The sequence below is a fragment of the Bradyrhizobium manausense genome (assembly GCF_001440035.1).
In the GTDB taxonomy this organism is placed as follows: domain Bacteria; phylum Pseudomonadota; class Alphaproteobacteria; order Rhizobiales; family Xanthobacteraceae; genus Bradyrhizobium; species Bradyrhizobium manausense.
The window spans coordinates 1-115,343 of record NZ_LJYG01000085.1; the positions used below are offsets into that span (position 1 = coordinate 1).

The 115,343-nt window shown below is 62.7% G+C and carries 100 protein-coding genes and 7 pseudogenes (1 of these 107 running past the window's edge); 46 read left to right on the forward strand and 61 right to left on the reverse strand.

The genetic code is table 11. The features are described from left to right. Positions 1-1,184: mannose-1-phosphate guanylyltransferase/mannose-6-phosphate isomerase (locus AOQ71_RS18990; protein ID WP_057749177.1), on the reverse strand; the 1,184-nt coding region annotated here is incomplete at its 3' end. Positions 1,185-1,191: 7 nt separating this feature from the next. Next, a complete protein-coding gene (locus AOQ71_RS18995; protein ID WP_057749181.1) occupies positions 1,192-2,181 on the reverse strand; it encodes an SDR family NAD(P)-dependent oxidoreductase in 990 nt (329 codons plus the stop codon). Positions 2,182-2,470: 289 nt separating this feature from the next. Between AOQ71_RS18995 and AOQ71_RS19000 the strand changes: the two genes are divergently transcribed. Then, positions 2,471-3,430, forward strand: coding sequence for a lysylphosphatidylglycerol synthase transmembrane domain-containing protein (locus AOQ71_RS19000; RefSeq protein ID WP_057749774.1), 960 nt, complete (start codon positions 2,471-2,473; stop codon positions 3,428-3,430). 11 nt (positions 3,431-3,441) lie between these two features. Beyond that, positions 3,442-4,431 carry an MraY family glycosyltransferase gene (locus AOQ71_RS19005; protein WP_057749776.1) on the forward strand — a complete coding sequence of 330 codons (990 nt, stop codon included), beginning with the start codon at positions 3,442-3,444 and terminating at the stop codon, positions 4,429-4,431. On the opposite strand, the gene AOQ71_RS19010 is transcribed toward AOQ71_RS19005, so the two are convergent. The 6 genes from AOQ71_RS19010 to rfaD form a co-directional block, all read right to left on the reverse strand. After that, positions 4,419-5,366, reverse strand: coding sequence for an NAD-dependent epimerase/dehydratase family protein (locus AOQ71_RS19010; RefSeq protein WP_057749184.1), 948 nt, complete (start codon positions 5,364-5,366; stop codon positions 4,419-4,421). The genes AOQ71_RS19005 and AOQ71_RS19010 overlap by 13 nt on opposite strands. Continuing rightward, entirely contained in the window at positions 5,363-6,583 is a 1,221-nt protein-coding gene (locus AOQ71_RS19015) for a glycosyltransferase family 4 protein (protein WP_057749187.1), read from the reverse strand. Before AOQ71_RS19015 ends, AOQ71_RS19010 begins: the two co-directional genes overlap by 4 nt. 2 nt (positions 6,584-6,585) lie before the next feature. Next, the gene (locus tag AOQ71_RS19020) at positions 6,586-8,499 is read right to left on the reverse strand and encodes an SDR family NAD(P)-dependent oxidoreductase (protein ID WP_057749190.1); all 1,914 of its coding nucleotides are present in this window, start codon (positions 8,497-8,499) and stop codon (positions 6,586-6,588) included. Between the two features lie 84 nt (positions 8,500-8,583). After that, positions 8,584-9,882: an O-antigen ligase family protein gene (locus AOQ71_RS19025; RefSeq protein ID WP_430648635.1), complete on the reverse strand. Its 1,299-nt coding sequence runs from the start codon at positions 9,880-9,882 to the stop codon at positions 8,584-8,586. Beyond that, positions 9,879-11,363: a D-glycero-beta-D-manno-heptose-7-phosphate kinase gene (gene rfaE1, locus AOQ71_RS19030; protein ID WP_057749194.1), complete on the reverse strand. Its 1,485-nt coding sequence runs from the start codon at positions 11,361-11,363 to the stop codon at positions 9,879-9,881. The genes AOQ71_RS19025 and rfaE1 overlap by 4 nt, the downstream gene beginning before the upstream one ends. A 13-nt stretch (positions 11,364-11,376) precedes the next feature. After that, positions 11,377-12,357 (reverse strand): ADP-glyceromanno-heptose 6-epimerase, encoded by a 981-nt coding sequence (rfaD, locus tag AOQ71_RS19035; RefSeq protein WP_057749196.1) that lies wholly within the window; start codon positions 12,355-12,357, stop codon positions 11,377-11,379. 173 nt (positions 12,358-12,530) lie between these two features. On the opposite strand from rfaD, the gene waaF reads away from it, so the two are divergent. From waaF to AOQ71_RS19050, 3 genes and pseudogenes are all read left to right on the forward strand, one after another. After that, positions 12,531-13,619 carry a lipopolysaccharide heptosyltransferase II gene (gene waaF / locus AOQ71_RS19040; RefSeq protein WP_057749199.1) on the forward strand — a complete coding sequence of 363 codons (1,089 nt, stop codon included), beginning with the start codon at positions 12,531-12,533 and terminating at the stop codon, positions 13,617-13,619. 93 nt (positions 13,620-13,712) lie between these two features. Beyond that, complete coding sequence (locus AOQ71_RS19045) at positions 13,713-13,895, forward strand: hypothetical protein (RefSeq protein WP_057749202.1); 183 nt, start codon at positions 13,713-13,715, stop codon at positions 13,893-13,895. A gap of 3 nt (positions 13,896-13,898) precedes the next feature. Next, positions 13,899-14,208 (forward strand): annotated as a pseudogene (locus tag AOQ71_RS19050) (hypothetical protein). 222 nt (positions 14,209-14,430) lie between these two features. On the opposite strand, the gene AOQ71_RS19055 reads toward AOQ71_RS19050, so the two are convergent. Continuing rightward, positions 14,431-15,468, reverse strand: a complete 1,038-nt coding sequence (locus AOQ71_RS19055) for a glycosyltransferase family 4 protein (RefSeq protein WP_057749206.1) — start codon at positions 15,466-15,468, stop codon at positions 14,431-14,433. 125 nt (positions 15,469-15,593) lie between these two features. On the opposite strand from AOQ71_RS19055, the gene galE reads away from it, so the two are divergent. The 3 genes from galE to AOQ71_RS19070 all read left to right on the forward strand — a co-directional run bounded on the left by galE (position 15,594) and on the right by AOQ71_RS19070 (position 19,264). After that, positions 15,594-16,607 (forward strand): UDP-glucose 4-epimerase GalE, encoded by a 1,014-nt coding sequence (gene galE, locus AOQ71_RS19060; protein ID WP_057749209.1) that lies wholly within the window; start codon positions 15,594-15,596, stop codon positions 16,605-16,607. A gap of 117 nt (positions 16,608-16,724) precedes the next feature. Then, positions 16,725-18,527, forward strand: coding sequence for an ABC transporter ATP-binding protein (locus AOQ71_RS19065; RefSeq protein WP_057749212.1), 1,803 nt, complete (start codon positions 16,725-16,727; stop codon positions 18,525-18,527). Between the two features lie 35 nt (positions 18,528-18,562). Then, positions 18,563-19,264, forward strand: a complete 702-nt coding sequence (locus AOQ71_RS19070) for a fumarylacetoacetate hydrolase family protein (RefSeq protein ID WP_057749215.1) — start codon at positions 18,563-18,565, stop codon at positions 19,262-19,264. Between the two features lie 62 nt (positions 19,265-19,326). Here the strand turns inward: AOQ71_RS19070 and AOQ71_RS19075 are convergent, their stop codons facing one another. From AOQ71_RS19075 to AOQ71_RS19085, 4 genes are all read right to left on the reverse strand, one after another. Then, positions 19,327-19,785: a YybH family protein gene (locus tag AOQ71_RS19075; RefSeq protein ID WP_057749782.1), complete on the reverse strand. Its 459-nt coding sequence runs from the start codon at positions 19,783-19,785 to the stop codon at positions 19,327-19,329. A 6-nt stretch (positions 19,786-19,791) separates the two neighbouring features. Beyond that, the gene (locus tag AOQ71_RS19080) at positions 19,792-20,721 is read right to left on the reverse strand and encodes an aspartyl/asparaginyl beta-hydroxylase domain-containing protein (RefSeq protein WP_057749218.1); all 930 of its coding nucleotides are present in this window, start codon (positions 20,719-20,721) and stop codon (positions 19,792-19,794) included. 140 nt (positions 20,722-20,861) lie between these two features. Next, positions 20,862-21,017 (reverse strand): hypothetical protein, encoded by a 156-nt coding sequence (locus tag AOQ71_RS46340; protein WP_014493894.1) that lies wholly within the window; start codon positions 21,015-21,017, stop codon positions 20,862-20,864. 153 nt (positions 21,018-21,170) lie between these two features. Next, a complete protein-coding gene (locus tag AOQ71_RS19085; protein ID WP_057749221.1) occupies positions 21,171-22,094 on the reverse strand; it encodes a LysR family transcriptional regulator in 924 nt (307 codons plus the stop codon). A 204-nt stretch (positions 22,095-22,298) separates the two neighbouring features. Between AOQ71_RS19085 and AOQ71_RS19090 the strand changes: the two genes are divergently transcribed. Both AOQ71_RS19090 and AOQ71_RS19095 read left to right on the forward strand, forming a co-directional pair. Further along, on the forward strand, positions 22,299-23,009 hold the full coding sequence (locus AOQ71_RS19090) for an SDR family NAD(P)-dependent oxidoreductase (RefSeq protein ID WP_057749785.1): 711 nt from the start codon (positions 22,299-22,301) through the stop codon (positions 23,007-23,009). A gap of 8 nt (positions 23,010-23,017) precedes the next feature. Next, entirely contained in the window at positions 23,018-24,262 is a 1,245-nt protein-coding gene (locus AOQ71_RS19095) for a YbfB/YjiJ family MFS transporter (protein ID WP_083514325.1), read from the forward strand. A 25-nt stretch (positions 24,263-24,287) separates the two neighbouring features. Here the strand turns inward: AOQ71_RS19095 and AOQ71_RS19100 are convergent, their stop codons facing one another. The 6 genes from AOQ71_RS19100 to AOQ71_RS19125 all read right to left on the reverse strand — a co-directional run bounded on the left by AOQ71_RS19100 (position 24,288) and on the right by AOQ71_RS19125 (position 31,414). Beyond that, positions 24,288-24,914, reverse strand: coding sequence for a phasin family protein (locus AOQ71_RS19100; protein WP_057749227.1), 627 nt, complete (start codon positions 24,912-24,914; stop codon positions 24,288-24,290). Further along, on the reverse strand, positions 24,883-25,542 hold the full coding sequence (locus tag AOQ71_RS19105) for a ParA family protein (protein ID WP_057749230.1): 660 nt from the start codon (positions 25,540-25,542) through the stop codon (positions 24,883-24,885). The genes AOQ71_RS19100 and AOQ71_RS19105 overlap by 32 nt, the downstream gene beginning before the upstream one ends. A 140-nt stretch (positions 25,543-25,682) precedes the next feature. After that, on the reverse strand, positions 25,683-27,143 hold the full coding sequence (locus AOQ71_RS19110) for a flavin-containing monooxygenase (protein ID WP_057749233.1): 1,461 nt from the start codon (positions 27,141-27,143) through the stop codon (positions 25,683-25,685). A gap of 161 nt (positions 27,144-27,304) precedes the next feature. Further along, positions 27,305-28,726 carry an adenosylhomocysteinase gene (ahcY, locus tag AOQ71_RS19115; protein ID WP_057749235.1) on the reverse strand — a complete coding sequence of 474 codons (1,422 nt, stop codon included), beginning with the start codon at positions 28,724-28,726 and terminating at the stop codon, positions 27,305-27,307. Positions 28,727-28,800: 74 nt separating this feature from the next. After that, positions 28,801-29,997 carry a methionine adenosyltransferase gene (gene metK / locus AOQ71_RS19120; protein ID WP_057749239.1) on the reverse strand — a complete coding sequence of 399 codons (1,197 nt, stop codon included), beginning with the start codon at positions 29,995-29,997 and terminating at the stop codon, positions 28,801-28,803. A gap of 61 nt (positions 29,998-30,058) precedes the next feature. After that, entirely contained in the window at positions 30,059-31,414 is a 1,356-nt protein-coding gene (locus AOQ71_RS19125) for a hypothetical protein (RefSeq protein ID WP_057749242.1), read from the reverse strand. 171 nt (positions 31,415-31,585) lie between these two features. Between AOQ71_RS19125 and AOQ71_RS19130 the strand changes: the two genes are divergently transcribed. After that, on the forward strand, positions 31,586-33,316 hold the full coding sequence (locus AOQ71_RS19130; RefSeq protein ID WP_057749245.1) for a caspase family protein: 1,731 nt from the start codon (positions 31,586-31,588) through the stop codon (positions 33,314-33,316). A gap of 125 nt (positions 33,317-33,441) precedes the next feature. Here AOQ71_RS19130 and AOQ71_RS19135 read toward each other — a convergent pair whose 3' ends face one another. The 6 genes from AOQ71_RS19135 to AOQ71_RS19160 all read right to left on the reverse strand — a co-directional run bounded on the left by AOQ71_RS19135 (position 33,442) and on the right by AOQ71_RS19160 (position 39,265). Beyond that, on the reverse strand, positions 33,442-34,560 hold the full coding sequence (locus AOQ71_RS19135) for a cobalamin-independent methionine synthase II family protein (RefSeq protein WP_057749248.1): 1,119 nt from the start codon (positions 34,558-34,560) through the stop codon (positions 33,442-33,444). A 21-nt stretch (positions 34,561-34,581) separates the two neighbouring features. After that, positions 34,582-35,298 (reverse strand): ABC transporter ATP-binding protein, encoded by a 717-nt coding sequence (locus AOQ71_RS19140; protein ID WP_057749251.1) that lies wholly within the window; start codon positions 35,296-35,298, stop codon positions 34,582-34,584. Continuing rightward, on the reverse strand, positions 35,291-36,046 hold the full coding sequence (locus AOQ71_RS19145) for an ABC transporter ATP-binding protein (RefSeq protein ID WP_057749254.1): 756 nt from the start codon (positions 36,044-36,046) through the stop codon (positions 35,291-35,293). Before AOQ71_RS19145 ends, AOQ71_RS19140 begins: the two co-directional genes overlap by 8 nt. Beyond that, complete coding sequence (locus tag AOQ71_RS19150; protein ID WP_057749257.1) at positions 36,043-37,071, reverse strand: branched-chain amino acid ABC transporter permease; 1,029 nt, start codon at positions 37,069-37,071, stop codon at positions 36,043-36,045. The genes AOQ71_RS19145 and AOQ71_RS19150 overlap by 4 nt, the downstream gene beginning before the upstream one ends. Positions 37,072-37,079: 8 nt before the next feature. Further along, complete coding sequence (locus AOQ71_RS19155; protein WP_057749788.1) at positions 37,080-37,949, reverse strand: branched-chain amino acid ABC transporter permease; 870 nt, start codon at positions 37,947-37,949, stop codon at positions 37,080-37,082. A 131-nt stretch (positions 37,950-38,080) separates the two neighbouring features. Next, positions 38,081-39,265 (reverse strand): ABC transporter substrate-binding protein, encoded by a 1,185-nt coding sequence (locus tag AOQ71_RS19160; protein ID WP_057749260.1) that lies wholly within the window; start codon positions 39,263-39,265, stop codon positions 38,081-38,083. Positions 39,266-39,795: 530 nt separating this feature from the next. On the opposite strand from AOQ71_RS19160, the gene AOQ71_RS19165 reads away from it, so the two are divergent. Next, positions 39,796-40,080: a hypothetical protein gene (locus AOQ71_RS19165; RefSeq protein ID WP_057749263.1), complete on the forward strand. Its 285-nt coding sequence runs from the start codon at positions 39,796-39,798 to the stop codon at positions 40,078-40,080. A 116-nt stretch (positions 40,081-40,196) separates the two neighbouring features. Here AOQ71_RS19165 and purU read toward each other — a convergent pair whose 3' ends face one another. After that, positions 40,197-41,060 (reverse strand): formyltetrahydrofolate deformylase, encoded by an 864-nt coding sequence (gene purU, locus AOQ71_RS19170; protein WP_057749266.1) that lies wholly within the window; start codon positions 41,058-41,060, stop codon positions 40,197-40,199. Between the two features lie 160 nt (positions 41,061-41,220). Here purU and AOQ71_RS19175 point away from each other — a divergent pair, with 160 nt between their 5' ends. Continuing rightward, entirely contained in the window at positions 41,221-42,060 is an 840-nt protein-coding gene (locus tag AOQ71_RS19175) for a uroporphyrinogen-III synthase (protein ID WP_057749268.1), read from the forward strand. Between the two features lie 10 nt (positions 42,061-42,070). On the opposite strand, the gene AOQ71_RS19180 is transcribed toward AOQ71_RS19175, so the two are convergent. Both AOQ71_RS19180 and AOQ71_RS19185 read right to left on the reverse strand, forming a co-directional pair. Beyond that, positions 42,071-42,754, reverse strand: a complete 684-nt coding sequence (locus tag AOQ71_RS19180) for a redoxin domain-containing protein (RefSeq protein ID WP_057749271.1) — start codon at positions 42,752-42,754, stop codon at positions 42,071-42,073. A gap of 21 nt (positions 42,755-42,775) precedes the next feature. Next, positions 42,776-46,099 carry an adenylate/guanylate cyclase domain-containing protein gene (locus tag AOQ71_RS19185; protein ID WP_057749274.1) on the reverse strand — a complete coding sequence of 1,108 codons (3,324 nt, stop codon included), beginning with the start codon at positions 46,097-46,099 and terminating at the stop codon, positions 42,776-42,778. 293 nt (positions 46,100-46,392) lie between these two features. Between AOQ71_RS19185 and AOQ71_RS19190 the strand changes: the two genes are divergently transcribed. Then, a complete protein-coding gene (locus AOQ71_RS19190) occupies positions 46,393-47,649 on the forward strand; it encodes an MFS transporter (RefSeq protein WP_057749277.1) in 1,257 nt (418 codons plus the stop codon). Here AOQ71_RS19190 and AOQ71_RS19195 read toward each other — a convergent pair. After that, positions 47,646-48,320 carry a Crp/Fnr family transcriptional regulator gene (locus AOQ71_RS19195; RefSeq protein ID WP_057749280.1) on the reverse strand — a complete coding sequence of 225 codons (675 nt, stop codon included), beginning with the start codon at positions 48,318-48,320 and terminating at the stop codon, positions 47,646-47,648. The two genes, AOQ71_RS19190 and AOQ71_RS19195, sit on opposite strands and share 4 nt — an antisense overlap. A 334-nt stretch (positions 48,321-48,654) precedes the next feature. Here AOQ71_RS19195 and AOQ71_RS19200 point away from each other — a divergent pair, with 334 nt between their 5' ends. The 6 genes from AOQ71_RS19200 (at position 48,655) to AOQ71_RS19225 (ending at position 55,870) form a co-directional block, all read left to right on the forward strand. Continuing rightward, positions 48,655-49,476 carry an ABC transporter ATP-binding protein gene (locus AOQ71_RS19200; protein ID WP_057749283.1) on the forward strand — a complete coding sequence of 274 codons (822 nt, stop codon included), beginning with the start codon at positions 48,655-48,657 and terminating at the stop codon, positions 49,474-49,476. Beyond that, positions 49,473-51,404: a long-chain fatty acid--CoA ligase gene (locus AOQ71_RS19205; protein WP_057749286.1), complete on the forward strand. Its 1,932-nt coding sequence runs from the start codon at positions 49,473-49,475 to the stop codon at positions 51,402-51,404. The genes AOQ71_RS19200 and AOQ71_RS19205 overlap by 4 nt, the downstream gene beginning before the upstream one ends. Before the next feature lie 178 nt (positions 51,405-51,582). Then, positions 51,583-52,476, forward strand: a complete 894-nt coding sequence (locus tag AOQ71_RS19210) for a branched-chain amino acid ABC transporter permease (RefSeq protein ID WP_057749289.1) — start codon at positions 51,583-51,585, stop codon at positions 52,474-52,476. A gap of 3 nt (positions 52,477-52,479) precedes the next feature. Further along, positions 52,480-53,553, forward strand: coding sequence for a branched-chain amino acid ABC transporter permease (locus tag AOQ71_RS19215; RefSeq protein WP_057749292.1), 1,074 nt, complete (start codon positions 52,480-52,482; stop codon positions 53,551-53,553). A 45-nt stretch (positions 53,554-53,598) separates the two neighbouring features. Continuing rightward, positions 53,599-54,885 carry an ABC transporter substrate-binding protein gene (locus AOQ71_RS19220; RefSeq protein WP_057749295.1) on the forward strand — a complete coding sequence of 429 codons (1,287 nt, stop codon included), beginning with the start codon at positions 53,599-53,601 and terminating at the stop codon, positions 54,883-54,885. Positions 54,886-55,030: 145 nt separating this feature from the next. Next, positions 55,031-55,870, forward strand: a complete 840-nt coding sequence (locus AOQ71_RS19225) for an ABC transporter ATP-binding protein (protein WP_057749298.1) — start codon at positions 55,031-55,033, stop codon at positions 55,868-55,870. Positions 55,871-55,873: 3 nt separating this feature from the next. Here the strand turns inward: AOQ71_RS19225 and AOQ71_RS19230 are convergent, their stop codons facing one another. Then, positions 55,874-57,022 (reverse strand): AGE family epimerase/isomerase, encoded by a 1,149-nt coding sequence (locus AOQ71_RS19230; protein ID WP_057749302.1) that lies wholly within the window; start codon positions 57,020-57,022, stop codon positions 55,874-55,876. 86 nt (positions 57,023-57,108) lie between these two features. Here AOQ71_RS19230 and AOQ71_RS19235 point away from each other — a divergent pair, with 86 nt between their 5' ends. Beyond that, a complete protein-coding gene (locus tag AOQ71_RS19235) occupies positions 57,109-58,332 on the forward strand; it encodes a phenylacetate--CoA ligase family protein (RefSeq protein WP_057749305.1) in 1,224 nt (407 codons plus the stop codon). A gap of 160 nt (positions 58,333-58,492) precedes the next feature. Here AOQ71_RS19235 and AOQ71_RS19240 read toward each other — a convergent pair. Both AOQ71_RS19240 and gmd read right to left on the reverse strand, forming a co-directional pair. After that, positions 58,493-59,265, reverse strand: a pseudogene (locus AOQ71_RS19240) (GDP-L-fucose synthase family protein); the annotation flags it as partial. Beyond that, positions 59,246-60,316, reverse strand: a complete 1,071-nt coding sequence (gene gmd, locus AOQ71_RS19245; protein ID WP_083514327.1) for a GDP-mannose 4,6-dehydratase — start codon at positions 60,314-60,316, stop codon at positions 59,246-59,248. The gene gmd and the pseudogene AOQ71_RS19240, both read right to left, overlap by 20 nt. Before the next feature lie 228 nt (positions 60,317-60,544). Between gmd and AOQ71_RS19250 the strand changes: the two genes are divergently transcribed. Both AOQ71_RS19250 and AOQ71_RS19255 read left to right on the forward strand, forming a co-directional pair. After that, entirely contained in the window at positions 60,545-61,087 is a 543-nt protein-coding gene (locus AOQ71_RS19250) for a D-glycero-alpha-D-manno-heptose-1,7-bisphosphate 7-phosphatase (protein WP_057749311.1), read from the forward strand. A gap of 4 nt (positions 61,088-61,091) precedes the next feature. Then, a complete protein-coding gene (locus AOQ71_RS19255) occupies positions 61,092-62,294 on the forward strand; it encodes a glycosyltransferase family 4 protein (RefSeq protein ID WP_057749314.1) in 1,203 nt (400 codons plus the stop codon). On the opposite strand, the gene AOQ71_RS19260 is transcribed toward AOQ71_RS19255, so the two are convergent. From AOQ71_RS19260 to AOQ71_RS19270, 3 genes are read right to left on the reverse strand one after another with little or no spacing between them, the layout of a single operon-like run. Next, positions 62,291-63,388 (reverse strand): DegT/DnrJ/EryC1/StrS family aminotransferase, encoded by a 1,098-nt coding sequence (locus tag AOQ71_RS19260; RefSeq protein WP_057749317.1) that lies wholly within the window; start codon positions 63,386-63,388, stop codon positions 62,291-62,293. The two genes, AOQ71_RS19255 and AOQ71_RS19260, sit on opposite strands and share 4 nt — an antisense overlap. Positions 63,389-63,399: 11 nt before the next feature. Beyond that, on the reverse strand, positions 63,400-63,870 hold the full coding sequence (locus AOQ71_RS19265) for an acyltransferase (protein ID WP_057749320.1): 471 nt from the start codon (positions 63,868-63,870) through the stop codon (positions 63,400-63,402). Beyond that, positions 63,867-64,928, reverse strand: coding sequence for a Gfo/Idh/MocA family protein (locus AOQ71_RS19270; RefSeq protein ID WP_057749324.1), 1,062 nt, complete (start codon positions 64,926-64,928; stop codon positions 63,867-63,869). Before AOQ71_RS19270 ends, AOQ71_RS19265 begins: the two co-directional genes overlap by 4 nt. Between AOQ71_RS19270 and AOQ71_RS19275 the strand changes: the two genes are divergently transcribed. The 5 genes and pseudogenes from AOQ71_RS19275 to AOQ71_RS43475 form a co-directional block, all read left to right on the forward strand. Beyond that, a complete protein-coding gene (locus tag AOQ71_RS19275; protein WP_157083572.1) occupies positions 64,881-66,470 on the forward strand; it encodes a hypothetical protein in 1,590 nt (529 codons plus the stop codon). The two genes, AOQ71_RS19270 and AOQ71_RS19275, sit on opposite strands and share 48 nt — an antisense overlap. A 203-nt stretch (positions 66,471-66,673) precedes the next feature. After that, a complete protein-coding gene (locus AOQ71_RS19280) occupies positions 66,674-67,615 on the forward strand; it encodes a GumC domain-containing protein (protein WP_057749330.1) in 942 nt (313 codons plus the stop codon). A 51-nt stretch (positions 67,616-67,666) separates the two neighbouring features. Further along, complete coding sequence (locus tag AOQ71_RS19285; RefSeq protein WP_057749333.1) at positions 67,667-69,004, forward strand: hypothetical protein; 1,338 nt, start codon at positions 67,667-67,669, stop codon at positions 69,002-69,004. A 411-nt stretch (positions 69,005-69,415) separates the two neighbouring features. Beyond that, positions 69,416-69,700 (forward strand): hypothetical protein, encoded by a 285-nt coding sequence (locus tag AOQ71_RS19290; RefSeq protein WP_057749336.1) that lies wholly within the window; start codon positions 69,416-69,418, stop codon positions 69,698-69,700. Then, positions 69,658-69,862: pseudogene (locus AOQ71_RS43475) on the forward strand (NAD-dependent epimerase/dehydratase family protein); the annotation flags it as partial. The gene AOQ71_RS19290 and the pseudogene AOQ71_RS43475, both read left to right, overlap by 43 nt. A gap of 785 nt (positions 69,863-70,647) precedes the next feature. On the opposite strand, the gene AOQ71_RS19300 reads toward AOQ71_RS43475, so the two are convergent. The 4 genes from AOQ71_RS19300 to AOQ71_RS19315 all read right to left on the reverse strand — a co-directional run bounded on the left by AOQ71_RS19300 (position 70,648) and on the right by AOQ71_RS19315 (position 72,295). Continuing rightward, the gene (locus tag AOQ71_RS19300) at positions 70,648-71,067 is read right to left on the reverse strand and encodes a glycosyltransferase (protein ID WP_057749342.1); all 420 of its coding nucleotides are present in this window, start codon (positions 71,065-71,067) and stop codon (positions 70,648-70,650) included. 121 nt (positions 71,068-71,188) lie between these two features. Next, positions 71,189-71,734, reverse strand: coding sequence for a hypothetical protein (locus AOQ71_RS19305; protein ID WP_057749345.1), 546 nt, complete (start codon positions 71,732-71,734; stop codon positions 71,189-71,191). 76 nt (positions 71,735-71,810) lie between these two features. Beyond that, positions 71,811-72,026, reverse strand: coding sequence for a glycosyltransferase family protein (locus tag AOQ71_RS19310; protein ID WP_162268380.1), 216 nt, complete (start codon positions 72,024-72,026; stop codon positions 71,811-71,813). Next, complete coding sequence (locus AOQ71_RS19315; RefSeq protein ID WP_057749351.1) at positions 72,023-72,295, reverse strand: glycosyltransferase family 2 protein; 273 nt, start codon at positions 72,293-72,295, stop codon at positions 72,023-72,025. Before AOQ71_RS19315 ends, AOQ71_RS19310 begins: the two co-directional genes overlap by 4 nt. Positions 72,296-72,801: 506 nt before the next feature. Here AOQ71_RS19315 and AOQ71_RS19320 point away from each other — a divergent pair. The 3 genes from AOQ71_RS19320 (at position 72,802) to AOQ71_RS19330 (ending at position 75,446) form a co-directional block, all read left to right on the forward strand. After that, positions 72,802-73,398 (forward strand): TVP38/TMEM64 family protein, encoded by a 597-nt coding sequence (locus AOQ71_RS19320; protein ID WP_057749356.1) that lies wholly within the window; start codon positions 72,802-72,804, stop codon positions 73,396-73,398. Between the two features lie 179 nt (positions 73,399-73,577). Beyond that, positions 73,578-74,537 carry a lysylphosphatidylglycerol synthase transmembrane domain-containing protein gene (locus tag AOQ71_RS19325; RefSeq protein ID WP_162268381.1) on the forward strand — a complete coding sequence of 320 codons (960 nt, stop codon included), beginning with the start codon at positions 73,578-73,580 and terminating at the stop codon, positions 74,535-74,537. A 183-nt stretch (positions 74,538-74,720) separates the two neighbouring features. Continuing rightward, entirely contained in the window at positions 74,721-75,446 is a 726-nt protein-coding gene (locus AOQ71_RS19330; RefSeq protein ID WP_057749362.1) for a class I SAM-dependent methyltransferase, read from the forward strand. Positions 75,447-75,456: 10 nt separating this feature from the next. Here the strand turns inward: AOQ71_RS19330 and AOQ71_RS19335 are convergent. The 5 genes from AOQ71_RS19335 to AOQ71_RS19355 form a co-directional block, all read right to left on the reverse strand. Beyond that, positions 75,457-76,405 (reverse strand): IS630 family transposase gene (locus AOQ71_RS19335; protein ID WP_157083574.1). Its coding sequence is split into 2 segments (ribosomal slippage): positions 75,457-76,068 and positions 76,070-76,405, totalling 948 coding nucleotides; the frame shifts between segments, so codons are not numbered across the junction. Positions 76,406-76,503: 98 nt separating this feature from the next. Continuing rightward, the gene (locus AOQ71_RS19340) at positions 76,504-77,277 is read right to left on the reverse strand and encodes a class I SAM-dependent DNA methyltransferase (protein ID WP_057749368.1); all 774 of its coding nucleotides are present in this window, start codon (positions 77,275-77,277) and stop codon (positions 76,504-76,506) included. Continuing rightward, positions 77,274-78,395 carry a DegT/DnrJ/EryC1/StrS family aminotransferase gene (locus AOQ71_RS19345; RefSeq protein ID WP_057749371.1) on the reverse strand — a complete coding sequence of 374 codons (1,122 nt, stop codon included), beginning with the start codon at positions 78,393-78,395 and terminating at the stop codon, positions 77,274-77,276. The genes AOQ71_RS19340 and AOQ71_RS19345 overlap by 4 nt, the downstream gene beginning before the upstream one ends. After that, positions 78,395-78,781, reverse strand: coding sequence for a cupin domain-containing protein (locus AOQ71_RS19350; RefSeq protein WP_057749374.1), 387 nt, complete (start codon positions 78,779-78,781; stop codon positions 78,395-78,397). Before AOQ71_RS19350 ends, AOQ71_RS19345 begins: the two co-directional genes overlap by 1 nt. A gap of 62 nt (positions 78,782-78,843) precedes the next feature. Then, positions 78,844-80,169: a class I SAM-dependent methyltransferase gene (locus tag AOQ71_RS19355; protein WP_245316986.1), complete on the reverse strand. Its 1,326-nt coding sequence runs from the start codon at positions 80,167-80,169 to the stop codon at positions 78,844-78,846. Positions 80,170-80,854: 685 nt separating this feature from the next. On the opposite strand from AOQ71_RS19355, the gene AOQ71_RS45985 reads away from it, so the two are divergent. The 3 genes from AOQ71_RS45985 to AOQ71_RS19370 all read left to right on the forward strand — a co-directional run bounded on the left by AOQ71_RS45985 (position 80,855) and on the right by AOQ71_RS19370 (position 83,523). Beyond that, on the forward strand, positions 80,855-81,889 hold the full coding sequence (locus AOQ71_RS45985) for a methyltransferase domain-containing protein (RefSeq protein ID WP_057749379.1): 1,035 nt from the start codon (positions 80,855-80,857) through the stop codon (positions 81,887-81,889). Between the two features lie 91 nt (positions 81,890-81,980). Continuing rightward, a complete protein-coding gene (locus tag AOQ71_RS19365) occupies positions 81,981-82,328 on the forward strand; it encodes a hypothetical protein (protein ID WP_157083575.1) in 348 nt (115 codons plus the stop codon). Between the two features lie 19 nt (positions 82,329-82,347). Continuing rightward, entirely contained in the window at positions 82,348-83,523 is a 1,176-nt protein-coding gene (locus tag AOQ71_RS19370) for a CgeB family protein (RefSeq protein ID WP_057749387.1), read from the forward strand. Between the two features lie 212 nt (positions 83,524-83,735). On the opposite strand, the gene AOQ71_RS48125 is transcribed toward AOQ71_RS19370, so the two are convergent. Then, entirely contained in the window at positions 83,736-83,930 is a 195-nt protein-coding gene (locus tag AOQ71_RS48125; RefSeq protein ID WP_245316998.1) for a hypothetical protein, read from the reverse strand. Here AOQ71_RS48125 and AOQ71_RS48130 point away from each other — a divergent pair. Continuing rightward, on the forward strand, positions 83,880-84,020 hold the full coding sequence (locus AOQ71_RS48130; protein WP_245317005.1) for a hypothetical protein: 141 nt from the start codon (positions 83,880-83,882) through the stop codon (positions 84,018-84,020). The two genes, AOQ71_RS48125 and AOQ71_RS48130, sit on opposite strands and share 51 nt — an antisense overlap. A gap of 1 nt (position 84,021) precedes the next feature. Further along, positions 84,022-85,230: a glycosyltransferase gene (locus tag AOQ71_RS19375; RefSeq protein WP_057749390.1), complete on the forward strand. Its 1,209-nt coding sequence runs from the start codon at positions 84,022-84,024 to the stop codon at positions 85,228-85,230. A gap of 19 nt (positions 85,231-85,249) precedes the next feature. On the opposite strand, the gene AOQ71_RS19380 is transcribed toward AOQ71_RS19375, so the two are convergent. Continuing rightward, positions 85,250-86,749 carry a lipopolysaccharide biosynthesis protein gene (locus AOQ71_RS19380; protein ID WP_157083576.1) on the reverse strand — a complete coding sequence of 500 codons (1,500 nt, stop codon included), beginning with the start codon at positions 86,747-86,749 and terminating at the stop codon, positions 85,250-85,252. Positions 86,750-87,324: 575 nt separating this feature from the next. Here AOQ71_RS19380 and AOQ71_RS19385 point away from each other — a divergent pair. From AOQ71_RS19385 to AOQ71_RS19400, 4 genes are all read left to right on the forward strand, one after another. Beyond that, a complete protein-coding gene (locus AOQ71_RS19385) occupies positions 87,325-89,142 on the forward strand; it encodes a hypothetical protein (protein ID WP_057749396.1) in 1,818 nt (605 codons plus the stop codon). A gap of 492 nt (positions 89,143-89,634) precedes the next feature. Then, a complete protein-coding gene (locus AOQ71_RS19390) occupies positions 89,635-91,167 on the forward strand; it encodes a hypothetical protein (protein ID WP_157083577.1) in 1,533 nt (510 codons plus the stop codon). 226 nt (positions 91,168-91,393) lie between these two features. Then, complete coding sequence (locus tag AOQ71_RS19395) at positions 91,394-92,407, forward strand: glycosyltransferase family 2 protein (protein ID WP_162268382.1); 1,014 nt, start codon at positions 91,394-91,396, stop codon at positions 92,405-92,407. Positions 92,408-92,427: 20 nt separating this feature from the next. After that, the gene (locus tag AOQ71_RS19400; protein ID WP_162268383.1) at positions 92,428-93,537 is read left to right on the forward strand and encodes a glycosyltransferase family 4 protein; all 1,110 of its coding nucleotides are present in this window, start codon (positions 92,428-92,430) and stop codon (positions 93,535-93,537) included. 305 nt (positions 93,538-93,842) lie between these two features. Here AOQ71_RS19400 and AOQ71_RS19405 read toward each other — a convergent pair whose 3' ends face one another. Next, positions 93,843-95,921, reverse strand: a complete 2,079-nt coding sequence (locus tag AOQ71_RS19405) for an NF038122 family metalloprotease (protein WP_057749409.1) — start codon at positions 95,919-95,921, stop codon at positions 93,843-93,845. Positions 95,922-96,257: 336 nt separating this feature from the next. Here AOQ71_RS19405 and AOQ71_RS19410 point away from each other — a divergent pair, with 336 nt between their 5' ends. After that, complete coding sequence (locus AOQ71_RS19410; protein ID WP_057749412.1) at positions 96,258-97,451, forward strand: CaiB/BaiF CoA transferase family protein; 1,194 nt, start codon at positions 96,258-96,260, stop codon at positions 97,449-97,451. A gap of 90 nt (positions 97,452-97,541) precedes the next feature. Here AOQ71_RS19410 and AOQ71_RS19415 read toward each other — a convergent pair whose 3' ends face one another. The 7 genes and pseudogenes from AOQ71_RS19415 to AOQ71_RS19440 form a co-directional block, all read right to left on the reverse strand. Continuing rightward, positions 97,542-98,417, reverse strand: a complete 876-nt coding sequence (locus AOQ71_RS19415; protein ID WP_057749415.1) for an outer membrane protein — start codon at positions 98,415-98,417, stop codon at positions 97,542-97,544. 159 nt (positions 98,418-98,576) lie between these two features. Then, positions 98,577-99,653, reverse strand: a pseudogene (locus AOQ71_RS49740) (tripartite tricarboxylate transporter permease); the annotation flags it as partial. A gap of 1 nt (position 99,654) precedes the next feature. Then, positions 99,655-99,951, reverse strand: a pseudogene (locus tag AOQ71_RS48145) (tripartite tricarboxylate transporter permease); the annotation flags it as partial. A gap of 13 nt (positions 99,952-99,964) precedes the next feature. Beyond that, positions 99,965-100,507, reverse strand: a pseudogene (locus AOQ71_RS19425) (tripartite tricarboxylate transporter TctB family protein). 135 nt (positions 100,508-100,642) lie between these two features. After that, entirely contained in the window at positions 100,643-101,629 is a 987-nt protein-coding gene (locus tag AOQ71_RS19430) for a Bug family tripartite tricarboxylate transporter substrate binding protein (RefSeq protein WP_430648636.1), read from the reverse strand. A 131-nt stretch (positions 101,630-101,760) separates the two neighbouring features. Next, positions 101,761-102,558, reverse strand: coding sequence for an enoyl-CoA hydratase/isomerase family protein (locus AOQ71_RS19435; protein ID WP_057749421.1), 798 nt, complete (start codon positions 102,556-102,558; stop codon positions 101,761-101,763). Positions 102,559-102,582: 24 nt separating this feature from the next. Next, a complete protein-coding gene (locus AOQ71_RS19440; protein ID WP_057749423.1) occupies positions 102,583-103,782 on the reverse strand; it encodes a pyridoxal-phosphate-dependent aminotransferase family protein in 1,200 nt (399 codons plus the stop codon). A gap of 205 nt (positions 103,783-103,987) precedes the next feature. On the opposite strand from AOQ71_RS19440, the gene AOQ71_RS19445 reads away from it, so the two are divergent. From AOQ71_RS19445 to AOQ71_RS45205, 3 genes are all read left to right on the forward strand, one after another. Continuing rightward, positions 103,988-106,996, forward strand: coding sequence for an FAD-binding and (Fe-S)-binding domain-containing protein (locus tag AOQ71_RS19445; protein ID WP_057749791.1), 3,009 nt, complete (start codon positions 103,988-103,990; stop codon positions 106,994-106,996). After that, entirely contained in the window at positions 106,989-107,417 is a 429-nt protein-coding gene (locus tag AOQ71_RS19450; protein WP_057749426.1) for a GlcG/HbpS family heme-binding protein, read from the forward strand. The genes AOQ71_RS19445 and AOQ71_RS19450 overlap by 8 nt, the downstream gene beginning before the upstream one ends. A 1,147-nt stretch (positions 107,418-108,564) precedes the next feature. After that, positions 108,565-108,711 (forward strand): hypothetical protein, encoded by a 147-nt coding sequence (locus AOQ71_RS45205; protein ID WP_157083579.1) that lies wholly within the window; start codon positions 108,565-108,567, stop codon positions 108,709-108,711. Positions 108,712-109,057: 346 nt separating this feature from the next. Here AOQ71_RS45205 and AOQ71_RS42085 read toward each other — a convergent pair whose 3' ends face one another. The 4 genes and pseudogenes from AOQ71_RS42085 to AOQ71_RS50325 form a co-directional block, all read right to left on the reverse strand. Continuing rightward, entirely contained in the window at positions 109,058-109,342 is a 285-nt protein-coding gene (locus AOQ71_RS42085) for a helix-turn-helix domain-containing protein (RefSeq protein ID WP_245317002.1), read from the reverse strand. Between the two features lie 190 nt (positions 109,343-109,532). After that, complete coding sequence (locus tag AOQ71_RS45210) at positions 109,533-109,688, reverse strand: hypothetical protein (protein ID WP_157083580.1); 156 nt, start codon at positions 109,686-109,688, stop codon at positions 109,533-109,535. A 72-nt stretch (positions 109,689-109,760) separates the two neighbouring features. Beyond that, positions 109,761-110,126 carry a phospholipase effector Tle1 domain-containing protein gene (locus tag AOQ71_RS50320; RefSeq protein ID WP_430648637.1) on the reverse strand — a complete coding sequence of 122 codons (366 nt, stop codon included), beginning with the start codon at positions 110,124-110,126 and terminating at the stop codon, positions 109,761-109,763. Next, positions 110,080-110,355: pseudogene (locus AOQ71_RS50325) on the reverse strand (phospholipase effector Tle1 domain-containing protein); the annotation flags it as partial. The pseudogene AOQ71_RS50325 and the gene AOQ71_RS50320, both read right to left, overlap by 47 nt. Here AOQ71_RS50325 and AOQ71_RS19465 point away from each other — a divergent pair. Beyond that, positions 110,306-110,578, forward strand: a complete 273-nt coding sequence (locus AOQ71_RS19465; protein ID WP_162268379.1) for a hypothetical protein — start codon at positions 110,306-110,308, stop codon at positions 110,576-110,578. The pseudogene AOQ71_RS50325 and the gene AOQ71_RS19465 overlap by 50 nt on opposite strands. A 360-nt stretch (positions 110,579-110,938) precedes the next feature. On the opposite strand, the gene AOQ71_RS19470 is transcribed toward AOQ71_RS19465, so the two are convergent. After that, positions 110,939-112,807, reverse strand: a complete 1,869-nt coding sequence (locus AOQ71_RS19470) for a hypothetical protein (protein ID WP_157083581.1) — start codon at positions 112,805-112,807, stop codon at positions 110,939-110,941. 1,604 nt (positions 112,808-114,411) lie between these two features. Then, positions 114,412-114,621: a hypothetical protein gene (locus AOQ71_RS19480; RefSeq protein WP_157083582.1), complete on the reverse strand. Its 210-nt coding sequence runs from the start codon at positions 114,619-114,621 to the stop codon at positions 114,412-114,414. Between the two features lie 385 nt (positions 114,622-115,006). Between AOQ71_RS19480 and AOQ71_RS19485 the strand changes: the two genes are divergently transcribed. Further along, on the forward strand, positions 115,007-115,195 hold the full coding sequence (locus AOQ71_RS19485) for a hypothetical protein (RefSeq protein ID WP_057749446.1): 189 nt from the start codon (positions 115,007-115,009) through the stop codon (positions 115,193-115,195). On the opposite strand, the gene AOQ71_RS19490 is transcribed toward AOQ71_RS19485, so the two are convergent. Further along, on the reverse strand, positions 115,185-115,343 hold the end of the coding sequence (locus AOQ71_RS19490) for a metallophosphoesterase (protein WP_057749449.1). It continues 741 nt past the right edge of the window; the window shows 159 of its 900 coding nt (coding positions 742-900); its start codon lies off the right edge, out of view — the gene reads right to left on this strand; the stop codon is at positions 115,185-115,187. The two genes, AOQ71_RS19485 and AOQ71_RS19490, sit on opposite strands and share 11 nt — an antisense overlap.

Here is a 115,343-nt window from a genome sequence, read left to right on the forward strand (position 1 = left end):
TGCTTCTGCAGCGACAGCCGTCCGCCCGGCTTCACCACGATGCGCTTGACCTGGTGGCGCTCGCCATTGTCGACCGACTGGTAGCTGCCCCAGGGCCGATGCACCTTGAGATGCTCCTCGGTGACCTTCGGCGCGACCGCCTTCAGCTTGGTGATCAGGCGCTTCAGCCCGTTGGCATCCTGCTGGCGCGAGACCAGCACCGCATCCGCGGTCGCGACCACGACGAGATCGTCGACGCCTTCGAGCGCGACCAGCGCATGATCGGTCGTGACGTTGCAGTTGCGCGAATCCTCGAACACGGCGGTGCCGTGCGCCGCATTGCCTTGCGCATCCTTGTCGGACAATTCCCACACCGCGCGCCAGGAGCCGACGTCGGACCAGCCGCACGACACCGGCACCACGGCCGCGCGCGAGGTCTTTTCCATCACGGCATAGTCGATCGAGATCGCCTTGGCCGCGCCAAAGGCCTGCGGCTCCAGCGTCACGAAGCCGAGATCGCGGCCGGCATTGTTCACCGCCGAGGACACCGCATCCACGCTCGCCGCATCGACCCTGCGATATTCGCCGAGCAGGAGGCTTGCGGGAAACATGAAGTTGCCGCTGTTCCAGAGATAGCCGGAATTGACGTAATCCGAAGCCTTCACCGCATCCGGCTTCTCGACGAAGCGCGCGACTGCGTGGACCTCGCCTGAGATCACCTCACCCGGGCTGATATAGCCGTACTCGGTCGCCGGCCGCTCCGGCTTGACGCCGAAGGTGACGATGCGTCCCGTGCTCGCGGCGCTGAGGCCCTCGCGGCACGCCGCGACGAAGGCGGCATTGTCCCGCACCACATGGTCGGCGGCGAGCGCCAGCACGATCGCTTCACTGGTGCGGTTTTGCGCGAATGCCGCGCCGGCGGCGATCGCAGGACCGGAGTCGCGGCGCATCGGTTCGAGGATCACGTCGGCCTCGATGCCGATCTCGGCGAGCTGCTCCAGCACCATGAAGCGGTACGCCGCATTGGTGATGACAACAGGCCGGTCGAACAGCGACGCATCGGAGACACGCAGCAGCGTGTCCTGGAAGGTCGAGCGCGGGCCGAACAGCGGCAGGAACTGTTTTGGCCGCACCTCGCGCGAAGCCGGCCACAGCCGCGTGCCGGCACCACCGCACATGATCAGGGGGATAATGCGTTTGTCCATCGTCGTTTCAAACCTTGTAGTGGTCGCGATACCAGGTGACAAAATTGTGGACCCCGTGCTCGATCGGCGTTGACGGTGCAAAGCCGGTGTCGCGCATCAAATCCTCGACATCCGCGAACGTTTCCACCACATCTCCCGGCTGCATCGGCAGCAATTCTTTGATCGCCGTCCGGCCCAGCTCCCGCTCCAGAAGTCCGACGACATGCATCAGCTCTTCGGGGCGGTGATTTCCGACATTGTAGGTTCGAGACGGCGCATTTGCGGCAGCCGGATTGTCCGCAGGCACAAGATCGATCAGTTTGGACACGACCCGGGTCACGTCGTCGATATAGGTGAAGTCGCGGCGCATCCTGCCATGGTTGAAGAGCCGGATCGGCTTGCCGGCCAGGATGGCGTTTACGAACAGAAACATGGCCATATCAGGCCGTCCCCACGGGCCGTAGATGGTAAAAAAACGCAACGCCGTGACCGGCAGCCGGTACAGATGGCTGTAGGACTGCGCCATCACCTCGTTCGCCTTCTTGGTCGCGGCGTAAAAGCTCACGGGATGATCGGTCCGGTCCTGCACGGAAAACGGCAGTTTCGTGTTCGCGCCGTAAACGGAGGATGACGAGGCGTAGACAAGATGACGACAGCCATTGTTCCGACAGCCCTCCAGCACGTTGAGAAAGCCCTGGAGATTGGAATCGACGTAACTGTGAGGCTGGTCGATCGAGTAGCGGACGCCGGCCTGGGCCGCCAGATGCACGACTTTGGCAAATCGATGTCGCGCAAACAGCGCCGCCATCGCCTCGCGATCGGCAAGATCGATCTGCACGAAGGAGAAACCGGCCTCGCTGCGCAACAGCGCCAGCCGCGCCTGCTTCAGCGCCGGATCGTAATAGGTGTTGAGATTATCCAATCCGACGACAGGCCTGCCCTCGGCCAGGAGCTGCCGGGCGACGTGAAAGCCGATGAAGCCCGCGGCTCCCGTGACCGAAATCGCCTGATCCATCATCCTGTTCCCAAGGTAAATTCGCCAAGGCAAATCCGAGGACGTGCTTCGCCACACTGGCCATGTCAGTCTCTTTAGACGGCGTCCCGAGGGGGCCGCAATAGCCAGCCATTTTAACAGTAAAGAGCCCCCACAAGGGCTTAAGAACCATTGCAAGAGAGCTCAAGAGGGATTCAAGAGAGCTTCAAGAGGGCTATTGCAAGATCGGCGCCAAAACCATACCAAAGCGGCCGAATTCGACGCCTGGCGTCGGGTAACCTCAACCTTCGCCAACCCAGTTCATGCGGACGAGATGCGCCGAATCCTGCTGTCGACGGCCAAAATCCTGATCTCCGCGGCCCTGCTCTATCTGGCATTGCGCAAGGTCGATCTGACCGAGCTGGTCTCGCGCTTCACCGTATCCAGCCTGCTCTGGTTCGGCCTGGCGATTGCGGTGACATTCCTGCAGATCTTCATCGGCGTGTTGCGCTGGCGCGATGTCAGCGCCGCATGCGGCGCGCCGCTCGAGCTCACCCGCGCCATGCGCTACAACGTGATCGGCTCCTTCTTCAACCAGACCCTGCCCTCCGCGATCGGCGGCGACGCGGTCCGGCTGTGGCTGGTCGCGCGCGCCGGCGCCGGATGGCGTGCGGCGACCTATTCGATCTTCGTCGATCGCGCGATTGGCCTGATTGCGCTCGCGATTCTCATCGGCGCGAGCCTGCCCTGGAGCTTCCAGCTCATCACCGATCCGAACGGGCGTTCGGCGCTGCTGCTGATCGATCTTGCGGCCCTCGCCGGCGGCCTCGGCTTCCTGGTCTTCGGCGCGCTGAAATGGCGCTGGCTGAAGACCTGGTGGGCGACCCATCACCTCCACGCCTGTGCCGTGATCGCCAATCGCGTGATCTTCAGCCGCAGGCACGGACTTCCCATCGCCATCCTGTCCTTCGTCATCCACGCGCTCGCCGCCGTCATCGCCTGGTGCGTGGTGCAGTCGATCGCCGCGCCAGTCAGCTTCGGCCAGGTCTTCCTGCTGGTGCCGCCGGTCATGCTAATCACCTTGATGCCGATCTCGATCGCCGGCTGGGGTGTGCGCGAGGCGACCATGGGGCTCGCCTTCGGCTTTGCCGGGCTCGCCGCCAATGAGGGCGTCAACGTCTCGCTGCTGTTCGGCGCGGTCTCGTTCACCGTCGGCGCGGTCGGTGGCCTCGTCTGGATCCTCAGCGCGGAGAAGGCCGCGCAGGGCTCGGCGCCGATCGGAGTGCCGGAGTGAGCCTGGCCGCGATGTCCGCGCTGCTTGCCGTCGCGATCGCCGCGCTGATGTCGGCGCTGATCACCTGGATCAGCCGTCCGCTGCTCCAGCGCTATGCGTTGGCGCGGCCGAACGCGCGCTCCTCGCATCGAATTCCGACCCCGCAAGGCGCGGGCATCGCGGTCATCGCCGCGACGCTGCTGGTCGCATTGCCGTGGGCCGCCTGGGCCAACGTTGCGATCCCGCTGGCGCTCGTCATTGCAACGGTCGTGATCGCAATCGTCGGGTTCGCCGACGACATCGTGTCGCTGCCGGTGCTGGTGCGGCTCGCGCTGCAAGCCGCCTGCGTTGGTGCCGTGGTGTTCACCGCGCCCGAGACTGCGCGCGTCGTGTCGGCGCTGCCGCTCTCGTTGGAGCGCGGGCTCATCCTGCTCGCCGGTGTCTGGTTCGTGAATCTCGTCAATTTCATGGACGGGCTCGACCTGATGACGGTTGCCGAGGTGGTGCCAGTCACCGCCGCGCTACTGTTGCTCGGATTGCTTGGCGATTTGTCCTGGCCGGCGGTGCTGATCGCAACGGCGCTCTGCGGCGCCATGCTCGGCTTTGCACCGTTCAACAAGCCGGTTGCAAGAGTGTTTCTGGGCGATGTCGGCAGCCTGCCGATCGGCCTTCTGCTCGGCTGGTGCCTGCTTGAGCTCGCCTGGAGCGGACAAATCGCGGCGGCGCTGCTGCTGCCGGCCTATTACCTTGCGGATTCCACCATCACGCTGTTCCGGCGCATCGCAAGACGCGAGCAGTTCTGGTCGGCGCACCGCTCGCATTTCTACCAGCGTGCCACCGACAACGGCTTCACCGTCCTCCGGATCATCGGTGAGGTGTTCCTGGTCAATCTCGTGCTCGCGGCGCTCGCCGTCCTCACCGTTCGCTCAGGCTCGGCAATGGTCACGCTGCTGGCGCTGTTGGCGGGCGCGCTCACGGTCACCTTCGAGCTGCGGCGGTTCTCCCGCCCTCAGTCATCCTGAGCTGTCAGCGCCAGCCGCAGGCCCTCGTCGAGCGACACATCCGGCTGCCAGCCGGTCGCAATTGCCTTGGAAATATCGAGTTCGAGCGAGCCGATCAAGCTGTCATGTGTGTCCTGACGGCCGAGCACGACGAGCAGCGAGCTCAACAATTTCGGCGACATTCCGAACAGACGCGGTCTCTTGCCAGACGCCTTGGCCAGACGCTCGATGAATTCCGGCGTCGAGACCTGCTCCTTGTCGGCCACCAGGAAGACATCGAAATTGCTTGCCGAGTCGGGTTTGCCGAGCCGGCGCGAGATGAAGGACGAGAGGTTTTGCACAGCCAAGAAGGCGCGGTGGTTGCGGATCGCCGCAAAGGGCAGCGGCAATCCAAGGTTCACCGCGCGCGTCAGCAGCGCAAAATTGCCCTTGGCACCCGCGCCATAGACCAGGGGCGGCCTGATCACCGAGATCTTCATGTCGCTCTCGCGGGCCAGCGTCCTCAGGCCTGCCTCAGCCGCGGCCTTGGACATGCCGTAAAGGCCGCGCGGCGTTAGGATTTCGTCCTCGCTGAACGGAGCCCGGCCCTCGTTGCTGCGGCCATGGACGAGAACTGTGCTGACGAAGATGAACTGGCGCACGCCCGCCTTGGCCGCGGAACGCGCCAGGTGCAGCGTGCCCGTAATGTTGACGTCGCGGTAGAGCTGGACGGCATGCTCCTCGTGCTTGTGATGCACGCGCGCTGCGAGATGGACGACGGCGTCGACGCCGTCCAGCACCTGTGCCCAATCGGTATCGGGACCGATCGATTTGATCACGACCTCGTCGTCCATGCCCATCGGCCCGCGGACCGCACGGCGAACCGACCATCCCTCGCGCATGAGCGCGGGCGCGACGTGACGGCCGACGAAGCCGCTCGCCCCCGTGACCAGCACGATCCGTTTTTGCGCGCTCATTGTTGCTCCGAAAGAACAGGGTTGCGCAACAACTCGTCGATCACACCGGCATAGGCATTCATCGCAATGCCGCGATCGAATCGCGCTGCGGCCTTCACAGCCCGCGCCGCCATGGCGCCGTCATTCGAGCGCGACGCTGCCCGGATCGCGTCTGTGAGCTGATCGGCACGGCCCGGTGTCACGACCCAGCCGAGCCCATTCTCCACCACCGTCAGGGCCGCCTCGGCTTCGGGCTCGGACACCAGCACGACCGGGCGGCCGACCGCCAGCAGATTATAGAAACGGCTCGGCACCGACACCCCGGCCACATCCTTCCGGTACGGGATGATCCAGAGGTCGGCCGCGGCCAGGAATGCCTCGAGCTCGCCATCCGCCACGCGTGCCACGAAGGTGACATTCGATAGGTTGGCATCCCTCTGCAACTGCTTCAGCCGCTCGAAGCCAATGCCCCAGCCCGAGAGCAGGAAACCAATCTCCGGCTCGTCCTTCATCAGGCGCGCCGCCTCGAACACGATCTCCGGATCGTGGGTGAAGCCGAGATTGCCTGATAGGCCGACGATGAAGCGGGCCGCAAGCGCTTTGCGGAACGGATTGTCCGATGTCGCCGGCCGCACCGCCGGCACCAACGTCGCCCAGTTCGGGATGAAGCGGATCTTGTTCCGCGTCATGCCGGAATAGCTGAGCAACGGCCGCTCCGCATCGCGTCCGATGGTCACGACGGCATTGATCGCGCGAAACATCAGGCTGTTGGCGGCGCGCATCACGCCCGCCATGATCGAGCGCGGCTTCAAAAGACCGGCCATGACCAGCACGTCGGGAAACAGGTCGTGCATAATCAGCGCCGAGCGCGCGCCCTTGAGCCACGCCACCGCCACCACCGCGTAAGGCAGCATGAACGGCGCGGTGACCGTGAGCGCGACGTCACCTCGCCGCAATTGCCGCAACAGCGCGACGAAGATGCGCAACACGAACAGGAGCTCGAACAAGCCACGGCGCACCAGCGCCCCCTTTCCCGCGATCCGGTTCTTGACGGCAATGACGCGCGGCTTGCCGGAGCCGGTCTGCGAGGCCGGCAGCGCGCCGGGCGAGCCCGACAGCACGACGACCTCGTGCTTCGAGGCGAGGTGGCAGGCTATCTCGGACATGATCGCCGCGGTCGTGCTCGGATCTGGCGGATAATGCTGGCTTGCGACGACGATCTTGCCTTGAGGCTGCATGATCAGGCCGCAGTCGACCCGAACTCGGGGACTGCGTCCTTCAGGATGGTCCTGATGGACGCCCGATCGTCGTGTGCGATGGCCTGGTCGAGCGCCGTGATCCATTTGCGCAGTGTCTGCATCGGCGGCTCGTTGGGTTGCGCGGCCATGATGCCGGAGACGCCAATCTCGCGGGTCGGTTCTTCGGACGCAAACAGGATCTCGTGCAGGCGCTCGCCCGGCCGCATGCCGGTGAATACAATCTCGATGTCGTAGCCGGGCTGCAGGCCGGAGAGACGGATCATGCGTTCGGCGAGATCGACGATCTTCACCGGCTGCCCCATGTTGAGGACGTAGACTGAGACGTCCGGACGGTGCGTACCGAGCGCGTGCGTCGCTGCCGTGATGACGAGATCGCAGGCCTCGCGGATCGTCATAAAATAGCGGACCATGTCGGGATGTGTCACCGTCACCGGGCCGCCGGCGTCTATCTGGGCCTTGAACTTAGGCACCACGGAGCCGTTCGAGGCCAGCACGTTGCCGAACCGGACCGAGATCAGCCGCATCGGCGGTTTGGCGCCACCGCTGGCCGCGGCGAGATCATGGTCGAGCGCCTGGCAGTACATCTCGGCAAAACGTTTGGTGAGGCCCAGCATCGACACCGGCTCGATCGCCTTGTCGGTCGAGATCATCACCATGGCTTCGGCGCCGGCGGCGAGAGCCGCATCGGCGACGTTGATCGAGCCGAAGATGTTGGTCTTGACGCCCTCGCTCCAGTCGCGCTCGAGGATCGGCACGTGCTTGAGGGCTGCCGCGTGGAACACGATATTAGGCTTGAACTCGACCATCAGGCGCATCACGCGCTCGCGGTCGCGGATGTCGGCGATCCGCCCTTCGATCGCGGCGCCTGTGCCATGCGCGGCAAGCGCCTCGGTGACCGCATAGAGCGCGGGCTCGGAATTCTCAAGGATCAGGAGCCGCGCGGCGCCGAAGGCGACGACACGCTCGCAGATCTCCGAGCCGATCGAACCGCCGCCGCCAGTGACGATCACCGCCTTGCCCTGGATCAGCGCTTCCAGCCGCGCGTAGTCGATCTGCTCGCTCGGCCGCAACAGCAAGTCCTCGACCGCGACGGCGGTCAGCCGCGGCGTGTCGCCGCTCTCGAGCGAGGGCATGCGGTTAACGATCACGCCCAGCTTGCGCGCCCGCATCAGGATCGATTCCGGACGTGCCTCCGGCTCGAACGCCGACGGCGTCATCACCACGCGCGCAATCGCCTTGCCGCGCTTGGCGAAATCGGAGACCACATCCTCGATGTCGTCGATGCCGCCCAGCACCGGAACGTTGCGGATGAACTGTCCGCGATCCGAGCCCGACGGCGACAGCACACCGACCGGCCAGATCCGCTTGATCGCCCCGCTCTCGATGCCGCGCAACAGGACTTCGGCATCCGCAGCGCGGCCGATCAGCAGCGTCGGCGCGGCATCCCCCGCGCGGGCGTGACGCCGCACCCGCGTGTAGCGGAAGTAGCGGTAAGCCATGCGCAGCGCACTGAGGGAGGTGATCTCGAGAAACCAATAGAGGACGATCGTCACCTTGCCGAGGAAGAAGGCGCCGCGAACGTTGGGGGCAACGAAGATGTAATCGAGCACCAGCAACGCAACCGTCAGCACGCTCGCGACGCGGATGATGTTCAGCGCGTCAGGCAGCGAGATAAAGCGCCATTTGGACGTAGTTAGGTTGAAGATGAAGAACACGACCACGCTGAAGGCGAGGAAATAGGGCAGGATCTGGTACAACAGCGGCAAACGGTCGAAGAAGCCGTCGCCGCCCTCAAAACGCAGATAGAAAGCCGCGAACAGCGCCGCCGTCGTCGCCAGCAGGTCATGGACCGCAATCATGAAATTGCGCAATGTGAGATGCGAAAGACGCGTCATCCGCCGACCGATGAATATCCCATTAGGTGCAACCTGACCGCGCTGATAACCTATCTCGACAGGACTTGCCAGTCGCACGGCCGTTCAGGAACCAGCTCCCCCAACCTTCGCCTTGGTCTGTTGTGCCCGGATCACCATGCCGCCGGCAACCCCGACGCCGATGACGTACATCCAGCCCTCGTGGAAGTCGAACAGATGAGAGTTGAACAGGGACGTGAAGATGTTCTGCACCACGACCAGAAGTCCTATCCAATTGGCAATCCCGTCGCCGCGAAACAGCAGGAGATGCGAGATCCAGATTGCGTAGAGGATGACGACGCCGATGATGCCCCATTGGATGGCGACATGCAGCGTCTGGTTATGCGGATTTGGAAACACCCTGACGCCCGGTGTCCATAAGGGATCTTCGGCGGCCCGTTCGAACAGTCCCTGCGAGGAGCCGGTACCATGCCCGGCAAGCGGCGCCTGCGTGAAGAATTGAATGGCGTGGCGCCAGTACTCGAGGCGTTCGCCCATCGATGTCGGAATGTTCCTCTGGCTGTAGAGTTGATAGTCGCTGACGAACGTATCGGCTGTCTTGCGCAATTGCGGCGAGGCCTTCCAGGCGATCGCAGCGCCGGCGATCAGGGCGATGGAGATGATTGCGATGCTGCGCCATCTCAAATGCAGCAGCGCAAACACGCCGAACATGATCGGAACCGTGACAAGCGCGGTGCGCGACACCACCACGAAAGTCATGTTGACGAAGAAGCTCAGCGCCAGCGCCGCCAGCAATCCCGCGAGCCAATACCGCTTCTCGCGCAGCAGCAGAGCGGTCGGATAGGCCAGCGCGACCGCGCAGAGCGTAAACTCCTGGCTCTGGTCGATGTAGTTCTTGACGAAGATGCCGCGCTCGAGCGGATCATAGGGCCTCAGTGCCAGGTCGGGATAAAAAGCAACCAGCCACGACATCACCGACAACAGCGCGCAGGACACCAGGAAGGCGACGAATATCCAGGAGCCGCGTGGCGATCGCTGGAAATGGTAGAGCAGCACGGGAAGCACGAGCAGTTTGATGGTCGGACCGACGGCATAGAACCGCGCTCCCCAGGCTGCGTCCGACCACAGCGTTCCCACCAGCGCAAGCACGAACATCGCGATCGGCGCCGCAGAGATCGGACGGGTCAGCGATTGCAGGAATGCCTTGATGTCGAGGAACGGCACCATGCAGAGCAGAAACGCGGTGTTGAAGATCGCCGTCAGTGAGGTCGACCACGGCAGCGAGGCGACCGTCAGGATCGCGAACAGATCCACCGTCTCGCCCCACGCCACCGGGCTGCGGAAACGCCGCCACAACATCTGGGCGGTTGTCTCCCGGGCAAGCGCGGTCGCCTGGTGCGTCACTTGCCGCCTCCGCGCGCACGATGGACCAGCGCTGTCGTGCTGAAGCCCTGGAGGATGTCGACCAGCACAACCACCCCGCCCGCGGCCTCGACCACCTCGTGACCGACCACCTGCTCGCGGGTGTAGTCACCGCCCTTCACCAGCACGCTCGGCGTAATCCGCCTGATCAGGTCGATCGGCGTGTCCTCCTCAAATACGACAACGAGATCGACGGCCTCGAGCGCGGCCAGCACCTCAGCGCGCGCCCGCTCGTCCTGGACCGGGCGATCCGCGCCCTTCAGCCGCCGCACCGAGGCGTCGCTGTTCAGCCCGACGATGAGACGGTCGCAGGCGGCGCGCGCCGCGGTCAGCACCTTGACGTGACCGGGATGCAGGATGTCGAAGCAGCCATTGGTGAAGCCGATCCGCAGCCCCTCCCGCTTCCATTCGGCGAGCTGGGCCTCGAGGCTACCGGTCGCGCTGACGACCTTCTCCTCGGCCGCGAGCGTCGCGTGCGGCAGGATCTTCCGGCGCAGCTCAGCGGCGCTGACGCTGGCGGTGCCCTGCTTGCCGACGGCGACCGCGGCCGCGGCACTCGCGATCCGCAGCGCCGTGTCCCAGTCCGCGCCCGCCGCGATCGAGACCGCGAGCGCGGCGGCGACGGTGTCGCCGGCGCCGGAGACGTCGCGCACCTTCACCGGGAAAGCTGGAACATGGATCGCCTCGCCATGTCGCGGCACCAGCGTCATGCCGTGCTCGCCCTGCGTCACCAGAATGGCCTCGCAATCGGCCAGCCGCATCACGTCCTCGCTGGCATCGACGATGCTCTGCGGCGTGTCGGCGCGGCTGCGGGTGGCTTCCGCAAATTCCTTGCGATTGGGCGTGAGCAGCGTCGCGCCGCGATAGATCGCCCAGTTCAGGCTCTTGGGGTCGACGATCACCGGCTTGCCGGCCGTGCGCGCGGCATCAATCGTATGGCGGATGACGCGCGCGGTCAGCACGCCCTTGGCATAGTCGGACAGCAGCACGATATCGGCGCGCGCGATCTGCGGCAGGATCGCCTCGATCAGCTTGGTCTCGACCTCGTCGGAGGCCGCTTGCGCCTGCTCCCAATCCGCGCGCAGCATATGCGTGGAAAAATGCTCGGAGACGAAGCGGACTTTCCGGGTGGTCGGCCGTGACGGGTCGCACACCAGCGCACTTTCAATGCCGGCATGGTCCGCCAGCGCAGCCGTGAGTCGCTTGCCGGCATCGTCCTCGCCGACGAGACCGACGAAGACACAGCGCGCACCGAGCGAGGCGATATTGCGCGCGACGTTGCCGGCGCCCCCGATATGGATCTCGCTGCGCTGGGCCGCGATCACAGGCGCCGGCGCTTCCGGCGAGATCCGCGACACCTCGCCATAGACGAACTCGTCCAGCATGATGTCGCCGATGCACAGCACCGTGCGGCCTGAGATGGCTTGCGCGAGGGCGTCGAAATCAAGAATGGGCGTCGCCATGATCAACAAAGCCTCAGCGGAAACGGTCGGGCCGGTCGAGATAATCCCCGACATAGGCTTTCACCGCGTCCTCGAGCGTCGTGAAGCCGCCGTTGTAACCGGCACGGTGGAGACGATCGACCTTGCTCTCGGTGAAGTACTGATAGCTGCCGCGAATCTGCTCGGGCATGTCGATGTATTCGATGTTGGGCCTGGCGCCGAGCGCGGCATAGGCGGCTAACATCAGCTCCCGGAAGCTGCGCGCCTTGCCGGTGCCGACATTGAAGAGGCCCGACACTGAGGGCGTCGCCAGCAGCCACAGGATGACGCGCACGACGTCGTCGACATAGATGAAATCGCGGCGCTGGTCGCCGTCGGCGATGCCGTCGCGATGCGACTTGAACAGCTGCACCACGCGGCCCGCCTTGACGTCGTCGAAGCGGCGCGCCAGCACGCTCATCATCGCGCCCTTGTGGTATTCGTTGGGGCCGAACACGTTGAAGAATTTCAGGCCGGCCCATTGCGGCGGCAATCCCTCGCCGCGCGCGATGCGCTCGGCGAGCGCGAGATCGAACAGATGCTTGCTCCAGCCGTAGAGATTCATCGGCCGCAACTTTTTCAGCGCAGCCGGCGAGCCATCGTCGTCAAAACCTTCCGCACCATCGCCATAGGTCGCGGCCGATGACGCGTAGATCAGCGGCACAGCACCCGCCGTGCACCAGTCCAAGAGACGCATCGAGAAGCGGAAATTGGTCTCGATCACGAGATCGCCGTCGGTCGCGGTGGTCTCGGAAATCGCCCCGAGATGGATCACGGCATCCAGCTTGCGGCCCTTCAGCCAGTCAGCGAGTTCGGCCGGCGGCACGATGTCCACAAGCTGCCGCTTGGCGAGGTTGCGCCACTTGCCGTCGCTGCCGAGGAGATCGCAGACCACGACGTCGCTGCGGCCGGAATCGTTCAGCGCAGCCACGACATTCGATCCGATAAAACCGGCCCCGCCGGTCACCAGCAACATTCCAACCACCCTGCCCGATCTTGTGCGGCCCGATACCTGCCGTAGCGCATCATCCGCCAAAGTGTAAGCATTTTGGGCCGACCCTTTTGGAGTAGCGCTTTTGCCGGCTTTACCTGTCGGCCCGGAGCGGCTAACCGAACCGCCGTCTGGAGCATTTGCGGTCCAATTGACTGATGAATATTGATTCACATCTTGGCGGGAATGAGGAACGGGACGACACGCGCCCGATTCTGATTGTCCCCTACATGTGGATCGGCGATTTCGTCCGGAATCATACCGTGGTCCGGGTCCTGAAGGAGCGATGGCCGAACCGGCCGGTCGATCTCCTCACCACCACCCTTTGCGCCCCCCTGGTCGACTACATGCCCGGCGTGCGCGCCGGGATCGTCTGGGACCTGCCCCGCAGCCGCCTGGCGCTACACCGCCAGTTTGGCCTCGCCAAGCTTCTGCGCGAGCGGAACTACGGCACGGCCCTGGTGCTGCCCCGCACCTGGAAGGCCGCCATTGCACCGAGCTTGGCCGGCATCCCCGAGCGGGTCGGCTGGGTCGGCGAGTTCAGGTTCGGATTGATCAACCGCTGGCGCTGGGGCGAGGGAAAGCTGCCGCGCTTCATCGATGAGAATGCCGCCTTGGCCCAGCCCGACGGTGCGCCGCTGCCGCCGGAATGGCCGGTGCCGCAATTGCGGGTTCCGCCTGAGGAGATCGCCCGCTGGCGCCAGGCCAACGGCCTCAGCGCCGGCGCGGCGGTGGCGCTCGCCCCCGGCTCGGTCGGGGTCTCCAAGCGTTGGACCGGATATCCCGAGGCCGCCCGGCTGCTGGTCGAGCGTGGCCTCGAAGTCTGGGTGGTCGGCGGCCCCGCGGAAAAGGGTCTCGCCCAGGAGATCGTCGCCGCTGGCGGCCCGGGGAGCGCTGGCGGCCCGGGGGTGCGCGACCTCACCGGTAACGACTTACGCAACGGCGTCCTCGCCATGGCGGCGGCCGGCGTCGCCATCTCCAACGATTCCGGCCTGATGCATATCGCGGCCGCGCTGGGCACGCCCACCATCGGCATTTTTGGCCCGACCAGCCCATATCTCTGGGCGCCATTGAACGGCCTTGCCGCGACCGTGGTCCAAAACAAGAGCGTCCTGTCGTGCCAGCCCTGCCAGAGCACGGTCTGCAAGATGAACGACCACCGCTGCATGCGGGATATTGCGGTCGAAGAGGTGGTGGCGATTGCGCAGCAGGTGCTGGGAGAGGCTGCAGCACGCGCGACGACCTGAGTGGCGCCACCATGCATGGCGCTTGACCTAACATATGTTGCTTACACCTTCGGGAAGGCTTGGCATCCTCTCGCTTTCCGGGGGATTCAGCCGATGGACGAAGACTTCATCAAAGGACGCGCTCAAGACATCCGCGAGCTCGCGACGAAAGCGGACCCGTTCACCAGAAAACGCCTGCACGATCTTGCTGACACCTACGAGCGCAGGCTTCACTCGGTGCCCCATGCCGCGCCAAGACTCGCAGGTGGACATTCGCAGCCACAGGTGAAGCGCTAGCCAATGCCCAAGGAGAAGGAGCGCGAGAGCCAGCGTGTTTCGTTCGAGCGGCCGCTGCCGGCGCAGATGATGGCGATCGACGGCACCTGGCGTCGCCCCTGCCTGGTCAAGGACGTCTCCGAGGGCGACGCCACGCTTCGCGTCGAGACGTCGATTTGAGGGTCTGGCGCTGACCGAGTTTTTTCTTCTGCTCTCCTCGACCGGACTTGCCTATCGGCGCTGCCAGCTCGACCGCGTCAACGGCGACGAGTTCGAGGTCAGCTTCCTGCGTCAGAAGGCCCGCAAGAAGTCGAGCCGCGAGACGACGGCTTGATCAAGGTGCGACCATTGGGTTCGCCGAAATTCAGTGACCGCCGGCACCCCCGCGAATGTCGTTGGGGAGTTTGGGATGATGCCAATCTACACCTGTTTTGTCCGTCCGCCTCAAGCAAAATTCGTAAAATCCGTATTCTGACCAAACGCGTCCGGCAAGCCGTTGATTTGGCTGGCACCGGCTACTGTGCATGGGGTTGTTTTCGCGTTTTGGAAAAGCGGCTCAAAGCAACGGCCGATAGACCTCGCCGATCCGGGCCGCCTCGGCTTCGAGGCTGAACTTCTCGAGCACCCGTGCCCGCCCGCGCCCGCCCATCGCGGTTGCCAGCGCCACATCCCGCATCAGCGGCTCGAGCGCAGCCGCCAGCGCCTCCGCATCACCTGTCGGGATCAGCACGCCGCTCACGCCATCTTCGACCACCAGCGTCGCGGCTCCTGCGCGCGCGGCAACCAGCGCACTGCCCGCAGCCATCGCCTCGATCAGCGTCAGGCCAAAGCCTTCATTGCGCGAGGTGAAGGCGTAGATCGTCAGCCGCTGGTACCAGCGCTGCACCTCGTCGATCGGCAGCTCGCCGGTCATGACGATGCGCGATTGCAGATTTGCCGCCTCGATGCGCTTCTTCAGGTCATTGGCAAACGATGTCTGCTCGGCCGTGACCTGACCGACGATCACGGCGGTGAAGTCAGGATAGCGCGGCAGCAGCCGGCACATCGCGTCAACGAAAACATCGGTGCCCTTCTGCGCCCGGACGCGGCCGAAGCAGCCGATGGCGTAACGGCCGGGCAAGCCGCTTTCCGCGAACGCCGCGGCGCGATCGACCGGAGGCGTGTAGACGTCGGTGTCGACGCCGTGCGGGATCACCGTCGACGGCACCTTCAGAAACGAGGCGGAGATGTCCGAGGTCGCGATGATCGCGTCCATCCGGCGGATCAGCCAGCGCGTGATCCAGGTGTGGTGGCGCTGCCCCGCCGAGGTGAAGACCAGCTTGAGCGGCCAGCCCAGTGCGCGCAGCGCCACGCCCGCGATCATCTCGTTGTTGCGCCGCGCGTGCCAGATCACGGGCCGCTTGCGGCGCCACAGTTTCAGGACATCACTGGCGGCGAGCCGCGCAATCCCCTCCGGCGCGTCCGAGCCGAACCAGCCTGCGCGATAGAGCTTTGCCAGACGCGGCGCCACCATCCGGTTGGTCGCGGTGACCCCGGAATAGCGCTTGTGCAGATTTGGCACGATCACGTCGAGATCGTCAGGGGAATTCGCCACGTCACGCTCCGTTTGGTGCGTCCCTATACGCAACATTAAGCATAGTGACCAGTTCAGGGCTGCCGAAACTACCTCTTCACCGCGCAAACGTTAACTTGGCGCGCTGATCGAGGACGGGTGAGATCATGACTGTGCTAGTCACGGGCGGAGCCGGCTATATCGGAAGTCACACGGTCCTGGCGCTGGCGGAAGCCGGCGAGGACGTCGTCGTGATCGACGATCTCTCCACCGGTTTCTCCGCCTATCTGCCCGAGGGCGTGCCGCTGTTCATCGGCGATGCGGGCGATGAGAATCTGCTCGAGGGCGTGATCGCCCAGCATGACATCGAGAGCATCATCCATTTCGCCGGCTCTGTGGTCGTGCCGGATTCGATGCGCGATCCGCTCGGCTACTACCGCAACAACTTCACCACCGCCCGCAATCTGCTCAACGTCGCAGTGAAGCGCGGCATCAGCCGTTTCATCTTCTCCTCGACCGCCGCCGTCTACGGCAATCCGGATCAGGTGCCCGTGCCTGAGCACGCGCCGACGCGGCCGCTGTCGCCCTACGGCTCGTCGAAGCTGATGACCGAGATCATGCTGCACGACGTCGCGTGCGCCTACGGCATGCAGTACGTGACCTTGCGCTATTTCAACGTCGCCGGCGCCGATCCGCAGGCGCGCATTGGCCTTGCCACCGTCGGCGCCACGCATCTGCTCAAGATCGCGGTCGAGGCCGCGACCGGCCAGCGCGCCAAGATCGACGTGTTCGGCACCGACTATCCGACCCCGGACGGCAGCTGCATTCGCGACTTCATCCACGTCACCGACCTGTCGCAGGCGCATCACTCTGCACTGGCCTATTTGCGCAACGGCGGCGCCTCGACGACGCTGAATTGCGGTTATGGCCGCGGCTATTCGGTGCTGGAAACCGTCGACGCCGTGCGCCGGGTGTCGGGCCGCAGCTTCGCCGTCCAATACGCCCCGCGACGGCCCGGCGACATCATGACTATGGTCGCCGACACCGGCCGTATCCGCGGCCTGCTCGACTGGAGGCCGCAATACGAAGACCTCGAGACCATTGCGGCCCACGCGCTGGCCTGGGAGGACAAGCTGTTCCGGGAGCGCCACGGCGAGCTCCGCCACGCCGTCTCGGCCTAAAATCACATCCTGTGCAAGCCCTTAATTGGGCTTGAAAAGCGGAGCTTTAGCGGGCACAGAGGCCATTCGATCCCTGACGCGCGGGCAGGCTTTCCCAGCGCCGTCAATGGACACCGGATGGCCCAGTTTCCAAAGAAAATCACCGACGATCCCTATGCGGCGATGGTCCTCATTCGCCGCCTGGTCATGGAACAGGGGGTCGTCTACTGGCGGCGCTACCTCGTTGCCTTCACGCTGATGGCGGCTGCCGCGGGTGCGACCGCAGGCGCGACCTATGTGCTCGGACAGGTCATCAACCAGGCCTATGTCGACAAGAACATCCCGGGAATCGCGATGTTCTCCGCCATCACGGTGATCCTGCTGTTCATCAAGGGCGTCGCGACCTACGGCCACATGGTGATCCTGACCAAGATCAGCAATGCCATCCTCGCCACCAACCAGCGCCAGCTGTTCGCAAAGCTGATGCGCGAGAGCATCGGCTTCTTCTCCGAACGGCATTCGTCCGAATTCCTGGCGCGGCTCACGGCCGGCGCCAAATCGATTACCGACGTGCTCAACATGCTGGTCAACGCCATCGGGCGCGACCTCTTGATGCTGCTCGCCATGATCGGCGTGATGGTATGGCAGGACCCGCTGATGTCGTTGATCGGCCTCGTCGCGGTGCCGCCGGCGATGCTGGTGCTGCGCAAGCTGGTCAAGCGCATCAAGGGCCTCGCCTTCAACCAGTTCACCGGCACCGCCGACATCATGGAGACGATGCAGGAGTCGCTGCAAGGCATCCGCACCGTCAAGGCGTTCACGCTCGAAGACGCGATGCAGAAGCGCATCGACGAGAACATCGCGATCGTTGAGCGCAACGCCAACAAGATGGCCCGCGTCGCCAACCGCTCCAATCCGCTGATGGAGATGCTCGGCGGCTTCGCCGTCGCCGGCTGCCTGCTTTACGGCGGCTACAGCGTGGTCGCGCTCAACGCCACGCCCGGCGCGTTCTTCTCGTTCATGACCGCGTTCCTGATGGCGACCGAGCCGGCCAAGCGGCTGGCGCGGCTGAACATCGACCTCAACAGCCAGCTCGTCGGCGCGCGCATGTTGCTCGAGGTCGTCGACAGCCCCGCGAGCGAGCATTCCGACGACGACAAGCCGGCGCTGAAGCTCACCGACGCGCGGATCGAGCTGCGCGACGTCAGCTTCTCCTATCGCTCGGGCGAGACCGTGCTCAACCGCATGAGTTTCACGGCCGAGCCCGGCAAGGTCACCGCGCTGGTCGGGCCGTCCGGCGGCGGCAAGTCGACCGTGCTGGCGCTGCTCCTGCGCTTCTACGAGGTGACGCAAGGCGACATCTTGATCGACGGCCAGTCGATCGGCGCGGTCTCGCGCAAATCGCTGCGGGCCCAGACCGCCTATGTCGGCCAGGATGTCTATCTGTTCCGCGACACCATCCGCAACAACATCGCCTTCGGCAAGCCGGGCGCAAGCGAGGACGAGATCATCGAGGCCGCGAAAGCCGCTTGCGCGCATGATTTCATCACGAGCTTCCCGCTCGGCTATGATACGCCGGTCGGCGAGCACGGCACCCAGCTCTCCGGCGGCCAACGCCAGCGCATTGCGGTGGCGCGCGCGCTGATCAAGAATGCGCCGATCATTCTGCTCGATGAAGCAACCGCCGCGCTGGATTCCGAGTCCGAGCGCCAGGTGCAGGAGGCGATCGAGCATCTTTGTCAGAACCGCACCACCATCGTAATCGCGCATCGCCTGCACACCATCATGCACGCAGACAGCATCCTGGTGGTCGAGGGCGGCGAGATCGTCGAGCAAGGCCGGCATGACGAGTTGCTGCGCCGCTCCGGGCGCTACGCCTCGTTCTTCCGCCTGCAACATCACGACGCCGGCGCTCTGGCGCCGATCATCGCCACCGCCTAGAGTTCCCTCCACCTCAAGAGCAGCGAGACCGCCTCATGAACGCCGCCTCCTACGTGATCCCGCTTCCGCCCCAGGCCTCGCTTCCCGTAGTCGGCGAGAGCGGCCGCTATCCGGTGCGTCGCATCTGGTGCGTCGGCCGCAATTATCTCGAGCACATCCGTGAGATGGGCAATGACGAGCGCGCGCCGCCGTTCTTCTTCGCCAAACACGCCGACATGCTGGTGCCCGATGGCGCCACCATCCCCTATCCGCCGCTGACCAAGGATCTGCATCACGAGGTCGAGCTCGTGGTCGCGATGAAGAGCGGCGGGCTGAACATCCCCGCCGACAAGGCGCTCGATCATGTCTACGGCTACGCCGTCGGCATCGACCTGACGCGCCGCGATCTCCAGATCGCCTCGCGCAAGAAGGAGCGGCCGTGGGAGATCGGAAAGTCGTTCGATGGTTCGGCGCCCTGCTCCGCGGTGCAGCCGGCGTCGAAGATCGGCCATCCCTCCAAGGGCAAGATTTGGCTCACCGTCAATGGCAAGGAAGCGCAGAAGGGCGACCTCTCCGAGCTGATCTGGAACGTGCCGGAGATCATCTGGCAGCTCTCGCAGCAGGTGAAGCTCGCCGCCGGCGACATCATCATGACGGGCACGCCGGCCGGCGTGTCGCAGCTCCAGCCCGGCGACAAGCTCGAATGCGGCGTCGACGGCGTCGGCACGCTGAAGGTCTCGATCGGCCAGCCGGAGTAAGCCTCCAATATCCCGACATCAAAAGGCCCCGGACCTGTCCGGGGCCTTTTCTGTTTCGACGTCTACCAGGCCTTCACCGGCCGATTGGCGTGGCTTGCCTGCGGCACACCGCGATTGAGCGACATGTGTGAATGTACGCACAGCCACCCATCGCCATTCCTTGAAAACACCATGGTGGCTCGGCCCGGCCGCACAAACGCGCTGCCATCGGGATGATAGCCCGTGCTCGTCCATGGCGCGATCACGGTCACCATCTCGCCATCGCGTGACGCCAGTATAGCGGTCTGATCGAGAACGAAACGGAAGCCGGTCGTCCTGGGCCAGACGTTATTCCATTGCGTCGTGAGCCATTGGTCGAGGCCCCGGATGACATCGTTGTGCGTGCCGAAGGCAAGCACGTCAGGGTGAAAGAGCGGCCGCGCCGAGGCGTAGTCGACCTCGCGGACATAGCCCGCGAATGTTTCCAGCCAGCCCTGGAAGAAATCCACGACATCAGCGCTCGCCGTCGGCAAGGGCTCCACGGCCATTCAACGCAGCGCCGAAAACACGATGAGTCCGAGCACCAACGCTGTCAGCGAATATTTCAGCGTGTAGTAGACGTTCCGGTTCCACTCCTTGACCTTGCGGCTGCCGAGATGGATCTCGTAGAGCTTGCCGAACACCTTGTTGAGCGCGCCGACATGCTCGCCATCGACGTTCTGGGTCGCCGACGCCTTGACGATGTGATGGCTGACCCAGCGGTTGATCGCGGTCATGAAGCCGTACTTCATCGGGCGCTCGACGTCGCAGAACAGGATGATGCGATTGACGTCGGTCGCATTCTCCGCGCTATGGATGAAGGTTTCGTCGAACATGAAGGCTTCGCCGTCACGCCAGACACATTCGACGCCGTCGACGAGGATGCGGCACTTGTTCGAGTTCGGCGTGACGAGGCCGAGGTGGTAGCGGAGCGAGCCCGCGAAGGGATCGCGGTGGGCACCGAGCTTGCCGCCCGGCGGCAGCATCGCGAACATCGCACCGTGCACGCTCGGGATCGACTTGAGCAGCTCCACCGTCTTCGGACACAGCGCGTTCGCCGAAGGCAGGAAGTCGTCGTACCATTTCAGATAAAACCGCTTCCAACCGCTCTTGAAGAACGAATAGAAGCCCCAGTCATTGTTCTTGGCAGCGGCGCGGATGAAGCCCTCGTCGAACAGGCGCACCGCCTCGTCGCGGATGGTCTCCCAGTTCTCGCTGAGCGGCTTCAGCTCCGGAAACTGCTCGACCGGGATCACCGGCTTGTTCGGCACCGCCGAGCCCGCATACATCAGCACATTGTAGGGCGCGAGGTAGGTCGAGTGATCGCCGAGCTGGCGCGCAAAGCGCAGCCGCTGTTTGCCGCGGAAGTGAACGTAAATCGTCGATGCCACAAGCACGTACAGAATGACAAGTTGCGGCGCAAAAAGCTGTTTCAGCATTTCCCCAATCCCGAGTGACCCAGCCGGGGTGTCGTGTAACCCGCGGGGCCCCCAGCGGCAAGATATTCACCGGGGGTTGCGGTCACGCTCGGGAGAGGTTCGGGATGGAACGGGGCGAAAACGGACCGAAACGAGCCGAATCACGCCCGGGACAGCGCCTGCAGACCTTTGAAAGTCAGGCGCTTGGGATCGGTGACGCCGGCAAGATAGAGCCGGCGGATGAATGCAATGACGGCATCGCGGTCACAATCGGTCAGCGCCACAACGGCGTCGACCGCGATCTTCTGGGCTTCCATTGGGCTCACCTCGGCCTTGCGAGTAACCCCGGCCGAGACAGGCTAGGACCCATCCGTTAAATCGGCGTTAACCGTTCGGGAACCATCGCCGATTCAGCCGGGCGGCCGTATACGCAAAACAACGCATTGGCAGTCGCGGCGTGGCCGCGATCTCTAGCGCGCACCGAGACTCTTCTTGAGCAGTGCAAACTGCTTCCTGAGCCGGGGGACTGCGAAGTCGGTGAAAGCCCGCACCTTCGGCACCGAGAGGCGACCCGGCGGACAGATCAGGTGAACCGGCATCTCGGGGTCCTCGTCGCCAGCAAGCACGATCTCAAGCTCGCCGCGCGCGACCTGCTCGGCGACCTGATAGGAGTACATCCGCGCCACGCCGCGCCCGGCGACCGCGGAAGCCACGGCGGCATAGGTGCTGCTGACGGTCAGACGCGGAGTGAACCGGACCGTGCGGGCCGCTGACGAGTTTTCCGGGGGCTTGAAGGTCCATGAATTGGGAAGATGGGCCATCGCCACGACCTGATGCTTGGTAAGGTCGCCGGGCTCTTCGATCCGCGGATGTTGCATGAGATAGCGCGGAGCTGCCACGACGACACGGCGGACCTCGCCGATCCGCGTCGCCACCATCGCCGAGTCCGCGAGCGGACCGATGCGAAGCGCGACGTCCACGCCTTCGTCGATGAGATTGACCGCGCGGTCGAACAGCAGGAGCTTCGCCGACACGGTCGGATAGGCGTCCAGAAACGCATCCAGGATCGGCCGCAGCACCATCTCGCCTGACACCACCGGAGCGGTAATCGTCAGCAGGCCGCGCGGCGCGGTACGCGGGCCGGCTGCGATATCGTCGGCTTCTTCCAGCTCGACCAGCACGCGGCGGCAGACCGCGACATAGCGCTCGCCCTCCTCGCTCAGCTTGATTGATCGCGTCGTCCGATGCAGCAGTTCGGCGCCGACCCGCTCTTCCAGAAAGGCGATGGCGCGGCTGACCGCCGCCGGCGAACGACCGAGCCTTCGTCCCGCGGCGGCAAGGCTGCCCTCATCCACCGCAAGGACGAACACCTTCATTGCATCCAGACGATCCATGCTGTGCCGCGGTCCTTCTGAAATTCCCCGGCAAGCTAGGCGTTTGCCCCAACCGCGACAACTGCCGCGAGGCGCCGGCACGGCATTCGTACGCGCCGCGAAAGAGTGTCTGCCGGACAGCGCGCATTCGCGGCTGACCCGCCGCGGCCTATGTCGGAGCTGAAGCCGGCGATTGCTGGCACGGATCAACAACAGGAGCCCGTCATGGGTATCGAGCAGAAGGTTGCCATCATCACCGGCGCATCGCAGGGCATAGGCGCCGCCCTGGTCCAGGGTTTTCGCGACCGCAACTATCGGGTGGTCGCCACAGCGAGGTCAATCAAGCCGTCAGGCGACGATGATGTTCTCGCCGTCGCCGGCGACATCGCAGACCGCAAGACTGCCGAGCGCGTCGTCGCGCAGGCCGTCGCGCGCTTCGGACGCGTCGACACGCTTGTCAACAACGCCGGCATCTTCGTCGCCAAGCCCTTCACGCAATACACGGCCGAGGACTACGCGGCCGTGATGGGCACCAACGTCGCCGGCTTCTTCAACATCACCCAGCTCGCGATCGCCGAGATGGAGAAGCAGGGATCGGGTCATGTCGTCCAAATCACAACCACGCTCGTCGATCATGCCAATTCGAGCGTGCCCTCAGTGCTGGCCTCGCTCAGCAAGGGTGGGCTGAATGCCGCGACCAGGTCGCTCGCGATCGAATACGCCAGGCGCGGCATCCGTGTGAACGCGGTGGCGCCGGGGATCATCAGGTCGCCGATGCACCCGATTTCGACGCACGCCCAGTACGGCGCGATGCACCCGGTCGGCCACATGGGCGAGATGTCCGACATCGTTGATGCCGTGCTCTATCTGGAGGGTGCGTCCTTCGTCACCGGCGAGATCCTGCATGTCGACGGCGGCCAGATCGCCGGCCATTGAGCCCGCCCATGAGTATGACAATGCCCGAACTCAATGCAAATCCTGGGCGCCACGCCCGGCCGCATCAGCGGCCGAACGCGGCGTCAGAGCCGACCTGGCGGTATGCCGTCGCCGGCCTCTCCGCATCGCTGGTCGGGCTTGGCCTTGCCCGCTTCTCCTACTCGCCGCTGATCCCGGCGCTGATCGCAGCAAAGTGGTTCAGCGCTTCCGACGTGGTCTATCTGGGCGCTGCGAACCTTGCCGGCTACCTCGCCGGCGCGCTCGCAGCGCGAGCAGTCGCCGCCCGCATCGGCGCGGTCCGCGCGCTGCGGGCGATGATGCTGCTTGCAACCCTCTCCTTCTTTGCCGGCTCTGCGCCGGTGTCTTTCATCTGGTTCTTCGCCTGGCGCTTCCTGTCAGGTCTCACCGGCGGGATCATCATGGTGCTGGCTGCTTCCGTTATTGTTCCGCGCACCTCGCCCGGCCGGCGCGGCATCGTCGGCGGCGTGATCTTTGCCGGCGTCGGCCTCGGCGTTGCCGCATCGGGCACGCTGGTGCCGCTGCTCCTGCAACAAGGCTTGCAGCAGAGCTGGTATGGGCTTGGCGCGCTCTCGGCCGTGCTCACTGCGACGAGTTGGTGGAGCTGGCCTGGCGAGGGCAATTCCTATGTCGCACCCTTGCACCAGGCGAAGCAGCATCACGCCTCGCCTGCCGCCCGCGCACTGCTGATCCAGTACGGCCTCAACGCCGTGGCGCTGGTCCCGCACATGGTCTTCATGGTGGACTTCGTCGCGCGCGGCCTCGGCCAAGGCATCGCAGCGGGATCGCGCTATTGGGTGCTGTACGGCCTCGGCGCGATCGTCGGCCCGCTCGTCACCGGCCATCTCGGCGACCGCTCCGGATTCGGACCGGCCTTACGCGCTGCGTTCCTTATTGAAGCGGCGGCCGTACTGCTTCCGGCCATCAGCACCGCACCGGTTTCGTTGATCGTATCGAGTGTGGTGATCGGGGGCTTCACGCCGGGCATCGTGCCGCTGGTGCTCGGCCGCATCCATGAGCTCGTCCCGCACTCCGGCGAGCAGCAGCGCTCGACGTGGAGCCACGCCACCACCAGCTTTGCGCTGTTCCAGGCGGCCGCAGCTTACGGCTTCTCCTGGATCTATGCGCAGACCGGCGGCGACTATCACGTCCTGTTCGCTCTCGGCGGTGGCGCCGTGGCGCTGGCGCTCGCGATCGATCTCGGCCTCGCCCTGGTCGTCCCGCGCAGATCCTGAGCGCGATGATGGCAGGCGAGCGGCATTACCTGGCGCTGGGCTTGGTCATCCTTTGAGCAACTGACCTCAGCAACTCGGTTTGCTCGAGGACCAACTCACATTGTTTTCGCGCATGCGTGGCCGACAGCTCCACCAGCTCCGCCAGCGTTTTTGCACGGCCCAGCTCCTGCGCATACTCCAGGGTCGCGCCCGCATTGACTTTCATCAGTTCGAGCACGACGGCGCGCCACTCAGCTGCCGTTCCAATCGCGTCGATGATCTCGCTTCCCACGACGACTGTTCCATTGGCCTCCGATGTCACACCGACCAGCCGTGAATTTGCGAGGTCATTGGCGCAGTTGAACGTAGCGCTCATGCCGTCCAAGGCGCGGGCTTGATACGCCCTGGCCATATCGACAATGAGATCAGTGGTGGTACTGCCTGGAGGTTGAGGACTTGCAAGGGTGACGCCGGCTTTTCCTTGTACCGGAACGGTCATCGGAGCAGGCTCTTCTTGCACGATCTGGGGCGCATCTTCGGCGACGGCGACCGAGCCCGGCGGCATGGCCAGACCCTCATCGACCGCACGGCTCACTTCCGCCGCCAATTCCAGCAGCGAGCGACGCCCGGAGCGTGCAACATCAGCAGGCCTCTTTGAGCGTGCCTTTCCCATGATCGTCCAACTCTTCCAAGTGCCCCGCGATCCAACCCCACAAACTGCCAATTTCGTCCGAAGCTCTGCCCGCCGGTGCAAACTCAGTGACGCCTAACCCCGCTCCGAGCGCATCCTGGTGATCGTTACGCTGCGCAATAAACGGGAGCGCAAGCGCACCGATGGAGCTCAGCGATGTGGCAGCTTCGCTCAGCCGGCAGCCCCGCGTCGGCGTCTGATTGAGGACGAAGGCAAAGCGGCGGTTGAGCCTGCGAATGGCGATCAGCGTAGGGATTGCGGCTTCGATATCGGCCGGGCTTGGGCGCGCCGGGATGAGACAGAGATCGGCGCAGGCAATGACGCGCATCGCCAGGCTGTTGGTCGTCGCAGCTGTGTCGATGATGGCGAGCCAGACCCCTTCGGCGCTCAGGCGCGCGAGCAACGGTTCGATCTCGGCAGGATCTGTAGCGCGCTCGACGCAAGGATAGGGATTCTCGCGGCGCGCTTTCCATTTCGAGATCGTACCTTGCGCGTCCGCCTCAACAAGAGCGACGCGCTCGGCGCTCTGCATGGCTGCCACCGCCAGTCCAACGGACAGCGTACTCTTGCCGCTTCCGCCTTTTTGCGTGACCAGGGCAAGGACGTGCATGTCCTGCTCTCCCCAAGGACGGCAACGACGTGGAACTCAGCTGCTGTCGGAAATGAACCTGTTGCAGCGCAAGATACTACCGCAAGTCGCGATTCGTCTCAAGTGAACGCGAGGCCATCCCGCTATCCCGCGTAGCGCGATCAGGAATACCGCATCACGCCGTCGTCGATCTTGCCGAAGCGCAAGGAAACGATGTCGAGCGCATAGTTCTGATACAGCCGCCACGGTCGCTTCGAGCCCTGCTTTGGCATTTTTGCGACAGAGCGCTGCACATAGCCCGAGGTAAAATCCAGCGAGGGCTGTGCGGTGATATCAGGATCGTCATTGTGCGGCATGGCTTGCCGAAAATTGTGCCGGTCCATGTAGTTGATCAGCCGGCAGACATATTCACAAGTGAGATCGCATTTCAGCGTCCAGGACGCATTGGTGTAGCCGAAGGCCGACGCCATGTTGGGCACGTCTGTATACATCATGCCCTTGTAGGTGAGAGTTTTGGCAAAATCGACGGGACGGCCATCGACGCGGACCTCGAGGCCGCCGACGACCTGGAGCACCAGGCCCGTCGCGGTCACGATGATATCGGCGGCAAGCTCGCTGCCGTCCTTGAGGCGGATGCCGTCGTGCGTGAAGGTGTCGATCTCCTTGGTGACCACGGCGGCGCGCTTCTCGCGGATCGCCTTGAAAAGATCGCCGTCCGGCACGAGGCAGAGCCGCTGGTCCCAGGGATTGTAGCGCGGCGTGAAATGGGTTGCGATGTCGTAATCCGGCCCGAGCGCGGCTCTCACGCCCGTCAGGATCAGGTCCTTCACCTTCGCCGGCTTGCGCCGGCTGAGCTGGAAGAAGAACATCCCCCACATCACGTTGCGCCAGCGGATCAAATGATAGGCCAGCCGCGCCGGCAAGTTGCGGCGCAGTTTGTTGGCGAGGGGATCCTGGGCCGGACGCGACACCACATAGGTCGGCGAGCGCTGCAGCATGGTGACCTGCGCCGCCGTCTTGGCAAGCTCCGGGACCAGCGTCACCGCGGTCGCGCCGGAGCCGATCACGACGACGCGCTTGCCGGCGTAGTCGATATCCTCGGTCCATTTCTGCGGATGCACGATCCGGCCGGCGAAGTCGGCAGCGCCCGCGAATTCCGGCGTGTAGCCGGCTTCGTATTTGTAGTAGCCCGCGCACAGAAACAGGAAATTGCAGGTGAAGCGCACGAGCTCCGCCGCGCCCTCGCCTCCCGCGCGCTCGGCCTCGATGGTCCAGCGCGCGTCACTGGTCGACCACGCCGCGCGCTTGACGCGATGATGGAAGCGGATGTGCTTGTCGATACCGTTCTCGACCGCGGTCTCGCGCACATAGCTCAGGATCTGCGGCCCGTCGGCGATCGCCTTCGGATCGGTCCACGGCTTGAAGGAATAACCGAGCGTGAACATGTCGCTGTCGGAGCGGATGCCGGGATAGCGGAACAGGTCCCAGGTGCCGCCGATGCAGTCGCGCCCCTCCAGGATGACGTAGCTCTTGCCCGGGCACTTGCTCTGAAGATGATAGCCCGCGCCAATACCCGATAGCCCCGCACCGACGATCAGCACGTCGAAATGTTCTTGTTGCATGGTTTCCTCCGCCGCGCGAGGATTGTCCGCTCGACACCGCTGGGCGTCAATCGGCAATCGGGGCGTGCGGAAGCCGCCAAACGGGTTGAATTCCACCAGCCGAAACAACAAAGCCCCGGATCGCTCCGGGGCTTCGCGTTGTTGATCGACAGGCCTGCCGATCAGTAGCGGTAGTGATCGCTCTTGTACGGGCCTTCCGGCTTGACGCCGATATAGTCGGCCTGGTCCTTGCGCAGTTCGGTGAGCTTGACGCCGATCTTGGCGAGGTGGAGACGCGCAACCTTCTCGTCGAGCGTCTTCGGCAGCACGTAGACTTCCTTCTTGTACTTGCCGTCCTTGTTGTTGGCGAACAGCTCGATCTGCGCCAGCGTCTGGTTGGTGAAAGACGCCGACATCACGAACGACGGATGGCCCATCGCGTTGCCGAGGTTCACGAGGCGGCCTTCCGACAGGAGGATGATGCGGTGCTTGTCCGGGAATTCGATCTCGTCGACCTGCGGCTTGATGTTGGTCCACTTCAGATTGCGCAGACCCGCGATCTGGATCTCGTTGTCGAAGTGACCGATGTTGCAGACGATGGCGCGATCTTTCATTGCGCGCATGTGGTCGATGGTGATGATGTCCTTGTTGCCTGTCGCGGTGACGAAGATGTCGGCGCGGGGCGCGGCGTCTTCCATGGTCGTGACCTCGTAGCCTTCCATCGCGGCCTGCAGCGCGCAGATCGGATCGACTTCCGACACCATCACGCGGCAGCCGGCCTGGCGCAGCGAGGCCGCCGAGCCCTTGCCGACGTCGCCGAAGCCCGCGACCATCGCAACCTTGCCCGACATCATCACGTCGGTGCCGCGGCGGATGCCGTCGACCAGCGATTCACGGCAGCCATAGAGGTTGTCGAACTTCGACTTCGTGACGCTGTCGTTGACGTTGATGGCGGGCCACAGCAGCGTGCCGGCCTTCTGCATGTCGTAGAGACGATGCACGCCCGTGGTGGTCTCTTCCGAAACGCCCTTGATGCTCTCGGCGATCGCGGCGAAGTAGCCCTTCGGCTTCTCCTTCAGCTGCTTCTTCAGAAGCGCGAAGAAGACTTCCTCTTCTTCCGAGCCCGGCTTGTCCAGGAACGCGGTGTCGCCCTTCTCGGCGCGCAGACCGAGATGGACGTACATGGTCGCGTCGCCGCCGTCATCGAGGATCATGTTCGGATGACCGCCGCCGTGCCAGTCGAACAGTTTTGCGGTGTAGTCCCAGTAATCCTTGAGCGTTTCGCCCTTGACGGCGAAGACGGGAATGCCGGCGGCCGCGATCGCCGCGGCGGCATGGTCCTGCGTCGAATAGATGTTGCAGGAGACCCAGCGGATATCGGCGCCGAGCGCTGCCAGCGTCTCGATCAGGACGCCGGTCTGGATCGTCATGTGCAGGGAGCCGGCGATGCGCGCGCCCTTCAAAGGCTGTTTGGGGCCGAACTCCTCGCGGGTGGCCATCAAGCCGGGCATCTCGGTCTCGGCGAGCGAGAGCTCCTTGCGGCCGAACTCGGCGAGCGAAATGTCCTTGACGATGTAATCGGTGAAGCCGGGCTTCGCGTTCATTGGGGGTTCCTGTCTGTTTGGCTCGTCATTCCGGGTTCGCCGCTGTGGCGGCGCCCCGGAACGACGCAAGAGAACTAGAGCGCGCGCTTCAGCTGCTCGACGAGGTCGGTCTTCTCCCAGGAGAAGCCGCCCTCGTTGTCGGGCGTGCGGCCGAAATGGCCGTAGGCCGAGGTGCGCGCGTAGATCGGGCGATTGAGGTCGAGATGGCTGCGGATGCCGCGCGGGGTCAGGTCCATCGCCTTGGCGGCGGCCTTCTCGAGCTGATCCTCCGACACCTTACCGGTGCCGTGGGTGTCGATGTAGATCGACAGCGGGCGCGCCACGCCTATGGCGTAGGCGAGCTGCAGCGTGCAGCGATCGGCAAGACCGGCGGCGACGATGTTCTTGGCGACGTAGCGCGCGGCATAAGCGGCCGAACGATCGACCTTGGTCGGATCCTTGCCGGAGAACGCGCCGCCGCCGTGCGGGGCGGCGCCGCCATAGGTGTCGACGATGATCTTGCGGCCGGTCAGGCCAGAATCGCCATCGGGACCGCCGATGTAGAACTTGCCGGTCGGGTTGATATGCCAGATGGTCTTCGGCGTGATCCAGTCCTTCGGCAGGGCCTCGCGCACATAGGGCTCGACGATCTCGCGGACCTGGTTCGAGGTGAGGTCCGGAACCAGGTGCTGGTGCGAGACCACGATCTCGCGCACGCCGACCGGCTTGCCGTTCTCGTACTGCACCGTGACCTGGCTCTTGGAGTCGGGGCCGAGCACCTTCTCCTTGCCGGAGTGGCGGGCTTCCGAGATCAGGCGGAGGATCTTGTGGGCGTAGAAGATCGGCGCCGGCATCAGATCGGGCGTCTCGTTGGTGGCGTAACCGAACATGATGCCCTGGTCGCCCGCGCCCTCTTCCTTGACCTCGCCCGGCTGCAGCGCATCGACGCCCTGCGCGATGTCGGCCGACTGCGGGTGCAGGAGGATCTCGATGTCGCAGGTCTTCCAGTGGAAGCCTTCCTGCTCGTAGCCGATGTCCTTGATCGCGCCGCGCACGACGCTTTCGATCTGCTCGTTGGTGACCGACTTCGGACCGCGAGTCTCACCGGCGATCACCACCTTGTTGGTGGTCGCCAGCGTCTCGCAGGCGGCACGGATCTGCCAGGGATCGATGCCGGCTTTCGGCCCTTCGCGGTAGAACAGGTCGACGATTTCATCCGAGATCCGGTCACAAACCTTGTCCGGATGGCCTTCGGAGACGGACTCGCTGGTGAAGAGATAGGACGCGCGCATCAAGAAACCCCTTGTTCCACCGCTACCGGCGGACGTTTGCGATGTTTACAGTTGGATTATGTCAATCACGCCGGCGCGAGATGACGTAGGATTCGTCAAGAAACCAGAGCCCGTTGTACTTCCGCAGCACATCTCTGGCGGCATCCAGAGTGCGGCCGTTTTGAGTCATATCTGTCAACCGGTCGTCCTCAATCTGAGCGACATACACCGCCGCATTCCACGCTGCAAAGGCCGTCGAGGTCCCGATGGTACCCGTCACCTCGTTGGGCAGCGCTTCCATATCATACCTGAAGATCGAACGGTTGTCCGCGTAAGCATTAAAATTTAGGTCGCGGCCCAACGATCCGAGTTCATACTTAACGGCGCGCAATAGCTCATGACGGCTCACCGAGAAAGGGTTTTCTCCGGGCCAGATGGCCTGGATCATTTCCATGCCGGGGTCGTGGCCATGAGAGTGGATTCCGATCAGGCGGCCGCCCGGCCGCAACGCCCGCGCCAGTGGTGCAATGATCCGCTTGGCCCGAAAATTGACCGAGGACAGGGCCCGGTATGGCTGGGATGCGATCACGAGGTCGAAATTGGCCTCGGTCTGCCCCGGCCGGGGAATGGTCGAATCGAGCAGGAATCGATGGTCGTCGCGGTAGAGCACGAGCACGACCGGCCGCTCGTAGAGCGGCATCGCGGTACGCGGGCTGATCGCGGCCCGCCAATTCTGCTCCAGGAACGGCCGTAGCTCGGCGATCTGCTGCTCGAACTCGCCGGACGAGGCCCCCCTCAGCGGGACCTCATGCCAGACGGTGGCCGCGGCTGCAGCAGGCGAGGCCGGCGTCAGCCACGGCGCCTCCGAATAGAACATGTTGGTGAAGACGAAAACCGATGCCGGATGCTCGAAAATGCGGTCCGGCACCTTCTCCAGCGTCAGCCGCAGATCCTCGAGACTGAGCTCCTTGCCGGCAACATAGAACGGCATATGCGGGTAGCGCTGATGCGTGGCGCGCAGCACGCGCGCCAGCACCGTGCCGTCGCCGACACCGGCATCGAAAATGCGCAGCGCCGGCGGGCGCGGATGGATGGTGGACAGCTCCAGCGCCACCCGGTCGGCGATCACCCGCTTTTCGCTGCAGGTGTGGACGAACAGCAGATATTTCTGCCGGTTCTCGAAGAAGCGGAAATTGCCGCGCGGATCGCGCTTCTCCGGGGGGACCTGGAGCCCCCGCGGCGGCGGCAGGCCACCGGTCGTCGACGCCGCGATATAGGCCTGAATCCGCTCCAGCGTGTCGATGGTGATGCGCTTGCCCTCGCGCAGGCGCTGCACGAGCTTCCCATCGTTCACCGCCCGCCGGCCAAACGTCGATTCCGCCATGTCCGCCTTGCGGCAGAACTCGGTGATTTGGCTCAGGATTTCGTCGTTCTTCATCGATGGGAAGGCGGTGGGCAGAAAAGTTGGGACCAACCTCGTAGCAAATTCTGCCCACCGAGGGAATACCGCTGGCTGCGTTACCCCACAGCCGATGACATGCGCGTGAACCCCGACCGGCTGCCGGACAACAAACAAGCACGTCTCCTCGAGGAAACACCCAAACACCCCATGAGCCGCCTGCTCGTCGTGCTCGCTTTGCTCGCCGCGACCCTTTGGTCGGCGCCCTGCTCCGCCCAGTCGCGCAGCCAGCTGGGGCCGCTCTGCACCACCGAGACCACGCCGGCGGACCAGATGGTCGACGCCTGCACCAAGATCATCGCCCTGAAGGTCTTCAAGGGCGGGCAGCTCGCGACCGTGTATTTCTGGCGCGCGGTGGGCTGGAACAAGAAAGGCGACTACGCCAAGGTCATTGCCGACACCAGCGAGGCGATCCGGCTGCAGCCGAGCCAGGCGGTCTACAATCTCCGGGGCTCGGCCTATTTCGACAAGGGCGACTACGACATCGCGATCGCCGATTTCGATGATGCGCTAAAGCTCGGCCCGCCGAGTGGCATCATCTTCCACAACCGCGGCAATGCCTGGCGCGGCAAGGGCGACTACGCCAAGGCGATCGCCGACTACGACATGGCGATCAAGGCGGATCCCAGGTCGGCGTTCTCATTCCAGAATCGCGGCATCTCCAAGGAGGCGCTCGGCGATCTGGACGGTGCGCTCGCCGACCTCAATCAGGCGATCCGGATCGACCCGACGCTGCCGCAGCCGCTGATCCAGCGCACCGCGATCTGGCGCGCCAGGGGCGATCTGGATCGCGCGATCGCCGATGGCAGCGAGGCGATCCGGCTGGCCAAGGACAAGCCCCCAGCCAACATCATGACGCCGCCGAACAGCGTGCTGATCTCCGGCTATGCCCATCGCGCGCTCGCCTATGAGGCCAAGGGCGACTACGCGCATGCCCGCGAGGACTACAACGCGTCACTGGCGATCACGGCCGCCGACGCCGGCAGCAAGGCGGTCCAGGCGACCGCAAAGGTGCGGTTGTCGCTGGTGAGCGACGCAGCCGCGCCGATGCCGCGCGACGCGCCACCGCCGGCGACGCAACCGGCGGCAGCGCCAGCCCCGCAGCAGACGGGCGCGGCACCGGCGCTTTCTCCTGCGCCCTCGCCTGCACCGGCCGTTCGCGGCAGCCGCATGGCGCTCGTCATCGGCAACGGGGCCTATGCCCATGTGAAGGCGCTGCCCAATCCGCCCAACGACGCGCGCGCGGTCGCAAAGAGCCTGCGCGACATCGGCTTCACGGTATCGGAGGGCGTCGACCTCGACCGCGCCGCGATGCAGAAGATGACGCGCGACTTCCTGCGCGAGGCCGCGCGGGCGCAGGTGGCCCTCGTCTACTATGCCGGCCACGGCGTGCAGATCGACGGCCGCAACTATCTCATTCCCGTCGATGTCGCGCTGAAGCCGGGCAGCAGCATGACCGAGGCCATGATCGACATGGACACGATCATGGCGGGGCTGGACGACCAGGTTCGCACCAACATTTTGATCTTCGATGCCTGCCGCAACAACCCGATGGCGCAGCAAGTCGCAAGCGCCGGCAGCAGTCGCGGCATCGAGGGCGCGTCGGGCCTCGCCGCACCGTCCAGTCTCGGATCCGGTGCGACCCTGGGGGCCGGCACGCTGATCGCGTTCGCAACCGCGCCGGGACAGGTCGCGCTCGATGGCGAAGGCGCCAACTCGCCCTTCTCCGCGGCGCTGTCCCGTCATCTCGGCACGCCGGGCCTCGAAGTGCAGCAGATGCTGACGCGGGTGCGGGCCGAGGTGGTGTCGGCCACGAAGAACAAGCAGGTGCCGTGGTCGAACTCGTCGCTGCTGGGCGAGGTCTATCTGGCGGAGAAGTGACGACGCGCCTCCGCGTCGTCATCCCGGGATGGTGCGCAAGCACCAGACCCGGGATCTCGAGATTCCCAGGTGCGCAATTGCGCACCATAGTTCGCGCCAAGCGCGCCCCGGAATGACACTCCCCGTCAGTTGCCCCACACTTCCTTCGCGATCTCGACCGCAAGGCTCAGCTTGGCCCACTGCTCTTCCTCGGAGAGGATGTTGCCCTCTTCGGTCGAGGCAAAGCCGCACTGCGGCGACAGCGCGAGCTGCTCCAGCGGCGCGAACTTGGCGGCCTCTTCAAGTCGACGCTTGATGTCGTCCTTTTTCTCGAGCTCGCCGAACTTCGAGGTGATGACGCCGACCACGACGACCTTGTTGCCCCTGGGCAGGAAGCGCAGCGGCTCGAAGCCGCCGGCGCGGTCGGAATCGTACTCCAGGAAGTAGCCGTCGTAATTGGTGCCGGCGAGCAGGGTCTCGGCCACGGGCTCGTAGCCACCCGAGGAAATCCAGGTCGAGCGGAAATTGCCGCGACAGACATGCGTCGTCACCACCATGTCGGCAGGCTTCTCGGCCAGTGCATAGTTGATGATGCGGGCGTAGATCTGCTGGAGGCCGTCCGGATTGTCGCCGCGCTCACGCGCCTTCTGCAATTCGTCCTGCGAGCAGAGATAAGCCCAGACGGTGTCGTCGAACTGCAGATAGCGGCAGCCCGCGTCGTAAAATGCCTTCACGGCCTTGCGGTAAGTCTTGCCGAGATCCTCGTAGAAGGGCTCGAGGTCGGGATAGACGTCCTTGGAGATCGACTTGCGGCCGCCGCGGAAGTGCAGCACGGCTGGCGAGGGGATCGTCATCTTGGCGGTGACGTGCGCCTGGTCGGCGACCTTTTTCAGGAAGCGGAAATGGTCGAGCATCGGGTGATTGTCGGGGAAATCGAGCTTGTCGATCACGCGCACCGCGTCGTGACGGGTCTGCACGCCCGCGAACTGGATGCCGGTATCGGGGTGGAACAGCTCGCAGCCGGTGAGCTTGGCCAGGAAGTCGAAATGCCACCAGGAGCGGCGGAATTCGCCATCGGTTGCGAGCTTCAGGCCGATCGAGGCCTGCTTGTGCACGACCTTCTCGATCTCCATGTCCTCGATCTTGCGCAGATCGTCGGCCGAGATCTCGCCCTTCTCGAGTTTCGCGCGTGCGTCCTTGATCTTGGCAGGGCGCAGAAGGCTGCCGACCTCGTCGGCACGGAAGGGGGCTTTGGTTCGCTGCATTCTTGAACTCCCGAGGATTTTCTAGTGAGCCGCCGCCCCAGCGACACCGAGGTGACGCTCCAGGACCGACGGGTCGGCCTTCAGGGCGGCGCTCGGGGCGTCGTGGACGATCGTTCCGCGCTCCAATATCACAACACGGTCGGCGAGCCCCAGAATCTTTTGCGCGTTCTGCTCGACGATGATCGAGCAGATGCCGCCGGCCCGGGTGATAGTCCCGATCGCCCTCAGCAGCTCCTCGACGATGATGGGGGCGAGGCCCTCGGTCGGCTCGTCCAGCAGCAGCACCTTCGGGTTGAGGGTCAGCGCGCGGCCGATCGCCAGCATCTGCTGCTCGCCGCCGGAGAGCTGGTTGCCGAAATTGCTGCGGCGTTCCTTCAGCCGCGGGAACATCTCGTAGACCTTCTCGACGGTCCAGGGACCGGGCTGGGCCACCGCGGTCATGTTCTCCTCCACCGTCAGCGAGCGGAAGATGTTGCGCTCCTGCGGCACCCAGCCGATGCCGGCACGCGCCCGCTGGTCAGGCCGCAAGCTCGTGACGTCGGTGCCGGCGAGCGCGACCGAGCCCGAGAAACGGCGGGTGACGCCGACGATGGAGTTGATCAGCGTGGTCTTGCCGGTGCCGTTGCGCCCCAGCAGCGCCAGCACCTGCCCCTCGGCGAGGCGCAGCGACATGTTGGGCAGCACCACCGCCTCGCCATAGCCGGCGCGCAGGGACTCGATTGCGAGCAGGTCAGACATTGACCGCCTCCCCGCCGAGATAGACCGCCTTCACCTGCGGATCGCGCGCGACCTGCTCGGGCGCCCCTTCGGTCAGCAGCGCGCCGGAGACCAGCACCGAGATGCGGTCGGCAAAGGAGAACACGAGGTCCATGTCGTGCTCGATCAGCAGCACCGTGACGTCGCGCGGCAGGCTGCCGACGACAGCGAGAATGTCGTGGCGCTCGCTCTCCGGCACGCCGGCCGCGGGCTCGTCGAGCAGCAGCACGCGCGGCTTGGCAGCGATCGCGACCGCGATCTCGAGCAGGCGCTGCTTGCCGTAGGGCAGCGTCACGGTCTGCTCGTTCATGACGTCGAGCAGGTGGAAGCGCCTCAGGAGATCGGCGATCTCGTCGTTGACGTCGCTGCGCGTGCCCATCCGCCGCCACCAGTCGCCGCCATGGCCGAGGCGCTCGGAGACGGCAAGGCCGATGGTCTCGAGCGGGGTGAGATCGGGATAGAGCTGGTTGATCTGGAAGGTGCGCGACAGGCCGCGCAGCACGCGCTTGTGCACCGGCAGATCGGTGATGTCCTGGCCTTCGAGCAGGATGCGACCCGAATTCGGCTTGAGCACGCCGGTGAGCTGGTTGATCACCGTGGTCTTGCCGGCGCCGTTCGGGCCAATCAGCGCATGGCGGGCGCCCTGCTCGATCCTGAGCGACAGGTCGCGCGTGACACGCAGACCGCCAAAGGTCTTTTCGAGATTCTTGGTTTCGAGCGCGATGGTCATGCGTCGCTCTCCGGCACTGTCACGACCGCCTTGCGTCCCGCAATCTGCTTGATCAGCAAATTGGGCAGGAACAGCACGCCGTAATGCAGCCGCTGCCGGCCGACCAGCACGATCACGACCAGCACGAGCCCGATCCAGAACTGCCAATATTGCGGGGTGATGGTGGAGAACACTTCCTGGAGCATGCGGAAGATCACGGCGCCGATCAGCCCGCCATAGAGATAGCCGGTGCCGCCGATGACGAGCACCAGCATCAGGTCGGCGGAGCGGTCGAAGGCGAACACGTCGAGCGAGGCGATCGCGGTGGTCTGGGTGAACAGCGCGCCCGCAATGCCGGCGTAGAACGCCGCAAGTGTATAGATCGCGACCAAGCGGCGGTTGACGGGGATGCCGATGGCAGCTGCCCGCAGCGGGTTGTTCTTGATCGCCCGCAGCGACAGGCCGAACGGCGAATGCACGATGCGCCGGGCCAGCAGGAACAGCACGAACAGCACGGCCAGCGAATAGAAGAAGCCGGCCTTGCCGAACATGTCGAACGGGATCTCGCCAAGGATCGGCTGCATCTCGATACCCTGAAGGCCGTCGGTGCCGCCGGTGATGTTGGAGAAGCGTTCGGCGAGCGCCTCCAGCAGCAGCGCGATGCCGAGCGTCACCATCAGGCGCGTCAAGTCGACGCCGCGGATCACCAGGAAGCTGGTGGCAAAGCCGAGCACCATCGCGGCAAGGCCCGCCGCGATCAGCGCCAGCACCGGCTCGTTGATGATGCCATGAAGCGCAAGAAGTCCTGCAGCATAGGCGCCGACGCCGAAGAAGGCGGCGTGGCCGAGCGAGACGATGCCGGCATAGCCGAGGATGAGATCGAGCGAGATCGCAAACAGCGCCAGCCGCAGGATGTCGGTCATGATCAGATAACGCGAGGGAAACAGAAAGCCGCAGGCGAGCACGACGAGCCAGAAGACGGCCTCGCCATAGTGCCAGCGCGCCTGCCGCTGGGCGTGATAACCGACGTCGGACGAAGCGCTCATCGGCAAGCTCAACGCGCGGCCGTGCGGCCGAACAGGCCGTTCGGGCGCCAGATCAGGATCACGATCATCATGGTGTAGATCACGAACGGTCCCATCTTCGGCACGTAATATTTGCCGGCGACGTCGCCGATGCCGAGCAGCAGCGAAGCCAGGAACGGGCCTGTTATCGAGGAGGAGCCGCCGACGGTGACCACGATCAGGAAGTAGATCATGAATTTCAGCGGGAAATATGGATCGAGGCCGAGGATCTCGGCGCTGAGCGCGCCGCCAAGGCCGGCAAGCCCGCAGCCGAAAGCAAAGGTGAAGGCGAACACCTGCGGCACGTTGATGCCGAGACCGCTCGCGGCACGGGGATCATCGACGGCGGCGCGCAGACGGCTGCCGAAACGCGTCTTGGCCAGCACCATCTGCAGGCCGATGGTCAGCAGGCCGCAAATCACGATGATCATCAGCCGGTAGCGGCCAATGCCGACGCCGAACACGTCGAACTGACCTTGCAGGGCAGCCGGCAGGTTGATGAAGACCCTCGAGGAGCCCTGGATGTAGTCAACGGCCGCGACCGACATGAATGCCAGGCCGATCGTAAACAGAACCTGATCGAGATGGCTACGCGCATAGAGGTGGCGATAGAGCGTGCGCTCGAGCACGATGCCGATCACCGCGGACGAGACGAAGGCGAGCGGCAGGGCCGCGAAGAACGGCCAGCCATGCTGGTTCACCAGCAGCATGCAGACATAACCGCCGGCCATGGCGAAGGCGCCATGGGCGAGATTGACGAAGTTCATCAGGCCCAGCGTGACCGCGAGCCCGCAGGCGATCACGAACAGCAGCATGCCGTAGGCCACGCCATCGAACAGGTTGGTGAGGATTGAGGTCATCGAGACTGGATCGATCCTGATAGACATTCGTCATTCCGGGGCAGCGCAGCGCTGAATCCGGAATCTCGCTTCAACAACTTCGAGATCCCGGGTTCGCGCTAAGCACGCCCCGGGATGACCGCTTTCGCGGGTCACTTCTTAGTCTTGCCGAGATCCTTGACGGCCTCGAAGACCTGGAACTCGACATTGTAGAGCTCGCCGTCAGACTTCGACCTTGCGACCCTGCGGATATAGATATTCTGGACGATGTCGCGGGTCTCCGGATCAATCGAGATCGGGCCGCGCGGGCTCTCCCATTTCTGGCCCTTCATGGCCTCGACCAGCTTGGTGCCGTCGGTGTCGCCACCCGTCTTCTTCAATGCCTCGTAGATCAGGTGAATGCCGTCATAGCCGCTCACCGCCATGAAGCCGGGACGGCTGTTGAAGGCCTTCTTGTACGCCGCCACGAAGTCCTTGTTCATCTGCGAGGGATGGGCCGCGGAATAGAGATGTGCGGTCACGGTGCCGATCACGGCGTCCCCCATGTTGTTGAGGAGATCGTCGTCGGTGACGTCGCCCGGCCCGATCACCTTGATGCCGGCCTTGTCGAGGCCGCGCTCGGCATATTGCTTCATGAAATTGCCGCCTTGGCCCGCCGGCACGAACACGAAGATCGCGTCGGGCTTGGCATCCTTCATGCGCTGGAGGAAGGGCGCGAAGTCAGGATTTTGCAGGGGCACCTTGACCTCTTCGACCACCTCGCCGCCGCCGGCCGTGAAATTCTGCTTGAAGAAATTCAGCGCATCGTTGCCCGGCGCGTAGTCGGAGGTCAGCGTCGCCACCTTCTTGATGCCGTTCTGCACGGCCCAGTCGCCGATGATGGTGGAGGATTGCGCAAGCGTGAAGCTCGTGCGCACGATGTAAGGCGAGCGCTCGGTGATGATCGAGGTGCCCGCCGCCATCACGATTTCCGGAATCTTCGCTTGCGTTGCAAGCGGCGCCGCGGCGAGCGCCGCCGGCGTGACGCCGAAGCCGGCGATGAAGTTGACCTTGTCGTTGACGATCAGCTCCTGCGCGGCGGTCTTGGTCTTGTCCGGGATCGCCGCATCGTCCTTGACGATGATCTCGACCTTCTTGCCGGCGACGGTTTCGCCGTTCTGCTGGATGTAGAGCTTGATCGCGTTCTCGATCTGCTTGCCGGTCGAGGCCTGGCCGCCGGTCATCGGCAGGATCAGGCCGATCTTGACGGTGTCTTCCGCCCTGGCCGGTGAGAGGCCCGCAAGGCCCGCGATGGCGGCAATGGCAGCCGCCCGAGAAAACGTCTTGTGTTCGAACATCAGATGTCCCTCCCCTTCATTCCTGACTTTCTTGTGCGCTGGACCGAGTGCCCGGTCCTTGCCTGGCTTTAACCCACGCACGAGCGATTTCGCGCGTCACATGGCGTCTTTCGCGCCCTCATTGTCAATCGGACGTTTGGCGATCATTCGGCGCTAGGCCCGCGCGTTCCGGTTACCAACATTGCAAAGCGATATCGGGTCACGTCGGGGTAACCCGAGCGCCCGAATTCGCACCATTTCATTTGTACGATTGTACAAAGGAAATGGTGCTGTCAACGAAAAAGCCCCCTCGCCGGCCAAGCAGATTGTCGCGAGCCGTCGGCTGCAGTCTAGGAATGCGTCTGCCGGCGTGGATGGAGGATTTCGTCTTTCATTTGCAGAATCCGGACATCGGGGAGAGCCGATCCGCCGATTTCAAGGTATTTTTATACCTATCTCGAATAAGCCTATTTTACCTTGTTGAAGGCTACGGTTCCGACAGCGCCGCTCGTCCGGCGCCCGGTCCCTCGTCCCGATTGCTGCACCCGACCATGTCCAGACGTTTCCGTTTCATCGTCTCTCTGCTCGCGCTCGCCGCGGGCCTGTCCGGCTGCGGCACGGTCAACGAAAAGCTCTCGGCCGGCATGGGCGACTACATCCCGCAATGGGCCGGCGGCCTGCCGGCGGATGCCCCGCCCCGGCCGGGCACGCCGCAATACGACGCCTACATGAAGGAACGCGAGCGCAAGCGGCTGATGCCGGCGGCGGATCGCGACAAGGAAGAGCAGGCGCAGAAGGGCGCGACCGGATCCACGTCGGGCGAGGCGGTGCGCTGAGGTGCATCTGGTCATTCCGGGGCGCGCAAAGCGCGAACTATGGTGCGCAATTGCGCACCTGAGAATCTCGAGATTCCGGGTTCGATGCTAACGCATCGCCCCGGAATGACGGTGCGCTAATCCACGAACACCACGGTCTTGCGGCCGTTGAGGATGACGCGGTCGTCGAGGTGATAGCGGATTGCGCGCGCGAGCACGCGGCGTTCGATGTCGCGGCCTTTGCGAACGAGATCCTCAGGCGTGTCGCGATGACTGATGCGCTCGACGTCCTGGTCGATGATCGGGCCTTCGTCGAGATCGCGCGTGACGTAATGGGCGGTGGCGCCGATCAGTTTCACGCCGCGCTCGTGGGCCTGGTGATAGGGCTTTGCACCTTTGAAGCCCGGCAGGAAGGAGTGATGGATGTTGATGCAACGTCCGGACAGTTTTGCCGACAGATCATCCGACAGGATCTGCATGTAGCGGGCGAGCACCACGAGATCGGTCCCGGTCCTGGCGACGAGATCGAGGATCTGGGCCTCCTGCTCGCGCTTTGTCTCCTTGGTGACTGGCAGATAATGGAACGGTATCTCGCCGAAATCGAGCCCGGCATAGACCTCGCGCGGGTGATTGGAGACGATCGCGGCCAGGCTCATCGGCAATTCGCCGGTGCGCCAGCGGTAGAGGATGTCGACCAGGCAATGGTCGGACTTCGACACCAGCAGCATCACCTTGCGACGCGCGGCGCGGTCGCGCATCTGCCACTCCATGCCGAAACGCTCGGCAATCGCGGCAAAGCCGGTCTGCAGCGCCGCCAGTTCCACGGCGAGATCAGCCGCGGTGAACACCACGCGCATGAAGAATTTCTTGGTCTCGACATCGTCGAACTGCTGTGCGTCGAGAATGTTCTGTCCGGAGTTCGCCAGGAAGGTCGACACCGCCGAGACGATGCCGGGACGATCCGGGCAGGACAAGGTCAGAACGTATTGATGATCGGGCATGGCTGTTGAAGAGATGGCTCTTGACGAAAGATTGGGCAGCGGCGCGGAACGACCCGCGATTTGCGCCCTGCTCTAGCACTGTGGCTGGCCTTGCGCCAATCCCGACGACGGAGTCAGGATGAACGGACGATTGCGATATTGGACTGACCGGAGCACGCCCATGGCCGACCGCTTGAACGGCACCCGCATCCTGATTCTGGAGACCCGCGAGGAGGCGCAGTTCTCGAAGCTCCTGGCCGAGCAGGGCGCCGAGGTCGTGCAATGCCCGATGTTCACCATTCAGGATGCGCCGGACCCGGCCCCGGTCGAAGCCTGGATCCACCGCGCCATCGACAAGCCGTTTGACGACCTCGTGCTGATGACCGGTGAAGGCTTGCGGCGGATCATGAAGCTCGCGCGCACGCGCGGGCTCGACCAAGCCTTTGTCGCGGCACTGGCCAAATCGCGAAAATTTACCCGCGGGCCGAAACCCGGCAGGGCGCTGCGTGAAATCGCGCTCGAGGCGCAGCAGACCACCGAGAAGCCGACCACCGAAGGCGTGATCGAGATGCTGGGCAAGCTCGACTTGAAGGGGCACCGCCTCGGCCTCCAGCTCTATCCGGACAAGGACCACAGCGCGCTGACCGGCGCACTCGCGGCGCAAGGTGCGGAGGTCGATACGGTGCTGCCTTACGTCTACGACTCCAAAGCCGCGGACGCCAATATCATCGCCGCCATCGACGAGATGGCGGAGGGACGCATCGACTCCATCGCGCTGACAAATCTTGGCCAGGTCCGCCGGCTGATCGAGGCGGCCAAGGCGCATGGCAGCGAAGCGAAGCTGCGCGCGGGGTTTGAGCGGACATTGATCGCCTCAGTCGGACCGGCCGTCTCCGGCGAACTCGCCGCGCATGGTTTGCGCACCGACGTTTCGCCGGCCGATGAAGCCTTCTTCATGCGCCCGCTGATCTCGGCGATGGCGGCGGCGTTGGCGGAAAGGCAGCCGAGGACGGCGAGCTGATCTTCCTTGCCTAGCTTGCCACCTGCGAGGCGGCCGACATCAGCTCCTGATGGCTCGGCGCTCCGAACATGCGCCGGCCGCCATCGGGAACCTCGGTAAACGTCCAACGCACGATCCCTTCCCGATCGAGCAGGAATTGGCCGAACAATTGGCCTGTGCCGCCTGCCGCCATACGCTGGTCGGCTTCGGTCATCTCATAGCCGTCCTTGTTGTTGAGGTACTCGGCGGCCGCCGGACGCGCCATCGGCCCAGGCAATTCGCCAGGCATATCGACCGGTGGCATGCTCATGAGCACATCCATGCCGACCTTGCGCGGCCAATCGGTCTCGTTCTCCGTGAACTCGAGATTGGGCAAACCGAACGCATGATGCGAGACCCTCTCGGGGTCGGAGGCAGCGAGCAAGTTCGGCAGGGGATGATAGCGGAAGTAGAGCCGCGCCCGGTCGGCCGGCGTATTGACGATCGTGAGACTTTCAATGCCCCTTCCGCGCAGCTCGCCGTCGAGCTGGGCCTGCGCCGCGATGTGGCGCCGGCAGAATGGGCAGTGCAGGCCCCGAAACAAGCCGACCAATATCGGACGATGCCCGCGGTAATCCTCGAGCGCGATCTTCCCTTCGCGTGTGATGGCCTCCAACACGACGTTCGGTGCGCGATCACCCGGTTGAAGCGGTCCATCGACATGACGATCTGACATGGTTGAACTCCCTCACATTGGCTAGTCAAGAAACGGCAGTACGATCAGCCCAGCAGGATCGAGCCCATGCCGCTCACAGACATCATGGGCCAGCGCGAAATAACGCTCGGCCTCCGGCAGGTCGCCTCGATCAAGATTCAAAGTCGCAAGACCATCATAGCATGGAAAGAGCTGCTGCGGCTCACCGGTCTCACTCGCGACCTCGATGGCCTCGTGGTAGCAGCGCACGGCAAGGTCAGGCCGGAAATGGCATTGATGGATCTGCCCGAGCACGATCAAGGGAACCGGGAGATGCTCGCGCTGATCGAGCGCACGGTCGATCTCGATCGCCTTTTCGGCAGCCGGCACCCCCTCATCGGTGCATCTGTCCGTGAAGGTGCAACAGGCGACGGAAAAGTTGGCGAGAAGGCGCGCCTGGAAGCCGAGATCGCCGATGCGATGAGCGACATCGAGCCCACGCCGGCATACGTCGATGGCTTGCGCCGGGTCGATGATCGTGTAGAGCACTCCGAGGTTGGTGTAGCCGCGGCACGCCACATTGAGGAGGCCGGCGGCTTCGGCAGACGCGACACTTTGCTCCACCTCATGCACTGCATCCTGGTGTCGCCCAAGCCGCGCCAGCGCAACCCCTTTGGTGTTGAGCGCCTCCGCAATGGCGCGCGCCGCCTCGATGCCGGCCTGACCATCCGCGTCCACCGACACAGAGCGCGCGTAACCGAGCGCCTCGTCGGCCCATCGCGCGGCAGCGACGTGATCACCCACGCGAAACGCGAGACGGCCGCGCTCCTGCAGGAGGTGTGCCCACTCGATCGGCGCGTCGACCCCCGCAAGCCGCTCTGCCGCCTCGGCATAGTGCGCCTCCGCGTTGACGCGCTTGCCGGCGTCCCACAACAATCGGCCGAGATTGCGAAGAATTCGCGCCTCGCCGACGCGGTCCTCTGCCGCGCGGTATCGCTCCAGCGCGCATCGATAATGCTCCTCGGCCGTGCTTCGGCGGCCAGCCACGCGACATAGGTCGGCAATGCGCTCGTGCAGGACGAGGCGTTCCGGCTCCCATTCGCTGCCGGTCGACAGTACCTTGAACGACTGCTGGTAGAATCGAAGGGCATCGTCATTGGCGTAGCTTGCGCGTGCGCGATCGCCGGCAGCGCGCAGATAGCGCGCCCCTTTCGGCCTGCTCGCGCTCAGACTGAAGTGATGTCCGAGCAGTATGAGATCTTCGAGGCGCTCCGGATCATCACCATAAAGCCGCTCCAGCGCGGCACCAATCCGTTCATGAAGCTCGATCCGGCGCTGCAGGAGCAGATTTTGATAAATCACATCCTGAAGCATGGTTTGCGTAAAGCGGTAGGTCCGCAGGGAAATCGAGTTCGAGCCCGCGATCTCCTCGATGATCTCAGCCTCGCACAGAAGTTCGAGCCCTGCATCAACCCTTGCCGGATCGGTTGCCGCAGCGCCGAGGACAGCCGCATCAAAGCGCGGACCGATCACCGCTGCCTCCTGTGCCAGGCGGCGCACCTGGTGCGGCAAGCGGTCGAGGCGCGCTAGCAACAGAGCCTGGATGCTCGCCGGAATGTCCGCGGCGGCTTCATCCGACTTCACCCGCCATAGCGCGCCGTCACGCTCCAGGGCGCCGGCTTCGATCAGGCCGCGGATGATCTCCTCGAGGAAAAGCGGATTGCCGCCGGCGCGATCGAGGATACGACTGAACAGGCGTCTCGGCGGTTCACGCCAACCGTGAATGAAATAGGCCGCGAGCAATCTTTGTCCGTCAACCTCGCCAAGTTGGGGTAGCCGAAGGGTTGCGTGACTGATTTTGCTCGAACCGAACTGGTCCAGTTCCAGCATCGGCCGATGCGTGAACAGCAGCATCAGCCGCGTCCGCTCCAAACGGTCCATCAGGAACCGCAACGCTTCAAGGGACACCGCGTCGGCCCAGTGCAGGTCCTCGACGACGATCAGCAGCGGCGACAGTGCCAGGCGGCGTTCAAAGATGGTGCGGATCGCGAAGAATATCTGCCGGCGGAGCTGTTCGGGCTCGACGTGCCTCAGCACGGCACTGGGGTCGCCGAGGCCGAGCACGTGCAGATAGAGGGGCATCAGGCGGTCGGCCTCGTCCGTCGCGAGGCCAAGCTCCGACAGCGCTTGCGCGACTTTCGCCTCTGCCTCCGCGGCGCCGGCCTTCTGCGCGATGCCATAGGCGCTGCGCAGCACCGCGGCGAGCGCGCCATAGGATTGTTCGCCGAGCGGCGAGCAGGCCGCCTGCCGGATCGCCACGCCTGCGAAGCGATCGTCATCGCGGATGCGGGCTACGAATTCGCTGACCAAGCGGGTTTTCCCGATGCCGGCTTCGCCGACCAGGCGCACCAGTTGAGCCGCGCCGCCGCACGCCAGATCAAGGCTGCCGATCATGCGCGCAAGCTCTGCGTCGCGGCCGATCACCGGCGCATTGAGGCCCAGCGCGTCGAGGCCTCGTGCCGCACGCGGCGTGTCGAGCGGCTCCTTCAGACGATGGATCAGAACGCTGCCCATCCTGCCCTTGAGCGAGACCTCGCCAAGCGAGTCGTAGGAGAACGCGTGCCGCGTCAGGCGGTGGGTCAACGGGCCGACCAGCACCTCGCCCGGCGCCGCCATCGACTGCAGTCGCTGGGCGGTATTCACGGTGTCGCCGGTCACCGAATAGGATTTGGCAGCGCCCACACCGAGCCCGCCCGCAACGACGTGCCCGGTGTTTATGCCGACATGGAGCAGCAGGGGTGAGCCGGCATATGCCTTTGCGCGTTCGCTGAGACGCGCCGTCCGGCCGATCATATCGAGGGCAGCGCGGACCGCCCGCTCCGGGTCGTCCTCGTGTGCGGCCGGTGCACCGAACAGAGCAAGCAGCGCATCGCCGATGAACTTGTCCACGAAGCCGCCGAAGCTTTGCACCGCGGCCGTCAACTCCTCGAACAATTCGTTCTGAAGGGTCTGCATAACCTCCGGATCGAGCCGCTCGCTCATCGCAGTAAAGCCGCTGAGATCGGCAAACAGCACGGTGATGGTGCGGCGGTTCGCTTCGCTCTCGACCTCGCCCGAGAGAGGTCGAAATGCGGCTTGAGCTTCGGCCGTCGGCGCGAGCGGCGGAGAAGAGGACCGGATCGGCACCGTCCTCGGGCTCGCCCGCGCCGATGCCTGCCCGCTGCCCGCGGAGATCTCACAGACGAGGACGCCGCACTTCGGGCAATAGGCGAAATCGGGCGCGCATGGAAAGCCGCAGCCAGGGCATGCGTTCGGCTGCTTCGTGCCGCACTTCGGGCAGAAGGCAAAGCCGGCCTGGACCTCGAAACCGCAACCCGAGCACGTCATGGCTCAAGACCTCGCGGAAGCCGCGATGGTGTGATCTGGTGGCCCTGCGAGGATGGGCCTCAGGATGCGAACCAGAATGGGCTTTGCATGCCGGAAGAGCAAGCGGTGGCTAGTCCGTGGCGCCGTATTGGCCGGACCACCGATGCCGCTGGCGCGTTGGTGCACCGCACGTCGTCGCCAAACATGGCGGCATGCGGTAGCGCCAATTGACAGGCGGGGCGCCGGGGCTACCCTGCCGAACAGAACAACAAATAATAAGGACCGGGAATCGCCGTGAAACCCGTCAACGCATCTTGAGCACACCCACAGGACCTTCCGCGCTCGCACCATTCCGGATCCGCAACTATCGCTTTCAGTGGCCGTCGGACCTGCTCACCTCCTGGGCGTTCGAGATTGAGACGCTGGTGCTCGGCTGGTACATCCTGGTCGAGACTGGGTCTGTACTGCTGCTCACCATTCTCGCCTCGCTGCAATATGTGGGAACGCTGATTGCTCCGGTGCTCGGTATGGTCGGCGATCGCATGGGTCACCGCGATCTGCTAGTACTGCTGCGCCTCACCTATACGGTGCTTGCCTCGACCATCATGGTGCTGGCGCTGACCGGGAATCTGGCACCGCTCAAGGTGATGGTCATCGTGACGATCATGGGCCTCATCCGCTCCTCGGATCTCGGCCTGCGCAGCGCGCTGCTCGCCGACATCATGCCGGCCGAGCTGCTGGTGGGGGCGATTAGCCTGTCGCGCACGACCCAGGATAGCGCGCGCATCGCCGGCGCGCTGACGGGAGCCGGACTGTTCGCGACCTTCGGCATCGGCAAGGTCTATATGGTGATCGCCTGCCTCTATGTTGTCGCCGCCATTCTGATGTCTTGCCTGACCCGCCCCGCGAAGTCCGCCGAGCATCGAGCGTTCGAGAGCCATTCGGGCTCGCGGCTGCTGCGCGATCTCAAGGAAGGCCTCGTCTATTTCTGGAACGGTCCGGCCATGCTGGCCGCGCTTTGCGTCGCATTCCTGGCCAATCTGACCGCCTTTCCGCTGACGAATGGATTGCTGCCCTATATCGCGCGGGACATCTTTCATACCGACCAGACCGGCCTCGGTTATCTCTCGGCGAGCTTCGCGCTGGGCTCGCTGATCGGCTCCATCACACTCAGCCTGATCAGCGGCCTGCGCATTGCCCGGCTCCTGATCGGCGCGACACTGGCCTGGTACACGCTGCTGCTGGTGTTTGTCGAAATCCGGACTATACCCGTGGCGATGGCCTGTCTCGTGCTGGCCGGCATCGCCCAGAGCATGTCGATGATCTCGGCGGCCGTGATCCTGATGCGCACAGCCAGCGCGCATCTGCGCGGCCGCGTGATGGGCGTGCGCATGATGGTGATCTACGGCCTGCCGATCGGATTGCTCGCGGCCGGCAGCCTGATCGATGTCATCGGCTTTTCTGCAACGGGCTCGCTTTACGCCGCTGCCGGCTTCATCGCGATGCTGGCCATCTCCATCCGCTGGCGCGAAGACCTCTGGCCGGCGCACGCGCCCGCCAATGCGCGTTAGTCCCCGTATCCACGCAGCCGCTCGACATCGAGGATTGTGACGCCGCCATATTCGAGCCGCAGCAGCCCCTCCTTCTCGAGCAGGTTCAATGCGCGGTTGGCGTTCTGCCTGGACATGCCGGAGAGCGCTCCAATCTCTTCTTGCGTGATCTCCAGATGCGCGGTCGATTCCGGATAGAGGATCGGGTTGAACAGCGAGGCGATGCTGCGGGCAAGGCGCGCGGTGGCGTCCAGCGTGCGGTTGACCTCGAGCATGCCTATGAACTGGCCGAGCCGCTCGTTGAGCTGGCGCACCAGGAAGCGATTGAAGCCGACGCTGTTCTCGAACAGCCACATGAAGGCGCTCCGTTCCATCAGCGCGACTCGGCTGTCGCGCAGCGCGACCACGTCGTAGCGGCGCAATTCTTTCTTGAGCACGCTGCCCTCGCCGAACCAGGCGCCGGCCGTCAACCCCGCGAGACTCGTCTCCTTGCCGTCCCGCGAAACGCCGCCCATCCGGGCGAGGCCGCTCACCATGCCGGCCCAATAGTCGAACTTGTCGCCGCGCATGAACACGGTTTCGCCGGTGGCATAGGAGCGCTCGGTGATCCCGGCGCGGGCGACCTCGATCTCCGCTAGCGTGAGCTCGCGCGACCAGGCGGCGACGCGCCTCAGTTGATCCTCTGAAATCATGATCCCGAAGTCAGCCGCACCGCGTCGTCACTCCGTTCTTATGCTGCATCGCAACATCATCGTTCCGGCTCCTATCCGACGAAAATGAAGGCCGCCTCGGTCCGAAAAACTTTGCCGCAGAATTGTCAGGCCGGAGACATTTCAAAATAGCGCATTCGCCTATTGAGAACCACCTTGCGCGATGCGGCTTTTGATCCCGAACGGGGCGAAGGCGGTGCGGCTCCGGTCGGGACCATGTGCTGCATGGCCTCCCCGACACAACCGTACTAGGATCGCCCGGAAGGTACCGACGAAGAGCGCCGCAGAACGCGCCATCACCGGGAGGGATTGTTTGGTGGCTACCAGTCTCGAAGTGCGCGGCGTGTCCTTGCGGTTCGGCGGCGTTCGCGCGCTGACCGACGTCAGCTTCGCCATCAACGAGGGCGAGCTGTTCTCGATCATCGGCCCCAACGGGGCCGGCAAGACCTCCATCGTGAACTGTATTTCCGGCCGCTATAAGCCGACCGAAGGCCAGCTGTTCTACCAGGGCCGCGACATCACGGGGCTGACCCCGAATGCGCGCCCCAAGCTCGGCATCGGCCGCACCTTCCAGAATCTGGCACTGTTCCACCATATGAGCGTGCTCGACAACATCATGGTCGGGCGCCATCACCTCCTGAAGAATAACTTCCTCACCGGCTCGCTATACTGGCTCACCGGCGCGCGCAAGGAGGAGCTTGAACACCGCCGCAAGGTCGAGGAGATCATCGACTTCCTTGACCTGCAGTCGGTGCGCAAGGCGACCGCCGGCACCCTCCCCTACGGCCTGCGCAAGCGCGTCGAGCTCGCCCGCGCCATGGCGCTGGAGCCGCGCCTCATCCTCCTCGACGAACCGATGGCCGGCATGAATTTCGAGGAGAAGGAGGACATGGCCCGCTACATCGTCGACCTCAACGAGGAGTTCGGTATGACGGTGGTGATGATCGAGCACGACATGGGCGTGGTGATGGACATCTCCCACCGCGTCATGGTGCTGGATTTCGGCCGCAAGATCGCCGAGGGCGATCCCGCCGCGGTGCTCGCCGATCCCCACGTCAAGCGCGCCTATCTCGGCGAAGAGGACGAGGCGCTGGTCGACCCCGACGATGCGCCGCCGGCGCAGGAGAGCGCGGCATGATGGATTACGCAGGGCGCGTCGCCCAGGCCGACACTTATCCGAAGATGCTGCGGCTCAATGCCAGGGAGCACGGCAACGAGATTGCGCTGCGCGAAAAGGATCTCGGTCTCTGGCGCCCCTTCACCTGGAACGATTACCAGACCCGCGTGCGCGACTTCGCGCTCGGCCTGGTTGAGCTCGGCCTTGGTCGCGGCGACGTCATCGGCATCATCGGCGATAACAGGCCGGATTGGGTGGCGGCAGAAGTAGCAACCCACGCGATCGGCGGATTGAGCCTGGGGCTCTATCGCGACGTGCTGGATGAAGAAGCCTCCTATCTCCTCAATTATGGCGAGGCACAGCTGGTGTTCGCCGAGGACGAGGAGCAGGTAGACAAGCTGCTGGCGCTGGCCGAGCGCGTGCCTGATCTCAAGCACATCATCTATTCCGATCCGCGCGGCATGCGGAAATATGACGACCCGCGGCTGATGTCGGCGGAGAAGTTCGCCGAGCTCGGCCGCGCTCGCGCAACCCGCGAGCCGGAGCTTTACGATCGGCTGGTCGATGCCACCAAGGGCGAGGACGTCGCCATCCTCTGCACAACGTCAGGCACGACCTCGCATCCAAAGCTCGCGATGCTCGCCGCCGGCCGCGTGCTAGGCCATTGCGCGACCTATCTCGCTTTCGACCCGAAGGGGCCGGACGACGAATATGTCTCGGTGCTGCCGCTGCCCTGGATCATGGAACAGGTCTATGTGCTCGGCAAAGGCCTGCTTTGCCGGATGAAGATCAACTTCGTCGAAGAGCCCGATACGATGATGAACGATCTGCGCGAGATCGCGCCGACATTCGTGCTCTTTGCCCCCAGGGTCTGGGAATCGATCGCCGCCGATGTCCGCGCCAAGGTCATGGATGCGACGCCCTTCAAGCAGCGCCTGTTCGACATCGGCATGAAGTCGGGACTTGCCGCGCTCGAACAGGGCAAGCGCTCCGGCTTTGCCGACGCGATCCTGTTCCGCGCGCTGCGCGACCGCCTCGGCTTCACCCGCCTGCGATCGGCGGCCACCGGCGGCGCGGCACTCGGGCCTGATACCTTCAAGTTCTTCCAGGCCATGGGCGTGCCGCTGCGCACGCTCTATGGCCAGACGGAATTGTTGGGGGCCTACACGCTGCATCCCGAGGGCAAGGTCGACCCTGACACCACGGGCGTGCCAATGGCCGACACTATCGAGATCCGCATCGACAATGCCGACATCCACGGCGTCGGCGAGATCGTGGTGTGGCACCCCAACATGTTCCTGGGCTATTACAAGAACCCGGAAGCGAGCGTCGCCGATATCAGGGACGGCTGGATGCTGTCGGGCGATGCCGGCTATTTCAACGCAAACAGGCAGCTCGTGGTCATCGACCGCATCAAGGATCTCGCCGAGACCTCGCGCGGCGAGCGCTTCTCGCCGCAGTTCATCGAGAACAAGCTGAAATTCTCGCCCTATATCGCCGAGGCCGTGGTCCTCGGCGCCGGACGTGACGCGCTCGCGGCAATGATCTGCATCCGCTATTCCATCATCTCGAAATGGGCAGAGAAGAACCGCCTCTCCTTCACCACCTACAGCGACCTTGCCTCGCGCCCCGAGGTCTACGCGCTGCTCCAGAAGGAGGTCGAGACCGTCAACGCCACGCTGCCGCCGGCCCAGCGTATCTCGCGCTTCCTGCTGCTCTACAAGGAGCTCGACGCCGACGACGGCGAGCTCACCCGCACAAGAAAGGTGCGCCGCGGCGTCATCAACGAGAAATACGCTGAAATCATCGACGCGATCTACCGCGGCGATCCCGACATCCCCGTCGACACCGTGATTCGCTTCCAGGACGGCACCACGCAGCGTGTACGGACGACGCTGCGCGTGGTGGACCTCGGCGGGCACGGCCACATCGCGGAGGCTGCGGAGTGAATTCACTTCCAGCCCAGCCCTCCGCTACCCTTCGCCTCTCCCCGCTTGCGGCAAGGCTTTGCTACATGCACTCCGTCATTGCGAGCGCAGCGAAGCAATCCAGACTGATTTCGCGGCAAGATGCTGGATTGCTTCGCTGCGCTCGCAATGACGATGTGGGTGCATCAGGAGACCGTAAATGAACACCGCCTTCCTCATCCAGCTCCTGGTCAACGGTCTCGTGGTCGGCACGCTCTATGGCGTGGTCGCGATGTCGTTCGTGCTGATCTACAAGGCGACGCAGGTCGTCAATTTCGCGCAAGGTGAATTGCTGTTGGTCGGCGCCTGGGTGTGCTGGGCGCTGCTCGCCAAGTACCAGGTGCCGTTCTGGATCGGCATGCCGATCACGCTGGTGTTCATGTTCGTGTTCGGAATCGCGATCCAGGTCCTGATCCTGCGACCGATGATCGGCGAGCCGATCATCTCGGTGATCATGGTGACGATCGGCCTCTCCACCGTGCTCCAGGCGACGCTGAAATGGATGTTCGGCGTCAATCCGCAGCCGTTCCCGCGCGTGTTCGAGAGCCAGTCCGTCGGACTGTTCGGCCTCCAGATCCAGACCGTCTATGTCATGAGCCTCGTCGTCTCGCTCGCGATGATGATCGGCATGGCCTGGTTCTTCCGCGCCTCGAAGTACGGCCTTGCGATGCGCGCCACGGCGTTCAATCAGCAAGTCGCGCAGTCGCTCGGCATTTCCGTCAAGAGCGTGTTCGCGATGGCCTGGGCGATCTCGGCCACCGTCTCGGCGGTCGCAGGGGTCGTCGTCGCCGTGGTGAACGGCGTGTCCTCGGGCCTTGCCGCCTACGGCATCAAAGTGTTTCCGGCGGCGATCCTCGGCGGGCTCGATTCCGTCGGCGGCGCGGTGCTCGGCGGCATCATCATCGGCCTGCTCGAGAACGTCGCGCAATATGTCGACAGCCAGTACCTGCACTGGGGCAATCTCTACGAGATCGCACCCTTCTATGTCCTCATCATCGTGCTGATGATCAAGCCTTACGGCCTGTTCGGCACCCACGACATCGAGCGGATCTGACCCATGGCCGGCCCTGCCCTCATCCCTGCTGGTGATTTCCGCACCTCCTACGCAGCCGACACCACGATCTTCCCGACCACGACCAGCCGCAACTTCGCGATTCTCGGCGTGCTGCTGCTCTGCCTCGTGCCGCAGGTCCTCGGCGGATACTGGCTCAGCATCCTGATCCAGATCGGCATCTTCTCGATCGCGGCGCTGGGCCTCAACATCCTGGTCGGCTTCACCGGGCAGATCTCGATCGGGCACGCCGCCTTCTTCCTGCTCGGCGCCTTCACCTCGGCCTATATCTCCAACAACGCGCCGATTCCGGTGTTCTTCGCGATCCCGCTCGCCGGTGTCGTCACGGCGATGGTCGGCTTGATCTTCGGCATCCCCGCGGCCCGATTGAAGGGACTCTACCTCGTCATCGCGACGCTGGCCGCGCAATACATCCTGCTCGACTTCTTCTCCCGCGCGGAATGGTTTTCGGGCGGCTCGGTACCTGCGAGCGCCGAGCCGTTCTCGATTCTGGGCTACACGCTGCGCGGCGACAGGCACTATTTCTACGTCGTGCTGGCCTATGTGCTGGCGAGCTACATCCTCGTCACCAACCTGATGCGCACGCGCGACGGCCGCGCGCTGGTGGCGATCCGCGACCACTATCTCTCCGCCGAGATCATGGGCATCAACCTCACCAAATACCGCACGCTGTCGTTCGGTCTCGCCGCCTTCTTCGCCGGCATCGCCGGCGCGCTCTACGCGCACTACCAGCAGGTCGTGTCGCAGGAAGGGTTCGGCATCGAGCGCTCGATCCTGTTCCTCGCCATGATCATCATCGGCGGCACCGGCTCGATCATGGGCACGCTGATGGGCACCGCCTTCGTGGTGCTGCTGCCGGAATCCATGGAATTCATCAGCCTGCACTTGAAGGGCGGTGCGATCGACAAGGCGCTGTCGCTCAACAACAACATCACCTTCCTGCGCGAGATCGCGATCGGGGTGATCATCATCGCATTCCTGATGTTCGAGCCTGATGGGCTCGCGCATCGCTGGCGGCAGATCAAGGCGTACTGGAAACTCTACCCGTTCTCGCATTGAGCACGGGCAACTTCACTTAAACAATAAACAGGAGGAACCGACCCCATGAAGTTGATGAAGTCTCTTTTGAGCACCGCATCGCTCGCGCTCGCGATTGCCGCATACTCCGCAGGCGCGCAGGCGCAGATCGCGATCGGGCATCTCGCCGATTATTCCGGCGGCACCTCCGACGTCGGCACGCCGTTCGGACAGGCCGTCGCCGACACCTTCGCCTGGGTCAACAAGAACGGCGGCATCGGCGGCAAGCAGGTCAACCTCGACACCAACGACTATGGCTACCAGGTGCCCCGCGCGATCGCGCTCTACAAGAAATGGTCGGCACCGGACGGCAAGGTCGCCGCGATCATGGGCTGGGGCACCGCCGACACCGAAGCGCTGACCGGCTTCCTCGCCCAGGACAAGATCCCCGACATGTCGGGCTCTTATGCCGCGGCGCTGACCGATCCCGAAGGCACCAGCGGCAAGGCCAAGCCCGCGCCCTACAATTTCTTCTACGGCCCGAGCTATTCGGACTCGCTGCGCGCGATGCTGATGTGGGCGGCCGAGGACTGGAAGGCCAAGGGCAAGCCCGGCAAGCCGAAATTCGTGCACATGGGCGCCAACCACCCCTATCCGAACGCGCCGAAGGCCGCCGGCGAAGCGATGGCGCAGGAGCTCGGCTTCGAGGTGCTGCCGCCACTGGTGTTCGCACTCGCCCCGGGCGACTACAGCGCACAGTGCCTGAGCCTGAAATCCTCGGGCGCCAACTACGCCTATCTCGGCAACACCGCGGCCTCCAACATCTCGGTGATGAAGGCCTGCAAGACTGCGGGCGTCGAGATCCAGTTCCTCGGCAATGTCTGGGGCATGGACGAGAACGCCGCCAAGACGGCCGGCGACGCCGCCGACGGCGTGATCTTCCCGCTGCGCACCGCCGTAAGCTGGAACGGCGATGCGCCCGGCATGAAGACGCTGATGGAGATTTCCAAGATGTCGGACCCCACCGGAAAGGTCTATCGGCCGGTGCACTACGTCGCGGCGGTCTGCTCGGCACTCTACATGAAGGAGGCACTCGACTGGGCCGCCAAGAACGGCGGCGCTACCGGCGAGAACGTCGCCAAGGGCTTTTATCAGAAGAAGGATTGGGTGCCGGCAGGGATGGAAGGCGTCTGCAATCCCTCGACCTGGACCGACAAGGACCATCGCGGCACGCTCAAGGTCGATCTCTATCGCACCAAGATATCAGGCGCGACCGACGCCGATCTCAACGACCTCATGGCCAAGGGCACGATCAAGCTCGAAAAGGTCAAGACGGTCGAGCTGCCGCGCAAGCCGGAATTGCTGGGGTGGTGAGCCTCGCCGTCTCCACACTCACGACTGTCATCCCCCGCGAAAGCGGGGGATCCAGTACGCCGCGGCTTCTCGAGGAACCTCAGGCGTCTCTGGAATACTGGGTCACCCGCCTTCGCGGGTGACGACACCGAGAAAGCAACTGACCATGAGTGAAACGGCTCACATCGAGCGCCCCTCGCCCAGCATCGTCCCCGCACCGCCCCTCCTCGCCGTGCGCAACATCGAGGTCGTCTATGACGACGTCATCCTGGTGCTACGCGGCCTCAGCCTCGACGTGCCCAAGGGCGCCATCGTGGCGCTGCTCGGGGCCAACGGCGCCGGCAAGTCGACGACGCTGAAAGCGATCTCGGGTCTGCTCAAGACCGAGGATGGCGAGGTCACGCGCGGCCAGATCCTGTTCGAGGGCGAGCCCATCGCCGGCATCGATCCCGACAAGATCGTCCGCCGCGGCATTTTCCAGGTGATGGAGGGCCGGCGCATCGTCGCCGACATGACGTCGCTGGAAAACCTCAGGCTTGGCGCCTTCACCCGCAGGGACCGCGAGGTCGACGCCGATCTCGACATGGTCTTCAATTATTTCCCGCGCCTGAAAGAGCGCACGGGCCTTGCCGGCTATCTCTCCGGCGGCGAGCAGCAGATGCTGGCGATCGGCCGCGCGCTGATGGCACGCCCGAAGATGATCCTGATGGACGAGCCGTCGATGGGCCTGTCGCCGCTGCTGGTGAAGGAGGTGTTCTCCATCATCCAGAAGATCAACCGCGACCTCGGCGTCACCATCCTGCTGGTCGAGCAGAACGCGCGCGCCGCGCTGTCGGTGGCGAGCCACGGCTATATCATGGAGCAGGGCAAGGTCGTGCTCGACGGCACCGCCGAGGAATTGCGCGACAACGAGGACGTCAAGGAATTCTATCTCGGCGGCGCCGGCGACCAGCGCAAGAGCTTCAAGAACCTCAAGAGCTTCAAGCGGCGCAAGCGTTGGCTTTAATTCTCAACCGAGCACCTGCTCCGCTTCCGTGACCGCACAGAGAACATGATAGAACGACGAGGCAGGAATGGTGTCGATCAGCGATTTGCCGTCGCCGTCGAACTGGTCGTACCAGCCGCCGCGCACGGGATGGCTGAGATAATGCCGTTCGAGCCGCACCAGCGCCGCGCGCGCCTCCTCCGCCGCGCCTGCTTCGCCCGACTCGGCCTGCGCGATCCACGCTTTCGCAAGCTCGGTTTGCGGCCAAAGCCGGCGCGTGGAGCGGCGGATGTTGCCGGCATCGTCGCCCTCGTCAACCACACATCCGGTGGCGTCGCGATAGCGCAGTGCGGTCGCCAGCAGTTCTGCGCGCCGCGTGCCCGTCGGGCAGCCCGTGATGCGTTCAAACCCTTTCAGCAGCCAGACCCATTCCGCCTGATGGCCCGGTTCGACGCTGACGGGCTCAATCTTCGACCAATCCTCCTCGAAATATTCCCCGAGCACGCACCTGCGCTTGTCGTAGAGATTGGCGAGGAACAGCGCGAAGAATTCGCCGGCTCTGTTCTGGAACGACGGATCGTGGGTCGCGTCGAAACACGCGATCATCGCCTCGAACAGATGCATGTGCGGATTCTGTCGGCGCGGCAGCGACACCGGCAGGCCTTCGTGCACGCCGCCGTGCGGCGAGCGCAGATGGCCGTCGAGGAAAGCAAGCAGCGCGTCGATCTCGGCGCGGATTTGCGCGTCCTGGTCGAGCGAATAGACAGTCGCCAGCGCAAACAGGATGAAGGCGTGATCGTAGGCATCTCGCCGCGCATCCAGCACCGCGCCATCAGGCGTCAGCCGGTGCACATAGCCGGGCTTGCCGTCGGGCGCCTTGGCCTTCGCAAGCATATGCTCGAGCCCTTTCAGCGCGATGGCGCGGCCTTGCGGATACCAGCCCATCTGCGCCGCCTTGGCGTAGCAATAGATTTGGCGCGCCTGCACGAACACGCGCCGCGGCGCGGCCACGTCAGCTGTGCCGTCGCCGTGCAGGCGGTCGATGAACCCCCCCGTCTGATGGTCCCATCCGACGATCGACCACAGCGGGATCGAATCCTCGACCATGCGGCGCTTCAGGCGCGCGACGACGCCAGCCGTCTCCTCCACCGGAATGATGCTCTCGTCCGCCATCGCGCCCTCTCCGCGCCCAGTCAATGGCCGTCTGATACCCATGCGAGCGGCTGCGTGCAACGGATGCCAACCCGGAAAGATCTGCCATGACCGCCCACTACGACACCCTCGAGACGCGCGAGCATGCGGCGCGCGAGGCCGATTTGTTCGCCCGCCTGCCGGACGTGCTGAGCAGCGCCATGACCGCACCGGCCTATGCCGAGCGGTTCAAGGGCATCGATCCGGCCTCGGTGACCTCCAGAACGGCGCTGGCCCGCCTGCCGGTGCTGCGCAAGTCGGAGCTGCCGGCCCTGCACAAGGCCTCCCAGCCCTTCGGCGGCTTCGTCGCTGCGGCGCCCGGGTCATTCGCACGCCTGTTCACTTCCCCGGGCCCAATCTTCGAGCCGGAAGGACGCCAGACCGACCCCTGGCGCGGCGCCAGGGCACTGTTTGCCGCCGGGTTCCGGCCAGAGGACATCGTGCTCAACACATTCAGCTACCACCTCACCCCCGGCGGCTTCATCTTCGATTCCTCCGCACGCGCGCTCGGCTGCGCCGTGATTCCCGCCGGTCCCGGCAATACCGAGCAGCAATTCGAGATGATCGAGGCCTACCGCCCCGTCGGCTACAGCGGCACACCTGATTTCCTGAAGATCCTGCTCGACGCCGCAGTGACCGCGGGCCGCGACGTCTCCTCGATCAAGCGCGCGCTGGTCTCGGGCGCAGCATTCCCGCCCTCCCTCCAGGCCGAGATCAAGGCACGCGGCATCGACGCCTACCAGGCCTTCGGCACGGCCGATCTGGGCCTCATCGCGTTTGAGACCGAGGCGCGCGACGGCATGGTCGTCAACGAGGATCTGATCATGGAGATCGTCAAACCGGGCACTGGCGAGCCGGTGGCGCCGGGCGACGTCGGCGAGATCGTCGTAACCTCGCTCTATCCGCATCATCCGTGGATTCGGCTGGCGCTCGGCGACCTCACTGCTTCGCTGCCTGGCACGAGCCCATGCGGGCGCACCAATATGCGCATCAAGGGGTGGATGGGCCGTGCCGACCAGACCGCCAAGGTCAAGGGCATGTTCGTCCGCCCCGAGCAGATCGCCGAGATCGGCAAGCGCCATCCCGCGCTCGGAAGGCTGCGCCTTGTCGTGACCCGCCAGGGCGAGGCCGATGCGATGACGCTGAAGGCTGAGACGGGCGCATCAGACGATGTGCTGCGTAAAGAGGTCGCCGACAGCTTGCGGGCCGTGACCAAGCTCGGCGGCGCCGTCGAGCTGGTCAGCCCAGGGGCGCTGCCGAACGACGGCAAGGTGATCGCGGACGAACGCTAAGGGACGTCAAATTCCCTGCGAGCAGGGAATTTATCGATTTTTTCACCTTTGGCGAGTGCAGCTTCGGAAACGCCTGGGAACTAGGCATCTCCAGCGGTTAGCCCAGATCACTGCGGGGAATTCAGACGCCTCAGCAGGCAATTCGCGCCCGAGCAGGAAAACTGACGACGCGCGCGAACTCGGCGATGGTGATGTCCTCGCCGGTGCCGATATTGATCAGCTCGGCTCCGGAATAGGTCTTCATCAGGTGCACGCAGGCGTCGGCCATGTCGTCGACATAGAGGAACTCGCGCCTCGGCGTGCCGGTGCCCCAGACCACCACGCTCTTCGAGTCCGCGAGCTTCGCCTCGTGGAAGCGGCGGATCAGGGCGGCAACCACGTGCTGTACTCGGGATGATAATTGTCGCCGTGGCCGTAGAGGTTGGTCGGCATCACGCGAATGAAGTCGCTGCCGTATTGGCTGCGATAGGCCTCGGCCATCTTGATGCCGGCGAACTTGGCGATGGCATAGGGCTCGTTGGTCGGCTCCAGCGGGCCTGTCAGCACCGAGTCCTCGCGCGGGGGCTGCGGCGCCAGCTTCGGATAGATGCAGGACGAGCCGAGGAACATCAGCTTCTCGGAGCCGCTTTGCTGCGCGGCCTGGATCACGTTCGCCGCGATCGCGATGTTGTCGTAGATGAACTCGGCGCGCAACGTGTCGTTGGCGACGATGCCGCCCACCTTCGCCGCGGCGAGGAATACGACCTGCGGCCGAACCCACGCGAACCAGTCGAACACGGCGGCCTGGTTGCAGAGGTCGACCTCCCGCCGGTCCACCGTGACGATCTTGACGTCCTCGCGCGCCAGCCGGCGCACCAGGGCGCTGCCAACCATGCCGCGATGGCCGGCGACGTAGACGCTCTTGCCGGTCAGCTCAAACGCTGCGCTTGCCATGGACCGCGTCCCGTTTCGCCTCGGCGAGATCGCTCGCCATCATCTCCTCGACGAGTTGGGCAAAGGTCCGCTTCGGCTTCCAGCCGAGCTTCTCGCGCGCCTTGCTGGCATCGCCGACCAGAAGATCGACCTCGGTCGGCCGGAAATACGTCGGATCGATCTTCACCACGGTCTTGCCGCTCTTGGCGTCGATGCCGGTCTCATCGACGCCCGTGCCGCGCCATTCGACGCGGCGGCCGACCTGCCCGAAGGCAAGCTCGACCATCTCGCGCACCGAACGCATCTCGCCGGTGGCGAGCACGAAATCGTCCGGCTGGTCGGCCTGGAGGATCATATGCATGCCCTCGACATAGTCTTTCGCGTGGCCCCAATCGCGCTTGGCCTCGAGATTGCCGAGATAGAGCGTCTGTTCGAGACCGACCTCGATGCGGGCGACGCCACGGGTGATCTTGCGGGTCACAAAGGTCTCGCCGCGAATCGGACTCTCGTGATTGAACAGGATGCCGTTGGACGCGAACATGCCATAGGCTTCGCGGTAGTTCACCGTGATCCAATAGCCGTAGAGCTTGGCGACGCCATAAGGCGAACGCGGGTAGAACGGCGTCGTCTCCTTCTGCGGGATCTCCTGCACGAGACCGTAGAGCTCGGAGGTCGAGGCCTGGTAGAACCGCGTCTCCTTCTCCATGCCGAGGATGCGGATCGCCTCCAGGAGGCGCAGCACACCGATCGCGTCGGCATTGGCGGTGTATTCGGGGCTCTCGAAGCTGACCGCGACGTGGCTTTGAGCTGCCAGATTGTAGATCTCGGTCGGCCGGATCTGCTGCACCAGGCGGATCAGATTGGTCGAATCCGTCATGTCGCCATAGTGCATCAGGAACGGCACGTTGCCGACATGTGGGTCCTGGTAGAGATGGTCGACACGCGCGGTGTTGAACGAGGACGAGCGCCGTTTGATGCCGTGAACGACGTAGCCGAGCGACAGCAGATGTTCGGCGAGATAGGCGCCGTCCTGGCCGGTCACGCCGGTGATGAGAGCGATGCGTTTGGTCATGGCTTGCCTAAATCCCGCAGCATTTCGAATTGGATGAGCGCACATTCAGCGCTCAGCCAGGCGCATTCCCGCGCGTCTTCTTGGACATATCGCCAATCGCGGGTCAACCCCAGGCGCCCCCCATGGCGACAGATTGGACCTGGAACACAATCGTGATACTGAGCACACTTGATCGATGGGGGTTGCATTGGCGGTTTACCCCCCAGGGAGCGTGATTGTCGAGCCGGAATGTCCCGAGACCCAGAGAGCACAGCGATCGACCGGGTGCTGCGCCCTGCCGTTTTCTTCGATCGCGACGGCGTTCTGAACGCCGATAGCGAATATCTGTTCGAGGTCGGCAAATTCGTCTGGATCGACGGTGCCGTCGAGGCCGTGAAAGCGGTCAATGATGCCGGCTATTTCGCCTTCGTGGTCACCAACCAGTCGGGCGTGGCGAGGGGGCTGTACCAGGAGACCGACATCCATGCCCTGCACGATTGGATGGCGGGCCAGCTGGCGGCACATGGAGCGCGGATCGATGCGTTCGAATATTGCCCGTTTCATCCGGATGGACAGGTCGAACGCTACCGGTATGCAAGCGAGCGACGCAAGCCACAGCCCGGCATGATCATCGACCTCCTCCACAAGTTTCCCGTCGATGCAAGCAGGAGCTTCATGGTGGGCGACAAGCCGTCCGACATCGAGGCGGCGCGGGCGGCCGGGCTGCCCGGCCACCTCTTTCCGGGCGGCAATCTGCGGGATTTCATCCTGCCGCTCCTGGCAAACGGATAACGTCGTGGCCAAGACTCCGAGCTTCATCCTGGCGACGGAATTCTATCCGCCGGACCCGAGCACGACGGCGACCTATCTTGGCGCAATCGCGGACGCGATTGCCCTCGACATGACGACGATCGTCCTGTCGGGATCGTCCGGCTCAGGCAAGTCGCCGGCGGCTGAAAGCACACCCGCCGTGATCGAGGTCGCGAACTGGAAGCCGCCCAAGCACGCGCTCGGCCGCCGCGTCATCGCCAGCACGATGCTGGCACTACGGATGTTCTGGGCAGTCTACCGGCGGGCGCGCCGGCACGACGTCGTGATGTCGGTGACGAGCCCGTTCACCCTGCCCTATGCCATCACCCTTGCGGCAAGGCTGCGCGGCGCCAGCACAGCGCTCCTCATCTACGATCTCTATCCGGAAGCACTCGAGGTGGCCGGAATCGCCAAGCCGAGTTCGCTCGTCGCGCGCGCCCTCCGCCTTGCCAATGCGTGGCTGTTCAGGTCCCTGAGCGCAATCTTCGTCATCGGCCGCGACGTGGCCCCGCTGCTGTTGCGCTACCCCGGGGTCAGCGCAGGCAAGATTCATTTCGTGCCCAATTGGACGCTGCTTCCGATCGGCTTCCGCGAGCCGGATCCAGGCCATTCCTTGCGGCATTCCAGCCCGGCGCAATTCGTGGTCGGCCTGTGCGGCAATCTCGGCTTCACCCACGCGCCCCGGACCGTGTTCGAGGCTGCGCGGCTGTTGCGCCGCGACGACCGCATCCACTTCGTGCTGTCCGGATGGGGCGTCGGCTGGGCCGAGCTGAAGTCTCTTCAGGCCACGGAAAATCTCGAGAACGTCACCCTGCTGGATCCCGTGCCAGAGGACCAGCTCGCCGAATTCCTCGCGGCAGCCGATGCCTGGGTCATTCCCTACCGGCGCAATGTCGCCGGCGTCTCCATTCCGAGCCGTCTCTACAATTTTCTTGCCGTCGGGCGGGCCGTGATCGTCGGAACGGAAGCCAATTCCGAGGCCGGACTTGCGGTCACCGAGGAGGACATCGGTTGGGTCGTGCCGCCCGAGGATGCCGCAACGCTCGCGCAGGCGGTCTGCGAGGCTGCAGCGGATCGCGGCGCGACGCTTCGACGGGGCCGGCAGGCCGCAACCGCCGCACTGAAATACAGCGAGCAGGCCTCGACGCAGCGCTATCGCGACATCGTGCGGCAGCTAAGTGGCGGTTAGAAGTTCCGAATCAGCCGAATGACCTCGTCCTGCTGCTCGCGGGTGATTTCCGCAAACATCGGCAGCGACAGGATCTTGTTCTGGTCGTCGAACGCCCTCGGAAATTGCTCGGAACGATGCGCCAGGCGCGCGTAGGCGGGCAGCAGCGGCAGCGCCGTCGGATAGTTGATCGCGGTCTGAACCCCGTTCGCAGCCAGATATGCCGCGAGCGCGTCGCGTTTCTTATGCTTGATCGTGTAGAGGTGATAGACGTGGGTGCGGCCGGGCGCGATCCGGGGCACCTCGATGTCATCGAGCTGGTTGAGACCGGCATCGTACACCGCGGCGGCATCCTGGCGCGCCTTGGTCCATGCCTTCAGATGCTTGAGCTTGGCCGACAGGATCGCGGCCTGCATGCCGTCGAGACGGCTGTTGATGCCCTCGATCAGATGCTTGTGCTTCACGAGGCCACCGTGACGGGCCAGCATGGTCATGTGCTGGGCCAGCGCCGCATCCTCGGTGACGACAGCGCCGGCATCGCCGAACGCTCCCAGATTCTTGCCGGGATAGAACGAATAGGTCGCGGCCGCTCCGAAGGTCCCGACCGGCTGGCCCTTGTATTGAGCAAGGTGCGCCTGGGCGCAGTCCTCGATCACCCAGAGACCGTGCTTGCGCGCGATTGCCATGATCGCGTCCATGTCCGCCGGCTGCCCGTAGAGATGCACCGGGATGATCCCGACCGTGCGCGGCGTGATCGCGGCCTCGACCGCGGCGGGATCGATCGTGAAGGTCTCGCCGTCAGTGTCGCAGAACACGACCTGCGCCCCGGCATGGGTGATCATCGCCGAGGTCGATATCCAGGAATGCGCGGTCGTGATGACCTCGTCGCCGGGCTTGACCTTGAGCGCCGCCATCGCAAGGTAGAGCGCATCGGTGCCATTGGCACAGGACACGCAGTGCTTGACGCTCGCCGCCGCCGCGAACTCGCGTTCGAAGGCATCGACGTACGGTCCACGGATGAACGCGCTGTCGCGGATGACCGCGGCGATCGCGCCGTCGATCTCGTCCTTGATCGACTGATATTGGAGCCCAAGATCCGCGTAAGGCACCGGCATGATGGGATTCCTTAATTCCTGCTCTTGAGGAGGCGGGCGGGATTTCCGGCATAGATGCCGGGCTTGGCGATATTCTTCGTGACCACTGAGCCTGCTCCGATCACGACGTCGTCGGCGATCGAGACCGGCATGATGGTCGCATTCGAGCCGATCGAAACCCGGTTCCCGATTCTAGTTGCGCGCCACAGTTCGCGGCGCCCGCGCGCCGGCCCGCCGGTCGAAAACGTATCATTGATGAACATCACGCCGTGGCCGATGAAGCAATCTTCCCCGATCGAGACCAGTTCGCAGACGAAGGCATGCGACTGCACGCGCGTGCGCGCACCAACGACGACGCCGGACTGGATCTCGGTGAAGGGCCCGACGAAGCAATCATCGGCGATCTCGCAGCCATAGAGGTTGCAGGGCTCGATCAGCTTGACGCGCTGACCGAACTTGACGTCGCGAATGCCGGCCTGGTGCACCTGCGGCTTGCCGCTCACGTCGGCACTCCGAGCTTGCTCCGCCGCGGCTCGAAGCGGAGCGCGACTTCCTGCCCGGTCTCGATCGACTCGTAGAGCGCCGAGATCAGCTCGAGGCTCTTGCGGCCCTGCAGGCCGTCGACCAGCGCGGCGCTCTGGTGCAACAGGCAATCGACCACGTGCTGATAATAGGCCTGGTGCCCGAAGCCGTAAACATTGGGCGGGTTGACCGAGAACTTCTCGACGACGAGCTTGTCGCTCGGCAGCGGATCGACGAAATTCCAATGCCTGATCTGGTTCACCGCAAAGCCCGCGATCTCCACCGTGCCCTTCTCACCGAGGATCGAAAGCGAGCCCTCGAGATCCTTCGGCCGCACCGCCGTGGTCGCTTCGATGACACCGAGCGCCCCGTTGCGGAATTTCAGCGTCGCCACCGCAGTGTCTTCGGTCTCGACCTTCACCAGCGCGGTCGTGGCCCGCGCATGAACGCTCACCACGTCGCCGAAGAACCATTCCAGCATGTCGATGTGATGGCTGGCCTGGTTCGTGAGCACGCCGCCGTCATAGGCCCAGGTGCCGCGCCAGGCGTCCTGATCGTAATAGGCCTGGTCCCGGCACCAGCGAACCCTCACGGTGCCAAGGACGAGCCGGCCGAACCTGCCGGCCTCCAGCGCCTCGCGCGCCTTGACGACGGGAACGTTGAAACGGTTCTGCTTGACAACGAACAGCTTGACGCCGGCCTCGTCGCAGGCACGGATCATGTCGTCGGCATCCTGCAGCCGCAGCGCCATCGGCTTCTCGACGACCACGTGCTTTCCAGCACGGGCGCAGGCGATGGCGTGCTGCGGATGCATGCCGCTCGGCGTCAGGACGGCAACGGCGTCGATGTCCTTGCGCGCGAGGAACTCGTCGAGATTATCGTAGGCATCGACACCGAATTTGGCGCCGAGCGCGTCAGCCCGAGGCTTCACGACATCGCAAACGGCGACCAGGCTCGCTCTGTCAATGTGATTGCCGCCCAGGAGCTCGGAATGGCGCTTCGCGATGCGCCCGCAGCCCAGCAAGCCGAACCTGATCATTCGCCCTTCCTCTCGGCAGTGCCATGCCGCACCATTCGATCAGCGCTTTCCCAGGCGCCGAGATCAAAGCGTATATTCGAAAAATTCGTTGCCGATCAAGACAATATTGGCCCCGGCGTCAGAGCGCGCCGATCCTGGCCAAGTTTTTGGTCCCGCACCCGGTTTTTCGTGATACTAGGGACAGAACGCAACACGCCAGCCCCCACTCACCCGATGAATGCCAGTTCCGATGTCGCCGCGGTGGAAATGCCGGCGCACGATCAATACGGATTAGGTCTCCTCATCCTCTGTCACATCGTGACGAGCTGCATCTCCCTGATCTTCGTCGTCGAGTACTTCCGCGGCCTGTTGCCTTTAGCAGCAAACAGCCGCGACCTCATCTTCGCCGCGGTGGCAGGCGTGATCCCTTGTGTCTTGTGCTCGATCGTTTTCACGATCAGGCGCTTCAGCTTTGGTTACATTCTCGGCTTCTACTTCTACACGCTCATTCTCGGCTATCTTTGGCTCGTGCCGTTCTCGACCTTTCCCTACAACCATCGCGCCGCCGCGATTTCGGCAGCGAGCTCCGGGATCGCCTTCCTGATCCCCGCGCTGTTCGTGAACGCCCCGCTTCCACGACGCGCTGTCCTGACGGCGAGGCGGCTGGACGCGCTTCTCGCCGCCATCCTCGTACTCTCGATGGGAGTTCTCGCGATCGGAGCAACTTTTCGCTTTCAGTTCGTCAGCCTTGCCGACATGTACAAATTCCGCGACGAGATCGAGCTTCCCAGATGGCTGCAATACGGGATCGGCCTGATTTCCGGAGCCCTGCTGCCGTTCGCCTATACCTGTTTCGTCCAGCTCAGGCGATACTTGCTCGCGGCGCTGTGCTTACTATTGCTCGTCCTGTTCTATCCGATCTCCTTGACGAAGGTCGCCCTGCTTGCGCCAGGCTGGCTGCTCTTCCTCACATTGTTGTCCTTCTATCTTGAAGCCCGGATCGCGGTTGTTCTCACCCTGCTGCTGCCGATTCTCGCAGGCGTTCTGATCGTCTTGCTGTATCGATGCGGGCTCGTTTCGGAAAAGTCCTTCATCTACTTTGGGACCGTCAATTTTCGAATGATCGCAATGCCCTCGAGCGCACTTGATTTCTACAACGATTTCTTCGCCACCCATCCACTGACCCATTTCTGCCATATCACGACGCTCAAGTTGGTCATGTCATGCCCTTACAAGGACCAGCTTTCGGTCTACATGGCCGACAACTATCACGTCGGCTATTTCAATGCTTCGTTGTTCGCCACGGAGGGCATCGCATCGGTGGGGCTCGCATTTGCGCCGCTTTCGGCCCTGGCTTGCGGCTTGATCATCGGCCTCGGCAACCGCGCCTCGGCCGGTCTTCCGCCTCGCTTCGTCCTCCTCTCGAGCGGGCTGCTGGTTCAAATGTTCATGAATGTACCACTCACGGTCGCCCTCATCACCAATGGTGCCGCGGTCCTGTTCCTGCTTTGGTACATCGCCCCCCGCGACCTGCTCGGGGATGCGAAGCGGGCATCGCCCTGAGAGCGCGCAATTCCGGACGGCCGACCATTCGCACCGACTGCTCTCGTCCCTGACGGCGTACGCGATCCTTGACACCAATCCACCTGCACACCTGCTAAATCAAATCCCGTGCGAATAAAGTACGTAAATGGACTTGCCTCGTCATTTCGCCTAACACTGATCGAACCCGTCCAGAGCGCTAAGATTTAGTTCGAGCCGATAGCATGATCGAGAAAGCCACAATCGCCGCTCTGGGAACGCTCGCGTCCTTTCGCGCCACGTTCCTCGCCGTCGCAGGGACCAGCTTCGTTCTGTCGGCCGCGGCCATTTTCCTGTTGGTCCAGCCCCGCTCGCTCATTCGGTCGGCGGTCGAGGTCGGTACTGTCTTGTGGAACACCAAGGAGGAGCCCGTCGAATCGCCCGACCTGCTCGCAAAGCGCATCCAGGCGGTCCATGTGCCGGCTGCGCTGACGGCCTTGGGCAAGAGCGGCGTGCCACAATCAACGCTGGCCGCGCTTCAGAGCTCGTCGGCCGACGCCGTCGGTCAGACGCTGAGCATCCAGAGCACGGTCGATCCCGCCATTGCCGAAGAAGCGAAAGCGTTCCAGCAGAAGATCATCGACCGGATCATCGAGGAGGAAAACAAGCGCATTGACCTCCTTCGCGAGGCCGCCGCGGCGCGGACGGTGCTACTGAAGCAGACCAGCGACGGGGTGGATCAACAGATCGCCGACCATGAAAAAAGGCTGAGCCGCCTGGGCGAGTTGCTTCTCAGTGCGGAGGGCTCACTTCACGATACAGAGGTGAAGCGGGCAGCGACGCAGCCCGACGGGGACAACAAAACGAGCGCGAACGTTGACGGCGTGCGGGCGGAGATTACCGGACGTCTGGAGCTACTGACCGCCCTCAACCAGGATAGCACCCAATCGTCGCGCGATCTCACGGTGTTGCGCGCCAGGCACGATACGCTCGCGTTGGCTCTCCTCGGAGCGCAGAGCGCCGCGAAGGCAATCCAGAATGCGCGCGTCACGCTCGCGCCCGAGGTCATGCCGCAACCGGTCGGCCCAAAGCGGCTTTCCCTCCTGTTCATCGCCGCGATCGCCTCGATCCTCGTTGCGTTCGGAGCCATCGCATTTCTCCACAGTTTCGTGGTTGCGAGGATCTGACGTGTCGGCCCGCCACGCCCCCGCGGACAACTCGCGCACACGAGCAGCGACGTGAACGACGTTTTTCACCGGAGCGCCACCGAGATCGACAGAGGCCGCAACGAGGGGCTCGGTCCTGTTTTCCTCATCTACCTGCACGTAGCCGCCTGCTTCGTCTCGATGGCCTATGTCGCACAACATTACGCACCGCTGATGCGCCTGGCCGAGGCAAACAACGATAGGCTCCAGCTGGCCGCACTCAACGTCGCGCCCTTCGCGCTGCTCTCGATCCTCTTCGCCCTGTGCCGTTTCGGCTTCGGCTACCTCGTCGGCTTCTACTTCTTTACCATGCTGATGGGGTACCTTTGGCTGCTCCCGCTGTCGACGTTCCCTTACGACCATGTCGTGGCCTATGCCTCGGCCTTCGCCTCGGGATTGGCATTTCTCGTTCCGGCCATGCTGCTGTCGATCCCGGCCAGACAGAAATTGGCTCTTTCGGAGACCGGCTTTCGAAGGTTGCTCACCTGCATCTTGGGGTTCGCCGTGGCAGTCCTCGGCCTTGGCGCGCTATACAACTTGAAGTTGGTCGCGATATCCGAAATCTACAATTTCCGCAATCAACTCGAATTTCCGGCCTGGCTTTCCTATGGGCTCGGGGTCACCTCGAACATCCTGTTGCCGTTCGCCTTTGCCTTCTTCGTCATCGAGCGTGCCAGGTGGCGGGCCGGCTTTTGCGTGCTGCTCCTGCTGATGTTTTATCCCGTTACCCTGAGCAAGCTTTCCCTGTTTGCGCCGGCATGGCTGGTCATCCTGGCAGCCCTATCCCGGGTCTTCGCGGCGAGAACCGTCGTGACGTTGTCCCTCTTGGTGCCGATCTTGTTCGGCGTGTTGTTGGCCAGATTGTTCGACCTCGACGCAATCTCCTATGACCGCTTCATTGCGTATTTTAGCCTCGTCAACTTCAGAATGATTGCGCTGACCTCGAGCGCGCTCGACTTCTACAACGACTTTTTTGCCCATCATGAGCTGACCTATTTCTGTCAGGTGAATGTCCTGAAATCCTTGGTCGAATGTCCTTATCGCGAGCCATTGGCAGTTGTAATGCAGAACACCTATGGCATCGGGTATTTCAACGCCTCATTGTTCGCGACCGAAGGCATTGGCTCGGTCGGTGCCGTTCTCGCGCCGCTCGCCGCCTTCATCTGCGGCCTGGTCGTGGCGATCGGCAATACCGCTTCGTCCGGCCTGTCATCGCGATTTGTCCTCCTGTCGGCCGGCGTGCTGCCGCAGGTGTTCCTGAACGTCTCGCTGACGATTGCTCTCGTGACGAACGGCGCCGCCCTGCTGTTCCTGCTCTGGTACATTGCGCCGCGCGATCTGCTCGGAGATGTCAAATCCGACGCTTCGTAGCAGCGGACGCGACAGGACGACCGATGCAGAGATCGAACCAATCCGCCAAATGCCGGTTCAGCTGCGTGCTGCTCGCGTGCGTGCCCGCAGCCCACGCAACAATCTGGGGCTGGGTGTCCTGTGGTATATCACGCCCGCTGCGCGGCTCATGCCGCTAGGCAGGCGTGATTGGAGAGGACAGTATGCGCGTTCTAATACTAAATTCGGACTACCCTCGCTTCTTGAGGTGGCTCTATAGCCGGAACGTGGGCTTGGAAGCGCGCAGCTACGCAGACCAATCGCCATCAGAAATGCTAGTCTGTTTGGCGTTGCTGACTTTTACTCGCGTGCTTTCGCAGCGCTGGGCCACGACGCTAGAGACGTTCACGTCAACATATCTGGCTGCAGTCAGCTTGGGCGCGTGAGCATGGCATGGCTCCTGCCGCCGCGAGCGAGATCGTTGGCAACAAGAAAGAACGTCTTCCTGGCTGGCTTCAGCGGGCGATCGCACCCCTGAAGCCGGCATTGCGACCGATCGCACGCGGGCTGGGTCTCAGTCGCCGGTTAAGCGTTGAGCTGGAAACAGTTTTGCTCGTGCAGATAGAGGATTTCAAGCCAGACGTCATCTTAAACCAGGACGTGTTCTACGTAAGCACAAAGCTGATGCGCCGGATCCTAAACTTGCGCCGCAGCCGCTGCGCGAGGAGAGCGTGTTGACCGGCCCGCTGGAGCCGACCAACGAGCCCTATGCGATCGCCAAGATCGCAGGTTATCAAGATGGCGGAAGCCTATCGCAACCAGTATGGCAGCGACTTCATCAGGGTGATGCCGACCAATCTCTACGGGCTCAGCGACAATTATTATCCTGAATTAAGCCACAAGCCCCCTCAGTTCAGTGGGGTTAGTCATGTCGCAGATCTGCTCGGCAGTTGCTGACACGCGAATGCTAGTATAGATGGTCAAGTCATGAAGTCGAAAGGGACGAGCGCCACTCGATACGACAAGCACATGTCAGCGCGATATCTGGTTCTGATCGGTCACGTTCGCGAGCGGGACGGTATTTTAGTACCGCAAATCATGAGTTACTGTACGGTTGGGAGCTGACGCTCCGTGCAATCCATTCCGGCTGACGTGCGCCCGGGGCGTTAGTGGAAACGTTGGGGACAACTACTTATGCAATTTAATCATCCGCACGCTGTGGCGGCTTGGGAAACCAAAGAGCTGACTCCTGTTGGCACAAAGAGGGTCTTGGTTGTGGAGACCTATTTGGTCCTTAGTGCGAATGCTGAGGGCCACGACGCCCATGCTGTGAACGATCTTCTCTCGGCCGCCGAAGAGTATTTAGCATCAATTGGGATGCGGCCGGATTGCCTTCGGCTTTTCGAAGCTAAGGAGATCGGTTGATGGACCACGCTCGAACTGTGTGCCACGGCCAACTTTGCTTTGCCAGCGCTGAAATTGCTGGTCACAATCACTCAAAATCCCTGATCAACAACACAGTATTCGCCGCATAGCCAGGCGGCATGCACGGCATGCCGCGCCTCCCGTCGGGGGTTCTTCAGGCAGACAGGGCAAGATCGCCGGATTGCTGGCGATCCCGTATCCGCTTCCAGAACTCCACATATTTCTCGGCCATGCGTGACCACGAAAGGGACTGAACCCGTTCAGCGCCCATTCCCGCAACTCAACATGATGCTGCCGGTCGGTGAGAACCAGCGATATCCGCGCGGCCAGTTCCGCGGGAGAGTTCGGGTCCACCAGCGAAAGTTCGTGGTGAAGAAATCCGTCGAATCAAGAGTCCGGCCCGTGATGGCAGGCGTTCCGCAGGTCATGGCCTCGACCGCGCTCATGCCGAAGCCATATCGCGACGGAAACAAGAACAGATCCAACTCGGAATAGAACTGCCTCGTGCTCTCTTCCGGCACGAAGCCGACAAACTCATACCTGTTCGGCGGAATGTTCCTGGCCGCCAGATCCTTCATCTCTTCCAGTTCATTGCCACCGCTTGCGCTGGCCAGGAACGCTTCGGGCTTCTGCCTGGCGACTTCTGAAAAGGCGAAGATCGCTGTCGTGGTCGACCCCAAGCGGAATCACACCGATCCGATCCGGCCGCCCTCCGAACATGTTCACGACTTGTTCGGCCGTCATGGAAATGGCACGATCAGACCATCGCTGTGCCGGCAGGCAAATTCGATGCAGCGGCGCTTAATGAAATATTTCAGATAGTTGTCGTAGCCGCGCCAGAAAGGGAATGAGATGGTAGACCCCGGTAACTACGGGGCGCTTGCCCGCGAGGATCGTGAAGATGGCCGACACCGAATAGACGCTGAACCAGACGTCGTGGTGGACACCGCGCAAATCCCACAGGAAATTCGGCGCCTGCCGAAGCACGACCGCTTCGGTGAGAAGCATGCCACGATCATGGAAGACGGAAGGCTTCCCGACGGCTTCAAGGCCCGTCACCAATCCTGCAATGAAGCTGAAGACTGTCAGCAGAGGCTCCAGCGTGCTCGACAGCTTCCAGTCGGTGATGAATAGCCAGACTGTACGGCAGCCGAAGATCGCTGCCGCGACAAAGAACAGGACACGTATGCCGCCGAGCGGGTGGATCGGCCTGATCGAATAGCTGCGCCAGAACCAGAGCAGCACGATATCGGCGAACCCCTTGATGGTCCGGATCGCGTTGTATTTCGGGTCCCGCTCCGGCGCGGCCGATGATGACGGGCAGCTCCCCGACAGAGAATCCTGCATTCGAGCAGCGCCGGGATGAACCGGTGCATTTCGCCATACAAACGAACGTTACCGAAACATTCACGTCGGTATACCGTCAACGAGCAGCCGCTGTCGTGAATGTGTGGTTGAGAAAGATTTTGCGCAGCAGGTTTGCGCCGCGCGAGACGAAACTCCTGCCAAACGTATCCTGCCGGTCGACGCGCCAGCCTGCGACGACGTCCAGATTCTTAGCTTCCAGATGCGCGATCAAATTGGGAATGTCGGCGGGATCGTTGTGTCCGTCGCCGTCCATGGTTATGAACATATTCATACTTGGCGGCGTGACAACCGGCATCGAAGGCAGCGGTCTGTCCAAAGTTGCGACGGAGCCGGGAGGATATGACGTTCGCCATGTAACCCGCGACGCGCGCTCTCATCGGTCGAACCGTCGTCCACCACGATGATCTCACGCACCCAGCCCCGCTCATCGCAGACGGCGTTGATCTCGTCAACGAGGGCCGAAAGGTTGTTCTCCTCATTGAAGGCGGCGATAACAACGCTCAGCCGCGGCTCAACGGATCCATCAACGCTGCTCGTCATCTTTGCCCCTCAGAAACGGGTATCGAGATCGAAAGCATCTGGTTCGGCGAAACCAGGATACTTGAGCGGATCCATGCTCTCTGCAAAAAACCGAAAGCCCAGGCATTCGCGATGACGAAGGCTTGTGCCTGCCGGGTTGTCAATACCATTCCCCTTGCGGGGACGCCCACAAGGGACTTGGCTAGCCTAATCCGGCCAAAGGGAGAAGTGCCGGGCCCGGCCATCGACAAAGATGCAGCCGTCCGTGGCCGGACATCACTTGGCAATTTGTCGAACCGCGCATGAGGCGAATTTACCCTGCCGAACCCCGCTTCCTCCGCCCTAAAGCGCCTATAGCCACGGCAATTTCGATTTGCTAAGGGATAGCCGGCCTCGTTACGCTTTCCGTTCGGATCGGTTCAGATGACCCTCAGTCAGCGCTTTGACATAAGCGATGTTATGAAATTGGCTGCAATGGTTGGGGCGTCCCTGACGGACGGCCATGGATTTGGACCAAAATTTATCCGATGACGGAAGCGCTCAATGATTGGCTTCAGCATTTTGGCAGCTTGACGCCGGTCTCCGCGGCGGCAATTTGCCTACTTTCTTTGTTGACCGCCTTCGTTGTCTTTCCTCGCACTGTGCTGATCATTGCGGCCGGCGTGACGTTCGGGGTGGCGGCTGCGCCGATCATTCTGCTGAGCGGGACGATCGGCGGGATACTGGCATTTTGCTCGTCGCGATACATTGCTTCGAACTGGTTTCGCAGAAAGCTGGAGACGCGGCCGAGGCTCAAGACTGTCATGCAAGCGGTGGACCAAGAAGGCTGGCGCATCATCGCTCTTTCGCGCCTAGGGGCACCCGTTCCCAGCGCATTGCAGAATTACTTGTTCGGCCTGACAAAGATTGACATCGTCAGCTATTCAATCGCGACCTTTGTCTTCAGTGCCCCACAGGTATTCCTGTTTTCATTTCTCGGCGCGACTGGCAGGGCTTCGCTGCTCCACGACAGATCCTCCTGCTTGCCGCTTGCGTTTCCGCTGGTGGCGATTTTACTGACCGTGGCGATTATCGCCCTCATTTCGCGCCGCGTAAGAATATTGCTGTTGCGGCTGGAAGAATGACCGTGTCGTAGTTTGGTCGGGGCCCTCGACCGATCGGCCAGAGGCTAGTAGATGGACCTCACCTTCGGGAAAGGTGCTATTACAACCGATGCGTCGTCAGCGATTGTTCCAGGAAATCGTCCAACGAGGAACGAGGGCAGCCATCTCAAAGACCGGATTACTTGATGCGAAGGTTCTTGTTGCTCCTGAAATTGATAACGGTCCCGGTCATCATTGGCGCCGTCGTCTGGCTCAACGGCGTTCGTGAAATCTACGCCGTCATTATGCGGTCGAGTTTCGGCGTCATCGTGGCAGCCTTCGCGCTGTCCATGCTTGCCGTCGGCCTCACTGCCGCGAAATGGCGCTTCATCATACCGACCATCAAGGTCGCAGAGCTTTTAAGAACAGCGCTGATCGGCCAGTTCTACAGCTTCTTCTTTCTTGGCCAGGCCAGCGGAGAGGCCGCGAAGATCTACCTGATCTCCCGCCAATCCGGCAGCGTCGGCGGCGCGACCGTTTCCGTCGTTACCGATCGGCTAACCTCCTTCATCGGAATGTTGTCGGTCTCAGCGATTGGCTTTGCGTTATCCTCCAGTCAGTATCCGCTGCAGCTTCAGCAGGGCGCGCTGATCGGATTGACGTTGTTGGTCGCCGTATTGATCGCGCTGCGCCACGATGCATTTTTTTCTCGTGCCGAGCGAGTTGCGTCGTGGATCGAGGGCAGGACATCTGCCTCTTCATCCACCGTCGCGCGTGAACTGCGGACAGCGATCCAACAATGGCACATAGCGACCGCCAACCCGTGGCGCGTCCTGGCCGGAGTGCTGCTTGGCGCGGTGGTGCATGTCGTGAATGTCCTGACTTTCATGGTTTTGGCCGCTGGGGTCGGGGTTCGTGTCGATTTCTTCGACTGGTGCTGGATCGGAGGACTGACGAGCGTTGCCGGACTTATTCCGGTCACAATCGGTCAGCTGGCGTCGGGTGGCGCGCTGGTGGCGCTCCTCCGTCTTCAGAACGTTTCAATGGTCGATGCGCTGGCGATCTCGGCCCTCATGATCGCGGTCAATGGTATGCTGGCGATCGTCGGAGCCTTCTTGGAGTGGTATCGCTTGCGCGTTCGAGTTGCGGCCCCGACACAGTCCGCCGTGGACGGAATATAGAAATTCGATATGACCTCTCGACTGCAAACACGCGCCGAACGGATACCGGGTATCTGACCGGCGGAAATCCGGCGCACGGCCCATCTGCCCTGCGATCGCGGTCGGTTGTGCATTTTCGAGCCATGTGGCAAGTTGAAGCGAGTTCCAAGAACACAGACATGGCCTTAGAGAGACGCGATTTTTATGTCCGCACGCCAAGATAATCTCGACCATTACGAAACGATCGCCGATCATTTCGACGAAACCTACAATCGCGAGAATTCGAACCACCTTTATAAGATCGATCAAATCTCGAAGGTGATGTTCGACCATCTGCCGGCGCTCGAATTCTACGACGTGATGGAGCTTGGCGGCGGGACCGGCATTCACGCCTACCACTTCCTCGAAGCCAACTCGCATCGCAATATTCGCTACACGTTGTCGGACATCTCGCCCAAAATGCTAGAGAAGGCAAAGGTGCGGCTTGCCAAGTTCAATGTCGACTACGTGGTCTCGGCTGCGGAAAACATCGCCACCGACAAGAGTTTTGACGCGATCTTCTGCAGCGGCGCGATGCATCATTTCGAAGACGCCCGGGCCTCCATTGAATCCATGCGCGACCATTTGAGACCCGGTGGCTCAATCGTGGTGTGCGAGCCGATCGTGTGGAACCCCGTCAACTTCGTCAAGGCTGCGAAAGACCGGCTGGAATGGAGCCAGTTTACTGCCACGCGCTCGAACGTTGCGCGCATGTTGCAGGAATCCGGCCTGAACCTGAAGGTGAACCGCGTGCTCCACTGGCGCGCGGGTCCCGAATTCATGAGAATGCTCTGGCCGTATGAAAAGCTCGAGGCCTATCCTTTGTTCGACATGGCGGCCGTCATGTATCTGCAGGTCGCGACAAAGCCGCAGGCCTCGCAACCGAGCTGACTAGAGCGTTTCACGTTTTAATAGAAGCGTATCCTGCGTTTTCGAAGTAGTTGCTGCATTCGTCGGGTAGGATGGTTGTGACGAGGCCGCCGATATGGCGGCAAATGTCGTGGATCGTGCGCTTCTGAGCGGAGCGCATCCAGTGCTTGATCTTGGCGAAGGTCTGTTCGATCGGATTGAGGTCGGGGGAGTATGGGGGCAGGTACCAGAGCCTTGCGCCGGCGGCCTTAATCAAGCTGCGCAGGGCAGCAGACTTGTGGCTGCCGAGATTGTCCATGATGACGATATCGCCCGGCTGAAGCTGCGGGACGAGAACCTGCTGAACATAGGCGCGGAAGCATTCTCCGTTGATTGGGCCGTCGAATAGGCAAGGTGCAGTGAGGCGGTCGCAGCGCAAGGCGCCAAGGAATGTCAACGTCTGCCAATGACCGTGCGGCGTGAAACTCCGCACCCGCTCGCCTTTTGGCCCCCATCCGCGCAGTGGGGCCATGTTGGTCTTGATCCAGGTCTCGTCGATAAAGACCAGACGTCGAGGATCGAGCTTGGCCTGCCATGAACGCCAACGCTGGCGTCTACGCGCGATGTCGGAGCGGGCTTGCTCGAGAGCGAGCAGCGTTTTTTTTGAACCGCAGCCCTTCGCGGCGTAAAAACAGCCAAACGGCATTGTGGGAGACCTTAACCCCGCGCGCGGCGAGTTCGTCCTTGAGGGCGTGAAGCGTCAAATGCGGCGTCTGGCTGATCCGTTCCTTGATGAAGGCGCGATGCGGCTCGAGGATGGGCTTGCGATGGCCCCCCATCTTGCCGGGCGCCACCGAGCCGGTCGCTCGATAACGTTGCGACCACTTCACCACTGACGACACCGCAACCCCAAACCGCGCTGCCACCGCGCGGCAGCTCTCACCCTTCGCTACAGCCGCCACCGCACGCTTACGCAGATCGTCGGAAATGGGTCGGACCATCGGATGCTGGCCTCCTGCCCAGCCAGCATCTTGAATCATATTCGCCCCAGTTCCGGAATCCCTTTCGATTCAATAAATCTGTGAACCGCTCTAGTACATCAGACCGCGACCGCGACCATCGCTGCAGCCCACCTGCCCGCACTCGCGGGCGCATCGATGTCGGGGAAACCCGTCAGTGCCATCAGCTGAAATCCGCTGACACGAAGCATCAATTCGAGCTCCAGCGGAAAGAAGTACCGGACCCTATGCGTCTCTTGTGTTTCATCGGGGACGCGATCGCCTTGTAGGCGCGTCACCTTGACCGTAATCTCGCAACACTGTTGGTCAGGCAGATGAACACCTGAAGAAGATCTCACAATGCGTACATCGCCGCTGTCGAACTCTCGGGTGTTTTCGCCTGGCGGATCCGTGACCACGGCCGGCCCATACCAGAAGTCCGCAATCAGCAAGCCGTTCTGCCGCAGATTCTTTCGCGCAGCTCCGAGCGCGCCCAGCGCGTCGTCGTTGCTGGTCATATAGCCGATGACGTTGAAATTCATCGCGGCCACATCAAATGGCGAAGTGGCCGAGAACTTCCGGATGTCCCCGGAAAGAAATTTCGGATTGGCGGCGAGCTTCATCTGCGCCGCGCGGTCGCGCGCACGCGCGACCATCGCCTCGGACTGATCGATACCCGTGACTTCCAAGCCGTTACCAGCGAAAATGACGGCGTGCCTGCCGGTTCCGCAGCCGAGGTCGAGCATTTCCCTGATTTCGCCGCGCCCGAACCTTGCGATCAGACTACCCACCGCCTTGCATTCGGCAGCGTAGTTCTTTTCGGCATAGACCGTGTCATAGGTCGCCGCGTAGGAGTCGTTGAAGACGCCTGTCACGAAAGAACCTCATGAACCGCGACGCTGACGCGATCGATCTGCGCCTCGGTCAAGCCAAGTCCGGAGGGAACATACAGGCCGCGACGCGCCAGTCGTTCCGTCACCGGATAGCTGCTGCCGGCAAACAGGCCCCGTTCTCGCAGGACCGGTTGCTCATGCATGCCGAGGAAAAGCGGGCGCGTGTCGATGCCCTTTGCGCGCAAGCGCTTGGCGAACTCGACGGCGTCAAAGGGCACTTCATCGGCAAGGATGAGGCAATACATCCAGTAGACGTTCTTTGCCCATTCCCGCTCGACCGGCAGCGTGATCTGCGAAAGATCGGACAGCCGTTCATGATAGGCCTTGGCCATCTTGCGCTTGCGGCGAATATGGTCCTCAACACGGTCGACCTGAGCCACGCCGATTGCAGCCTGAACATTAGTGAGGCGATAATTGTGACCGATTTCGGTGTGATAGAACCGCCGCTCCGGGCGGAAGCAAAGATTGCGCAGAGAGCGCAACCGCCCGGCATAGTGGTCACTGCTGGTGACGACCATCCCGCCCTCGCCAGTTGTCACGATCTTGTTGGCATAGAAGCTGTAGCAGGCCATGTCGCCGAAGCTGCCGACACGACGGCCCTCGACCTCCGCACCGTGAGCCTCCGCGGCATCTTCGATGACGCGCAAATCGTGCTTGGCGGCAAGCTTCATGACACGGCGCATGTCGACGGGGTGCCCGAACATATGCACCGGCATAATCGCGCGCGTTCGCGGGGTGATCGCGGCTTCAACCTGATCGAGATCCATGCACCAGGTTTCCGGGTCGCAATCCACCAGCACCGGCACGCAATCAGCCTCCAGGATCGCGATAGCGCAGGAGATGATGGTGTACGAGGGCATGATGACCTCGGAGCCGGGCTCGAGGCTCAATGTTTTCATGGCGACCTGGAGGGCCGTGGTGCCATTGCTGACGGCCACACCGTGCGCGGCGCCGCAAAATTGCGAGAATTTGCGCTCGAACTCCGGGATGAAACGTCCTTCCGAAGAAACCCAGCCGGATTCAACGCACTCGTTGACGAGGGCGGCCGTGTTGTCTCCGATCAGGGGCTCGGAGACCGGAATGAACGAGGCGGCTTCCATTACGACCTCGGTGCGATCAGAGGAACGTCAAGACGGAAAGTGTCCTTCTCGTAGTCCTCACCGCCGCGCGGGCCGCGGGTCAGCACCAGAAACGTCGTATCTTCCAGGGCCTCAAAGGCGTGCCGCTCATGAGGAACGCTGAGGATGAGATCGTTAGGCCCCATGATCGCCTCGGTCGGCGCCTGGTCCGGCATTTGCGAAACGGCGCGAAGCTTGCCCGACAGCACGTAGAGCCACTGCCAGGTCTCCTTGTGATAGTGGTTGGCGCGAACCGCGTCCTTCCGGCTGTGAATGATGGTCGCGTACTCGATGGGCTCCCGCTGCAGCACGTCGATGATTTCCCCGCGCTTGTCCGCAAAGGAAATCGGAAGCTTTTTTACATCCATCTCATGACTCCCAGCTGCCGAAGACACATTCAGTCGCCCGGCAGGAATTGGTTGGAACGATGTCAGCCGACGATCCTCGGCGTCGGAATCGGGATGATGAACTTGCCGCCCCGATCCGAAAATTCCTTCAGATTGTTCATGATCTCTTCGGCAAAATTCCAGGCCAGCAGAAGCGCATAATCGGGCTGGTGCGTAAGTAACATATCGTCCGGAACGACTTCAATGTTCATTCCCGGCGTGTAACGGCCGATCTTCAGCCGGGATTTCTCGGTGACGAAGTCGAGAATATCGGTGCCGAGCCCACAATAATTCAGCAGGGTCATTCCCTTTGCCGGCGCACTCACCGCAACTATCTTGCTACCGCTTTGCTTGAGGCCGGTCAGCATCGCCCGCAGCGCCAGGCGGTTGTTGGCGACACCCTGCGCGAACTTCCGCAAGGTATCCAGCTCGTAGATTTTCTCGCGTTCTTCATTGGCCAGCATCTGTTCGACGATCGGAGCGACCGGGCTGGACGAGACGCCGATCCTGCGCACGAACAGGCGGATCGACCCGCCATGGATGTCGCGCAGTTGCACGTCGAATATCTCCATGCCGAACTGCTTGAAGAACCGCACGAGCGGCTTCATCGACAGATAGGACAGGTGCTCGTGATAGATGGTGTCGTACTCAAGGCTGTGCAGCAGTTCCAGGAAGTAGGGAGCCTCGATGATGAAGGTGCCGCGCTCGGCGAGTAGAATGGAGACGGCCTGCATCAAATCATGCAGATCGCCTACATGAGCGAAGACGTTGGTTCCGGTAATGACCGAGGCCTGCCCCTTGCTGGCAACGACCTTCTTGGCGCTTTCGCTGTTGAAAAACGCGGCCACCGTCTCGATGCCGTTCTTGTTGGCGATCTCCACGATGTTCGCCGCCGGGTCGACGCCCAGCACCTTAGTGCCCTGCTCCTTGAACATCTGCAATAGCACGCCCACATTGCTGCCGATATCGACGACCAGATCGTTCGAGGTCAGACCGAGCAGGCGGGTCGTGGTGCGTGCAAACTCACCCCAATGCCGCCGGCCGGCCGTGGTGGTCGAGGATTCGTAGGGGTAGTCGTCGCAGTATAGAATCTCGGGCGGCACCACATAGTTGAGCTGGATCAGCCCGCACTCTTCGCAGATCGCGACCTGCAGCGGATAGGCATCCCGTTGCTCGCTGAGCTGGTGCTTGTGCAGGAACTGATCGGCCGGCGGCATTTTTCCCAAGTCGAGAAAAAGCGAGAGACGCTCGCTCGCGCACATGCGGCAATTCTTTACGAACATGGCATAGTCCGTTATTGTGGATTGAAGACGCTCACGGCCCACCCAGACCAGACAGACACGTGACTTATGAGCACAATTTCCGAGCAAAATCGAGAGGTTTAGGCCAAACTGGGTCGGTGATCATCGTCCGGAAATCCTCGTGCGAACGCATTCGATCAAGTTCCTGGTCTGACCTGGGCTCAAGACTCCTCGGTAGCGGCCTCACCTCAAACCAGTTGAACTGAAGGGCGCCCCCTGGGCCTGAGCCCGAACTGATTAGACATGTCCACCGGAAAGGTCAATCCGACAGCGCCGCTGCTAGAGGTATTCGGCCAAAGAGAGCGCCCGAGCCCGACAGCTCAACACCCTCGAATGTTTGTGCCCAACTTTTCGCGGATCACCGGTAATCATTGAGAAGGGGTGCTCCCGATCAGATAAAGTCGACAATGACGCGAGCTTTGCGCGGAGCCTCTCGTTAATTGCTTGCGCCAGCAGTGAGCTCTGCCGCCGAACAAGGCTGCGCTACTCGCGTTGCGGCCCAGAGCGCCTCAGTAATGGGGAACTCGACAAAGCTGCAGCGCCTGGCCGGCGATGGTCAGCGCGGGACTGGCCCATCCGTTCGCTCCACCGTTGCAATTGACCCCACGCGCTCTTAAGAAGGGCCGACAGCATGAGTTGCGCCTCGTCGTGAGTAGACAGGCAAAAGAGGAAGCCCTGCTGCATCCGCTTGGGCGTTCAATCTGCCTCCACTTCCTTCAAATTCGTGACCGCTTTACTTGAACGGGATACCGCCGTGACAGACATCAAGATCGAGGGACTTGTTTGCCCGGTCACCAAGATGCCATTGACCATCCTTGGCGATCAAGCCGTCTTCACTGCGGACAGGAGCATCGCGTACCCGTTGCAGGACGGTATCCCTATTCTGCTCGGACCTGAAGCCATCACGGACAAGTCGTGGATCCACGACACCCGGGCGCCGCAATATGCAGAAGCGTACGCCGAGATGGAGTTCTACAACTCCATTGGTCGCAAGAGGGCCGAACAGGTGCGCACCGACGGCTCGCCGAAATCCGTTGACTCGATCGGCATGCAGCACGTGTTCCGCATCGCCACTCTTCCACCTGAGCAACGCTACCGGTTTCCCGAGCCGTCCACACTGTGGGCCTGCGACAACATCGACGCTGCGAGCGAGACCGACTGTTACCGTCACATAGGCCCCGTCATCGGGAAACGGGTGGTCCAGGTCGGCGGCAGCGGAACGGTGCCACTTCTGCTTCTGCTGGCCGGCGCGGCAGAGGGGATATTGATCACGCCGATGATCGGCGAGGCGCTCGTCGCACTGGAAATCGCCAGGCTCCTCAAGGTTCCTCTGCGCTGCCTCGTCGGCATCGGCGAGGAGATTCCTCTCGCCGATCAATATACCGACGTGTGCTTTGTCGGCGGCTGCGTGCATCATATGAGAACTGAAATCGCAATCCCGGAGATGGCCCGCATCCTCAGACCGGGCGGCAAATTCGCGGCTATCGAGCCCTGGAAAGCGCCCGGCTATACAATAGGCACTGCCATTTTCGGCAAGCGGGAAGCCAATCCATTCTGCAGCCCGATCACCGAGGAACGTGCCGCTCCGTTCTTTCGCGCGTTCGCAAGCGCGGATTGCGTGCATCACGGGGCGATCACGCGCTATCCCGCCATCGTCGCGCAAAAGGCCGGGTTCAAATTGTCGGTGCCGAAGGCCGAGTGGGTGACCCGGGCCGACGATGCGATCTGCAACTGCATCCCCTTCGCTCGCAAAATGGGCAGCGCTATTGCCATGCTGGCAACCAAATAGCCCAGTGGTAAGACCGGTCGAAACGGCGATCATTCCGCCTTGTCAGAATACCTTCCTCAAGAGTTTTATGTCATGTCCCTACAAGGAGCCATTGGCTGTCGTGATGCGAGACAGCTATCATATCGGCTACTTTAACGCCTCGCTGTTTGCCACGGAAGGTATTGCGTCGGTCGGCCCGAGGCTCGCCCCATTATTATCCGCTATCGTCTGCGGTCTTTTAATCGGCCTGGGCAACCGAGCATCCTCGGGCTTGCCTGAGCAGTTCATTCTTCTCTCGGGGGGATTGTTGCTCCAAGTCGTCATGAACGTGCCGTTGACAGTTGCTGTCGTGTCGCACGGTGAGGCAATGATGTTTCTGCTTTGGTATGTTACGCCGCGGGATGTAGTGGATCAGCCGCTGACGCGTCTCGTCCAGGGCGCAGGCGGCGGCAAACTCTGATCCAACAGAATCGACATTCATGCGCGTACTCATCCTCAATGCGGACTACTCGCGATTCCTGACATGGCTGTACGGTCGCCACCCCAGTCTGGCGACAGCGTCGTATGCGGACCAAATGAACGCGCGCAACGCCAGCCTGTTCGGCGTCAATGATTTCTATTCACGGAACTTCCGTGCACTAGGGCATGAGGCGAAGGAGATCCACGTCAACAATGCGTGGCTCCAATCGGCCTGGGCGCGCGAGCACGGCATCACCTGGGATGCGCCGAAGTCGTCGGACGTGAGCCGAAAGGATCGCCTGCCGGGTTGGTTGCAGCGGACCATCGCGCCGATGAAGCCAATGCTGCGACCGCTGGCCCGGCGCATCGGACTGAGCCCTCGCCTGGACCAGCAACTCGAGCGCGTTCTCCTCGCCCAGATCGAAGATTACAGGCCGGACCTGATCCTCAATCAGGACGTTTTCTACGTGACCCCCAACCTGGTCGAGCGCATCAAAGCCATCTCCGGGTCAAAGGTCATCGGGCAGGTGGGCATCGAGCCCTCTCGCGGCGAGAATTGGCGGGTCTACGATCTCATGCTGTCGCAATTGCCGCGCGTGGTTGCTATGTTCACGGCGGCCGGCGTGCGCGCACGCGTCAGCCATCTGGCTTTTGAGCCGGACATCCTGCAGCAATTGCCGCCTGCCACCGCCTTGGACATCGACGTCTCCTTCGTGGGATCCGTATCGGAGGACCATCGTGAACGGATTGCGCTGCTCGAATTCGTAGCGGAGCGGTTCGATCTGAAGTTGTGGGGAAACATCCCTAGTTCGTTACCCGCCGCTTCGCCACTTCGCAGATGTTTTCAGGAAGAAGTCTGGGGCTCGGACATGTACCAGGTTCTGATGCGCTCCCGCATCACCCTGAATTCCCACATCGACATCGCTGGAAGCGAAGCAGGCAACATGCGCCTGTTCGAAGCAACCGGCGTCGGAACATTCCTGCTGACTGACTTCAAGCGGAACCTGCATACGCTGCTTGAACCGGATCGGGACGTCGCTGTCTGGCACTCGCCCGGAGACTGCGCTGCGGCCATCGATCGTTACCTGCGAAACGATGGCGAGCGCAAAGCAATCGCTGCCACCGGGCAACAAACCACCCTTGCCCGCCACAACTATCGCGCACGAGTTCGAGAGATTTTGGACTTCATCGCCTAGGAGGAACGCTGAGTTCGTCCGCCGCGACCGCGACCTTGACGTAACCTGCGAAAATGGCCAAAGTCACCTGCCTCAAACCTAACATTTTGTAATGGTTGACCTTTTGAGGAATCCCAGATGAATGGAATTGAGCGCTGCCGATTCATTGGCGACCGAGGGCAGATCGCGCGCTCCGCGGAGGCTCCGAGAGAAAATCCGACGTCAGCGGTTTTTCAAACTACGCCCACTGGTACGACCTTCTCCACGAAAACAAGGACTATTCGTCGGAAGCGGCATTCGTCGAAGGACGTCTTCACCATCATGGCGCAACTTCCGGCAAGCTGTTCGACCTCGGCTGCGGAACGGGCGTCCATGCCATCGAACTCGCCCGTCGTGGCTGGAGTTCCGCCTGCATCGATCTCAGCCACGACATGATCGCCAGGCGACCAACTGCCCGGAACAGGCGGGATTTGAGCCGCCTACTCGGTCGCCAGGAAGAGCGCCAAGGAGTGAGCTGAGGTGAAACCGTTGCGCCTAGCGGTGATGCTGGAGCAAGCCATTGAAGTTGGTGGCGGCTTCCAGCAGCCCCTGAACGATGCGTTATGGCTCCATGATTGGGCGAAGAAGTCCGGCAATGTAGTCGTGGTGTATTCGCCCTACCCGCGGACCATAGAAGCCCTGAAGGAATTCGGGATCGAGGGCCGCCTGCTCAAATTCGGTGTTCTGGATCACGGATTTCTCTTCCTCAAATACTGCCGCCCGTTTGATCTCGTCCAGATCGCGCTCAAGGCCAAGTCGCTCTTCGAGAGAGCTCTGATCAAGGATGGGATCGACGTTGTTCATTTCACGTCGACGTCGAAGCGGCATCTCCTGCTTTACCAGCTTCCGTTCACCATCACGGTCTTCGATGGCTGCCATCGCGACACTCCGGAATTCCCGGAGGTTCGAGCGTTCGGCGAATTTGAAAGGCGGGAGATCTTATTCGGCTTGGCCTGCACGAAGGCGGCAATTGTGATCGCCAATGCCCCCGAACTGGTCGACAATCTTTGCCGGCGATACGCCATGGAGCGCGACCGCGCCGTCTGCATACCCCTCTCGCCATCGCCATATGTCGCGCAATCGACAAAGGCCGGTGCAACCGACGCAGCGGTCCTGGGGAAGCATGGGCTTGAGCCCGGCTATCTGTTCTATCCGGCGCAGTTCTGGCCGCACAAGAACCACATGACGCTTCTCATGGCGCTCTCGCTGCTGCGCGAAAAAGGCATCACAGAGCGCCTGGTGCTGTGCGGTTCGGATCGGGGCGGTCTTGAAAAGATCGACGCGGCCATCGCGGCCTATGGTCTCTCCAAGCAGGTTTCCATAATCGGCTTCGTAGATTCGTCCGACCTCAGCGCCCTCTACCGCGGGGCCTTCGCGCTGGTCATGCCGAGCTATTTCGGCCCCACCAACCTGCCTCCGCTCGAAGCCTGGGCGGTTGGAACACCCGTCATCTATCCTGAGGCCTTCAAGGACCAGGTCGGGGACGCCGCCATCCTGTTCGACTATGATGAACCCCAGTCGCTGGCAGATGCCATCCTCGAGCTTCGCAGGGACGGCACGCGTGAACGCTTGTGTAAGGCGGGCTATCGTCGGCTGGAACAGTTCGCAGCCGAAATCGAACTCGGACGAGAGCGGTTCACACAACAGATGCAGCGGCTGAAACACCGCTTGGCGTTGACCCTGTGCTGAACCATCAAAGCTTGCCTTGTCAGGAGGGAATCAGAGCGATCAGGCTTGCGCGCAAGCCTGATTTCAGAAGCGGACTTGCGATCGCGCCGACAATCATCAGCCAGATCACGCATTCGGACAGGAAATGCGTTACTCCGCTCCCGGGTGCAATTCCAGCGACCATCGTCCCCAACGCCCAGCCAGGTGCCACGATGGTCACAGCGATCAGGGCCAGGAACGCCACGTGCCGGAGCGGATTTCGCAAGGTCTGCCTCATCAAGAGAATAGCGAGCAGGCCAAACTGGATGCCAAAGTCGCTCGCGACGATGGCGATAGCCGCGCCAAGCGGACCGAGCCCGCGTATCAGCAGGAACGACAGTCCCAGAAACACAATGAGCTGCAGTCCCTTAGTCCGTACCAGCAGATCGGCGCGGTTGCTGTGGCTGGCAAAACCAAGCGCCAGCAAGGCAGGAGCGACGGCAGCGGCCCCAAGCAGCAACGTGACCGCGAGCGGCATGTCCAGGGGAATGCTGCCGTGGGTCCAAAGCGCAAAGAAGTCGGCCCAGAATGACAGCAGGCCGGCCACGACGGCGCTGGCGAGCGCCGTCACGAGCACCGAACCATAGGCATAATGCCGGCGCAGCCGCTCATGTTCGCCGACCGCATAGTCGTGACCAAGTTCTGCCGCCATCGGCAGGACCATCTGACTGCAAAACCCCCTCACCAGACTTGCCATGACGCGCGTCAGCCCCCACTGGGCGACCGCGACCCGATCTGCAACGAAGGCGCTGACCAGGAGCACCGGCAGATTTGTCATGGCCAGTTCGGCCCCGTTCGCGACGCCGAATGGTATGGCGCGACCGAGTTGTCCGATGCCCCACCGCCACGACCACGCACAAGGTCCACGTTTGAGAAATGGAAACAGCCGCGGCGCATCGATCGCAATCAAGAAAAACGTAAACAGAAGCTGCATCGAGATATAGGCGATCGCGACAGCAAGCAGGCTGCCAAACAAGGCCACCGCCAAGATCTGCGCAATCTGAGTCAGCAGGAGAGCGCCACTCAGCAGCCAGGCGATCCGCCCAAATTTTCCCCGCGCGCGATAGAGGACTGAAGTCAGATTGGCAGGCAAAGTAAGAAGCATCCCCACCATCATGACCAGCATGGCGGAATCGAACGAAGCCGTCGCCTTGAACCCCAGCATTGCGGAGGGCCGCAGAAGCAGAACGATGGCAACCACCGCGACGCTCAAGAAGAGGACTAAGCGGAGGTAAACCTGCATTGTTCCGCTGTAGAAACTGCTCGTCCGTCCGTCGCAGTCGGCGCATGACCTGAAGGCAAGGAATCGGTTGACGGCTCGTGACTGAAGACCCGAATCGGCAACGACCATGAAGCTTCCCGCCGCATAGATAGCAAACCAGGCAGCGAGCGTATCGCTCGACCAGAAATGCAGGAACGCCGGAACGAGAACCAGTTGCTGGGTCAACCCCAGGACGAACAGAACGAGATTTGCCGACCAGCCATGCAGAAGTCGACCCAAGCGGCCCTCTGCTCCGGGACCGCTGCCTGACCCCGTGCTGCCTTGCGCATCCGCCTGTGTGCCGGTCAAGCCCCAACCTTCCTCAAAACGTGAGCTCGCGCAGCGCCGGAGAGCACAGCAAGCTGATACCTGTCCATGGCGATAGCCACTTGATTCCTGCGAGAGAAAACGCCACTTTGGCGCTATTTCATCCCTCTACCGAGCATGTCTTTTAAGGCGGCCCGTAAATCGGGGCAATGCCGTCGCGAGAATGTCGCCGTTTGAACGTCGCGCGGCGAGCCGTCAACTCCGCCGGTCTCGCTTCTCCACACGAAGAGGTTCGAACCGCTATCGCGTTCACAAAGGCATTCGCCTTCACCCCTCGCTTGGCATGATCACATGCTCTAAGAATGCAACATGCGGAGAAACCAGCTCTCCGTTCCGACAAACCGTTGAAACAAGGTGTGCGCGCAGTGAGCTCAGGTCGCCTGCTATGGCGTGGCTATATACCCGGACGTCTGCTGCGTTGGGCCCAATTCTTTCCAAATTATCGGTTTGTTCCCGCACTCTCGATTGTGCTGGCCACAGCGATTACCATGCTGCTTGTCATCGATCGCGGCTTCGATTTGACCGACGAGGCGATGTATCTGTACGACATGGAGCATGCCGGGCCGAGTTCGGGGACCCACATTTACCTGATCGCCGGCAGGCTGGGCCACCTGTTCCACAACAACATCGTTGTCTGGCGCGTGATTTCACTTTGCCTGAACATGGCCGGCTCTTTGATCTTTGCCGCTGGATTCTGGCGCCTGGGCACAGGCCTGGGTCTCTTCGGAAATTCCCGCTCGAAATCGGACCGGACGGGATTCTTCATTGCTATTCTGATCGGGTCGCTTGGATATTACGGTGTTGGCCCACCTTCTCTTTCGTCGAACAGCGTGGCGGCCTTCGGCTTGGTCTCCGGCACGGGACTGCTTGCGCTTGCGGTGACGGCCGCGCCCGGCATCCGACGTCACGTCCTGATTGCGCTGTCGTCGCTGGCTATCGTGTTGCTCGAGGCGGCCCGGATCAGCGCAGGCGCAGGCTATCTGCTGGCCGCGCCGGCGATGCTCTGGCTGGCCTCCACGCTTTTAGGCTGGCAGGCGACGATCCGGCTCGCCCTGGTGCACATCCTATTCGGAGTGCTCTGGACAATCGTGCTGGCGACTGCGTTCGACGCTTGGCAGCAGATCTTGCCGGTGATTCAGCTCATGCTGAGCACAGGCAATTCAGAAGGGTCGTCCTATAACTACGGGGTGCTGGCTGAGCAGCATCTAGTGGATCTTTTCGGCTTTGCCTGGCAATCCCTGCGCTATGCAGCCGCCGCCGTCGGGGCCGGGCTCCTTGCGAGCCTGCCGCTGGGCTGGCGAGCTTTCTTCACGTCTCCGTCGCCTCCCGTGCTCCGTCAGGTCCGAGCCAGTGTCCTGTTTTTTGCAGCTCTCCTGCCGTTGATTCCGCTGTGGGACTACCTTTCGCTGGTCAACATCTTCGCGAACTGGCCGTCGGGCCTCTGCGCCGACGCCGCCATGATCGTCTGTGACCAGCCGATTGGCATGACCGGTCGGCCCTTCATGTATGCCGTCGGCGGACAGATTGTCGTTGCGGCCCTGTTCGCAATGCTGGATCGGCTCCCTCCGAAAAGCGCACCATTTAACGAGACCGGTCGCTGGACCGCCTCGGCCTGGTCGATTCTGCTCGTTCTGTTGCTGATCCTCACGATCGTCACTTCGCTCGGCACCAATACCGGCTTGCTCGCGCACAGCATCTTCTGCATGGGGCCCCTGATGGCGGCGGGATACATTGCGCTCACACATGCGGGTTTGCGCCTCGGCCGGATACCTGGCTGCGTTGCGCCCGTCTCCCTCATCTGCTTTTCGTTGCTTGTGGTCGTCTCCATTGCACATAATCGCCTGTTCTTTCCGTATCGGTTGGATGGGACGATCTTCAGGCAGACGACACGGCTCGATCACCCGCCTGAGCTCAAGGGTCTCAAGGTCAGCGCAAGCCTGTCGAGCGAGCTGGCGAATATCGAGCGTACCCTTCTAAGCGCCGGCTTCGACCCGCAGCGCGATCTTGTTCTCCCTATCTACAACATGCCCGGTCTTATCGTCGGCACCAACACACGCGCATTCGGATTCGCCTGGCTCGACACGGGGCCAGGCTGGGACGAGATCAACTGCCATCGTATCAAGACCGATCCGGCCGACCTTCGTTCTATCGGACGGCTCTTCGTACTGTCCAACAGCCCAGCAAGTCCTGCTTTGGCCAACTGCCTGAGGGAACGCGGTGTCGATATGGCAGCCGAGCAGCGGATCGCGACCATTCCAGTTGAAGCTACTCCGCCCGTAAAAGTGGGCATCGTCCCCATTCCTTAAGGGGACCACCGCCAGTCACCGTCTTCTCAGGATATCAACCCGACCAGCCTCATAATGTCGTACACCACTCCTCCAGACCGACGGCGCGCCTGCATCCTCTATGTCGGTCTTGCCGTCGCCGTCGCGATCTCGCTTCTCTCCTATTTCGACGCGTTGTCTCAGTACGCGACCGCTGACCAGGACGTCACTGCGCTCCGGCTGACCAATTTTCTGAAAGATCCGCGATCGGCGTCTCTGGCACAAGGATCGATGATTTCCAACCTTGTTGTCGCCGGACCCGCGCGGCTGCTTGCGGACCTGTTCGGCTGGTTCTGGCACGCCGACGATCTCATCGTCTGGAATATCCACTCCACGAAGATACTGCCCTTCGCCATCGTCCAGGTCACGGTCTCGCTCGCGCTAATCCTGTATCTGGCGCACTCCGCGACCGAACTGGCGCGCCCCGGCGCCACATCGCAGCGGATCGCCCTTCTCTTCGCACTGGCGCTGATCATGAACTGCCCGATGCTCAAGGGGCTCGTGAAGGTTCTAAAATACGACGCGCTGTCGACACTGTTTTCGGCAATCGCCGTGCTTTGCTATCTGCGCTATCGCACGGCCAGTCCATCCTCCTCCAAAGTCTTTCCGCTCGCATCGATCGGCTTCTTCGCGGCGCTCGCCTATCTGGAGAAAGATTCCACCATCTCGAACGCGGTCCTGATCCTCCTGATTGAAACAACATTGATCCCGTTTTCGTCGGCAGACGGGCGCGCCGCACTGCTTCGGCTGACGCGCTTTCTCGGCGTGGTCGCGCTGAGTTTCCTCGTCACCAGCTTTGTCGCCTCGCCGCTGTACTGGCGGCACCCCCGCGAGATCTCGACCCTGTTTTCAAGTGTCGGGCCGTATCTCGTCAACGTGCCGATGGGACTCGCCCTATTGGGCACCGTGGTGCTGGCCTCCCTCTATATCCTCGTTCCCATGATACGGCCGGTATGGCCGGCGCGGATCGGCCTGCCTGTGTTCCAGAAGGCCGTGCTGCTGTTTCTCACCGCGGCAGTCGGGGTCTTCGCCGTCTTGAGTGTGATCTTTCAGGAGAACCTCATTTTCGATCCGACCATCGCCGGCAATGATCTCCACCCTGCAGATCTTGCGGCACGATCAATCTACGTGTCGAAGCCGATCGCCTTCAGCTCCATCACGACGCTGGACCAGAGCGCCTGGATCACCCACGCCAAGGTTCTATTCGGCATAATCAGGACGCTGTTCTACACGCTTCCGGAGATCACGGTCGTCATGATCGTGACCGCCGCTCCGCTATTTCTGTTCCTGTCCCGCAACGATGAATACCTCTTCAAGTCGCATGCAGCCACCCTGCTTCTGCTGATGGCGGTGCCAGCCGCAACGCTGCTGGCCTACGCAATCGGCGACGTACCTTTCGACCCGAAATATCTCGTCCTCGTAAGTCTTCTCCTCACCATCTATGGGACGTTTCCGGCGCTGGTCGCCCTGGCCAAAGCGCCTCCGCGCGTCCCTGCCACGACTGCTTATCTCTTGGTGACGTGCGCCGTCCTGTGGACCGCATTTGAAGCGGCTCCCACCAACCTGCGCTACAAGAACATCCTACGCGATCGCACCGTTGAAAATGCGTCGGCCATCGATATGAACCATTACATCTGGTGGATGTGGCCGGGCTGGGGAGAAACGACGTATTTCATCTCTCGCTATCTGGAAAAAAATGCCGATCGACCGGCAAAAATTGCATTCGACAACCGACGGCCGTTCTACACGAGCCCTTCACTCAATTGGATTCAACTCGACTTCGACCAATGCCAGTCTCTGGACGATTTGAGGGCGATCTTGAACGCAACCGCCGTGGCGGATTCCGATTTCCTGGTCGTCAGCAAGAATATGGCCAATCGACGCTGGTGTTTGAATCAAATCTTGCGGCAGATGCGGGACAAGGCGGTCTATGTCGATCGCCAGCAGGGCTTCGATTACGGCTGGCTGTTCAGATACAGCGATGTCCAGCGGACGTTCCAGCATTGACGACGCGTAGCCCGGCATGCTGGCGCGTGCAACGCCGGTTGACAGACCCAGCCGCTTCGACCGGCCTTATTCGCGCTCCAGTGGAAGACGGCGGGAGCCGTTGAAAAGCTTGACAGATCGGCTATAAGGCCGCCCAATAATGCGGCCAGGGGTTGGGAACCACCCCGAACCGCCGGCGCCTACCAGTCATCCTGCTCGCAGAAACATGATTTCCAAAGGAGCCCTTTTGGAACGCACCCAGCTCAGCGTCGTCATTCCCGTTTACAACGAAAGGGGGGCTCTGACCAACCTCATCGGCGAAATCAGGTCGGTCTGCGAAACTCATAACTACGAGTATGAGATCATCGTGGTCGACGATGGCTCGACTGATGGCAGCGCTGAAGTTGCAGCCGGCTTGCCCGGGGTCACGGTCGTTTGTTTCCGCCGGAATTTTGGCCAGACCGCCGCCTTCGACAGCGGCTTCCAGATGGCAAGATTCCCCTATGTCATCACCATGGATGGCGACGGACAAAACGACCCGAACGATATGCCGAAGATGATTGCGTATCTGGAAGCGAACAACCTCGACGTTGTCGCCGGATGGCGGAAATCCCGAAAGGATACATTCGGCAAACGCATCATCTCGCGGGGCGCGAATCTGCTGCGAAAGATGTTCCTGCGGGACAACATCCACGACAGCGGCTGCTCGCTCAAGATCTTCCGCCGCGAGTGCTTCGAGAATTTGCGGCTCTACGGCGAGATGCACCGGTTCATTCCCGCCCTCCTGCAGATGCAGGGCTTCTCGGTCGGCGAGATCGCGGTCAACCATCGGCCGCGAACGACCGGGCGTTCGAAATACAACGTATTTCGGACATTCAAGGGCCTTGCCGACATGATGCTGCTGTGGTTCTGGCGCAGCTACTCGGTGCGGCCAATCCACCTCTTGGGAAGCGTCGGCGTCCTACTTCTCGTGATATCGGCTCTGTTCGGACTGCGAACCGTGTACCTGTTCCTCAACGAGCAGAAACTTTCGAGCACGCTGGAGCCGCTCTTGACCGTGTTCACCTTCATCGCCGGACTGCTGTTCGTATCGCTCGGAATCCTGACGGACCTCCTCATCAAAATCTACTACGCCGTGGAAGACATGCCGTACTACTCGATCCGCAAAGTCATCCGCCCGGGCTCGGTCGGCGAGAAGCCGGTCACGATCCCGACCAGCAACGCCAGGCAGGCCGACAGCGATCGTTCATTGGCATCCTGATGCCGAGCCGTGAAAATCACATGGCATCGAGCGAGATCTCCGATCTGGCCATTTCTGCCTTTCCGCTCTCGAAGGGGCACAGCACGGGTCGGGGTCTCGAGCGTGTGATCGCCGAACTCGTTACGGGCCTGGAAGCCATTGGCCAGCCCTACACGTTCTACGACCGCGGCATCATTCGCAGCGAATTGTTGGCCATGACGCAGGCCGCAAGTTTCACGCTCGAACTGCGCCGCAAACGTCACGACCTCTGGTTCGCGGTCTACCCGATCGCCGGGATCTTTCCCATTTTGGCTGCACAGCGTCCGGTCGTCACGGGTCTGTACGATCTCATCCCGTTCCTTGCGACGGGTTACGACAATGCCGCCAAGTACTTCATCAAGCGCCGCTGCATCGAATTTTCATGTCGCCGCAGTGACGGCATCATCGTTCCATTTCCGTCGACGGCCAAACAAATCCGTGAGTTGTTCGGTGTCCCCGCTGAGCGGGTCGAGGTCATCCCGCTCGGCGTCGACCACAAGACCTTTTTTCCCGAACCTCAAATCGAGCGACGGCCCCTCCACTTCGGCTTCCTCGGTGAGGCAAAACGCGCCAAGGGTCTGGACACGGCGATCATCGCCTTTTCGAAGATCTTGCCTCAGTTGCCCAACGCCCATCTGTGGATCGCAAGCGACGGCAACGAGATCGATGAGATGAAGGAACTGGCGCGACGCCTGATACCGGAGCCGAACTACAAGTTCCTAGGCTTCATCCCCGAGACCGAGATCCGCCGCTTCTATTGTGGCCTCGATCTGTTTCTATTTCCGTCCCGCTACGGTTTTGGAATGAGCCCCGTCGAGGCCATGGCTTGCGGAACGCCTGCGATCGTCGGAAGGACCCTGGATTCGGAGGACTTCTTCACTCAGGAGCTTTCGCTGGCGGACCCGAACTCTCCCGATGAGCTTGCCCAGCGCATGTTGGTCCTATGCACCGAGCGAGACCGCTACAACGAGCTGCGCGATTGGGGACTTGCGCGCGTCCAGACGTTATCATGGGAAAGCATGGCGCGCCGTTACCTGGCGTTTTTCCAGAGGGTCAAAGCGGACTATGCCGTTCGCCAGAGCCGAACCGAGAGAGCAGCATCCGAAGCATGAAACCGGCGGTCGAACTTGCCGGAATGCTCGGAAGGTTCGCTTTCGTGGATCGACCGTTTGGCTGCTTGACGCGCGCGCGATGCTCGCCGTCGCGCAGAGAATCGCGATCGGACACTTCGCGCTGGCGCGCGTGATTGCGGGGGTCGTGATGATCCCGACTGCGGCGCCCTGGCGACATCATTCGCCTCGTCTTTATCGGGCAGCTCTACCGGGGCCTTGCCGGAATGGCTGAGAACGCGGAAGTTTCAGGCGCTCAAGGCGGCAGCCAATCACTGATGACTCTGGTCTTCTGAGATCATCGCGCTTCAGACCAGAAGATCGTGACCGATATGGAGCAGCGCATCTGGCTGGGTCGGTGATGATGGCGCAACCACGGTGATCTGGGTTACGTTGTGGTTGTTGTTGGTCTCGTTGCTCTCGGCGATTGCGTTGGTGTAGTCCGCGATCGCGCCAATGTAGTAGGTTCCTGGCGCCACGTTGCTGGGCAGCGTCAACGTGATCGCCTGGTGATCGTAGTAGCCGGGCGTTCCGTTGGCCGTCAGGCCAGGAGAGGCGACCGTGCTCAGCAAGGTGTCGCCTGTCGTGATCGTCGCGTCCGTGGAGAAGTAAAAGCCTGAGGTCGATGGCGCAGCCGCAGCCTTGCCAAAATTCACCACCCAGAAGTCAACGTTGGTGCTCCCGCCCGCCGCGATCGTCGTGCTGCTCACGCTGTCGAACGACGCGGTCAAATCGGGCAAGGCCGGCGCTGTCACCGTGATCTGCGTAACATTGTGATTGTTGTTGGCCTCGTTGCTCTCCGAAATCGCATTGTTGTAGTCCGCGATTCCGCCGATGTAATAAGTGCCGGGTGCCAGATTGGCGGGAAGTGCCAGCGAGACCGTCTGGTGATCGTAATAGCCCGTCGCCCCGTTCGCCGACAGCCCTGGCGAGGCCACCGTCGTCAGCAGCGTATCTCCCGTCGTGATCGTCGCGTCGGTCGACAGATAGAGGCCCGAGGTCGACCCGGCAGCGGCAGCCTTGCCAAGATTCACCACCCAGAAGTCAACGTTAGTGCTACCGCCCGCCGCAATCGTAGTGCTGCTTACGCTGTCGAACGACGCGGTCAAATCAGGCTTGGCCGGCGCTGTCACTGTGATCTGCGTAACATTGTGATTGTTGTTGGCCTCGTTGCTCTCCGAAATTGCATTATTGTAGTCCGCGATTCCGCCGATGTAATAAGTGCCGGGTGCCAGATTGGCGGGAAGCGCCAGCGAGACCGTCTGGTGATCGTAATAGCCCGTCGCCCCGTTCGCGGACAGCCCTGGCGAAGCCACCGTCGTCAGCAGCGTATCTCCCGTCGTGATCGTCGCGTCGGTCGACAGATAGAGGCCCGAGATCGACGCGGCAGCGGGAGCGTTGCCAAAATTCACCATCCAGAAGTCAACGCTAGTGCTACCGCCCGCCGCAATCGTCGTGCTGCTTACGCTGTCGAACGACGCGGTCAAATCAGGCTTGGCCGGAGGGTGATTCACATGAAAACCCAACGCATCGAGCTGCTTCAGGTCGACCGCCGAAAGCGTCTGGCTTGTGGTACCTGTGTAGAACTCGTTGAAGGGATCGTTCGGCCCTTGCACACCGGTATTGAGGAAGTCGCTGGGGTCGGATGTCTGGCCGTAATCGGCGATCTTGCTCGCACCGTTGTCGAGCGAGAAATAGGCTGGCGGCGCGGTAGCGCCGCCCTGGAACAGGTGGACGTTTGGGCTCGTGAAGCGGAAGAAGTCAAACACATCGGGCGCCGAACCATAGGGCACCCGGCCCATCGCGTGGGTCAATTCGTGCAGCGCAACGCCGACCACCAGATTAGGGTCGATGTCGGTGGAAAAATACGCGCTGGCGTCGTCGGTCGTGGTGTCGTTGGCGCCGATGACGCCCCAGAGCTTGAGCTGCGCATTCCAGACTGCGACGTTCGATTGTCCCTGAATTGTGGAGCCGGCCGGCAGGCTGTTGAACGTCGTGTCGCCGGCGGTCGCATTGTTGACCAACTGCGAGTGGGTCCAGGCATAGGTTTCATAATAGCCGCTGTCAGGGCCCGCCGCAGCGCCGCCGCCCGTCCCGCTATAGTCGATGTTGATGTTGACCGTGATCTTGTCGGTGAGGTTGGCGGCCAGGATCGAGACCGCTTGTTGCAGGCCGTTCTTGAAGCTGGTCGGCGCGGCCTGTGCCGCCGCATCGAGGATCAGGTTGATGGTGATGCCACCCGAGTTGACCGACATGACGGAGCCGGTCGTGGTGGTCGAACCGGGAGTGGTTCCCGCGGTGTCCGGGAAATAGCTGCCCTGAATGCTATTGCCGACAACCGTATAGAACGGATCGTCGGAGAGCAGTTCATCGATCGATGTTCTCATCGTAATGTCTCGAATCGAGCTTCAGTCGAGGTTCGACCGCCGCCAAAGAATGTCCGGTGCTGCGCGCCGGCCAGGCTCGGGCGTCAGGATTCAGTCCCCCGCGTTAATTTGTGGTTTCATGGAACCAGCAATGCGAGCGTCAGCGAGTCTTTTGTTCACAAAGCCTCTGTCGATTCAACCCGGGCAACTACCGTCAACAATAACGTAACATTCAGAGAGACCTAGCGAATTCTGCGGCAGCCGCGGAACAAGGTACCCTGCTCGAGGCATTGAATTCCCGCTCGAATTGACCAATCAGAATCACTAACCCCTCCTCGCGTTCACCGGAGCCTCGAAATGCCCTTTCCTCACGCTTCCGAAGCCCTCTCGCGCTTCATCGTGCTCGATCTGACCCGTGTCCGCTCCGGGCCGACCTGCGTGCGCCAGCTCGCGGATTGGGGCGCGACGGTGATCAAGATCGACGCGCTCACGGAAGATGCCGGCGGCGAGCAGCCGGGCGGACCGCGGCGTGGTTCCGACTTCCAGAATTTGCACCGCAACAAGCGGGCCATGACGCTGAACCTGAAAGACGAGCGTGGGCTCGCCGTGTTCAAGCGCCTCGCCGCCAAGGCCGACGTCGTGGTCGAGAATTTCCGCCCCGACGTGAAGAAGAAGCTCGGCATCGACTATGAGAGCCTCGCTGCGATCAATCCGCTCATCGTCTATGGCAGCATCTCCGGCTTCGGTCAGGACGGCCCCTATCACAAGCGGCCCGGCTTCGATCAGATCGCGCAGGGCATGGGCGGGCTTATGTCGATCACCGGAGCGCCCGGCCAGGGCCCGATGCGGGTGGGCATCCCCGTCGCCGACCTTACTGCGGGCCTGTTCTGCGCCATGGGCATCCTCACAGCGCTGCTGGAGCGCGAGGTCTCCGGCAAGGGTCAGTGGGTGCAGACCTCGTTGCTCCAGGCCCAGATCTTCATGCTGGACTTCCAGGCCGCGCGCTGGCTGATGGAGAAGGAGGTGGCCAGGCAGGCGGGCAACAATCACCCGACCAGCATCCCCACCGGCGTATTCAAGACCGCGGACGGCCATATCAACATCGCGACGACCGGAGGGCGAATCTGGGAGCGCTGCGCGCAAGCCATCGGCGCCCCCGAACTCGTCACCAATCCCGACTACGCCACGGCGCCGGCCCGCTCCAAGAACCGCGACGCGCTCAACGCCGAGATCGAGAAGCGCACGGTGACGAAGTCGACCGAGACCTGGGTCCGCGAGCTCAACGAGGCCGGCGTGCCCTGCGGGCCGATCTATGCCATCGACCAGATGTTCGAGGACGCGCAGGTCAAGCATCTCGGTATCGCGCAGGACGTGCCCAACGAGGAGGGCCGCCACATCCGCCTGGTCGGCCAGCCCGTGACGCTGTCGCGCACGCCGAGCAGGATGGTGGCGCGGCCGCCCGAATTCGGCGAGCAGACCGACGAGGTGCTCGCCGAGTTCGGCCTCGGTGCCGGCGAGATCGCGGCGCTCAAGGCCGCCAAGGTGGTGTGAGGATCAGGTCCGGCCGGTCCCGACAAGCGAAGAGGCCCGGCGCAAGCGCCGGGCCTCCAGAGCATTTCCGCAAAGTTCGTCGGTCTGGCGTCAGTACTTGGCGACCACCGGGCCCGAGAAGCGGTAGTTCACGCCGACACGGAGAATGTTGTCGGTGAAGCGGGTGCCGAAATTGCCGGTCGTGGTCGTCGTCGCTACGGTGTTGAAACCGATCGCCGGCGTATTGAGCGCGTTGGTGACGGTCGTTGCGCTCGCCGAGGCGCCGTTGAACGAGCCGAGATCCATGTAGAGATATTCGACCTTCACGGACCAGTTGCGATCAATCGCGAACTCGCCGCCGGCGCCGACCGTCCAGCCGGCCTTGGTGCCGCCCCAGCCGATGCCGATCGCAGGCGCGCTCGCGTCGAGGTGTCCGTAAGCGAGACCGCCGGTCGCGTATAGCAGCACGCGCGGACTCGCGACCCAGCCGACGCGGCCACGCACGGTCCCGAACCAATCGAGCTTGTAGTTGGCCGGGAACAGCACTGAACCCGCGGGACAGCCGATCGCCGAGCAGACGCTGTTCGTCGACTTCTCGTCGCTGCCCTGGATGTCGGCTTCAAGACCCCACAGCCAATTGCTCTGCTGCCAGTTGTAACCGAGCTGGCCGCCGCCAAGGACGCCGTTCACGTTGGAGCGGCCCCAGATCGTCTGCGCCGCCAGCGGTGTCACGACGGGGCCGCCGACCGGGGTCGGGCCGGCCGTACGAAACACCTGCACGCTTTGGGTGCCGGTCAGGGTGCCGTCATCGCGCTCGCGGCCCCAGCTGTAGCCGACATTGCCGCCAATGTAGAAACCGCTCCAATTATAGCCGGGATCGACCATGACCGGCGCCTTGGTGAAGGGGCGCGCGGCGAGGTCGGCAGCCATCGCGTTGGTGCCCAGCACACAGATCGCTGCAGTGATACCGATTGCAATTCGCTTCATAAAAACCCCTTCCAATAGATTCTGGGCGCAGCATAACTGCTCGCATCGCGCCCGGCTGTCGCACGGGGGCAACATTCGGAAACAATTGTTCCGCGCGGGCCGAGGCCCGTGTCCGCCTTCCAGCACACTCATTGATTTTTCAGAGCTTTTTGCCCGCCTCTAACCCCGGCCGATCTCCATGCGTTGCCCGAGGCTGGTAAACAGACGGTCAACCAAAGGCCAAAACAGCAGCAGGAGCGCCAGGGTCGTGATCGAGCCGACCAGGACCACCAAAGCCGAGCATCAGCCAGATGTCGAACATCGCGCTCTGGATCGCGTAGGCCCCGATGGCGCAGGACACCACGATCATCGGCGCGATGGCCGCGAACGGCACGCGCAGGATCGAGGCGAAGATCGGCACCGTCGTCAGCACCAGCACGAGGCCGACGACATTGCCCAGATACATCGAGGCGATCAGGCCCCAGACGAAATCCTTGTGCTCGACGAACAGCAGCGGGCCCGGATTGAGCCCCCACACCATCAAACCGCCGAGCAGGATCGCAGCGGCGCCGGAGCCGGGAATGCCGAACGCCAGCATCCGCAGCAGCGCCGAGGTGCCGGAGGCATGTGCCGCCGTCTCCGGCGCGAACACGCCTTCGATGCGGCCGTTGCCAAGAACTCTCGGGATCCTTGGCGAAACGTTTTGCCAGATTGTAGCCCATGAAGGACGCAGCGATCGCGCCGCCCGGCGTGATGCCGAGCCAGCAGCCGATGAAAGAGGAGCGCAGCAACGTTACCCAGTATTTCGGCAGGTCCTTCCACATACTCAGCACCACGCGCAGCGAGATGCTCGCAGCGTGACCGCGCAGCGCCAGCCGTTCCTCCATCGTCAGCAGAATCTCGCTGATGCCGAACAGGCCGATGACGGCGACCAGGAAGTTGATGCCGCGCAAAAGCTCGGCGAACCGAACGTCATGCGCAGTTGGCCGACACCGTGTCCATGCCGACGCCGGCGAGCAGAAGGCCGAGTGACATCGAGATGACGGTCTTGTGCCTGGCTTCGCGGCCCAAGCCGACGAAGGAGCAGAACGTCAACAGATACACCGCGAAGAACTCGGGCGGACCGAACTTCAGCGCGAAGGACGAGATCATCGGCGCAAGGAAGGTCATCAGCAGCACTGCGACCAGCGAGCCGATGAAGGAGGACGTGAACGCCGCGGTCAGCGCCTCGGCCGCCCGGCCCTGCCGCGCCATCGGNCGGATAGCCGTCGAACGTGGTCGCGACCGACCAGGCTTCGCCGGGGATGTTGAACAGGATCGAGGTGATGGCGCCGCCGAACAGCGCGCCCCAATAGATGCTGGACAGCATCACGATCGCCGAGGTCGGATCCATCGTGAAGGTCAGCGGCAACAGGATGGCGACGCCGTTCGGCCCGCCAAGGCCGGGCAGCACGCCGACAAAGATGCCGAGCACGAGGCCGAGCATCATCAGCACGAGCGTCTTCCACGTCAGCAGGACGATGAAGCCGTGAAGCAGGAGACCAAGAGCTTCCATCGCCCAGGCCAGCCTAGTAACCGAAGGCCGCTTCGAGCGGGCCCTTCGGCATGATGACGTCGAAGGCGACGTCGAAGGTGACGAACATGATCGCCGTGAACACGAGATCGATGAGCAGCGACTTCCAAAGTGCGATCTTGCCGATCGCCCGCATGAAGCCGGCGATCAAAAGGGAACCTTGCGACATAAAGGCCGAGGAATTGCGTCACCAGGCAGAACAGCAGCGTCGGCACGAACACCGCCAGCACGCGGCGCGCCTGTGCGCGCGTGACGAAGGTTTCGGATATCGCGCGCCGCGCCAGCAACGCGACGATGAGGCCATAGAGGCTAGCGCCGCCGAGGACGAGGGAGAGATACAACGGGAACTAGCCAGGCTCCGGCCCGGTCGAATCCCAGGATGCACCGGTGCGCCAATTGTCGTAGCCGAGGATGGCGGCGAGCGCGAGCAGCAGCAGGCAGACGATCAGTTCGACGGTGCTGGTCGGCGTGACGGAGGGGAGTTGTCTTCAGGCGCGGTTGGATCGTCGACGACGATTTCAAGGTCGGTTTGGGACATGCTCTGCCAGATCAAGTTGCGCCGTCGTCATCCGTGAAGGCGGATGATCCAGTAAGCCGTGCAGAAGCCGTCTTTCGTCGCATTCTGTGCCATACTGGATGCCCCGCCTTCGCAGAGCATGAGGTGGGGGTGTGATTACTTCGCGACGAAACCGGCTTCCGTCATCAGCGATTTGTTCTGGGCGTCGTCCTCCTCGAGGAAGTGCACCATGTCCTTGCCGGTGAGGAAGATCGGCTTCAACGCCTGCTTCTCCATGTATTCCCTGTATTCGGCGGTCTGCGTCACCTTGTGGAACAGCTCGACATAGAACGCGTGCTGTTCCGGCGTGACCTTGCCGGGCAGGAACATTGCGCGCAACATCAGGTACTGGACGTCGACGCCCTCCTCCTTGCAGGTCGGGATGTCGGCCCAGGACTGCGTGTCGGTCACCTTGGTGGTGTAGGAGATGCGCTCCTTGTCGAACACGCAGAGCGGACGCACCTGACCCGCGCGCCAGACTTCGAGATTTTCGGATGGGTTGTTGACGTTGGATTCGGTGTGGTTGCCGACGAGCTGCGTGGCAGCCTCGCCGCCGGACTTGTAGGGCAGGTAGGAGAACTTCGCGCCGGTCTTCTGCTCCAGGAACACGGTCAGCACGTGATCCTCGCGCTTGGACCCGGTGCCGCCCATCTTGAACGGCGAGCTCGCCGCCTTCGCAGCCGCGATGAACTCCTTCACCGTCTTGGGACCGGCGGCATTGTCCCACAGCACGAACTGGTCGAGCGCGATCACCGAGACCGGGGTCAGCTCGCGCCAGTTGAACGGGATCTTGGCCGAGAGCGGCAGCATGTAGATCAGCGAATAGGCGATCAGCACCTTGTTGGGATCGCCCTCGCTGGACTTCATGTACATCAGCGCTTCCGCGCCCGATGCACCGCCCTTGAGCGACACCACCATCGGCTGCTTCATCAGATTGTTCTTCTGGATCGCGGCCTGCATCATCCGGGCCATCTGGTCGGAGGCGCCGCCCGCGCCTGCCGCCACCACGATCTCGACGGGTTTGGTCGGTTCCCAGCCGGCGACGGCCGGCGCACTGAACAACAAGGCCGTCGCAGCCCCGATGGCTTTCACTGGAATACGCACGAGTATCGTCCCTGACTATTATTGGCTTTGTGATGCCGGGAAATTTATCGAAGTATTGTGCGGACTAAGGGTTGCGAGTTCAAGCCGGCGGACATTGGGTCACATATGACTTTCGGCTGACGAAGCACGCGCTACCTGCCCTTCCACTTCGGCGTGCGCTTGTTGAGGAAGGCGTCCATGCCCTCGCGAAAATCTTCGCTCATATAAGCCTTGAGGATCAGGTCCTCGCCCTGTTCGCGCGACAGCGTCGGACGGATGCGACGCACCGCCTCCTTGGTCGTTTCCAGCGTCAGCGGCGCATGGCTCGCGACGAGCTTTGCGGTTTCATCCGCGCGGCGCTGAAGAGTCTCGACGTCAGGCACGATTTCGGTGAGGAGGCCGAGCGCGAGCGCTTCCTGCGCCTCGACCAGGCGCGCCCTGAAGATCAGATCCTTGGTGCGCGCAGGTCCGACCAGCGCGACGACGCGGCTGATGTTCGACATTGACAGGCAGTTGCCGAGCGTGCGTGCAATCGGAAAGCCCATGCGCGTCGTTTCAGTGCCGATGCGAAGATCGCAGCAGGCGGCAATGCCGGCGCCGCCGCCGGTACAGGCGCCCGCAATGGCCGCGATCACGGGCACGCGGCACTGTTCGAGCGTGCCGAGCACGCGGTCGATCCGCGCTTCGTAGTCGAGCGCATCCTGCGCCGTCTTGAAGGCTCGGAATTGCGAGATGTCGGTGCCCGAGGCGAACGCCTTGTCGCCGGCGCCGGTGAGGATCAGCGCCTTGATCGAACGATCGGCGTTGATCTCCTGGCAGATCTCCGCCATGCGGTCATACATGGCGAAGGTCATGGCGTTGCGCGCCTGCGGGCGGTTGAAGGTGATCCGCGCGATGCCGCCCGTGACGGAGTAGAGCAGGTCTTCGTTGGCAGTCGCAGGTAGGTTCATCGCGCTATCACTTTCCAAGTTAGTTCAGGCCACCTGGGCCTTGGCCATCGGCACCGCGTCACGTCCCTTCAGGACGTCCATGGCTGCCAGCACGCCGCCGCTCCGATGCGGAATCTTTGCAAGATCGAGACCCATCTCGACGCCGGCGAGCGTGCCCATCAGCATCAGATCGTTGAAATGACCGATATGGCCGATGCGGAACACCTTGCCCTTGACCTTGTTGAGGCCGGTGCCGAGCGACATGTCGAAGTTTTCCAACACCACCTTGCGGAAGGCGTCGGCATCAAAGCCGTCAGGCACACGCACGCCGGTCAGCGCCGGCGAATGCGCGGCGGGATCGACGCACTGCGTCTCCAGGCCCCACACCTTCGCCGCCGCGCGCGTCGCCGCGCTGTGGCGCTTGTGGCGAGCCCAGACGTTCTCGAGGCCTTCTTCCTCGAGCATCTTCACCGCTTCGCGCAGGCCGTAGAGCAGATTGGTGGCGGGCGTATAGGGGAAGGTGCCGAGCTTGTTGAAGCTGATCACTTCCTGCCAGTCCCAATAGGAGCGCATGCCGGGATTGGCCTTGGCGACGTTGAGCGCCTTCTCCGAGAGGGCGTTGAAGCCGAGACCGGGCGGCAGCATCAGGCCCTTCTGCGAGCCGGCGACCGAGACGTCGATGCCCCAGGCGTCGTGCTCATATTCCATCGAGCCGAGGCCGGAAATGGTGTCGACCATCAGCAGCGCCGGATGCTTGACGCGATCGAGCAGCTTGCGCACTTCGAGCGGCGGCGTGACGCAGCCGGTCGAGGTCTCGTTATGAACCACACAGACCGCCTTGATCGCGTGCTGCTTGTCGGCCGTAAGGCGCTTCTCGATCTCGGCGAGGTCGGCGCCATGGCGCCAGTCGCTCGGGATGAAGTCGACCTCGAGCTTGAACTTGTCGGCGATGCCGCGCCACAGCACGGCGAACTGGCCGGTCTCGCACATCAGCACCTTGTCGCCGGGCGCGAGCACATTGACCATCGCCGCCTCCCAGGCGCCGGTGCCGGACGAGGGGAAGATGATCACAGGCTGCTTGGTGCGGAACACCCGCTGCATCGAGGCGAGGACCGCAAAACCGAGCTCGGCGAACTCCGGACCGCGATGGTCCAGCGTCGGCATATCCATCGCCCGCAGCACGCGGTCGGGCACGTTGGTCGGTCCTGGAATCTGTAAGAAATGCCTTCCAGTATGCACGGTCATAGGCGTCCTTCCCGGTCTTTGAGGCTTGTCTCGGCGTTAGCGTCGGCGCCCCGAATTCGGGGCTATCGCGAGCCGCTCGCATATCACCATTCGCCGGGCTTGTCCCTCGCCCGGCGAGGTCCGTCAATGCACAAGAAGCAGGGCTCGCTTGCCAAGGGCCGTGACGGGAGGCAAGACGGAGCCGGCGAACAGACGAAAGCGGATCATGACAGCGGAAATGGCTGGAAAATCACCGAAATCGGTCCAAACGGAGCGTCTGGCGGCACGTCTTGCCCGGGACATCACCGGCGACGTCCTGTTCGATCGCTTCAGCCGCGGCCGCTACGCAACCGACGCCTCGTTCTACCAGATCATGCCCTCGGGCGTGGTCGTCCCCAGGACCATGGACGAGGCGCTGCGGGCCCTGGCGATTGCGCGTGATGAGGGGGTGAAGGTCACCCCGCGCGGCGGCGGCACCTCGCAATGCGGCCAGACCGTCAATGACGGCCTGGTGGTCGATCTGTCCAAACACCTCAACAAGATCCTGTCGCTCGACCTCGCCAGCCGCACCTGCGTGGTCGAGCCCGGGATCGTGCTCGACGATCTCAACCGCCAGCTCAAGAAGCACGGCCTATGGTTTCCGGTCGACGTCTCCACCGCCTCACGCGCCACCATCGGCGGCATGGCCGGCAATAATTCCTGCGGCGGCCGCTCGCTTCGCTACGGCACCATGCGCGACAACACGCTGTCGATGGAGGCAGCGCTCGCCGACGGCACGCTGAGCCGTTTTGGCGAGGTGTCGCGCGATCTCTCCGACGTAAATGCCAGCGACAATTTGCGCGCCCTCGTCCGCGACATGCTCGATCTCGGTGCGCGCGAAGCCGACGAGATCGCCGCGCGCTTTCCCAAGGTGCAGCGCCGCGTCGGCGGCTACAATCTGGATGCCCTGGTGCCGCGCAACGCGCCCAACAACATGGCGCATCTGCTGGTCGGCTCCGAAGGCACCCTCGCCTTCACCACCAAGGTTGAACTGAAGTTGTGGCCTGTTATCCGCAACAAGGCGCTCGGCGTTTGCCATTTCGGCAGCTTCTACCAGGCGATGGATGCGGCCCAGCATCTGGTCAAACTGAAGCCGATCGCTGTCGAGCTGGTCGACCGCACCATGATCGCGCTCGGCCGCGACATCGCGATGTTCAAGCCAATCATCAACGCAGCGATCAAGGGCGATCCTGATGCCGTGCTGGTCGTCGAGTTCGCCGAGGAGGACCAGGCGGATAATCTCGCGCGTCTCAAGGAGCTCACCGAGCTGATGGGCGATCTCGGCTTCGGCTGGAATAACGACACGCGCAAATGGGGCGGCGTGGTTGAGATAACCGAGCCGGCATTGCAGAGCGGCATCGCCGATTTCCGCGCCGCCGGCCTCAACGTCATGATGTCGATGAAGCAGGAGGGCAAGCCGGTCTCCTTCGTCGAGGACTGCGCCGTGCCGCTGCCGCACCTCGCCGATTACACGGCGCGGTTGAACGAGGTGTTTGCGAAGCACGGCACCAGCGGCACGATGTATGCCCACGCCTCTGAGGGCTGCCTGCATGTGCGTCCGGTGCTGAACCTCAAGCTGGAGAAGGACGTCAAGGCGATGCGCGCCATTGCCGAGGAGGCCTTCGCGCTGGTGCGCGAATACAAGGGCTCGCATTCCGGCGAGCACGGCGACGGCCTGGTCCGCTCGGAATTCCACGAGAGCATGTTCGGGACGCGCCTCGTCGCAGACTTCCGTGAGGTGAAGAGGCGCTTCGACCCTGAAGGCGTGCTCAATCCCGGCAAGATCGTCGACCCGCCCAGGATGGACGACCGCTCCCTCTTCCGCTTCAAGCCCGACTATCGCGTCGGCGAGCTGAAGACCAAGCTCGACTGGTCCGCCTGGCCCGGCGCGGGCGGCGGTTTCCAGGGCGCGGTCGAGATGTGCAACAACAACGGCGCCTGCCGCAAGCTCGAGGGCGGCGTGATGTGCCCGTCCTATCGCGCCACGCGCAACGAGAAGGACGCCACGCGCGGCCGCGCCAACAGCTTGCGGCTCGCGATCTCAGGCCAACTGGGTCCCGATGCGCTTGCCTCCGACGAGATGATGGAGACGCTAAAGCTCTGTGTCTCCTGCAAGGCCTGCCGCCACGAATGTCCTGTTGGCGTCGACATGGCCAAGATGAAGATCGAGGCGCTGGCGGCGCGCGCAGCTTCCCACGGCCTCACCTTGCGCGATCGCCTGGTCGGCTATCTGCCGCGCTATGCCGGCCTCGCCGCGCGCTTCGCGCCGCTGGCGAATTTGCGCAACCACAGTCCGCTGCTTCGAAAGCTGTTCGAGCGCTTCGCCGGCATCAGTGCCCGCCGCTCCCTGCCCGCGTTCCGCAGCGACATCTTCGTGTCGCCCGCCGAAACGGCCGGGCCGGAGGGCGGCCGCGAGGTCGTTCTTTTCGCCGACACCTTCAATCGCATTTATGAGCGCGAAAACCTTGACGCCGCGCTGCGTGTGCTGACGGCCGGCGGCTATCGCGTGCATCTGCCGAAACCCACCGGCGGCAGCCGCCCGCTCTGCTGCGGCCGCACTTTCCTCTCCGCTGGTCTGGTCGATCAAGCGAGGTCCGAGCTGGACCGTCTGGTCGCTGCTTTCGCGCCCTTTGCCGCGCGCGGTGTGCCGATCGTCGGCCTCGAGCCGAGCTGCCTGCTTACATTGCGCGACGAGCTCGCCTCACTGCGCAAGGACAACGACGCCAAGGCCGTCGGTGCCCATGCGCTCACTTTCGAGGAGTTTCTGGCGCGCGAGGCCCAGGCTGGGAGGTTGCAACTGCCGCTCGGGACTGTCGCCGAGAGGGCCATGGTCCACGGCCATTGCCATCAAAAATCTTTCGGCGCCTTCAAGCCGGTCGAGCAGGTGCTGCGGCTCGTTCCAGGTCTGAAGGTTGAGACCATCGAGTCGAGCTGCTGCGGCATGGCCGGTGCGTTCGGCTATGGCGCCGACACCTACGATGCCTCGATCGAGATGGCCGAGCTGTCGCTGCTGCCGGCTGTGCGGAAGGCCGATCCCTCCACCCTCGTCGTCGCCGACGGCACCTCCTGCCGCCACCAGATCCACGACGGCGCTGGCCGCGAGGCGCTTCACGTCGCCCGCGTGCTGACGATGAGCCTCGACCGCGCCGACACCAATACCACGTCTCCAGCTGCAAAGGAACCCAGCCATGGCTGATCTCACGCTCGACACCGCTCGAAAAATCCTCGACGCCGCGTTCGCCAAGGCGAGTGAACTCAAGCTCAAGCCGCTCGTCGTCACCGTCCTCGACGCGCGCGGCGTGCTCAAGATTGCCGCAGCTCAGGACGGCACCAGCCTGATGCGTGCCGAGATCGCCCACGGCAAGGCCTATGGCGCGCTCGCCATGGGCCTCGGCTCGCGCGCCCTGTTCCAGCGCGCGCAGGAGCAGCCTTATTTCATCGACGCCGTAAACACCATCGCCAAGGGCGCCCTGGTGCCCGTCCCCGGTGGCGTGCTGATCATGGACGGCACCATGCTTCTCGGCGCCGTCGGCGTCTCCGGCGATACGTCCGACAACGACGAGGCCTGTGCGGTTGCGGGCATCCAGGCGGCAGGCCTGAAAGCAAACGCTGGGTAGCCTTAGCTCTGTACTGGAGGGCTGCGCTCTATATAGCCGCAGATAGGGCCCGTGGGATCGTCGGGGGTTCGAGTCCCCAATTAATCAGCAATTTGACCAGTAGCCCGCCGCGCGATTCGATGCCGGGATCATCGTCCGCCTCCTCAACGACGCCCGGCACGGATCGATGCGAGGGCATTAACATAATGTCGTAGTCTCCGGTGCGCCAACTAGCAATTTTATGGCGAGAGCGTTCGGTAACCGCATATACTGGAAGTCGAGGAACTGCATTCGCCCGTCGTTAGCCCAGGGATGAGGAAAGCATTGGAGCGCGAACTACGGGAATTTCGTAGACTTGGAACGCGTGTGTCGCGAAGCCGCCGCGGATTCTACGTTGGCGATCGAAAGAGATGCTCTCCTATCGGTGGCCGATGATTTGCGTAAGACCATCGAGGCTCGCGAGCACGCTCAGCACGGCAAAGCCTGAATAGTCAACTTTCATGCGTTTATAGCGGCACTCCTCTGACTGCTGTTGTCAGCGTGTTCGAGCATTGGTCTGTGACCCGACAGATCTTCGGCTCCTCCAATGCCGTCGGAAGCAGCCGTGGAGCCACCGAACCAAGAAGCAGTGCAAAAGACGCAGCGAATGCCATGGAATCAGCAAAGCTGACGAAACTCGTTGAGACTGAGGTCGAAGACCGATCCAAAACGGTCCGCAACACTTTGTTGTGCATAAGGACCGCCATTCCGACGCGCAACAACGCTCCGGCGCTCTTGGGTGAGGTAATCTCGCCGCGCGGAGCGAGTTACTCCGCGCGCTCGAGGTCGCGCGAGCGGGCGCTCGCGACATCCGCGTGATCCCAACCGCGAGCGGATCGCCTCTCAAAGCGCAGAATCCTGCGCCTCGATTAGCCGTCAAGGGAGCCGGATTTTCGGCATTGATTTGGCACGCACATGTGCGACGTAGGAGTTCACGCATTCTCACGTGCTAAGGAACACTTGTTAGGAACGTTTGTCCGACTGTTAGGAGAAAGGAACGTTTATCCGACGCGCGTTTTCTGATCGGTGTCCCCATTTTTCAAGCAATTTGATGCGCTAGCAACCAGTCGCTAAGCCCGTCCTGTCGGGCTGAAGGCACAGAAAGGTCTCATTCGAGCGCCTTGGGGCGGTGCGCGCAGGCACCAATGGCATTCGCAGCATCAAGGACGAGCAGAAGATCAAGGACCTGATCGTTTACCTCCACACCTTCGACAATGCGCCGGTCAAGCTGACGAAGCAGCGACGTCACAACCGCTACTCGGGGTCTTGGTGCTGATAGTTGGGCTTAGGCTTCGTCAAAACACCGGCTGTCAGCGGCGCGCGGCTGTATCCATTTCGCGGCATTCACAGCTTTGACCGCTGTAATCATTTGATGAATGGCCTGATTTATAGGAGTGGCTGCATCAGGCACAGGTGTTGGGTCGAACGCCGCTCATAAGGAGCGCCTTGTTTGTGAACGGTTCACACGTTCAGCGACGTCGCCTGTGCCGTGCTCGCGCTGCGCAACCGCCCCGAGATGAATTCAACCGGTCGATCTCCCGAAGGCCTCACAGCACGGAACGAGATCGGGGCCACCGTTCTCAGGCGAAGGACAAGCTTGTCCACACTAGATGGGTAGCGGGTCATTTCGGTCGCCGGCTGCGCGCCGCTGCGTGGCGGCCGCGCAAGCCCGCGGACTGCTCCGGCGTGGGTGGCTCTGGCTTCCACGCGAACGGAGCGCCGGGCTGCGCGCCCGATCCGCAGGGCACAAAACCGAGCCGAAAGCCGAAGATGCGCCCGATGGTCTCGAGTGTCCGCGCGGTCGGATTGACGCGGCCGGTTTCGATGTCCGCAATCTGACGCGCGGTGAGTCTGATCACGACCAGATCGGCGAACTCGCGGCGAGATAGCCCGAGGGCCTCGCGCATCTCGCGCACCCCATGCGGCAGTATTAATTTGGCAGCGCGTGCGCGATCGGAGACCACGTGACGCCGGCGGCGGACTTCTTCGCTCGTGATTGATTTGGTGCGGGGCATGCGAGCTACGATAGCAGAATACGACCGCGGCCGCGAGGCGCGTGGCGCATCGCCTTCGTCGAATCAACCCATCCTAATGGGTTCAATAACGAATATATTCAATGGAGCACATGCTGGCGGCGGGCGCGGCCTCAGGGCCGACGTTGGCCGCCAGGGGCAACGTCCTGCTGTCGGAGCCCCAGTAGGTGCGCCGGGTCCGAATCAGTTCACCTAGTTCTGCGGTCGATGTGATTGCCATGTTAATTTCCCGAGCGGGAATATTGCCTTCTAAGGGCGCAACTGGCGATGTGTAATTTCCCGAGCGGGAAATTCAGTCTTTACGGAGGGGGACCCGAGTGCATGATGGCTCCTGCCCCCTGCAGTTTGCGGCTTTTCTTCGTCCCAGGTGATCCCGGTCCAGCGGGGAATGGACGCAAAGCCGGCGGCGACCCCGTCGTGCTGCGGTCCGATTGCGGCCAAAACGGCAGGACGTCCTTGTCGACTTTGAGGTCGTGGGGCACCGCAGCGGCGTGCGGGACATCCAGTCGAGGGCGATATCCGAAAGTCTGGATTCGCTGCCGCCGATATCGGAGCGGTTGCCGGCGAACCAGACTTGCTCGAACCACCGGAGTCCGTTGGCATCGCTGATGGGTTTCGCGCGGGCTCGACCATTTGACTCGCTTGAAGTTGGCGCGATTTTCGTGAATCGAGATGGTGTGGCGGGCGTAACTGACCTTCGGGTTCAGTTCGGTGTCGTGGAACTGCCTCCAGAGCTCGTTGACATGGATGGTTCTGAGCTTGTCCTTCCAGCTGTGGCCCTCGCCTTTGAAGTCCCATTTGAGATGCGTATAGATGTAGATGCCAAGGGCACTGAGGATGGCGGCGCCAACAATGGTGAGAAGGACCTTCCAGAAAGTCCAAGGCACCTATTTTGTGGCCGCGACCGGTTTTGATCTCGACAATGCTTACCAGGGATATTTGACGCAGCGACGTACGTTCGTGCTCGACGCTACGGTGCAAGGTGTCGACAAGCTGCTCGATCAGATCGTCACCGAAAATCCGGAGAGCATCGACCCGCGAACGGCAGCGGCGTCGGACCACGCGCAGAAGCGTGTTTTTGCTAACTACGACCCGTCCGGACAACGGTAGATCGGTCACGCGTCGCCGATACCGGGTATGGATACGCCGCGAAACAGTCCCGCACGATGGAGACAAGCCAGCACTTGGATGCCCGGACCGTGATGACCGCCTTATCACCCTCGTAGCACGCACTTTCTACAACAAACCCACGCGGCACCGGACTGGAGCGATGGAGTGCTTGCTGCATGGCGCTGATTCTCCTCCATTCAAGGCGCCAGACATCCCTCGAACTGCATCAAAAGTGAGTCAGAGCCAATGTTGGAAGCCGTACACAGACCGGACGGTAAACGGTCCGCGGCTAGCTTCATCAGCTGGCGATGGGCCAGCCGCGACGGCCGCCCGGGTGAGAAAGTGGGCTCGAGCGAGCCATCAGCTCACCGACGGATCGACATCAAACGCCTTGACTTTACAGTCCGGCTCAAACCGGCCGGTATCGACGCGCCCTCCAGCAGCCTCTTGATCATCCGCGGGGTCGTATCCCGCGTCCTCGCCCGGCTCATCTTCCTCACCGTCGGGATCGACCCCACGCTTGGCGGCCTCTTTGGCGGCACGGTCGATCTTCCGCAGATCGAAGAGCTCAAGCCGCTTCTTGATCTGGGCAACCTGCTCCTCGACTGGCATTGGCACCTCGGTGATGAAGCGGGAATCCCAGGCCACGCGCCGCTTGCCATAGTGATCGACCTGGGTTTCCAGCGAGATGTGGCCGACCATGGCCGCGACCTCCTCCCGGGTGTAGATCGTCTTCATGTTCGCAATGAACTGATGGCGCAGGCTGTAGAGCGTGTATTGCTTGTTCAACCGCGGGAATAGCCGCTCGCAGATCTTGCGCAGCAACTTCGAGACGTCGTACTGCCGCTGCGACCAGATTCCGGCCAGCACCCAATCCCTGGACCGGTTGACCATCCGCTCTACCGCCTCCAAGGCCTCCGTTGAGAAATTCGACAGATCCAGCGTCCGATGCGTGGCCCGGCCATCGGCGGCCTTCGCGCTGACCATGTGCAGCCAAACCCGGCCGTTCGGGAATTGTCTGTCGGGCCGCCGCTCAAAGGTCGTGAGAGACCATTCCACTGGACGTAAGCCGGTGTGAATCCCTGCCAGCAGCCAATCCCGGAGCCACGCCTGCGCCTGACTGCGAGACGTTACGAGAAGATTCTGCCGGAGCTGCTGGAAATGCCGGTAGTCAATTCGCTTGGCGCGCCTCGCTGCTCCAATCTCCTCCTCACCGCCGATCTTGAGATCCGCGTTCAGCATAGCGATGGCGGTGTCGTTGTAATCTGAGGGGATGGTCTGCACCATCGCGATTGCCGAGGCGCGGTACAGCCGCCAGGTGCTCCGCGAGAGGAAAGGTTTCAAACCCAGCAGCCAGCTGGCGAACTCCCGCGGATCGGCGTCCTCAAGGGTGAGCTGGAGGAGGTCCGACTCGCGCATGTACCGCTTGAGCAACCCCCGGCCGCGGGAAAGGTATTCCCGCTGCGTCTCTACAGTCGCGACCTTCACCTTCGGATCGGCGTCATCGTGCTGGGGGCCCTGAACCGCGCGCCGCTTCTCACGCGACTTCTCTACGAGGGCGAGGTTGGCATCGATCAGCGTACGCAGTTCGCTGTAGTCCGGACCATTGGGCTTGCCCGGATCCGGCTTGACGGCGGGCACTAGCTCGGGCTTCGGTACGAAGTCCACCGGCTCAGGGGCCTCAAGCAGTGCGTCAACCGCCGGAATGGTAGAACGATGGCTCTCCATCACGTCGTCCTCGATCTCGAGAAGCTGCCGGTCCTCGTCCTGGACCCGGAAAAGGGATTCGACGGCACCGTCTCCTTCTCCCCGGGAGCGCGCCGGCTCGGGCTGACGTCCGAGTTCGCGAGCTGGCCGCGTGGAGTGTTTGCCGGTTCGCGAGTCGTCAGGTCGCGGGTGCCCCTCGCTAGGTGCGCGGTCGACCTGCGGGGCGGCCGGACCGGCCGCAACGCACAGCTGGGCTATCCCGGCCGCGGCCGGGTTGGCCGGCCTTCGCCCCAGCGGCCGCACCGTCGGTCGGGTGCCAGAGGCTTTATTAGATGCTTGACCTTTAGGGCGCAGCGCCTCGTGTCGCAGGCTGCCGTCATTAGGGAGTTCGCTGGTCCCGGCGACCGGTGGGGTGCGCCGGACGGCAAAGCCAGCCTGTAGCGTGAGCTCCCGGAGCGCAGCTGGTGGTCGGGGGCCCTGGGGTTGCGCCTGGCGGGGCGCCTGTTCACTGTCTTCGGCCATCTTACTTTCTCCGTTCGGGGCCCCCGCTTCGGCCTTGGCTCCGCACTGGTCTCCGCCGCTCAACGCTGGAAATCCGACCCTTCAAGGTGGATGTCCGGAGAGAAGTTAGCGGGAGGCAGGGCGGCAAACTTTTTTGCCGGCCCCCCGTTACATGGTAGCAAAAGAAACACTCTCCGGATTTCATGAAACACTTGTTAGGCGACCGCCTTCCACAATAATGCGCCGGCTTGAAAGTTACCAACTCCCGTTTCGAGAGAACCAACAAGTGTTTCAGCGAAGTCTTGACCATGTCGGTCGAGGCCGCAGCTATGGCGTGATCTGAATCTCCGAATGTCGCGGCACTTGAGCCTCGGGCGGCCGCCTCCCGACCTGAGATCGGACCATCAACGTTCGAACCTGAAAAGAAAGGGTGGTCTGAACCCGAATGAGTCAGTGGACGAATGCAGCGGCAGAGCGGCGATCCTCTCGGCAATTGAGCTTCCACAAAGAGGCGTGCCGACGCGATACTTCGGCGAATGCCGACGAAAATGGACATCAAGTACGCCGTCACGCGTTGCTTTGGCGTCTCCCTTCTGGTCAGCAGAAACGAACGGGAGCGACTCCCGAGGAGCCGATGGCCTGATCGTGCTGTTGCAGACGGGCTCGAGATGTCGCAGGCCGTTGGAAATCCCAAAATCGTCGAGCCGAGGCCGTGCGCATTGGTTGTTTACACGCCCTCTTCAAGCGATTGTAACCACACGTAAAATACGGATCGCACCCTATGATGCGGGTATTATGCGGGCATAATACCGGCATAATGCCGGTGCGATCGGCGTTCTGAGCCGACCACAGTGCCTACTGGCAGCTAAGCGATTCAGATCATCCCACGAAGACGCACGGCAGGACGCTGCTAGGGCCGAATTGAGCCAATTGATAGACTCCGCTCGCAGCATTTCCGACTTTGTCGAGGGCTGCTACCTTTCTGGTTCGCGCCCGCCGACGTGGATGCTGAGCAGAAGGCTGTCGATGCCCGAAAGGACCGGGAATGGCGCGAGCAACAAGAAATTGAGCAAAAGAGGAAGGACGACCAACTTCGGGCTGACGTCGAAAGGAGACAGACCGAGGCTGAGAGAAAGGAGCGTCAAGCTAGGCTACAGAAAGAGAACGGAGTACTAAGCCAGAGGATTGCAGGAGAAGATTACGGAAGAGGTGAAAAGATTCGCTGCGAGTAGTTCCGCCGATGACAAGACCTACGTAAGGCAGAAGTGGCCCACCTTAGCGGCGTGGTATCGCGAAAGGATAAGAGGCGATTGGGAACTCGAGAACATCAATAGCGAGTTGCGCGACTACGGCGTAGTTGAATGGAAGAATCGCGTGCTTGAGGCAGGCCTGACTGCGATCACTTTCAGAATGAAACGCGGTGGCCTTGGCGAGTATCAGCAAAACTGCTTCCTCGTCGGCTACGTAGCGGACCGTGAATTTGACGTTGCACGGGACCGATATCGGCTGCCTGCGAGGACGAGCAGGCCACTCTAGACAATACAATGTGGCGCACAAATTCTCGAGTAAGTGGTTTGCCAACTAGGCCTACATCGGAATTCGACTGCTTCCTTTGTTCTCGCGGCTCAGGGGATGCCCGCGTGGGGTACGACTAAGCAAAACTCGATCATCAGCCCCTCGCCCGCATTCCCAAGGTTGGAGGAAAAGAGTGGGAGGAAGATCGCGTTCTGAGCGACGACGAACTGAGCGCCGTTTGGCCTGCCCTCGTCACGCCGCCCGATGCTGTGTTCTCCGTCCCGGTGGGTATTGCTGTCCAAGGCGCTGCTGGTGGTCAACGACTTTCTCGAGGGCCAGCTCGAAGGGCTTCGGAAGAAGGTCTCGACGGGCTACGCCCGGGACGGCTTCCTGGGACGCGCGAACGAGGGCTGGCCCAGATGACTGAAGTGACCTGCTACGTCGCTCTACCGTTCGTTTTCTCCGACAACGGCGTGGCTAGCCCTATGGCGATTTCCAGCGTTCCGGAATCTTGCGGTGAACCTCATCCTCACGCCAACCTCCTGCGACTAGCAACCGGCGCCTGCGCTTCGGGAAGCGTAGCTCGGGCCGGCGCGGCACGCACTCCGCCAATCCGCATTGTCATACGTGGGGCAGCGGATCAGGCGGTCGTTGGCGCTAGCCGGGACCATGACTTCTCGAGCGACCAGCCCAAAGATCCACGACTTGATTTCCGACGGAACCGCTGCGGTCGGCAGCGGCGGCTGCCCACCAATTCACGCTATCGCGCGCCCAACTCCACACGATGACGGCGATCCGATCGCGATCCGCGTCGCGCTCACGCGCGCCCTCGATCAACCGCTTCTGCCTATGATCAAGCAGATCGAGATGCATCCCATCCTCCTCAGAATCTGAAGCCGGGCGTCGGCCGCGGTTCAAGTTCGATCACAAAGCGCGGATCGAAATCCGGGTTTTCGCGCGGCGCTTTCGGCGCCCGCAGCAGCGGATATCCACGCGGATTGGCAATCACGCGCGTGTTCTCGATGACATAGTCCCGGGACTT

Coding starts and splice junctions, on each gene's coding strand:
- rfaE1 (WP_057749194.1), bottom strand. CDS start 11,363: ATGGCGACGCCCATTCTTGATTTCGACGCCCTCGCGCAAGCCATCTCA.
- AOQ71_RS19275 (WP_157083572.1), top strand. CDS start 64,881: ATGGCGCTTCGCGATGCGCCCGCAGCCCAGCAAGCCGAACCTGATCAT.
- AOQ71_RS19345 (WP_057749371.1), bottom strand. CDS start 78,395: ATGGAAGCCGCCTCGTTCATTCCGGTCTCCGAGCCCCTGATCGGAGAC.
- AOQ71_RS18995 (WP_057749181.1), bottom strand. CDS start 2,181: ATGATGGATCAGGCGATTTCGGTCACGGGAGCCGCGGGCTTCATCGGC.
- AOQ71_RS19410 (WP_057749412.1), top strand. CDS start 96,258: ATGCCCTTTCCTCACGCTTCCGAAGCCCTCTCGCGCTTCATCGTGCTC.
- AOQ71_RS19175 (WP_057749268.1), top strand. CDS start 41,221: ATGGCCGACCGCTTGAACGGCACCCGCATCCTGATTCTGGAGACCCGC.
- AOQ71_RS19135 (WP_057749248.1), bottom strand. CDS start 34,560: ATGCAGCGAACCAAAGCCCCCTTCCGTGCCGACGAGGTCGGCAGCCTT.
- AOQ71_RS19305 (WP_057749345.1), bottom strand. CDS start 71,734: ATGCAGGATTCTCTGTCGGGGAGCTGCCCGTCATCATCGGCCGCGCCG.
- AOQ71_RS19315 (WP_057749351.1), bottom strand. CDS start 72,295: ATGACGAGCAGCGTTGATGGATCCGTTGAGCCGCGGCTGAGCGTTGTT.
- AOQ71_RS19005 (WP_057749776.1), top strand. CDS start 3,442: ATGTCCGCGCTGCTTGCCGTCGCGATCGCCGCGCTGATGTCGGCGCTG.
- AOQ71_RS19100 (WP_057749227.1), bottom strand. CDS start 24,914: ATGGGAAAGGCACGCTCAAAGAGGCCTGCTGATGTTGCACGCTCCGGG.
- AOQ71_RS19290 (WP_057749336.1), top strand. CDS start 69,416: ATGGCTCCTGCCGCCGCGAGCGAGATCGTTGGCAACAAGAAAGAACGT.
- AOQ71_RS19280 (WP_057749330.1), top strand. CDS start 66,674: ATGATCGAGAAAGCCACAATCGCCGCTCTGGGAACGCTCGCGTCCTTT.
- AOQ71_RS19230 (WP_057749302.1), bottom strand. CDS start 57,022: ATGGCGGACGAGAGCATCATTCCGGTGGAGGAGACGGCTGGCGTCGTC.
- rfaD (WP_057749196.1), bottom strand. CDS start 12,357: ATGTTGCTGGTGACCGGCGGGGCCGGTTTTATCGGATCGAATGTCGTG.
- AOQ71_RS46340 (WP_014493894.1), bottom strand. CDS start 21,017: ATGGAAGCCCAGAAGATCGCGGTCGACGCCGTTGTGGCGCTGACCGAT.
- AOQ71_RS19090 (WP_057749785.1), top strand. CDS start 22,299: ATGGGTATCGAGCAGAAGGTTGCCATCATCACCGGCGCATCGCAGGGC.
- AOQ71_RS19310 (WP_162268380.1), bottom strand. CDS start 72,026: ATGAATATGTTCATAACCATGGACGGCGACGGACACAACGATCCCGCC.
- AOQ71_RS19225 (WP_057749298.1), top strand. CDS start 55,031: ATGAGTGAAACGGCTCACATCGAGCGCCCCTCGCCCAGCATCGTCCCC.
- AOQ71_RS45210 (WP_157083580.1), bottom strand. CDS start 109,688: ATGGCAATCACATCGACCGCAGAACTAGGTGAACTGATTCGGACCCGG.
- AOQ71_RS19110 (WP_057749233.1), bottom strand. CDS start 27,143: ATGCAACAAGAACATTTCGACGTGCTGATCGTCGGTGCGGGGCTATCG.
- AOQ71_RS42085 (WP_245317002.1), bottom strand. CDS start 109,342: ATGCGCGAGGCCCTCGGGCTATCTCGCCGCGAGTTCGCCGATCTGGTC.
- metK (WP_057749239.1), bottom strand. CDS start 29,997: ATGCGCGCGTCCTATCTCTTCACCAGCGAGTCCGTCTCCGAAGGCCAT.
- AOQ71_RS19140 (WP_057749251.1), bottom strand. CDS start 35,298: ATGTCTGACCTGCTCGCAATCGAGTCCCTGCGCGCCGGCTATGGCGAG.
- AOQ71_RS19195 (WP_057749280.1), bottom strand. CDS start 48,320: ATGATTTCAGAGGATCAACTGAGGCGCGTCGCCGCCTGGTCGCGCGAG.
- AOQ71_RS19330 (WP_057749362.1), top strand. CDS start 74,721: ATGTCCGCACGCCAAGATAATCTCGACCATTACGAAACGATCGCCGAT.
- AOQ71_RS19010 (WP_057749184.1), bottom strand. CDS start 5,366: ATGAGCGCGCAAAAACGGATCGTGCTGGTCACGGGGGCGAGCGGCTTC.
- AOQ71_RS19220 (WP_057749295.1), top strand. CDS start 53,599: ATGAAGTTGATGAAGTCTCTTTTGAGCACCGCATCGCTCGCGCTCGCG.
- AOQ71_RS19105 (WP_057749230.1), bottom strand. CDS start 25,542: ATGCACGTCCTTGCCCTGGTCACGCAAAAAGGCGGAAGCGGCAAGAGT.
- AOQ71_RS19385 (WP_057749396.1), top strand. CDS start 87,325: ATGCTGCTTGTCATCGATCGCGGCTTCGATTTGACCGACGAGGCGATG.
- AOQ71_RS19085 (WP_057749221.1), bottom strand. CDS start 22,094: ATGGATCGTCTGGATGCAATGAAGGTGTTCGTCCTTGCGGTGGATGAG.
- AOQ71_RS19465 (WP_162268379.1), top strand. CDS start 110,306: ATGGCGGCGCCAACAATGGTGAGAAGGACCTTCCAGAAAGTCCAAGGC.
- AOQ71_RS19445 (WP_057749791.1), top strand. CDS start 103,988: ATGACAGCGGAAATGGCTGGAAAATCACCGAAATCGGTCCAAACGGAG.
- AOQ71_RS19450 (WP_057749426.1), top strand. CDS start 106,989: ATGGCTGATCTCACGCTCGACACCGCTCGAAAAATCCTCGACGCCGCG.
- AOQ71_RS19350 (WP_057749374.1), bottom strand. CDS start 78,781: ATGGATGTAAAAAAGCTTCCGATTTCCTTTGCGGACAAGCGCGGGGAA.
- AOQ71_RS19180 (WP_057749271.1), bottom strand. CDS start 42,754: ATGTCAGATCGTCATGTCGATGGACCGCTTCAACCGGGTGATCGCGCA.
- AOQ71_RS19095 (WP_083514325.1), top strand. CDS start 23,018: ATGAGTATGACAATGCCCGAACTCAATGCAAATCCTGGGCGCCACGCC.
- AOQ71_RS19270 (WP_057749324.1), bottom strand. CDS start 64,928: ATGATCAGGTTCGGCTTGCTGGGCTGCGGGCGCATCGCGAAGCGCCAT.
- AOQ71_RS19080 (WP_057749218.1), bottom strand. CDS start 20,721: ATGCTGAAACAGCTTTTTGCGCCGCAACTTGTCATTCTGTACGTGCTT.
- AOQ71_RS19470 (WP_157083581.1), bottom strand. CDS start 112,807: ATGGCCGAAGACAGTGAACAGGCGCCCCGCCAGGCGCAACCCCAGGGC.
- AOQ71_RS19130 (WP_057749245.1), top strand. CDS start 31,586: ATGAGCCGCCTGCTCGTCGTGCTCGCTTTGCTCGCCGCGACCCTTTGG.
- AOQ71_RS19185 (WP_057749274.1), bottom strand. CDS start 46,099: ATGACGTGCTCGGGTTGCGGTTTCGAGGTCCAGGCCGGCTTTGCCTTC.
- AOQ71_RS19160 (WP_057749260.1), bottom strand. CDS start 39,265: ATGTTCGAACACAAGACGTTTTCTCGGGCGGCTGCCATTGCCGCCATC.
- AOQ71_RS19165 (WP_057749263.1), top strand. CDS start 39,796: ATGTCCAGACGTTTCCGTTTCATCGTCTCTCTGCTCGCGCTCGCCGCG.
- waaF (WP_057749199.1), top strand. CDS start 12,531: ATGAATATTGATTCACATCTTGGCGGGAATGAGGAACGGGACGACACG.
- AOQ71_RS19150 (WP_057749257.1), bottom strand. CDS start 37,071: ATGAGCGCTTCGTCCGACGTCGGTTATCACGCCCAGCGGCAGGCGCGC.
- gmd (WP_083514327.1), bottom strand. CDS start 60,316: ATGACCAAACGCATCGCTCTCATCACCGGCGTGACCGGCCAGGACGGC.
- AOQ71_RS19215 (WP_057749292.1), top strand. CDS start 52,480: ATGGCCGGCCCTGCCCTCATCCCTGCTGGTGATTTCCGCACCTCCTAC.
- AOQ71_RS19250 (WP_057749311.1), top strand. CDS start 60,545: ATGTCCCGAGACCCAGAGAGCACAGCGATCGACCGGGTGCTGCGCCCT.
- AOQ71_RS19390 (WP_157083577.1), top strand. CDS start 89,635: ATGAACTGCCCGATGCTCAAGGGGCTCGTGAAGGTTCTAAAATACGAC.
- AOQ71_RS19205 (WP_057749286.1), top strand. CDS start 49,473: ATGATGGATTACGCAGGGCGCGTCGCCCAGGCCGACACTTATCCGAAG.
- AOQ71_RS19435 (WP_057749421.1), bottom strand. CDS start 102,558: ATGAACCTACCTGCGACTGCCAACGAAGACCTGCTCTACTCCGTCACG.
- AOQ71_RS19235 (WP_057749305.1), top strand. CDS start 57,109: ATGACCGCCCACTACGACACCCTCGAGACGCGCGAGCATGCGGCGCGC.
- AOQ71_RS19320 (WP_057749356.1), top strand. CDS start 72,802: ATGACGGAAGCGCTCAATGATTGGCTTCAGCATTTTGGCAGCTTGACG.
- AOQ71_RS19145 (WP_057749254.1), bottom strand. CDS start 36,046: ATGACCATCGCGCTCGAAACCAAGAATCTCGAAAAGACCTTTGGCGGT.
- purU (WP_057749266.1), bottom strand. CDS start 41,060: ATGCCCGATCATCAATACGTTCTGACCTTGTCCTGCCCGGATCGTCCC.
- AOQ71_RS19260 (WP_057749317.1), bottom strand. CDS start 63,388: ATGCCGGTGCCTTACGCGGATCTTGGGCTCCAATATCAGTCGATCAAG.
- galE (WP_057749209.1), top strand. CDS start 15,594: ATGACTGTGCTAGTCACGGGCGGAGCCGGCTATATCGGAAGTCACACG.
- AOQ71_RS19210 (WP_057749289.1), top strand. CDS start 51,583: ATGAACACCGCCTTCCTCATCCAGCTCCTGGTCAACGGTCTCGTGGTC.
- ahcY (WP_057749235.1), bottom strand. CDS start 28,726: ATGAACGCGAAGCCCGGCTTCACCGATTACATCGTCAAGGACATTTCG.
- AOQ71_RS19370 (WP_057749387.1), top strand. CDS start 82,348: ATGCGCGTACTCATCCTCAATGCGGACTACTCGCGATTCCTGACATGG.
- AOQ71_RS19125 (WP_057749242.1), bottom strand. CDS start 31,414: ATGAAGAACGACGAAATCCTGAGCCAAATCACCGAGTTCTGCCGCAAG.
- AOQ71_RS19045 (WP_057749202.1), top strand. CDS start 13,713: ATGGACGAAGACTTCATCAAAGGACGCGCTCAAGACATCCGCGAGCTC.
- AOQ71_RS19440 (WP_057749423.1), bottom strand. CDS start 103,782: ATGACCGTGCATACTGGAAGGCATTTCTTACAGATTCCAGGACCGACC.
- AOQ71_RS19155 (WP_057749788.1), bottom strand. CDS start 37,949: ATGACCTCAATCCTCACCAACCTGTTCGATGGCGTGGCCTACGGCATG.
- AOQ71_RS19000 (WP_057749774.1), top strand. CDS start 2,471: ATGCGCCGAATCCTGCTGTCGACGGCCAAAATCCTGATCTCCGCGGCC.
- AOQ71_RS19015 (WP_057749187.1), bottom strand. CDS start 6,583: ATGCAGCCTCAAGGCAAGATCGTCGTCGCAAGCCAGCATTATCCGCCA.
- AOQ71_RS19020 (WP_057749190.1), bottom strand. CDS start 8,499: ATGACGCGTCTTTCGCATCTCACATTGCGCAATTTCATGATTGCGGTC.
- AOQ71_RS19065 (WP_057749212.1), top strand. CDS start 16,725: ATGGCCCAGTTTCCAAAGAAAATCACCGACGATCCCTATGCGGCGATG.
- AOQ71_RS19415 (WP_057749415.1), bottom strand. CDS start 98,417: ATGAAGCGAATTGCAATCGGTATCACTGCAGCGATCTGTGTGCTGGGC.
- AOQ71_RS19400 (WP_162268383.1), top strand. CDS start 92,428: ATGGCATCGAGCGAGATCTCCGATCTGGCCATTTCTGCCTTTCCGCTC.
- AOQ71_RS19405 (WP_057749409.1), bottom strand. CDS start 95,921: ATGAGAACATCGATCGATGAACTGCTCTCCGACGATCCGTTCTATACG.
- AOQ71_RS19070 (WP_057749215.1), top strand. CDS start 18,563: ATGAACGCCGCCTCCTACGTGATCCCGCTTCCGCCCCAGGCCTCGCTT.